Consider the following 95,337-nt stretch of genomic DNA (forward strand, 5'->3'; position numbering starts at 1 on the left):
ACCCTGCGGTTCCTCGGCGAGCGGACCGTGGTGGTCAAGGCGGTGGCGCACAGTCCGTTCAAGGTCGGCACCGTCACGTTCACCAGCGCCATCACCCAGCGTGCGATCGTCGACGCCAGTAAGCAGGTGCCCGGGCAGGCGAGCTGACCGCGTGAGCGCGGGGCTGCCGGTGCCGCGCAGGCAGGCCCGCGGGTGTCGGGGGTGCTGACCGGCGCCGCGCGCTCCGCCCCCGGTGGTGAAAAAGGCCCCGGCTGGACGGGGGAGACCAGCCGGGGCCGTACGGGGTGGCTTGCGGAGGGCGGTCGCCTCTCGGCGGGATGCTCCATGGGGCTTCAGCCGAACGATCGTCCCCATGGGCGGAAGGTGAGGCCCGGGGACACTGTCCCCTCCGCAGCCACACCTGAATGAACGGTCGACCACCCGGGACTGTTCCCGGTCCCTCCCCCCTGCCGGGGTGATGTGAGGCACACCCGCCGGAGAGGGATCACCCGATGAAGTCGGCCACCAGAGCGGCGAATTCGTCCGGGGTGGCCAGGCGGACGCCCAGGGTCTCGGCCTTGGCCCGCTTGGAGCCGGCGCCGTCCCCGGCGACGACCAGGCTGGTCTTCTTGGAGACGCTGGAGGAGGAACGGCCGCCGGCCCGTTCGATCAGCTCGTTCATCTCGTTGCGGCTGAGCTTCTCCAGTGCACCGGTCATCGCGCCGGTGACCACCACCGTCATCCCGGCCAGCGGTCCGCCCTCCGTTCCCGCGGCCTCACCGCCGGCGTCCGCGTCGCCGGTCGGGGCGGCGGCCGACGGGGGAGTGGCGCCGGGTTCCGTCATGTTCACCCCGGCGGCGGCCAGCTTGTCGATGAGCGGGGCGAGTTCGGCGAGCTCGGCGACGATCGACGGGGCCTTCTCGGTGCCGATGCCCTCGACCTGCTGCATCGCCTCCGCGTCCGCGGCGCGGATGTCGTCCATGGTCGCGAAGTGCCTCGCGATACGGCGGGACATGGAGCGGCCGGTGCCGCGGATGCCGAGCGCGCACAGCACCCGGGACAACGGCTGCTCCTTGGCCGCGCCGATCGCGGTGAGGAGGTTGTCGGTGCTGGTCTCGCCCATTCGCTCCAGCCTCATCAGCTGCTCGCGGGTGAGGGCGAACAGGTCGGCGAGATCGGCCACCAGGCCGGCATCCACGAGCTGGACCACCCGAGTGTGCCCGAGGCCCTCGATGTCGAGCTGATCGCGGCCGGCGGCGTAGGACAGGGCGGCCACCAGGTGGCAGTTGCGTCCGTTCTCGCAGCGCCAGCGCTGCTCGCTGGTGTCGATCCCGGCTCCGCAGCGCGGGCACACCTCGGGGAAGGCGATGGGCCGCTCGTCGCCGGTGCGCAGGTGGGCGACGGGGGCTTCGACGCGGGGGATGACGTCGCCGGCCCGGTGCACCATCACCTGGTCGCCCAGCCGCAGGTCGCGGCGGGTGATGTCGGCCGGATTGTGCAGGGTGGCGTAGGTGATGGTGGCGCCGTCGATCTCGACCGGCTCCAGGACGGCACGCGGGGCGATGATGCCGGTGCGGCCGACGTTCCACTCCACCTCCAGCAGCCGGGTGATCTTCTCGACCGCCGGCAGCTTGTACGCGATGGCCCAGCGCGGAGCGCGCGAACCCGACCCCGCCGCCTGCTGGTCGGCGGCCAGGTCCGCCTTGACGACGATCCCGTCGATCCCGAACGGCAGCTCGGCCCGCAGCGCGGCGATCTCCTGCACCCGGGCCAGCACCCGCTCGGTGGTGTCGGCGGTGATGCCGGGCACCGCGGTCGTGGCGGTGGTGTGGACGCCGTACGCGGCGGCCTGCGTCATGAGCTCGCTGTGCGCGAGTTCGCCCAGCCGTGCGGCGAGCGCCGCGTCGGTGTCGGGCAGGGGCAGCAGGCCGTAGCCGAAGAACGTCATCGGTACGGTGTAGGCGCGCTCCTTGGCGCGCAGGGTGCCGGCGGACGCGCCGCGCGGGTTGGCGAACGGCTGCCCGCCGTGCGCCGTACGGACCTCGTTGGCGTGCTCGAACTGGGCCGTCGTCATGAGGACTTCGCCGCGCACCTCGACGGTGACCGGTTCGGCGAGTTCGTCCGGCAGGCCCTCGATGGTGCCGATGGCGTGCGAGACGTCCTCACCGGCCGTCCCGTCCCCGCGGGTGATCAGCTGTCTCAGACGGCCGTTGGTGTAGCGGGCGGCGACCGCGAGACCGTCCAGTTTCGGCTCGACGCTGAACCGCTCGGGCTCATGGCCGATGCGGCGGGCGAGCGAGGCCGTCCAGGCGGTGAACTCGTCCGGCGAGAACACGTTGTCCAGGCTCAGCATCGCCACCGTGTGCGGGACATCGCCCTCCACGGCGCCGCCGGCGACCTTCCCCGTCGGCGTGTCGGGCAGCACCTGCTCGGGATGGTCCGCCTCCCACGAGGCGATGCCGCGTACCAGACGGTCGTAGGCGTCGTCGTCGAGTGCCGAGGTCCCGCCCGCGTAGTAGGCGGCGGCCGCCGTCACCGCCTCTTCGACCGCCTGGGCGTAGGCGGCGGCATCCGTGATCACTGCTGCAGGTGTCGTCATGTCCGTCATCCTGCCTGCCACCACTGACAATGCCCCCGAGGAGCGGGCCGCGGGCGGCCGGGTCTCAGTGCTCCCACATGTCCGGTCCGCCGCCCCGCCACTCGATCGACCCCGACTGCCGCACCCACGCCTCGTCGGTGCTCTCCAAGCCCGCGAGGCGCAGGAACTCGATGATGTCCAGCAGCCCGTACGCCATCCCGACGAACCGCTCCGCCACCCGCACCCGCCGCCCTCCGTCTTCGGCGGGCGGGTAGATCACGATGGGCTGCGTGCTGGTCATGGCACCAGCGTGCGGTCTCGGGCGCCGGCTCGCATGCGGGACAGCGGCCCACGGGAGGGGCCGCATCGAGGTGTCCCGCCGTGGCGCACGAGTCAGCGGGCCGTCCGCAGGGCGTCGGCGTACTGCTCGTCGGTGACGGGCTCCAGCCAGGTGGTGCCGTCGCCGTCGGCGTTGCCGACGACCATGGCGATGTGCGCCATGAGGGTGGTGTCGGTGGCGCCGTGCCAGTGCTCCTCGCCCGCGGGGCACCTGACGGTGTGGCCGGAGCTGACGCGCACGACACCGCCGTCGCGGGTGCCGACCAGTCCGGTGCCGTCGGTGACGTAGAGGGTCTGGCCGTTGGCATGCCGGTGCCAGTTGGTGCGCGCACCGGGCGTGAAGCGGACCAGGGCGGCGACGAGGCGGGCGGGTTCGGTCGGAGTGTCGATCATGTTGAGGTAGACGTCGCCGGTGAACCGTTCGGCCGGTGCCTTGGCGGTAGGGGTCGAGGTGATGTGCTCCACGTTGATCTTCCTGTGGTTCGGTGGTGTCGGTCTGTGCCGGGGTGCGTCCGGGCGGAGGCGCGTTCGGCGGCGATCTTCAGGCCCCTGCGCTCGTCGCGTTGGGCCGTCCGGCGTGGCCGGCGCGGGGGCCGTGGCTTCGGGCAGCGCTGGGACGTCGCGCTGCGCGCAGGTCAGGGCTTGAGCAGGGTCTTGATGGCGCGGCGCTCGTCCATGGCCTTGTAGCCCTCGGCGACCTGGTCGAGCGGCAGGGTGAGGTCGAAGACCTTGCCCGGGGCGATGGCGCCGGTCAGGACGCGGTCGATGAGGTCGGGCAGGTAGCGGCGAACGGGGGCGGGGCCGCCGCGCAGGCCGACGTGGGAGAAGAACAGCTCCTGTCCGTCCACGGCGACGCCGTGCGGGACGCCGACGAAGCCCACGTTGCCGCCCGGCCGGGCGCAGCGCAGGGCCTGGTGCATGGCCTCCTCGGTGCCGACGCACTCCAGCACACTGTCCGCGCCGATCCCGCCGGTCAGCTCGCGGATCCGGGCGACGCCGTCGTCGCCGCGCTCGGTGACGATGTCGGTGGCGCCGAACTCGCGGGCCAGGTTCTGCCGCGGCTCGTGCCGCGACATGGCGATGATCCGCTCGGCGCCCCTCTCCCTGGCGGCGATGACCGCGCACAGGCCGACCGCGCCGTCCCCGACGACCACGGCGGTCGAACCGGGGCCGACCTCGGCGGCGTCCGCGGCCCACCAGCCGGTGCCCATGACGTCGGACACGGCCAGCAGGCTCGGCCACAGCTCCTCGCCCGGAACCCGGTCGGTGGCGACCAGGGTGCCCTGGGCGTTGGGGATGCGGACGTAGTCGGCCTGGCAGGTGGACATGAACTCGCGGTGCAGACAGTTGGACTGGAAGCCGTTGCGGCAGTTGGCGCAGGTGTTGTCGGAGGTGGCGAAGGAGCCGACGACGAACTGGCCCGGCTTGACCGCGGTGACCTCGCTGCCGACCTCCTCGACGAAGCCGACGTACTCGTGGCCCATCGGGTGCGGCCGGTCCGTCGGCTCCAGACCTCGGTAGGGCCACAGGTCCGAGCCGCACACGCAGGTTACGGCCGTACGGATGACGGCGTCGGTCGGAGCGAGGATCTCGGGGTCGTCCAGGGTCTCGAGGCGGATGTCACCGGGGGCGTGGATCATTGCGCCGCGCATGAGGGAGTCCTTCGCGTGCCGGGGCGACGGACCAGGGGGAACGGCCGCCGCCGGGTGCAGAGCCATGGGGCGTCCGCCCGCCGGCTCGCGGCCGGGGGAAGAGCACCACGTCCTCCATCCAACCCGCGCCCGGCACGCGGAGCGAGGCACCGTCGAAGGGTGTACTGCCAGTACATCCCTGCGGTCGCGCAGGGGACGTACCGTCGAAGGCGTGGACAACCAGGCAGAGGTCCGCGAGTTCCTGACCTCGCGGCGCGCGAAGATCACCCCCGAGCAGGCCGGCCTGCCCTCGGGCAGCCGGCGCCGGGTGCCGGGCCTGCGCCGCAGCGAGGTCGCGGCCCTGGCGGACATGAGCGTCGAGTACTACTCCAAGCTGGAGCGCGGCAACCTCGCCGGCGCCTCCCCGGCCGTCCTGGAAGCCCTGGCCCGGGCTCTGCGGCTCGACGGCGCCGAACGCGCCCACCTGCTCAACCTCGCGCACGCGGCCGACGGCTCCGACACCCTCACGCGCCCCCGGCGCCGCTCGACGCAGTGGAAGGCGCACCGCAGCCTGCAATGGGTCCTGGACGCCGTCACCGCCGGTCCGGCCTTCGTGCGCAACGGCCGTATGGACCTCCTCGCCGCCAACCGGCTCGCGCGCGCCCTTTACGCCGACGTCTACGCCACGCCCCACAACCAGGCGAACCTGGCCCGCTTCAGCTTCCTCGACCCGGCTTCGCGCCGTTTCTACCCCGACTGGGACCTGGCCGCCGACATCGCCGTCGCCATTCTGCGCACCGAAGCCGGCCGCAACCCCCACGACAAGGGCCTCCACGACCTCGTCGGTGAACTGTCCACCCGCAGCGACGACTTCCGCACCCGCTGGGGCGCCCACGACGTCCGCCACCACGGCACCGGCACCAAGCGCTTCCACCACCATGCCGTCGGCGAACTCACCCTCGCCTACGAAGGGTTGGAGATGGCCGCTGAGCCCGGCCTCACCCTCACCATCTACACCGCCGAGCCGGGCTCCCCCTCCGAGGAGGGCCTGCGGCTGCTCGCCTCCTGGGTCGCCACCCGGGACGCCGGGGCCGCGGAGACCTCCGCGCCGAACTGACCCCCTGACGCGCCACAGGTTCGCTCACAACCACTGTTGTGCCGGGGTCACGGCATCTTGACGGCGTCCTTGCTCAGCTCGGCCGTGAACTGCGCGCCGCTGAGCAGCGCGAGGTTGGACAGCCACAGCCAGATCAGGAACACGACGGCGCCGGCGAGGGAGCCGTAGAGCCTGCTGTACGTGCTCAGCGTGGAGGCGTACAGCGCGAAGCCGGTGGAGACGGCCAGCCACAGCAGGGCGGCCAGGACCCCGCCGGGCAGACTGTGCGCACGCCGGCGTGCGGTGACCGGACCGGTGTGGAAGACCACGATGACCAGCAGCGCCACCAGGCACAGCAGCAGCGGCCAGCGCAGCACGCTCCAGCCCCAGGCCGCCGTGGCGCCCAGGCCGAACACCCGGCCCACGTTCTCGGCGACGGGCCCCGTGAGCAGCAGGGCCAGAGAACCGGTCAGCAGCAGGACGAGCAGTCCGAACGCGGTGAGCACGATGCGGTGGGCCCGGCGCAGCGGCGAACGGCTGTCCTCGACCCGGTGCATTCGGTGCAGCGCACGGCGGAAGACGGCGAGATAACTGGAGGCCGACCACAGTGCGCTCACGGTGCCGACCACCAGCAGGGGCCACGCGCCCCCGTCCACGCCCAGCATCCGGGACAGGGCGGCGTGCAGGGCCACCGCCGACTCTGCGGGCGCGTAGGCGGTGACCTGCGTGACGAACTCCCGGGCCGTGCCGGGACTGATCAGCCCGAACGCGAGGACCGCCACCAGCAGAGCGGGCAGCACGGCGAGGATCGCGTAGTACGTCAGGGCCGCCGCGAAGTCCGAGATGTCGTCGTTCCACAACGACACCGGCGTACGCCGAAGCGCCGGCCACCAGGTGGCCGGCGGCCGGGACGCGCGGGCGGTGCGCACGGCCGGGCGGGTGTCACTGGGGTACGGGTCAACGGACATGAGGCTCACGATGCGATACGGCGCCGAGGCGCAGGTGGAGGTGCGGAAAAGACGGCGCTCCGGAGCGTCCGGCTCTCCAGGTCACCGCGTTCAGGACGGGCGGCAGAGCGGTGCCGCCGCAGCCGGGTGCGGCCGGTCTCCGGGCCGTCCCCGCCTCCGGGGCCGGAGGCCCGCAGACATCCATGGTCACGGTGATGGTGTCCTTTCCTGCCGTGCTCGGTCGTCAGGGCGTCATTCCCTGTTTCGACCCGCTCCGGCCGCTGCTGTGACGCGGATGCCCCGAAAAGAGCTCGCCAGGCCACCGCGGTCGCGCTCGTCGACGTTGATGCCCAGAGCATCCCCGTACCGGTCGATTTCATCCGCCCGCGAGCGGCGCCGCATCCCGGCCGCCTTCCACTGGCGCGTTCTCGTGCTCCCGGGTACGTGCGGGAGGCGGGGGCGTAGGCTCGAGCGGACCGAGGGTTCCTCGTGTGCCGGCCAAGACGCCGCACCGTTCTCGGTGAACGACGACGCCGGGTGCCGGACTCCGTCCGGTCGCGGAGCAAGGTTCGTCCCATGACCGCGCACAAGCCGGCCCACCCGGCGACCAGCCGTCCCAGGCCGGTGGGGTCACACCGGAACTCCCCCGAGGAGCCGATGCCGCACGCGCGGCGGCGGGGAGCGCCGCCCGAGGAGGGTGAATTCGTCAGGGCGCTGACCAGGCGCCAGGTCGACGACCGGATGGGGGAACTCGACGCGTTGTACGCACGCACCGCGACGTGCGCTCCGCGGGAGCCGACGTACGGGGGACCCTCGGGCCAGGACCGTGGCACGGCCTTTCAGCGGCGGCTTGCGGAGCATGCGCGGCGGCCGGGGTTCGAGCTGCTCGTCGCGGAGGCCGTCGGTTCTTCGGGTGCGAAGGCACTCACGGCGTGTGCCTACGGTTTCCCGGTGCACCGCGCCGGGTCCTGGTGGCGGGACCTCGACGGATATCTTCCACAGGACCTGCTCGACCTCGCCGCCGTGGACGGGCTGTTCGTCGTGGCCGGCATCCTCGTCGAGCGCCGCGTGCGCACCCAGGACCAGACCCGCGACTGGAACCTCGCCCGGCGCCTGCAGAAACGGCTGCTCGGTGGTCACACCGGCGTTCCCGCCGTCACCCTGGTGGACGGCGGCGACCTGGAGTCGTACCGGGCGCTGCTGGCCTGGGGCTGGCGCCCCTCGCCGGCCGGGACCTGGGGGACCTCCCGTTTCGCTCCTCGCCGCCTCCTGGTGCTCCGCTGACGGCGGCGGGCGCAGCGTGCAGGGCAGTGCCGCCTCCGGCCGTCGGCACGGGTCGGGGCCGGGTGCGGTGTCGGCGCGTCGGCATCGAGGCCGACGTGCCCGCACCCGGCCCCTCGCCGGACATGGACGGGCGGTTCAGCGGGTCGAGGTGACCCGGTGCTCCTTCAGGGCGGCGCAGTTGGAGCCCGTCACCTGGACGGTCACGTTGGAGATGCTGCCGCCCCAGTCGATGCAGTGACCCTTGCCGTACACGTACGCCGGTCCCGCGTACGACGTGTACTGCCCGAAGTCATTGGCGCCCTGGTCGGTGTCGGGCACGTAGATCCAGGTGGACATGTCCACGGCGGTACCCGGGTTGCTGCGGATGGTCGCGACGCAGTTCTTGCCGTTCGTGGCGTTGTACGTCAGGTAGACGGTGCCCAGAGAGCCGACGGCGGCGGAGTTCACGGTCTTGTAGGCGCTGCCGCAGACCTTCTGCGGCGTGGTGTTGGGCGCGGCGGAGGCCGGCGCCGCCAGGGCCGTCGCGGCTCCCAGGGCGACGGCGGCCATGGCCGTGGAGATCAGGGCGGACCGATGGAATCTCATGTTTTCCCCCTTGTGACGGTCACGTGCGGTGCTCGCGCTCACCTCGGTCGGGTGCGGCGCGGCAGCCAGTCTCCGCCGAGGAGACAAGGCGTCACAAAGCTTTCGACGAGGCTCGAACCGGGGGCCTACCCGTCACCGGGAACCAAACAGGCACCAGGCACACTCTGCGTGTTGTAGTTCCATCGACGGAGGAAGCGCACACATGATCACGCTCACCAAGGAAGACGGTCCGGCCGACCTGGACGGGGTGACCCACCTGTCCATCGGCGTTTCCTGGGATCCCACGGCCGGCAGCAGCGGCGGAGTGCTGGGCAAGCTGCGCCGCAAGAGCGGCACCGATCTGGACCTGATCGCCATCGCCCTGCAGGGCGGAGATCCGGTGCGCCTCGCGGGGCTGGACTCGCTCGACCCGATGGGCAACGGCTCGTTGGTCCACAGCGGCGACAACCAGACCGGACACGGCGACGGCGACGACGAGAAGGTCACCGTCGAGTTCGCCCGGATCCCGCCCAACATCACGTCGATCGTGTTCGTGGCCGCCGCCTACAAGAAGGGCAGCTCCTTCCAGAAGGCGCGCAACGTGAGCTTCAAGGTCTACGACGCCACAGGGGGCAGCTCTCAGCAGGTCGCCGACATCTGGCCGAGCCTGCTCACCCAGGACAACGGCTGCGCCGTGGCGAAGGCGGTGCGCGTCGGGGGCAGTTGGAAGCTCGAAGTGATCAACACGACGGGGAAGATCAAGCAGGGCGACGAGCATGCGCTGATGCGTTTCGCCGCCAGCAAGTAGGAGTTCGGCACTGAGGTCGGCTCATCGAAGGCCGGGGACGGGTCTCGCCGGCGGTGCACTGGGTGTGCCGCCCGGCGTGGGGCGACGTCACGAACGGTCGGTCTCGTGCCCCGCCGCGTCGATGGCGTCGCGCCTGCCGGTCCCGCCGGATGGCTGCATCGGTCGGCCAGCGCGCGTACGTCCCCGCCGCTCTCCCGGACCACCAGCACGGGCACGTCGTCCACGGTGCGCCGCACCGCCCGGCCGGCCGGGAACTCGGCCACGGCACCGATCCGGTGCCCCAGGAAGGCGAGTCCACGGCCGGCTCCGGTGCGGTTCGTGGCACGGCAGGCGAGCGAGGCGGCGTACAGCCCGACGGCCGCCGTGTTCGCCAGCGCGTGCACCAGGCCGACGCGCTGCTGGGGGCGATGCAACTCGGCCCAGTCGACGGCTCCCGCCAGCGTGGCCGGGGCGGCGGCGGCCAGGCCGACGCCGATCAGCAATCCCGCCTCGCGTGAACGCCCGGGCCGCAGATCCAGCACGGCGGCGGACAGCCAGCTGCCGATGGGGACCTGCACCATCAGCGGATGCACGGGATGGCCCAGCCACCTGCCGTGCAGCAGGTCGCGGCCACCACCGCCCAGCGGCAGGGCCCGCACGCCACGGCTGACCAGGTCGATCACCGTGTCGGTACGAGTCTGCCGCTCCAGGCCGTCCAGCAGCCGCAGCAGCCTGTTCTGCCCCGTCCGACGATGTCGTGTGTCCCTCATGGGGCGCAGGGTCCCCCTCAGCGCAGGGCACGAACGGCCCGCCCGGCCGGGACGGGCGCGTGACCCGGCCGAGGCGGCCGGTCCGGGGACCCGAAACGGTTTCGACGGCGTACGACGGTCCCGTCGCCGGTCACTGGCCTGCCGCGTTGAGCAGGTCCAGCACGCTTTGCTGGCAGCCGTAGTCGCTGCTGCCCGCTCCGCCGTTCCAGTGCGGGCCGTACTGGTCGAGGGCGTTGCGGTCGTGGGCGTAGGCCGCGTCCGCCCAGCGGTCCAGGGTGGCCGCGTAGGGATGGTCGGACAACTGGGCGTCGAGCCTGCCCAGGCCGCGGACGTAGGCACCCTTGAAGGACGGGCCGTCGCCTGTGCAGCCGTCGGACTCGCCCGGTTCGCGCAGGACCCCGTCGGTCTGAAGGCGGACCGTGGAGGCGTCGGCCAGCTGCCGGGCCGTGGTGAGCAGAGAGCTGTCTCCCGTTGCCCGGTACAGCTCGGTGAGCCCGCCGAGGACGACGCCCTGGTTGTAGGTCCAGGTGGTCTGGCCGTTGTTCGCGCAGGCGTCGGTGAGACCGTCGTTGATCAGGTGATCGCCGTTGATCATGCCGCTCTGCCGGAACCAGGCCCACTCGTTCCTCGCCCGGGCCAGATAGACGGAGTCACCGCTGATCCGGTTGTGGAGCGCTGCGTTGAGCTGGAGGAACAGTTCGTTGGTGATGGCGTTCTTGTAGGTCTTCGTCTCGTTCCAGAGCACTCCGCCGCCGCAGGTCGCGGTCCAGTAGGCGTTCATGTGGTCGGCGTCGGCGCGCGCGGTGTTCAGATAGCGGCTGTCCCCGGTGGCGTCGTAGGCGGCGACCCAGGCCAGGCCCCACCAACCGGTGTCGTCCAGATAGTCGTTGGTGAAGTTGCCGCCCTGGGCGCCGATGTTCTTGTCGTAGGTGGAGGCGATGGCGTACCGGTAGCTGGGCATGCCGCTGACGCGGGCGTTGTCGAGGACGGCGGTCAGGGCGTTGGCGGCCGTCCACCAGCCGTTGCCGCCGAACAGACCCGTGGTGCGGTCGTACGACATCATCAGCGCGGTCGCCGCGGCGGTGCCCCGGCTCCAGGCGTTCCAGTCGACCCGGGCCCAGGCCGTGCAGGTGATCTCCGGGCGGTCCCCGGCCTTGCCGCAGGCGCGCAGCGCTCCGACGCCGCTGGTGTTCCAGTCGTCGACGTTGTACATGAGGGTGCGCCAGCCGCGGGAGCCGGCAGGTGTCGTGGTGTCGCCGAGTTTGCTGCCGCCGGACCAGCTGCGGCCGCCGTCGAAGCTCCGGTCCAGCCAGACCTCGTCACCCGGGTTGCCGTCGTCGATGGAGGCCCACCCCATGACATCGTTGTCCGAGAGATGCAGTCGCACGGTGCGGCCGTACAGGGTGCTGCTGACGGGAGTGCGGTCGGAGGTGGCCGACGCGGGGTCGCGGGCGTCGCAGTACTTGTTGCAGATGCCGGCCGCCGCGGCCGCGTCCGCGGGCGACGGCGTGCCGAAGGTCAGCAGCGCGCCGAGGACGGCGGCCGCCGATGCGGTCGCCGCGGCGCGACGGGATCCGGGTGAGTGAGGCACTGGCCACCTCCGGTGGGGGTGCGGAAGTCTGGTACGGACCTGTGCGGGAAGGCTCTCAGCGTGCCGCTTGGTAGAGGACATGTCAATGAGTGAGCGGCCCCGTGCTCAGGTCGCGACGGTCACTCGTCGAACGCCTTCAGCGCGTCCCGCAGCGCGGCACGCGACGTGATGCCCAGCTTGGGGAACACCCGGTAGAGATGAGCGCCCGCTGTGCGGGGCGAGATGTTGAGCTGCTGGGCGATCTGCTTGTTGGACAGCCCGCTCGCCGCGAGTTCGGCGATACGGCGCTCCTGCGCGCTCATCGCCACCCTGCCTCCGCCCTGCGGCAGCCCGACGTCCACGCCGGCCGCCCGGAGCTCGTTGCGGGCGCGGCGGGCCCACGGGGGCGACTTGAGATGCTGCTCGAACAGTTCCAGGGCCGCGCTCAACTGGACGCGGGCGGCGGTGTATTCCCGGCGGCGGCGCAGCCATTCGCCGTACAGCATGCGGGTGCGGGCGTAGTCGTACGTCCACAGGCCGGCGTCCGGCAGGGCGAGTGCGGCTTCGTAGAGCTCCTCCGCCTGCTCGTCGGGTGCGGTGATCGCCCTGCCGGCGGCGAGGATGAGGGCGTGGTGCGGCGAGATGGCGTCGATGCGCGCCTGCCGGCCCGCTTCCACGTGTGCCCGGGCCTCGGCCACCCTGCCGGTGCGCATCGCGGATTCCACGAGGTCCAGGAACACGCGGGGGAAGTGCGGAAAGTGCGGGGTCAGCTCTCCCGGTGGCGTCAACGCGGCGGTCAGCGCGAAGGCCTCCTCGAAGTCCCCGCGTCCGACCGCCGCACGTGCGCGAGTCTCGTTCACCGTGCTCAACAGCAGGTTCATACGGCGGGGTTGGGCCCAGGCGGTGATCGCCTCGCAGTGCCCGCGCAGCGCCTCTTCGTCGCCCCGGCCGGAGGCCACCATCGCCAGCCCGTAGGTGAAGACCATGTGGAGCAGGTTGTACTCGTGGTCGGCGGCGTCCGCGATGTTCCTCGAGCCGACGGCGATCATCTTGTCCCAGTCGCCCAGCATGAAGGCGTCGTGGGCCCGCGCCACTTGGGCGAAGCGCAGACTGTCGTACGCGTCGTGGCCGACAAGGTCCCGCCACACACCGTCGTAGAAGGCGAAGCAGTCCACGTACATCGCCGAGTAGATCAGCCAGGTGACCCGCCACGAGGGGGTGGCGGGGGAGAGGGCGGCCGTCGCGCGGTCCAGCCGCTGCCGTACGTCATGGGCGGTGCGGGCGGGGTCGGCGACGGCGTCGAAGCACATCCGTGCGGCCTCCGAGACCCGGCCGAGCAGGTCGTACACAGGTGGCCACAGTTCGGCGCGTCCTGCCCAGACGGCCGCGTTGAGCAGGACGTAGAAGGCGTCGTCGAACGCGTCGGAGTCCTCCAGGACACTGTCTTCGGCGGCCGCCCGCATGACGGGGACGAGGACGCGGAAGACGGCGTCGATGTCTCCCTCCCGGTGGAACAGCACGTAGGCGGCGGCCGCCGTCCCCCGCAGGGTCTCCGCGCTGTTCGCCTCGGCCAGTTCGCGTGCCGTCTCCAGCAGGCCGCCGATGCCGGCGGCGAAGGCCGCCTTGTCCAGACGGCCGGTACGGGCGGCCCGGTCCTGGCTGAGTTCGGCCGCACGACGGAACGCCGCGGCCGCCTCCGCGGCGCCGCCGCGGGCCAGGGTCCGCTCGGCGGCTTCGGTCAGCTCGACGGCCACTGATTCGTCGGGTCCGTCCGAGGCGTGGGCGAGGTGCCAGGCACGTCGTTCCGGTTCCCCCTTCGCGACGGAGGCCAGCAGCCCGTGCGCGGCTCTGCGACGGCCACCGGGCGACATGTGCACCACGCAGGAACGGGCCAGGGGGTGGCGGAAGGTGACCTGCTCCGCCAGGTGGTCGACGCGGATCAGCCCGACCCGCTCGGCGGCCTCCAGCAGGCGGTCGACTTCCTCCGCACCGGCCTGGGCCGACGCCGCCCTCACGTCTCGCAGGTTGCCGGGGCGCTGCCCGTCCAGCGCGGCCAGGAGCAGCGCGAAGCGAGCCGGCGGCGTCAGTGCGCGAAAACGGTCGGCGAAGACGCTCTCGAGGCGGCTGCTGAGGGGGAGATTCACCGGCAGAGCCTCGATGCCGTCCCGCTGGGCGGCGCTGAGCTGACCGGGAAGCTCCACGAGGGCCAGGGGATTGCCCTCGGCCTCCTGCAGGAGTCGTCGCCGCGTCGGTTCGGCCAGCCCGGGATGTCTGTCGTTCAGCAGCGTCAGCGCGTCGGCGGGCGCGAGCGGGCCGACGTCGAGCACGCGCAGTCCCGTGGTGTCCAGGAACCCGTTGCCCTTGCTGCGCGCGGCCATGACGAAGGCCGCTCTGCAGCTGCCGAGGCGGCGCGTCAGGAAGGTCAGCACCTCGGCACTGGAGCGGTCGATCCAGTGGACGTCGTCCACGACGACCGCCAGGGGCCGCTCCTCGGACGCGGCCTGCACGAGCGCCAGCGCCGCCGCGGACAGGGCGAACCGGCCCGGTGCCTGGCCCTCGCGCAGGGAAAGGGCCTGCTCAAGGGCGCGACTTTGGAAAGAGGGCAGTTTCCCGAGGTGGTCGAAGAGCGGGTAGAGCAGCTGGTGCAGGGCGGAGAAGGCCAGTGCCTGCTCGCTCTCGACGCCGACGAGCCGCAGCAGACGCAGCCCGTCCGCCCGGGCCCGCGCGGCGACGGCATCCAGCAACACGGTCTTCCCGACCCCGGGGTCGCCCTGCAGCAGCAGTGCTGTCCCCTCGTGCTCCGCACCGGCCAACACGGCCCGAAGAGCGTTCAGTTCGGACGTACGGCCCACCAACGACAAAGTTCCTCCCACACCGGCTGCCGGTTGTCCCGTCCGGCGCCACCATGATGCGGCCGAAGGGACGCCGGACGCATCTGTCGGTCGACTGGTGGCGGCGAAGGACGCGGAATCGGTGAGGACCCGGCGCCCGCGCCTACGGTCATATGGCCGATGGCCGGGCCCGGACCGGCGGGCACACTCGACGACGTCCCCGTGTGCCGCCCGACCTCCCCGCCTGACCGACTGCCGAGGAACCGACATGTATGTGGATGCTCCCAACCAGGTGATCAAGGCTGCTGACGGGGTGCGGTACGCCTACCGGCGCAGCGGTCCCACGGGAGCCTCCCCCCTCGTCCTGTTGCAGCACTTCCGCGGCACACTCGACAGCTGGGACGGCGCTCTCATCGACGCCCTGTCCGCCGAGCGGGACGTCATCGTCTTCGACAACGCCGGGGTGGGACTCAGCACCGGGCGGATCTGCCGCACCGTGCGTGAACTGGCCGCTGACACCTTCGCCTTCCTGGACGCCCTGGATGTGCGCCGGCCCGACGTACTGGGCTACTCGATGGGCGGCTTCACCGCCCAGGAGATGGCGTTGCTGCGCCCAGCCGCGGTGCGCCGCCTGATCCTCGCGGGCACTGCTCCCCGGGGTGCCACGGGGACGCACGGCTACCCGGACGATGTGCTCGCGCACGCCGATGTCGAGCCTTGCAGTATCCAGGACTACCTCTACACCTTCTTCAACCACACCCGGACGAGCCAGCGCAGCGGACTCGGGTCCATAGGCCGGGGCATCGAACGCGAGGACGACCGCGATCTTCCCCTCACGACGGCCGGCCGCGCCGCGCAGTACGAGGCCGTGGTCGAGTGGGGCGTCCCGGACCACCGGTCCCTGCAGCGCCTCGCCGGCGTCGGCCATCCCGTGTTCGTGGCCGGAGGGGATCGTGACCTCGTCGCGCCTGCGCGGCTGCTCCACCTGCTGGCCGGTCTGCTGCCGAACGCACAGGTGAAGATCTACCCCGATGCCGGCCACGGCTTCCTCTTCCAGCATCACCGGCAGTTCGCGCAGGACGTGACGACCTTCTTGAGCTGAGCGTTCAGCGGCGTGGACCATCAGGGACGCCTGCGCGAGGGGCCGGGACTCCGACGAGGCAAGCCATCCGTGATCCGCTCACCGGCCGCGCCCATCGGCTTCCGGGCGCGAGACGTGGGGGCACCGGACCACGTTCGCTGCCCCCGAGCATGGCGTCAGTCCACCCACTTGGTGAACAGCGCGTTCAGTCCTTCCGCCATGGTCGGATGGGCGATCAGTCCGTCGCGGAGCCGGGTGAAGGGCATGCCGGCCCACATCGCCGTCTGCACCACGCTGAGCACCTCCGAGGATTCGGGGCCGAGGAGCGCCACACCGAGGATCTCCTCGGTCCGCCGGTCGACGACCGCCTTCCACAGGCCCCGGGTCTCGCGCAGCGTGCGGGCGCGGGGTATGGCGTCGACCGGCAGCTTGGCGACCCGGATGTCACGGCCGGTGGCACGGGCCTGTTCCTCGGTGAGCCCCACCCGGGCGAGTTCCGGGTCGGTGAACAGGTTCCACGGGACCAGGCGTCCGGCTGTGCTGCGCGAACCGCCCTCGATGTTGGCCTTCACGATCCGGTAGTCGTCCAGCGAGACATGGGTGAACTGCGGACTGCCCGCCACGTCGCCCACGGCCCAGGTGTGCGGGGCGTCGGTGGCGAGGGTGTCGTCGACACGGATGAAACCGCGCTCGTCGGTCCGTACGCCCGCCGCGTCCAGGCCGAGGTCGCGGGTGACCGGTTCACGGCCGACGGCCACGAGCACGTCGTCCGCGACGAGGGTCCGGCCGTCCTCCAGCACCAGGCGCACGGACTGCTCCTCGTCCCGGGAGACCTCCTTGACGGCGGCGCCCACGAGCACGTCGACACCGTCCTGGCGCAGGCAGTCGGTGAGCACCCCGGCGATGTCGGCGTCCTCGTGCGGCAGCAGGCGGGGGTTGTGGTCGAGCACGGTGACCCGGCTTCCGAAGGCCGCGAACATCTGCGCGAACTCCAGGCCGACATAGCCGCCGCCGATCACCGCCAGCCGCTCCGGGATCCGCGCCAGCCCCAGGAGCGTCTCGCTCGTCAGCGGCCGGACGTCGGCCAGTCCCGGCAGCGAGGGCAGCCGCGGCACCGTACCGGTGTTGATCACGACGTCCGCGCCGCGCACGATGCGGCGCCCGCCGTCGTTCACATCGATCTCGACCGTCCGCTCGGCCACGAAGCGGGCCGTGCCGAGGACGAGGTCCATCCCGCTGTCCAGGAACTGGCGGTGGTTGAGCTCGACCATGTCCGCCACCACGCCCTCCTTGTGGGAGCGCAGCATCGGCAGGTCGACCTCGAGCTTGCCCAGACTGAGTCCGAGCGACTGCGCGGCAGCGGCCCGGCGAGCCAGCCGGGCGCTGGTGACCAGGGACTTGGTGGGTATGCACGCCACGTTGATGCACGTGCCGCCGATCATGCCGCGCTCGACCATGACGACCCTGCGACCGGCCCGCGCCATGTCCATGGCCAGGGTCTTCCCCGCCTTCCCGCCGCCCACGACCAGCAGGTCGACGTCCTCCACGACATCACCGGGATCGATCATGACTGTGCGTCCTCCTCGAAGGTGTACCGCTGCGCGTACGGCGACCGGACCCCCAGCACGTCGCGGGTGTGTGCCGCCGTGCCCCAGCATCGTCCCGCGCCTCCGGACGCGCATCCGTCGAATGACTCGTGTACGAATGCCGCGCGGCCTTCCGCCGGACCGGCGTTCCCTTGCCGGTGCATGCCGCCCGTGACGGCGCCGCGCCGTCCGTCCCACGGGCGCCGTCCGCGGACGTACTCGACGCGGCAGTGAGTCATCCGACCGATGGCTGACGTGGCGGCCCGACCTACGTTGGTCGGGCGGCCAGGGCCGGAGGACGCGTCACTCGGCTTTCACACGGAGGTTGAGCATCCGCGCGCCGCCCACCGACCGGTGGCGCCGGGCCGCCGAGGAACGAGGGGAGACCGTCATGGACAGCACAGAACCGACCAGCGCACGGCGCGTCCCGGCGGCGTACCACCCCGGGCGCCCGGTGCACGCGGGCCTGCGGCACGGACGGGCGGGGGCGGTCCGCCGATGCCCGTGACAGCGGAAGCACCGATCACGGAACCTCCCGGCGAGGCCGTCCGCTTCGCCGTCCTGGGACCCGTCCGCGTGTGGCGGGCGGGGCAGGAGGTGCCGCTCGGGCCTCGTCAGCAGCGGCTGGTCCTGGCCGCGCTGCTGGCCCGCGCCGGACGTCCCGTCTCGTTGACGGAACTGGTGGCCCTGCTCTGGGAGGAGGACCCGCCACGCAGCGCGGTCAACGCGGTGCACCGTTACGTGGGCGCGCTGCGGCGCCTGCTGGAGCCGGGGCTGCCGGCCCGGGCGCCGGGACGGTGGCTCGTACGGCAGGCCGGCGGATATGCGCTCCGGGTCGATGCGGACCGGCTCGACCTGCTGGCGTTCCGAGCAGCGGTGCGACACGCGCGTGCTGTGGCCGCGGCAGGCGACGCGCGGGAAGCGGCGAACCGGTTCGGCTCGGCCCTGGAACAGTGGCAGGGACGCTGCGCCGCCGACCTGGAGGCCGCCGTCGGCACCCACCCGCTGTTCACCTCCGTGGACAACGAGTACGTCGCGGCCGTGTCGGAGGCGGCGGACGCCGCCCTGCACGGCGATCCGCCCGCGTCCGTCCTGGCGGCCGTGCGCCAGGCGGCGCAACGCCACCCTTGGGACGAGGGTCTGCAGGCACGCCTGTTGCTCCTGCTCGCCTCGCACGGCCGCCAGGCCGAGGCGCTGCTGCTGTACCGGCGCGTCAGCGCCATGCTGCGGGAGGAACTCGGAGTGGAGCCCGGGGCGGAGCTGCGTGCCGCGCACGAGCACGTCCTGCGGGGTGGCGAACACGAGCACCGGGGCCGCTCCGGGCCGCAGGGCGCCGTCGTGGGCGCGGACCTCGACGGCCCGCCGGGCGGCGGGCCCGCGGTCGGGCCGCCGTATCCGGTGCCGGCTCAACTACCTGCCGACCTGCCCTGTTTCGTCGGCCGGGAACGGGCGCTGGAGCAGGGGATGGCCCTCGCCGGGCAGACGAGCGGAGCCCTGCGTGTGCTGGCGATCGACGGCATTCCCGGCGTCGGCAAAACCGCCTTGGCGGTCCGCCTGGCCCACCGCGTGGCCGCGCGCTTCCCGGACGGCCAGCTCTTCGCCGACCTCGGCGGCTTCACCGCCGGCGAGGGCGGCCCGTTCGATCCAGGTGAGGTCCTGTACGCGTTCCTGGAATCACTCGGCGTGGAGCGGCAGCGCATTCCGCGCACGACCCGGTCCAGAGCGGCGCTGTTCCGCAGCGTGCTGGCCACCCGCAGCGTCCTGGTGGTGCTGGACGACGTCCGTGACGTGGAACAGGTACGACCGCTGCTGCCCGGCGCGCCGCGGTGCATGGTCGTGATCACCGGCCGAGGGCGGCTGAGCGGGCTGGCCGCGGCCCATGGTGCGCGGATGATCGGTCTCGGCGTGTTCTCGGCGGCGGAGGCGGTCGGATGTCTCGCCGAACGGGTCGGGTTCGGCTCCGACGCGGACACCGGCGTCATCGAGGAGATCGTCGAGCGGTGTGGCCGTCTGCCCCTGGCCCTCAGCATCGTGGCCGCTCGTGCGGTCGGTCGTGCCGGCGGTCTGTCGAGGCGGACGGTGGCGGAACTGGCCGACGCCACCAAGGGCCTGGACGTATTCAGTGACGACGACCGCGGCAACGACCTCCGCGCCGCCTTCGCCCGGTCCCACCGCACTCTGAGCCCCGACGCGGCCCGAGCGTTCCGTCTGCTGCCCTCCCACGGGAGGCTGGACTTCGCCACCTCCGACCTGGCGATCGCGACAGGCCTGTCGGCGTCGGCGGCCGCGGCGGCCGTGGGCGATCTGGTCCGTGCCCGACTGCTGACGGCCCTGGGTCCCGACCGGTACGAGGTCCACCCGCTGATCCTGGCCTACGCCGCCGAACGGGGGCGCGTGCCACGGGACCGGTGGGCCGTCGTGCAGCGTCCGAGTGCCGACCGTGGCAGGGCGCAGGCACCGGTGCCCGAGCTGACAGACCTGTTGCCGCGCGTTTCTCGTCCCGGCCTCGGCGCAGTGTCCGGCGAGGCCGTGGTGGGCGCGGGCCCCGACACAGACGACGCGCAGGCGTTCCTGGCGGCCGTGGGGCTCGGCGGTCTCGCGCGACCGCCCCATTCGGCGGCCCCGTCCGGCAGGCAGGGCGACGACCGGGTCCGCGCACGGTCCCCGTCGGGGTAGGGCTCTCGTGCGGTGGGGTGTTCGGCGGGGGATCTGGGTCCTCCTTCTGCCGCCTCCCGTCGAGGTGCCCGGCCGACGGCGACGAGCGTCCGGCGGGGCCGTCCGCGGTGCTTCCCGTAGCCATGTGACCTCACGAAATGTCCTGCTAGGCTCCCTCTTCGGGTGAATGGGCGCTCGCCCTTGCGACGACGTCCAGCCGGGAGGTGGCATGGCTGCGGGAGACGACGCCGAGCGGGCTACGGGCATCGTCGGACGTGAGGCCGAGCTGACCTGTCTGCGGGAGTTCCTCTCGGCCGCCCACCCGGATGCGCACCCCACGACGCTCGTCGTCCAGGGCGAGGCCGGATCGGGCAAGAGCACGCTGCTGAACGTGGCGGCACGGCAGGCGTCCGGCCGAGGTGTCCGCGTGCTGCGCTGTGCGGGACACCAGGGTGAACGCGACCTCGCCTTCGCCGGCCTGCACCAGCTGCTCGAGCCGGTCCGGGACGGCGTCCACGCGCTGCCGCCGGCGCAACGGCGAGCCCTGCTGGCCGTCTTCGGCTGCGGCGAGGGCGAACCGTGGGCCGGCCAGGACCTGCCCGGGCGGCTGCTGATCAACCTGGCCGTGCTGACCCTGCTCTCGGAGGCCGCCGCCGAGCAGCCGCTGCTGCTCGTCGCCGACGACGCGCAGTGGCTGGACGCCTGTTCGCTCGACGCGCTGGCCTTCGTCGCACGGCGGGTTTCCGGTGAGCCGGTGCATCTGCTGATGGGCGTGCGCGGCGAGGCCGTTCCGCGGCAGTTCGGGGCGGACTTCGTTCTCCTGCCCGTGCCGCCGCTGGACGGCGAGGCCGCCGAACGCCTCCTCGACGCCCAGCCGCGATCGCCGCACGGGCGGTTGAGGGAGCACGTACTGCGCCAGGCCGTCGGCAATCCACTGGCCCTGGTGGAGCTCGCCCGCGCCACGGCCGGAGCCGCGTATCCGCTCGCTTCGGCCGGGCCCGCCGAGACGCTTCCGCTCACCGCACGCCTGGAGGACATGTTCGCCGAGCGCCTGGCCGGACTGCCGACGCAGACCCGTCGGGTGCTGCTGTTCGCCGCCGCGGCGGACGCCCCCGACATGCCCGCGGCCCTTCTCGCGGCCGCGGCCTCGGCGTCGGCGGACGTGGAGACGTGGTCGGTCGCCGAGGAGGCCGGGCTGATACGGCTGGAGAGCGGCCGGGTGGTCTTCCGGCATCCCTTGATGCGGTCGGCGATCTACGGCTCGGCCTCCTTCGCGGCCCGCCGTGAGGTCCACCTGTCCCTGGCCCAGATGCTCGACGGCGATCCGGACCGGCGGGCCTGGCACCTGGCCGCCGCGACCCTGGTGCCGGACGAGTCGATCGCCGCGGCCCTCGAGGAGACCGCGGGCCGGGCCCGTCGCCGAGGCGGGTATCGCGTGGCCGCGGCTGCCCTGGAGCGGGCCGCCGAACTCAGTCCCGAGGGAACGCAACGGGCGCGACGGCTGCTGGAGGCCATCGAACTGGCCATGAACGCCGGCGAACCGCTCTGGGTGGAGCAGCTGGCCGCGGGCGTGGTGTCGGCGACCGACGACGAGGCCATGCTGATGACGGCCCGCCTGTGGACCGGCTGGGCGTTGGCGGCGACGACGCGTCAGAAGGCGGCGCTGTCCCATCTGCTTCCGCTGGCCGAGGAGGTGGTGAAGGCTGCGCCGGTCAAGGCGCTGACCGCGGTCGGGCATGCGGCCTTCGTCGTCTACACCACCGGTGAGGAGGACGACCGACGGCAGATGCTCGATCTGCTCGCCCGGATCCCGGTCGACGCGGGCCGGGACTTCGACCAGGTCTGGACCCGTGCCTGCTGCGACCCCTTCGCCGCGCGTGAGACCTCCCTCGAACTGCTGCGGCGCTGCCTGGCCGACCCCGACCGCAAGGTCGACCAGCTGACCATCATGGGTGGCGCGGCCTGGGTGCTGGACGAGACGGCCACCGCGGTCCGGCTCCTGGGGGCCGCCATGGAGCACCTCCAGTCCGCCACGACCGTCGGATCCAACGCCACCCTCGGACAGGCGCTGGCACTGGCGCAGTTCGAGACCGGTGCGTGGGAAGCGGCGTGGGCCTCGGCCGAGGACGCCCGCCGGGTCGCCGCGGAGAACGGCCTGGAGATGGCGGGCCGCGCCGCGATGTTCGTCGCGGCGGCACTGCTGGCCCTGCGGGGCCGGTCCGACGAGGCGCGAAAGGCCATCGACCGTGCCGTGGAGGGGGTGGACCCGGCGGAGAGCCGTGCGCTGGGGGTCCGCGCGAGCTGGGTGCGCGCGGCCGTGGCCGGGGCGGAGGGCAACCACGCCCTGGAGTACGAACTGCTGCGCAGCCTCTTCTCGGTCGGGCCGGACCCGCAACCGGTGCACTATCACGCCTCCTACTACGCCATCGGTGACCTTGCGGCCGCGGCCGTGCGGGTCGGCAAGCAGCAGGACGCCGCCCAGGTGTTGGACGCGGTGTGGCGCCGACTGGAAGGTCACATGTCCCCGCGGATGCTGCTGCTGGTCCGCAGGGCGGGCGCGGTCCTCGCCGAGGACGACAGCACGGAGGAGCTGTTCGCCGCCGCGCTGCGCGACCCTGCGGGCGAACAGTGGCCCTTCGAGCGGGCGGTCGTCCTGCTCGAGTACGGCGAGTGGCTGCGCCGCAGGCGCCGCACCACGGAGGCGCGCACGGAACTGGCGGGTGCGCTGACGGTCTTCGAGCAACTGGGTGCCCGCCCCTGGGTGGAGCGGACCTCGGCGGAACTGCGCGCCTGCGGGGTGAGCGTGCACGGCGACGGCGGTGCGTCACGCGGGATCGACCGGCTGACTCCTCAGCAGTTGCAGATCGCGAGACTGGCGGCCACCGGACTGACCAACCGTCAGATCGGCGAACGGCTGCTGCTGTCCGCCCGCACCATCGGCTTCCACCTGTACCAGACCTATCCCAAGCTGGGCATCACCAACCGCGCTCAGCTCCGCGACGCGCTCAGCGGCATGGGAGCCTGACCGGCCGCCCCCGGGCACTCAGGATGCGCCGGCCGGGTACTGGGAGGTGGCCGAGACGTACAGGGTGTAGGGGTTGCCGCGCTCGCCGTGGGCCGCGGTCATCGTGCGGATCACGTCGGCGGCGCTGTCGCCGGCCCGCACCGCGGCGTCGAAGTCGCTCAGGTAGCGGCGGGAGGCCGCGATCACTCCTGCCGGGTCCGTCTCGTCGGCGCCGGGAGGCTGATGTCCGGCCACCAGCCGGTGCGGACGCAGGTCCTCGACGACGTCCAGGGCGCGCTGCCAGCGGTCGCGCGCCGTCCGATCCGTCTGGGCGAGCCACATGTGGATGCCGTTGTAGGCGACGTCGCCGCCCACCACCGCGTCGAGGTCCGGCACGTGCACCACGGTGGAGGGATCGGTGTCGCTCTGCCCCACCCGCACCGGCCTGAGCTCGTGCCCGTCGACGTCGATCACGTCGCCGTCCAGCGGGCGCGGGCACACGTGCCGGTGGGGCAGCCGCCCCGGGAACAGAGACTCCCAATAGGCCAGGTACGGGGCGCTCAGTTGCTCCTCGGCGTGCGGCACCACCTCGGGCAGTGCCACGGCCACCGCGTCGGGGAACGCGTCGAGGACGACGGACAGCCCCAGGAAGTGGTCCGCGTGACCGTGGGTGACGTACACCGTGGTGAGGATCTTGCCCGTGGCCCGGATCCACTCGGTCAGGTCGCGGGCCTCCTCGGCGGTGATGAGCGCGTCGACGAGGGCGGCCTCGCGCCGTCCGTGCACGAGGGTGGCCGTGCTGGCGGGCCAGGTGGCCCGCTGCCGTGCGTCCCAGCCCGGCGCCGTGGCGGCGATGGGCTTGTAGTCGCTGGTGAAGACGTCGATCGACAGCATGTGTGCTGCTCCGTTCCTGTCGGCGACCCGTGCCGGCGGTTCGCCGGTGCGGCCGGCCCGGTGCGGATGCCGCAGCGTGCTCGACGGGCCGCGCGGACCGCGCCGCGGTGGGGTGGGGTGCTGGGTCCGTGCCACCGTAGGCGCGGTCAGTGGAGCGTTTGTGGACGCGGGAGCGACGATGTTCTCCCTGCTCGTCGATGCCGCTTTCCGGGGGGTGCCGCTCAGAAGCCGCTCAGCGTGATCTTGCCGATGGCCTTGCCGGATTCCAGGATGCGGTGGGCTTCACGCAGGTGAGCGGGTGAACATGAACTCCCTGGAAGGAGATGCTCTTGGACTTCAGCAAGCCGATCTCTACCGGGCCGAAGGCGTCGAGGGCGACGAGCTTGCCGCGCGGCTTCAGGATGTCCGCGTAGGCGGCGAGGCTGCGATCCGTGCCGGTGCTGAAGACGAAGTCCACCGTGCCGGGCGCCAGTTCGGCCACCCTGCGGGGCCAGTGGCTCAGGCGGTGCCGATCACGGTGAGGCTGGTCAGCGCGCGGGCCGACTGGGCCACCATCGCGCCGACACCGCGCGCCGCCGTGGTGCAGACCGAGGTGCTCGAAGAGGCCCTCCCATGCGGTGAGGGATGTCAGCGGCAGGGCCGTCGCCTCGGCGAAGGTGAGGCTCGCGGGCTTGCGGCCCACGATGCGCTCGTCCACGGTGTGGAAGCGGGCGTCGGCGCCCGGCGTGGACCGGATCATCCACCCCGCCGTCCCGCTGCACGTCGAGTACCCCTCACCGACCTCGGCCGCAGCGTGGCCGGGCCGCTGGCGCAGTTGCGGACATGGGGGGAGGACCACATCGACGAGATCGCCTGGGGACTGTTCTCGGGGTGCCGGAAGAGAAGCCGGTGCCCGCCGTCGCTGCGCGCCGTCGGACGCTCCGGCCGTGCTGGCACAGCTCAGCCGTGGGTGGCCAGGGAGAGGTACTGGTGTACCGAGCGGACCGCGCTCGCGCCGTCGCCGGCCGCCGCCGCGACCCGCTTCATCGACTCCGCCCGTACGTCCCCGGCCGCGAACACCCCGGGAACGCTGGTCTCGTACGGCAGCGGCTCGCGCCCCAGGTCCCGCCACCGCGATCCCCGCACGGCCGGTGTCAGCGCCCGGTCGGTCGGGATGAACCCCGCCTCGTCCAGGGCCACGTGGGTCAGCCAGCCGGTGGCCGGTTCGGCGCCGATGAAGCAGAACAGTCCCGCGCACGGGATCCGGCGCGTCGCGCCACCGCCGCGCTCGGCCACGGTGACGCCCTCCAGGCGGGTCCCGCCGTGCAGTTCGGCCACCTCGGTCCGGGTGAGGACCGTGATGCGCGGGTCGCTGACGATGCGGTCCACGAGGTAGGAGGACATCCGTGCTCCGAGGTCACCGCCGCGCAGTGCCAGGGTCACGTCGGCCGCGTAGCGCGCCAGATGAAGAGCCGCCTGCCCGGCGGAGTTCGCGCCGCCGACGACGAGCACCGGGCGGCCGGCCATCGGCTGCGCCTCCAGGTCGGTGGCCGCGTAGTAGATGCCGTTGCCCGTCAGCTCGGCCCAGCGGTCCACGGGCAGCGCGCGGTAGGAGGCGCCGGTGGCCAGCACGACCGCGCGGGCGCGGATGCGGGTGCCGTCGGCCAGGGTCACCGTGTGCGCGCCCCCGTCCGTCTCCAAAGCCGCCACCGGGCAGGGGCTCGCGATCTGCGCCCCGAACTTCAGTGCCTGCACCGCCGCTCGCGCGGCCAGGTCGGCGCCGCTGAGGCCGAAGGGAAACCCCAGGTAGTTCTCGATCCGCGCGCTGGTGGCGGCCTGGCCGCCGGTGGCGACCGCGTCGAGCAGCACGGTCTGGAGCCCTTCGGAGGCCCCGTACACGGCGGCCGCCAGGCCGGCCGGACCAGCGCCCACGACGGCCAGGTCCGCCGTCGCGGGGCCGGTGCGGCGGTAGGCCAGGTTGAGCCGCTCGCTGAGCGACCCTGGACTGACCCGCGGCATCACGTCGTCGCCGATCAGGGCCAGCGGCAGATCGGCCGTCGTCGATCCGGTCGCGGCCCGGATGGTGTCGGCCGCGATCGAATCGTCCTCCACCCAGGCATAGGGGACTCCCTGACGGGCCAGGAAGGTGCGCAGAGCCATGCCCGCCGCGGAGTCGGCGTCCCCCACCAGGCGCAGTGTCTGTTCGGTGGCCTGCCGCAGCAGCCGACGGCGGGCCAGGAACGTGCGCAGGAGGAGGTCGGACAACTCGGTCTCCTGCTGCATCAGCAGGCGCAGGGCCCGCGCGTTCACGCGGTGGATCGTGCCCGCCTCGCTCACCCGCACGGTCAGGGTCTGCCGCTGTCCCGTCAGCAGCGCGAGCTCACCGGCGAACTGACCGGGTCCGTAGTTGAAGAAGACGTCCTCGCAGTCCGCGGCCGCGGCGGGGCACAGCGCCTCCAGCCGGGCGCTGCCGCACAGCACGAGGTCCCCTGAGTCGTCCCCGATGTCGAAGAGGACCTGTCCGGCGGCCACCTCCTCCCGCCGCGCGTAGCGGACCGCACTGCTGAACTGCTCGTCGGTCAGCCGGGGCGCCGCGGCGACCGCGAGGTCCTCGGCACCGTCGCCTATTTCGGGGAAAGAGGTCGCCATGTCGTTGCGTATTCCATCGGTAGGTGTCTGGTGGCGTCGGCGCCCGGGCCGACGGGCCGGCTCACCGCGGCGTCGTACCGCCGGGACCGGCGTGGGCCCCGCCTCGGCCGCGGGGAGGTGAGGCCCGTCCGGAGCGGCTACTTGCCGAGGAAGGCGAGCAGCGCGCTGTTGACCTCTTCGGCGTGCGTCCACAGCAGGCCGTGGGGAGCGCCCTCGACCTCGACGTAGTCGGCGTGCGGGAGCGCCTTGTGGAAGGGCCGGGCGGTGGAGTCGATGGGCAGGATGTTGTCGGCGGTCCCGTGGAGGATGAGCGCCGGGACGTCGATCTTCGGGATGTCCTGACGGAAGTCGGTGTACCAGGTCAGCGGGGCGGCCGACGCGGCGTACGATCCTCCGCCCGCGGCCACGTTCCAGCTGTTGCGCACGGCTTCCTCGCTGATGCGGATGCCGAGGTTGTCGTCGAGGTTGTAGAAGTCTTTGTAGAAGGCGGTGTAGTAGGCGTACCGGTCCGCCTTGACGGTGTCGGAGATGCCCTGGAAGAACTCCTCGGGCGCGGCGCCCGTCGGGTTGTCGTCTGTCTTGAGCAGGTACGGTTCCAGGGAGGCGAGGAAGGCGACCTTGGCGATGCGGGCGGTGCCGTACGTGCCGACGTAGCGGCCGACCTCGCCGGTGCCCATGGAGAAGCCGACGAGGACGGCGTCGTTGAGGTCCAGGGTCTCCAGGACCTTGTGGAGATCGGCGGCGAAGGTGTCGTAGTCGTAGCCGGTGGTGACCTGGCTGGACTGGCCGAAGCCGCGACGGTCGTAGGTGATGACGCGGTAGCCGGCGGCGAGCAGGGCCGCGCTCTGCTTCTCCCAGGAGTGCCCGTCGAGCGGGAAGCCGTGGATCAGCACGACCGGCTGTCCGCTGCCGTGGTCCTCGTAGTACAGCTCGATGTCGGTGGTGTTCTCCTGGCCGACGGTGATGAACGGCATGGTGTTCCCCTCTCAGGGTGTGACGTTGTCTGCGGGCACGGTCGGCGGCGGGCCGACCTGAGGCCGTGTGGCCGGTGCGGCGCCGAGCGACTTCCCCAGCTTGCCTCCGATCGGCGCGCGGGGAATCTGTCTATTGACTTAAGCGATGGCGGTCGACGACCGGCCGGCGCGGGCCGTGCCTCGTCCGGTGGGCGTCATGGAGGGGCACTGGTGGGGCGCCTGGGGCGAGCGTGACGGTTGGGCCATGCAGGTGGCGGGCGCGGCGGCGGGGTGGTCCACGCCAGGGCCGCCGCGGGCGGGACGCCGTCGTCTCAGCCGCGGGAGAACGGGTCGCTGAGCGCCTCGAAGTCGGCCTGCGACATCTCCAGTGCGGCCGCCGCCACGTTGTCCTGCAGGTGCTCCACCGAGGACGTGCCGGGAATCGGCAGCACGACGGGCGAGCGGCGCAGCAGCCAGGCCAGCGCAGCCTGCGACGGCGAGGCGCCCAGATGGGCCGCGACCCGGTCGAGCGGACCGCCCGGCCGGGCCAACTGGCCGGTGGCCAGCGGGAACCAGGGCAGGAACGCGATGTCGTGGGCCTCCGCGTAGCGCAGCACGTCCTCGGAGTCGCGCTGGGCGACGTTGTACAGGTTCTGCACGGAGGCGATGGGCACGATGCCGCGGGCCCGCTCCAGCTCGTCCACACCGACCTCGGAGAGACCGACGTGCGCGATCTTGCCCTCGTCGCGCAGCTCCTTCAGAACGCCGATCTGGTCGTCGAACGGCACCGAGGGATCGATGCGGTGCAGCTGGAAGAGCGGGATGCGCTCCAGGCCGAGCCTGCGCAGGCTGGACTCGGCCTGGCGGCGCAGGTGCGCGGGGCGGCCGTTCGCCTGCCACTGGCCGGGGCCCGGCCGGGTCAGGCCGGCCTTCGTGGCGATCACCAGGTTCTCCGGATAGGGGTGCAGCGCCGTGCGCAGCAGTTCCTCGGCCGTCCCGGGACCGTAGGAGTCTGCGGTGTCGAACAGCGTCACACCGAGTTCCACGGCGCGGCGCAACACCCGCACCCCCCTGGCCTGGTCGGGGAAGGGACCCCACACGCCGGGGCCCGTCAGCTGCATGGTGCCGTAGCCGAGCCGGTTGACCCGCAGTTCACCGCCGAGGGTGAACGAACCTGAGGATGCGGCTGAGATGTCGTTCATGGCTGTCTGTCTTCCTTGTACGGGCGGGGGCGCGGCTGCGGAGTGGTCAGGAGACGGTGACGTTCTCCAGGCGCACCGAGACGACCAGCGGCTCGGGCACCCTGTGGCCGTTCTCGTCACGGCTGTAGATCATCCGAGTGGTGGGGACGACCAGTCCGGAGACCTCCTGGTGACCCGAGATGTAGTGGACCGCAGGGGTGTCGCCGGCGATCGCGACGCTGTAGTCGCGTCGGCGGATCAGACCCGAGCCGTCGACGTAGAGGGTCTGCTCGCTGCTCAGGGTTGCGATGGTGTCGGGGAAGGCGACGCGCAGGCGACGGAACTTCTCCCCGTTCTCGGTCCATGTCCCGATCTCCTCGGTGCACACGCCGGGGAAGGTCAGTGACAGCGGCTCGGCCAGGTAGGTCCACATCGCGCTGCCGGAGAAGTAGGCGAGCTGCAGCCTGGTCCACGGGGTCGTCAGGTCGTGCCCGGCGAAGGAGGCGCGCGGGTCGAGGAGTTCCTCCACGAGGCCGCCGTCGGCGTCCTCCACCGCGACGCGGTCCGGTGCGAACGACACGTGGTGGCCGTCCTGGAAGAAGGGCTCCTGCCGGACGTGCTGCCGGTGCAGGTCCACGGTCACGTCGACGTCGTCGAGCGCTCCGGGGTGGCCCTTCATGCCCCACAGGGCGCCGCCGAAGAACTGGCGGGCGCTGATCCGCCGTGCCTCTTCCCAGCGGGCGCGGCCGCCGTGGGCGTCGAAGACGGTGTCGAGAAGGTCGGACATGGTGCTGCTCCTGGAGGTGGTGAGGCGGTGGAAGGACGGGTGGGGTCAGCCGAGGAAGTCGTTGACGTCCTTGGCCACCTCGGTGGGGTACTGGAACAGCGACGCGTGCGCGGCGTCCGGGTAGATGTGGATCCGCGCGTCCGGGATGAGGCCCGCCAGCAGGTGGCTGACCCGGGTGGGGATCATCAGGTCGTTGTCGCCCTGCACGATGAGGGTGGGGCACTCGATGCCGGTCAGCCGCTGCAGCGCGCCGTGGTCGGGGATGCCCCACTCCAGTACGGCGTCGTACTGGGCGTCGCGCGAGGCTAGGCTGCTGGGCGTGTCCCGGTCCTCGGTGCGCGCCGTGAAACGGCCCAGGAACTCGACGCCCTTGGCCTGGCTGGTCTCGGTGTGGGCGAAGAAGATGTAAAGCAGGTCCTCGCCGGTGGGCGTCTCGGCGCGGGCGTGCGCCTCGATGTCCTTGCGCCAGCCGTGCATGCCCGGCGCTCCCTTGGGTCCGGTGCCGGCCAGCACCAGGCGGCGGATCAGCCGCGGTCGGATCAGCGCCATGTCCTGCGCGACGAAGCCGCCGATGGAGAACCCCAGCAGGTCGATGTGGTCCAGGCCGAGCGCCACGGTGAACGTGATCATCTGCCGGGCCATGGCGGCCACCGTGGTGGCGGGCGTGCCGGTGGAGGCGGACACACCGGGATAGTCGACGAGGACGACCTCGCGCTCGGTGGCCAGCGCGTCGACGAGGGCGGGGTCCCAGTTGTCGAGGTTGCCGGTGAAGTGCTGCAGCATCACCAGCGGGACGGTGCCTTCCGGGCCGAGCCGGCGGTAGGCGTAACGGACGCCGTCCGCCTCGACGAACTGCGTGGGTGCGGTCTGGTGCGTCAGTGCGGGCATGGGGTGCTCCCTGGCGGGCGGTGAAGGGGTGCGGTGACCGGGTCGGTGACGCCTGGGCGGGACGGTCCCGCGGACGGTCCGCCGGCTGCCGCCCGGCCCTGTGGCCGGCCCGGTTCGCCGGGCCGCTCGCTGCCACGTGGCCAGCATGGCTGTGCCTTGTGGAGACTTTGTGGCCCGCGACTTGACCCGTCGCTCCGCGCCCTTGCCCGCGCTCGCGGGGCCGGCGCAGGGGCGGTTCCCGCGTCCGGTCCGGGCGGCGGTGCCGGATGATGCTTGCGCCGGACGGTGCCTGGGCCGGCGGGCGTCTGGGCCGGATGGTGTCGGGACAGGCCCAACGGCCCCTGTGCAGCTCTGGCGGGGTGGCGTTCGGTGGACTTGGCGGACGTTCGCCGCGGCGCGGCCGAGAGGCGGTGCCGCCTGTCGTGGAGGATCGCCATGACTGTTCTGGTGGCATACGCGACCGCTCACGGATCCACGCGCGAGATCGCCCACCGCATCGGATCGAGGATGCGGGCGGCGGGGGTGGAGGTCGATGTGCGCGCGGTGGAGGCGGTCGACGAGGTCAGTGGGTACGACGCGTTCGTCGTCGGCAGTGCCGTGCATGATCAGAAGTGGCTGCACGCGGCACGGACCTTCGTACGCCGAGACATCGCCGCTCCCGGCTCCCGGCCGGTGTGGCTGTTCAGCGTGGGCATGCCGGGTGCGCTGCGCGGCCCGTGGAAGCGGCTGATGTACAAGGAGATGCCCGTCATCGAGGCGGATCTCGCGGCTCCGTTCCCCGCGCGCGGGCATCGGCTGTTCTCCGGCGTCATCCGGCCCGAGCATCTGTCGCGTCGCGGCCGGTCGATGTTCCGGCTGATGGGCTGCCGGTACGGCGACCACCGCGACTGGGACGAGATCGACGGCTGGGCGGAGCAGATCGCGGGCGCGCTGACGCCTCGCTGAGGCAATGGGGCCTGACTACCGACCGCTGGAGTACATGCCCGCGAAGTGGCCGCCGGGAAAACTCCGGCAGCTTCTGGATCTGGACGGACGGCGGATCAGGCCACAGCCCACTCCGTGTGGCAGTCGTACTCCTTGCCGTTGTCGGTCTGGCACGACTCCAGCTTCACCGAAGTCCCCTCGGCGATGGTCAGACATTCGCCCAGCGCATCGAACTTCACCGAATCGACGCGCTGGCCAGTGGAATCCTGATGCCAGACGTAGCAGCACTTGCCGCCGGCGTCTCCGTCGGCGGTGAAGCAGGTCGCCTCCAGGGCACAGGCGTTGCCCTGCTGAAGTCCGAACAGCGCCGCGAACGCTGCGAAGACGAGGGCGGCGCGACCGAGAGCAAGTCTGCTTGTTGCAGGGCGAGTTGGTAGTCGTCGATCGCCCTCGTCGGTCGGCCGCAGCCGGCGCGCGGTGTCCGGTCGCGGCTGAAAACCTGCCGCAAGCGGTCCGATTTGCCTGATCTTCCTGGCCAATTCAAGCCGTTGCCTTGACCAAGGCATGACAGTGAACGCCGGCGAGTGTCACCCTTCTGCGGAAGTTCACCGTTCCTTGACAGGTTCCTCACGCGGCACAGCCGCGGCACCACCCCCTCCACCCCCCACCTCCTTCCACCCGCATGCCGTGCAGCCTCCGGACCGGCGCACCCTGCCGCTCCGTGCCGTCCACGGCCCCCACAACGGGCCGTCGTCCTGAAGGAGTTCCGTTGCCCCTGCGACCCCGCGCCCTCCTGCGGCGCAGACGCGCCACTGCCCTCGCCCTCGCCTCCGTCGGGTCCCTGCTCAGCCTCGCCGTCGCCGGTCACGCCGGCGCCGCCCCCGCGGCCCCGAGCCCCGTGAAGATCACCGCCAAACCGCGCGCCGGTGCCCTCCCTGCCTCCCTGACACCCGCCCGCCGCGCGGCACTGGTCAAGAACGCGCAGTCCGCGGCCGCGGACACGGCGCGGCACCTCGGCCTCGGCTCCAAGGAGAAGCTGCTCGTCAAGGACGTCATCAAGGACGCCGACGGCACGACGCACACGCGCTACGAGCGCACCTATGCGGGCCTGCCCGTGCTCGGCGGCGACCTCGTCGTCCACGACAAGAGCGGCCGCCTCACCGTCACCAAGGCCCACCGGGGGGCGCTCTCGGTGCCCTCGCTCCGTTCGAAGATCACCGCGGCCGGCGCCGTCGACCGGGCCGAGGCCGCCTCGAAGCGCGCCAAGGTCACCGGCTCCGAGACCGGGAAGAAGCCCCGCCGGGTGGTCTGGGCGGCCACCGGCAAGCCCGTCCTGGCCTGGGAAAGCGTCGTCGAAGGCGTCCAACCGGACGGCACACCCAGTGAGTTGCAGGTCGTCACCGACGCCCGCACCGGCAAGCAGCTGCTGGCCGCGCAGAAGGTGGAGACCGGCACGGGCACCGGCCAGTACGTCGGCACGGTTCCGTTGGGCACCACCCCGTCGGGATCGACGTACCAGCTCGTCGACCCCGACCGCGCGGGGCACAAGACGTACGACCTCAACCAGGGAACGTCGGGAACCGGCACGCTGTTCACCGATGACAACGATGCCTGGGGCGACGGCCTGCCGTCGAACCGTCAGACCGCCGGCGTCGACGTGGCCTTCGGCGCCGCGGCCACCTGGGACTACTACAAGGACACCTACGGCCGCAACGGCATCCGCAACGACGGCGTCGCCGCCTACAGCCGCGCCCACTACGGCAGCAACTACGTCAACGCCTTCTGGCAGGACTCCTGCTTCTGCATGACCTACGGCGACGGCTCCGGCAACACCCACCCCCTGACCGCCCTGGACGTGGCGGCCCACGAGATGAGCCACGGTGTCACCGCCGCCACCGCGGGCCTGAACTACTCAGGTGAGTCCGGTGGCCTGAACGAGGCGACGTCCGACATCTTCGCCGCCGCCGTGGAGTTCTACGAGAACCTCCCGGCCGACCCCGGCGACTACCTCGTCGGCGAGAAGATCGACATCAACGGCGACGGCACACCGCTGCGTTACATGGACAAGCCCTCCAAGGACGGTGCCTCCCGCGACAGTTGGAGCTCCACCCTGGGCAGCATCGACGTCCACTACTCCTCGGGCCCCGCGAACCACTTCTTCTACCTGCTCTCCGAGGGCAGCGGCGCGAAGACCGTCAACGGCGTCTCCTACGACAGCCCGACGTACGACGGTCAGCCCGTCACCGGCATCGGCATCCGGAACGCCGCCGCCGTCTGGTACCGCGCGCTGACGACGTACATGACCTCCACGACCGACTACGCCGGAGCCCGCACCGCCACCCTGTCCGCCGCCGCCGACCTCTTCGGCGCCTACAGCCCGACCTACCTCGCGGTCGCCGACGCGTGGGCGGCGATCAACGTCGGCAACCGCGTCGCCCTCGGCGTCAACCTCGCCCCGGTCGGCGACCAGGTCAGCGGCATCGGCCAGGCGGTCAGCCTCCAAGTGGACGCCTACACCACCAACACCGCGGCGTCCCTGACCTACGAGGCCACCGGGCTGCCCGACGGCCTGAGCATCAGCCCGAGCGGTCTGATCAGCGGCACGCCGACCACCCTCGGCACGAGTGACGTCACGATCAAGGTGACGGACAGCACGGGGGCGTCCGCCTCGAAGACCTTCACCTGGCGCATCGCCTACGTCTACGCCAACGCCGCCCGCGTGGACATCCCCGACAACGGGCCCGCCGTGGAATCACCGGTCACCATCACCGGCCGCGACGGCAACGCCTCCGCGACGACCTCCGTCTACGTCAACATCGTCCACACCTACCGCGGTGACCTGACCGTCGACCTGGTCGGCCCGAACGGCACCGTGTACTCCCTGCTCAATCGCAGCGGCGGCTCCGCCGACAACGTCGACCAGACCTTCACCGTCGACGCCTCCGCACAGCCGCTCAACGGCACGTGGAAGCTGCGCGTGCAGGACCGGGCGTCCATCGACGTCGGTTACATCGCTCGCTGGCAGCTGACACCCTGACCCACACCAGCGGTACGCGGTTGCCCGGGCCCCGACCGGCCCGGGCAACCGCGCGCCGGTCGGTTTCGAGTCTTTGATTCCCGTCTCTTCGGCCGATGGGCCGTCACACCGCGACGGGGGCTTTGATGGCCGGGTGGTGCCGGTAGTCGAGCAGCTCCACATCGGAGTAGGCGTAGTCGAACAGCGACTCCGCTCGGCGCAGACGCAGACGGGGAAACGCGAACGGCGTGCGCGAGAGCTGCTCGGTCACCTGCTCGACGTGGTTGTCGTAGACGTGGCAGTCGCCGCCCGTCCAGATGAAGTCGCCCGCCTCGAGGCCGGTCTGCTGGGCCACCATGTGCGTGAGCAGGGCGTAGCTGGCGATGTTGAACGGGACGCCGAGGAACAGGTCCGCACTGCGCTGGTACAGCTGGCAGGAGAGCTTGCCGTCGGCGACGTAGAACTGGAAGAAGGCGTGACACGGCGCCAGGGCCATCTTGTCCAGCTCCGCGACGTTCCAGGCGGAGACGAGCATCCGGCGGGAGTCGGGGTCACGGCGCAGGGTGTCGAGGACGTCGCCGATCTGGTCGATGTGGCGGCCGTCCGGGGTGGGCCAGGAGCGCCACTGCGCGCCGTAGACCGGGCCGAGCTCACCGTCCGCGTCGGCCCATTCGTCCCAGATGGTGACACCGTTCTCGCGCAGCCAGCCGACGTTCGAGTCGCCGCGCAGGAACCACAGCAGCTCGTACACGATGGATTTGAGGTGCACCTTCTTGGTGGTGACCAGGGGGAATCCCTGCGAGAGGTCGTAGCGCAGCTGGTGCCCGAAGACACTTCGGGTGCCGGTGCCCGTCCGGTCGGCCTTGGCCGTCCCGGAGGTGAGCACCAGCCGCAACAGGTCTTCGTACTGGGTGTCCGCCACGGGTGTGCAGTCTACCGACGGCGGCGAGGGGCCTTCGCGGCGGAGGTCAGCCGGGCAGGCCGGTCAGGGTGAGGAATTCGCTGCGCGAGCGGGCGTCGGTGCGCAGCAGGCCCAGGAGGGTGGAGGTCAGGGTGGTGGTGCCGGTGGCCTGGACGCCCCGCAGGGTCATGCAGGTGTGTTCGGCCTGGATGACGACCCCGACGCCTTTGGGCCGCAGTTGGCTCTGCAGCCAGTCCGCGACCTGTTTGGTCAGGCGCTCCTGCACCTGCGGACGGCAGGCGAAGTGTTCCAGGATGCGGGCGAGCTTCGACAGTCCCAGGATGCGCCGGCCCGGGAGGTAGCCGATGTGGGCGGTGCCGACGAAGGGCAGCAGGTGGTGCTCGCACACCGAGCGCAGGGGGATGTTGCGGGCCAGGACCAGTTCGTCGTACCCCTCGTCGTTGGGGAAGGTCGTCAGGTCGAACGGGCGGGGGGAGAACAGTTCGGCGTAGGCGCGCGCCATGCGGCCGGGGGTACCGCGCAGGCTCTCGGAGTCGGTGCTGATGCCGAGGGCCCGCAAGAACTGTGCGGCGGCCTGCTCGGCGGCTGCCAGATCGGCCTCCTGCCCGACGGGGGAGACCACATGCAGGGCAGGAGCCTGCGGGATCGGCTCGGACGAGTGCGGCAGGGCGGCGTCCTGCTGGGACATGTCAGCTGGCCCCGATGCTCAGAGCGGACAGCAGGACGAGCACCACGGTCACCACGGCGAACAGTCCGTGAGCCAGGATCACGACGAGGGGGAAGTGCCGCTCGGCGGGAACGTCCTGTCCCGCGCCGGCCGGGACGGTGTCGTGCGTGCGGTGGACCGGGATCCAGCGGGCCAGCATGACGAAGCCGAGCAGCGCGACGGGCACCAGCAGGATGAAGGCGGCCCAGGCCAGGGCCTCCTTGTCGGCGACGACGTAGACGATCCATACGACCAGGCCGAGCGCGGCGAGCGCGAAGTGACCGAAGACCACCGGGACCGGGAGGTGGCTGGTGCCGCCGCGGGCACCGCCCCGCGAGAGCCAGGTGCCGAGCAGGTAGAAACCGCCGAGAGCGGTGATCACCCAGGTGATCAGTGCGGCGATGTCCATGAGAACTCCAGTCGGGGAGAAAGAGGCTGCCACGGCCGATGCCGGACAGGAGCGGGGCAAGAGCGGTCGGTCAGCCCGTACGGCCCTGTGACCCGGTGTGCGCGGGGGTGAACCCCTCCGACTGGGTCACCTCGTCGGCGACGCGGACGCCGTAGCGGTAGGACAGCTTGCCGCCCAGCCATCCCGAGACGCCCAGGACGGCGAAAGCGGCGGCGTTGAGCGCCAGCGGCCCCGGCGCCACGCTGCCGGAGGGCCCTCCACCGGCGTGCCGCCACAGGAAATTGCCGAGGTAGGCGGCGGTCACCAGCAGGTTCAGCGTCATGTGGACCAGGCCGACCCGGAAGGCACGCGTGCCGGTGGGGATGGCGAACAGGTCCAGGAAGCCGACCATGGCGGCGGCCAGAGCCCCGATCACGCCCAGGGCGATGAGCCACATCGCTCCGCGGGACAGGAACTCCGGTTCCTTCACGAGGTGGGAGGCGATGTCGAAGACCAGGCCTGCGGCCCAGGCTCCGAGCGGCACGGTGACCAGGATCGGGTGGAACGGGTGCCCGTAGGGACCGGCGAGCGCGGCACTGACCGGCTGCTTGGCCTGATGCGGCTGGGTCATCGGGGCCACCTCCTTATTTCACCAATGAAGCTTGGTCTTATTCGGTGGCGTGGTCAAGGGTGGCAGCTCATGTGCTTGTATTCGGGCTCTGGGCGACAATTATTGGCGTTACCGGGCCCTTGACGGCGACGGTCTGGAGGTACGGTGAGGGCGTGAGCTCAGACATGACCCCGCCGGCCTCTTCCGGTGACGCCGCGATCGACTCCGTCAGCGCGCTCGGCGAGGGCACCCGGCGGCAGATGTTCGCCTTCATCCGCCGCGCCCGTTGCCCCGTCACACGCGACGAGGCGGCCGCCAGCGCCGGGATCTCTCGCAAACTCGCCGCGTTCCACCTGGACAAGCTCGTCGACGCGGGCCTGCTGCGCGCCCGCTACGCCTCTCCCGAGGGTGTCCGCAAGGTGGGCCGCCGGCCCAAGGTCTACGAACCCACCGACACGCCGATCCGCGTCAGCATCCCCGACCGCCGCCACGAGCTTCTGGCCGACCTGCTCGTGCAGGCGGTCGTGACCGAAGGCGAGCACGAGACGGCGGTCCAGGCGGCGATGCGCACCGCCGGGCGAAGGGGCGAAGAGCTCGGCGAGGAGGAACGCACCCAGTTGCGCCTCGGCCGGCTCGGTGCCGAGCGCGGCCTGACCCTGTGCGAGCGCATGCTCGACCGGCACGGCTTCGAGCCCGCACGCGAGGCGCCCGACCGCCTGCGACTGCGCAACTGCCCCTTCCACCCGCTCGCCGCCCAGGCTCCCGACCTGGTGTGTGGCATGAACCACGCCTTCCTCACCGGCTACCTGCAAGGACTCCGCGCTCCGGCGGTCGAGGCCGTGCTGGCTCCGCGCCCCGGCGAATGCTGCGTCGAACTGCGTCACGCGACGGCACGCGACGAGACGGAGACCGGTTGATCGGGTCGTACAACCTTGCCGATCCCTCGGGCGTCTGAGGAACGTCAGCGGGAACATGAAGAGCGGTGGAAACGGAAGGCGCTGTGGGCGGGTCTGTGGTGCTTGCGGGGCAGCCGGTGGTGGCGCCTGTCGGCTGGGTCGAAGCCCTCTTCCTGCTGAGCTGGCTCGCCCTGCTGGGAGGTCTCTGTCTCCTCGTCGCCGTCGACTATCGCAACTTCGGTCTCTGGGTCTACGACTACTTGGATCGCAAGAACCCCGTCACGGCCAGGCCGAGGATGACTCCGGATCTTCTCAGGGTCGTGGCCGGCGTGATGGCAGCGGTGTTCCTGTGCATGCTCGTCTATCTGCTGAGCGCAGTGGTGACCACACGAATTTAGGTGTGGATGGTGTGGGGCCCGGCCCAACCAGTGGCGGTGACGACCTCCCGCGCGATGTCGACGACGCCCCGCCCGTCCGTCGCCACGCGCACGGTCCCTGCCGGGGCCCGCTGATCCAGAAGCCGCGCCTTGCGGACGCTTCCCTCCAGCTCCTGTCCCAGCTCCGAGCCCAGTTCCCGACCCACCAGCCGCTCGTGGGCGGTCGCGTCGGAGGCGGTCAGCAGGACTCGTACGATCCTCACTCCGGCGCCCATGGCACGCTCGAACATGCCCGTCGCCTCCGGCAGCACGCTCGTGGTGTTCGTGTAGATCAGACGCCGGTAGCCGCGCCGGGCGAAGTTCGCCCACACGGCGGCCAGGTTGATCTCGGTGATCTCCGCGCGGTGAGGGTCCCCCTCCGGCGCCGGATGCACCTGACCCATGAAGTCACCGTCGATGACCGCGTGAGCGACCGCCAAGGCACGCAGCAGCGCCGAGACCTCCCACCCGACCGTCGTCTTGCCGACACCGGCACGTCCTCCGATGAGCAGCACTTCTGCGTGGTCCATGACGACAGGGTGCCAGCGGGAGACGAGCCCACGCGATCGGATATCGATCCGGCCATGCCCGTCATGGCGATGGCGGGCCTCTGCCGTATCCGGAAGGCGGGGGATGAGTGGGACGAGCCTGCGTCACATGGTCTGAGGCGGCCAACAGCTCGACGGAGACGCAAGGGTGACGGGCTGTCAGGGGACTCCGAGTTCGAACAGTGCGTAGCCGGCGTAGGAGCCCGAGGCCGCTGCCACGATGGCCAGGAGTGTGCACAGCAGGGGCAGGCCGACCGTGCGGAGTCGTACGGCCAGCGGGATGAACAGGGGGAAGGCGGGGAGCAGATAGCGCGAGACGTTGCCGAAGATCTGCTGGCTGCCCAGGACGAGGACGAAGGTGAGGACGGTGTAGACGGTCAGCACGGCGGGCGGGCGGAGCCGGATCAGGAACGGGATCAGCAGCAGACCCGTCAGGACGACCAGCACGCCGATGACGTCTTCGAACGGGCTCGGGAAGAGGTAGTCGGTGCGGCCCACGGCGAGGGACGTGAAGACGTCGAGGGTCTGTTTGCCGTAGTCGAAGGTGTGCGCCCAGGCGCCCTTCTGCAGTCGGAAGTAGCCGGTGAGGTCGCCCATCCGGTCTCCGACCCAGAGGAGGTAGCCCATGAGGCCGAGTGGGGCGATGAGGATCGCGGTCATCGGGCGGGCGACGTCCTCGTGACGGTGGTGCAGCGTCCGCAGTGCCGCGACGGTGAGTGCGGCGATGAGTGCGAGTGCGGTGGGGCGGGCCAGCCCCGCGGTGAAGGTGAGCACGCCCGCGGTCAGCCAGCGGTCGCTCATGACCGCATGGCAGGCCCAGACGGCCAGGGCGACGTAGAGCGACTCCGAGTACCCCGACCACTCGGTGCCGGAACCGGGCCACACCGCCCACAGTCCGGCCGCGGCGAGCCCCGCGCGCCGGCCGCCGAAGCGGGCGGTGACGGCGTAGATGCCGAGTGCGGCGACGAACGAGGCGAGGATCGAGACCAGCAGTCCGGCGCCGTACAGGCCAAGGCCCGTGCAGGAGGAGACCAGCCTCATGGCGGCCGGGTAGAGCGGGAAGAAGGCGGCTGAGTTGCCTTCCAGGGTGATCAGACCCGAGGCCTCGGGGATCCGGACGAGTGCGGGGTCGTAGCCGTGGGCGGCGATCTGCTGGTACCACCAGCCGTCCCAGCTGGCCAGGACGTCCCAGGCGTGGGCGCCGCCGCCGAAGCGCGGGTCCCTCTTGCGGAACTCTCCTGCCGCGTCCAGCAGGTGCAGGAAGACGGCGAATCCGATGAGCTTCAGGACGCCGTACATCGCCAGGACGGGTGCGTGCTGCCGGAGCGGGCGCCGCGCCGCGTGCAGAAGGGCGGCAACGCGGTTTTCGGCGCCGAGCGTGGGGGAGTCGGTGGCGGGGCGAGTGTCCGGGGTCAGGGTGTCGTTCATGCGGTCGCCGAGCCCGTCCCGTGACGGTGGGCGCGGAACACCCACGCGCGCAGCAGCGCGAAGCGGACGAGGGTGGCCGCAAGGTTCGCGGCGACGAGCACCGCGATCTCCACGGACCGTACCGCCGCGGGGACCAGGTGATGCAGCGCGGCCAGGGAGCCACTGGTCAGGGCCAGGCCGAGGACGAACACCAGCAGGCCCTTGGCGTGGTGGCGCAGGGCGCCGCCGGGGCCTCGCAGCCCGAAGGTGAGCCGCCGGTTCGCCGCCGTGTTGGCGAGAGCGCACAGCAGCAGTGCGCCGGCGTTGGCGGCCTGCGCTCCCGTCGCGGGGCGCAGTGCCGCGTACAGGAGTACGTACCCGACGGTGCTGACGGCTCCGACCGCGCAGAACCGCAGCAGTTGGCCGGCCAGGCCGCTCGACGGTCCGCCGTCGTCGCGGCGCAGTGCGGCCGTCGGCAACGCCCCGCGGGCCAGTGCCCGGCCGATCCGGGCGATGCCCCGCAGGTCGGCCAGGGCCGTGGACAGGATGTCGACTCTGCTGTCGGGGTCGTCGACCCAGTCGACGGGTACCTCGTGGATGCGCAGCCCGGCCCGCTCCGCGATCACCAGGAGTTCCGTGTCGAAGAACCACCCGGTGTCCTGCACCAGGGGCAGCAGCCGTTCGGCGACGTCGCGCCGCACGGCCTTGAAGCCGCACTGCGCGTCGGAGAAGCCCACCGCGAGCGTGGAGCGCAACAGGGCGTTGTAGCAACGGGAGATGACCTCCCGGCGGGGACCGCGGACCACCCGGGCGCCGCGGGCCAGGCGCGTGCCGATGGCGATGTCGGAGTGCCCGGAGATGAGCGGGGCGACCAGCGGCAGCAGCGCGGCCAGATCGGTCGAGAGGTCTACGTCGACGTAGGCGAGCACCGGCGCCCGCGAGGTCGACCACGCGGCCTGCAGGGCGTGGCCCCGGCCCTTCTGCGGCAGGCGGAGCCAGTGCGTCTCGGGAAGCGTGGCCGCGAGGCGGGCCGCGATCTGTGGGGTTTCGTCGGTGCTGGCGTTGTCCGCGACGGTGATGCGGAAGGGGTAGGGGAACGTCTCGCGCAGGTGCGCGTGCAGCCGCCTTACGCTGCGCTCCAGGTCTGCCTGCTCGTTGTACACGGGCACGACCACGTCCAGGACGGGGTCGCGGTGGTGCGCCGACACCGGTGTGGGCAGCGGCAGTTGCTTCGTCAGTTCTGTCACGGTCCGTCCAGATTCAGGTGTCGGTGCAGGGCATGCCGAGGGCAGACACGGCGGTTTCGCGATGCGGTGTGCGGTGCGGTCAGGAGAGGGGACTCGGAAGGACGGGCTCCGCTCCTGTCACCCCGGACTGGCGGAGCCCGCCGCCGAGGCCGGTGCCGTCGACGGCGCTGTCGGGGAGGGGGGTGTCGACGTGCGCTCGGGCGGCGGCGTCGTCGTCGGCGAGGTCGGCGGCGGGGTGGAGACGGATGTGGAGGAACTCGGGTTCGGGGGCGGTGCCGTGGTCGACGAGGGCGGTTGACCGGTGGCGTCGGCGGTGCTCGACGGGGTGGTCGTGCTGGGGGGTGCTGCGGTCGTGGGTGTCGGGGGCGGTTCCGGTGCCGGGGACACCTGGCTCGTCGTGGGCTCCGGGTGCGGTGCCTGCGGCCTGTTCTCCGCCGGGGCGTGGGGCAGCATGAAGAAGCCGAGCCCGAGTCCCGCCACGGCGAGGACGGAACCGGCCGCCGTCCGCACCGTGCGGACCCGCTTGCGGGTCTGGACCCCGGCGCGCAGACGCGCCTGGTGCTCGGCCCCGAAGGGGGTGAATTCCTGGGTGTCGCGCATCATCCGCGCCAACTCCCGTTCGAAGTGGTCCATCGGCTCCTTCACCCCACCGGCTCGATGACGTCGAACAGGATGCGACGCAGTTGGGCCACGCCACGCGAGGCATGGGACCGGGCGGTGCCCACCGGGCAGCCCAGTACTTCGGCGACCTGCTTCTCGGAGAGGTCCTGGTAGTAGCGCAGTACCACCGCGGCCCGCTGCCGCGGCGGCAGTTGGGCCAGGGCCCACTCCAGCCGTGAGCGTTCCGCGACGGCCGCGGACACGTCGCCCGCCGCGGGCAGGTCCGGCAACTGCTCGACCGGGCGCTCGCCCCACCAGCGTCGCCGTGCCGAGCGCGCCGCCGCGCGTGCCAGCACCTTGCGCACGTATGCCTCCGGGGCCTCCTCGGCGATCCTCGGCCAGACGAACCAGAGCTTGACCAGGGCTTCCTGCAGCAGGTCCTCGGCCCGGTGCCGATCGCCTCCCACGAGCAGACGGGAGAGGTGGAACAACGCCGACCAGCGACTTGCCACGAACCCGTCGAACCCTTCGGCTCGACCCTGTTCCACACGCACCGTCCCCGTTTTCGACCAGGCCCCTACATTCCTGAAAAGACATTGGACCCCACGCCACGATGCACCTGACGCCTGTGATCCCGGTCACGTCCCGATGGGGGTGCGGGGACCCGGAACAGGCCGGACAGCAGCGGCCTGTCGCTGGCCGCTGCGGTCCCCTCTGTGGCCGCAGGGGTCAGTTCGTGGCGTTCGCGCGGTGCATAGGTTCCCCGCAACCCCCCAAACGTCGAAGAAGGATCGAAACAGTGAGTGAGAACGAGCACGACACCTGTGTGATCGGTGCCGGACCCGCGGGACTGGCGGTCGCCAGGGCGCTGGCCGAGCGGGATCTGCCGTACACGCACATCGAGCGCCACACGGGGCCGGGCGGCCTGTGGGACATCGACAACCCGGGCAGTCCGATGTACGAGTCGGCGCACTTCATCTCCAGCAAGTCGCTGTCCGGGTTCGGGGGTTATCCGATGCCGGACCACTTCGCCGACTACCCGCCGCACCGGCAGATCCTGTCCTACCTGACCTCGTTCGCCGAGGCCTACGGGCTCGTGGACCGGATCGAGTTCGGCACCGAGGTCCGCAGCGTGGAGAAGAACCCGGACGGCACCTGGACGGTCACCCGGGCCGACGGCCGGGCCGGTGTCCACCGGCAGGTCGTCGTGTGCACGGGATCGCAGTGGCACCCCAACGTCCCCGATCTGCCGGGCGACTTCACCGGAGAGATCCGGCACACGGTCACCTACCGCAGCAGCGCGGAACTGCGGGGCAAGCGGGTGCTGGTGGTGGGCGCGGGCAATTCCGGGCTGGACATCGCCTGCGACGCGGCGCGGTCCGCCGACCACGCGGCGATCAGCATGCGCCGCGGCTACTGGTTCATCCCCAAGCACCTGTTCGGGCGACCTGTGGACACCATCGCCGCGGGCGGCCCGCACCTCCCGATGTGGCTGCAGCAGAAGCTGTTCGGCGGCCTGCTGCGCCTCGTCAACGGCGACCCCCGCAGGCTCGGTCTGCAAAAGCCGGACCACAAGCTGTTCGAGACCCACCCGGCCATCAACTCGCTGCTGATGCACCACCTCCAGCACGGCGACATCACCGCCCGGCCCGGCATCGCCCGCACCGAGGGCCGGACGGTCCACTTCACCGACGGCACCAGCGACGACTTCGACCTGATCCTGCTGGCCACGGGATACCTCCACAAAGTCCCCGTCGCGCAGCGGTACTTCGGCGACGAACAGCACCCCGACCTCTACCTGTGCTCCTTCTCCCGCCGGCACGAGGGCCTGTTCGGCGTCGGCTTCGTGGAGACCAACTCCGGCGCCTACCAGCTCTTCGACAGCCAGGCCCAGTTGATCGCCTCCTTCATCCGCGACAGCGGGGCCGGGCTGGCGACCGCCGAGCGGTTCGCCGGCCTGATCCGCGACGACCGGCCGGACCTGTCCGGCGGACTGAAGTTCGTCGACTCGCCGCGCCACACCGGTTACGTGCACAGCGACGCGTTCGTGAAGTACCTCGGCAAGGTCGCCGGGAAGATGGGCTGGCGGACCGCGGGTCTGCCGCCTCGGGCGGCGTCCGTGCGGCAGGAAGCGGTGGCGTCATGACGTACGACTTCCGTGACAAGGTCATCCTGGTGACCGGCGGCGCCGGGGGCATCGGCAGTGCCCTGTGCCACCGCTTCGCGGCAGGCGGTGCGCGGCTCCTCGTGGTCGACATCGACGCGGCCAAGGCCGAGCGGACCGCCGCCGAGCTGCCCGGCGCCGGGCACGCCGGGCTGGGCTGCGACCTGCTGGACGGCGCCGCCGTACAACGGATGCTCGACGGCGTCGCCGTCACCCACGGCCGTGTCGACGTCCTCGTCAACAACGTGGGCATGACCAGCGCGGAGCGCTTCGACGTGCGCAGCGTCGACAGCATCGAGCGGGAGATCGACGTCAACCTGGTCGCCCCGCTGGTCACGACCCGGATCGCCGTCCCGCTGCTGCGGGCCTCCGGCGACCCGCGCGTGGTCACCACGGTGTCGCTGGGCGGGATCTTCCCGCTGGGCGAGACCCCGATCTACACCGCCTCGAAGTTCGGGCTGCGCGGCGCGATGCTCGCCATCGGCCTGGACCTCAGGGACAAGGGCATCCAGGCCGGTTCGGTGCTGCCGTCGGCGACCGACACGCGGATGCTGCGGCAGGAGGCCGTGGACGGCGGGAACTCGATGCAGTTCCAGGACGCGCCGCAGCAGCCGTCCGACGTCGTCCGCGCGGTCGTTCGCCTGCTGGACAAGCCCCGCCTGGAGGCGTACGTCCGCTCCGGCGAGTCCCGGCTGGTGCGGTGCGCGATGCTCGCGCCGAACCTGCTCCCGAGGCTCTTCCCGCTGTTCCGCAAACGGGGCGAGCGCGGCATGGCCCGCTATCTGGAGGACCTGCGCCGCAGAGGACTGGCCCGCCAGGTCGGCGGCCGGTGGGAACTGGTGGAGGAAGCATGAGCCGGACGGCCACCACCCGGGTCGAGGAGACGCTCGACGTCGTCAACCCGGCGACCGGGGAACTGATCACCACCGTGCCGGCGACGAGCGAGCAGGACGTCGCGCGGGCGGCCGAGCGGGCGTACGAGGCCGTCGCCGACGGCGTCTGGGCCGGCCGGCCCCCACGGGAGCGGGCGGCCGTCCTGCTGCGCCTGGCCGACCTCATGGAGCGCGACGCCGGGACGTTGGCCCGGCTGGACTGCGAGGACGCGGGCAAGCCGATCACCGAGTGCCGTACGGGAGACGTCCCCGCGGCGATCGAGTCGATCCGCTGGTTCGCGGAGGCGGCCGACAAGGTCTTCGGCCGCGTCGCCCCCACCGGCCACGACGGCCTGGGCCTGGTGAGCCGGGAACCGATCGGGGTGGCCGCCGCGATCCTGCCCTGGAACTACCCGCTCGCCATGGCCGCCTGGAAAGTCGGCCCCGCACTCGCCGCCGGCAACTCGCTGCTGCTCAAGCCCGCCGAGGCCACCCCGCGCTCCACCCTGCACCTGGCCGCCCTGGCGGCCGAGGCGGGGCTGCCGGACGGCGTGCTCACGGTCCTCACCGGGCACGGCACCGTCACCGGTACGGCGCTCGCCCGCGACCCGCTGGTGCGCGCCCTGTCGTTCACCGGCTCCACCGCCACCGGGCGCCGCGTCCTGGCCGACGCCGCCGCGTCCAACTTCAAGCGGGTCAGCCTGGAGATGGGCGGCAAGAGCCCCCAGATCCTCATGCCGGACGCCCTCGAGTACGGCGACGTACTGATCGACCACATGACCGAGGCCGCCTTCCTGACCACGGGACAGAACTGCACCGCCGGCTCCCGCGTCCTGGTCCACCACAGCATCGCCGAGGAGGTACTGGAGAGGTTCACCGCCGCCGCGAGGCAGCTCACCGTCGGTGATCCCGCCGACCCGCGCACCCGGGTGGGGCCGCTCATCGACCGTGCGGCGTTCGACCGGGTCGCGGGCGCCGTGGACGCGGCCCGCTCCGCCGGTGCCCACATCCACACCGGCGGCCTGCCCCACGGCCTGCCGGCGTACGGTGCCTACTACCCGCCCACCGTGATCAGCCGGGCCCCGGCGGACAGCGACGTGCTCACCAAAGAGCTGTTCGGCCCCGTCGTCACCGTCCAGACGTTCACCTCGGAGGACGAGGCGGTGCGGCTGGCGAACGCCACCGAGTACGGGCTCGCCGCCTCGGTGTGGACCCGCGACCTCGACACCGCGTTCCGGCTCGCGCGAGGCGTCGAGGCCGGGGTGGTCTCCGTCAACTCCTACAGCGAAGGCGACATCACGACGCCGTTCGGAGGGTGGAAGCAGTCGGGATTCGGGGGTGCGGAGAAGTCCACGGACGCCTTCGCCCAGTGGACCAGGCAGAAGACCGTCTGGATCCGTACGCGCTGACGCCTGGCACGGCGGTTGCGTGCTGACGCCTGGCCGGGGGACAAGGGCGTCCGCCTCATGGTTCCCCGGCGCCCCCGCGCAGCCGGGCCGGGGTCACCCCGTGCCAGCGGTGCACCGCCCTGCGCAGGGCGCGCACGTCGGAGAAGCCCGCCTGCCGGGCGATGTCCCGCAGGGTCGGCTCGGTCCGGCGCAGCAACTGCTCGACCCGCTCGCGGCGCACTCCGTCGACGACCGCCTCGTACGTCGTGCCGCATTCGGCCAGGCGCCGGCGCAGCGTGCGCTCGCTCAATGCGTGCCGCCGGGCCTGCTCGACGAAGGACGGCACCTCGGGCAGGCTCTGCGCGATCGAGATCTCCAGCACCTCCAGCAGATCCTGCCGATCGCGCGTCGACGCCGCCTGCTCCTCAAGGATCTCCACGACGGAGGCGTACGTGACCGGGTCGCGGCCCGGCATCGGCCGCGCCGCCCATGCCGTGGGGAACACCAGTCGGTTCGTCACCGCGCCGAAGCGGACCGGGCAGCGGAACAACTCCGTGAACGGCCCAGTGTCGCGAGGGGCGGGAAAGGCGAACTCGACGACCGACGGCGCGAACTCCTGCCCGGAACTGAGCCGTGTGAGGGCGACGACGCTTGCGAACGCCTCCTCCGCCAGGAAGACCGCGACCGTCGGGTCGAGGGCGGGATCGGGCAGTTCGGTCCGCAGCACATATCCGGCGTCCTCCGGCCCGGCCGACCAGACCACCATCGCCCCGGACAGGTTCTGGAAGCGCACACCGGTCTCCACGGCCTCCCGCAGGGTGCCGGCGGCCATCAGGGCGAAGCCGAGGAGCCCCCAGGAGGTCAGGTGCTGAGCGGCGCCCACCCGCAGGCCCAGGTGAGGGTCACCGGTGAGCTCCAGCGCACGCCGGATGACGGCACTGCCCTGGCGGTAGGAGACCCGCAGCGCCGCCGAACGCATCATCGCCTCGTCCAGCCCGACCCGGCTCAGTTCGGGCCGGAGATCGACCCCGCACCTTTCGGTGACCGGGCTGAGGCAGCGCAGGATGTTCGGCGCGATGGTCGCCGAGGTACTGCGGCTGGTTCCCGGCTGCGTCGGGACGGGGCTGTGGGGCATGGCGTTCCTTGAGACCGGGTGCTGCTCGCTGCGCACACCCTAGAAGGACCATCGTGACAAGAGCGTCTTCCGCGAGTACGTGGCTCGGCGCAGACCCTCTTTTTGCGGTTCGGTGGTCCGCGGATGTCGAGAACGTGCCGTCGGCTCCGTCCCAGGGACGTCAGCGGCCGGCACCGGCCGTACGAGGAAGAAGGAGCACGCAGCATGGCGATTCAGCGGATGGACAACGTCGGCATCGTCGTCGAGGACTTGGACGCCGCCGTCGCGTTCTTCGTGGAACTCGGCATGGAGCTGGAGGGAAGGGCGCAGGTCGAGGGCCCCTTCGCCGACCAGTGCACCGGACTCGAAGGCGTCCGCTGCGACATCGCGATGCTCCGGACCCCGGACGGACACAGCCGGCTCGAGCTGGCGAGGTACCGCAGCCCGGCGGCGCTCGGCGTCGAGCCGCGCGACCGGCCGCACAACGTTCTGGGCACGCACCGCGTCATGTTCGCCGTCGACGGCATCGAGGACACCGTTGCCCGCCTGCGCCCTCACGGCGCCGAACTCCTGGGCCGGATCGCCCGGTTCGAGGACAGCTACCTGCTCTGCTACGTCCAAGGCCCGGAAGGGATCATCGTCGGGCTGGCCGAGCAACTGCGCTGAGAAGGACGAGCGAGACCCCGCGGGGGGTCACTCCTCCCCGTTGAGCAGGGCGGCTGTCAGCACGGTGCCGCCCAAGCCCCAGCCGCCGTCGACGACCTCGTCGATCAGTACGAGGGTGTTGGGGCGGGCCCGCTCGCCGTAGATCTCGGCGTACAGGTCGGTGGTGCGCTCGACGATCTTCTTCTTGTCCTCGGCGCTGATGGTGCCCGCGGGAACCTTGAAATGGGCGAAAGGCATGAGTGTGTCTCCTTGAACGGGTTGTCGAGCGTGATCAGAGGCTGGCGTGCGGGGCGAGGAGTTCGTCGATCCCGATGCGGCGGTAGAACTCGGCGCGGATCCGGTCGTACATGATCGACACCACCTCGCTTCCGTCCCGGCTGGGATCGACGTGGGTACGGAAGGGGCGTTCACCATGCGGCAGACCGACGACCCGGACGATCTCGTCGGCCACCTCCCCGGCCTCGCGGCCGGCAGGGAAGATGTCGCTCAGCCTCTCGGCCATGGTGCTCCTGAGGCGGCCGTACAGCTCGTCGTACTCCGTGGCGCGCACGGTGTCGGCGGGTGCGCCGGCATGGGCGAAGTGGTTGGTGCCGCTCGGGTAGGCGCCGGGGATGACGAGGGTGGTCTCGACGCCGAACTTGACCGCTTCGGCGGCGTAGCTCTCGGCGAGGGCGTCCATGGCGGCCTTGGCGGCGAAGTAGGGCGCGAGGAACGGCGGATGTCCGCCCCGGGTCGAGGAGGAACCGACCCACACGAGCAGGCCCTGTCGTCGGCGGCGCATGATCGGCAGCACGGCGCGGTTGACCCGCTGGGTGGACAGGACGTTGATGTCGTAGACCTCGGCGAGCTGATCGGGGGTGAAGGCTTCGGCCGGCCCGAGGACCATGTGGCCGGCGTTGTGGACCACGATGTCGATGCGCCCCTGCTCGGTCATGACGTGGTCGATGGCGGCGTCGACCGAGTCCTGGTCCTGGACGTCCATCTCCACGGCGGCCGTGTGCAGGCCGCGCTCCTTCCCGAACCGGGCGAGTGCGGCGACGGCGGGTGCGTTGCGGTCGGTGGTGGCGCGCATGCCGGCGTACACATGGTGGCCGGCCTCGGCCAGGGCGCGTGCGGTGAGGTTCCCGAAGCCACTGGACGCTCCGGTGACCACGACGACGTTCGGTCGATGCGTCACACCATGCCTCCGTTGGCGCGCAGGATCTGGCCGTTCACCCAGTGCCCTGCCGGACTGGTGAGGAAGGCGACCACCTGGGCGATGTCCTGCGCGGTGCCCAGCCGCTCCAGCGGCGGGGCCTTGGCGAGCCGGTCGATCTGCTCGGGCGTCTTGCCTTCGAGGAACATGTCCGTGGCCGTGGGGCCGGGGGCGACGGTGTTCACGGTGATGTCCCGTCCGCGCAGCTCGCGGGCGAGGATCAGGGTCATCGACTCGACGGCGCCCTTGCTGGCCGCGTACGCGCCGTAGGCCGGGAACTGCGTGCCCACCACGGACGTGGAGAACCCCACGAACGAACCGCCCGCCCGCAGCCGCCGGGCGGCCTCGCGGGCGACGACGAAGGTGCCGCGGATGTTGGTGCGGTGCATGGCGTCGAGTTCCGCCAGGTCGAGGTCGGCGATGGGGGAGAGGGCCATCCGGCCGGCCGAGTTCACCACGACGTCCACGCCGCCGAACTCCTCCTGCGCCCGGTCGAACAGTGCGGCGACCTCCTTCTCGTCCGCCACGTCCGCCTGTACCGCGAGCGCCCGGCCGCCGTCGGCGGTGATCGCCGCCACCGTTTCCTCGGCGGAGTCCTTGTCCCTTGCGTAGTTCACCACGACGGCCAGGCCGTCCTCGGCGAGCCGGTGGGACACCCCCCGGCCGATGCCGCGCGTACCGCCGGTGACGATGGCGACCCGTACGGCCGCCGACGTGCTGTGTTGCGAAGTCATGTCCTCCACGATGCGGGGCTGCGGCGGGCGGAACCAGGTGATGCCGTCCCCTGGTTCCGTCTCTCCGGCCGGACGCACAATGGCAGGCATGGGTTCTGGGAAATACACCGAGCTGGGGCTCTTCCTGCGTTCCCGGCGTGAGCGCATCCGCCCGGCCGACGTGGGGTTGCCGACCGGCCCTCGGCGCCGGGTGCCGGGACTGCGCCGGGACGAGGTCGCGCAGCTCGCCGGAGCCTCGGTGGACTACTACAACGAGCTGGAACGCGGAGCCGGGTCCCAGCCCTCCGAGCAGATGATCGCCGCGCTGGCACGCGCGCTGCGCCTGACCGCCGACGAGCGCGACTACCTCTACCACCTGGCGGACCGCCCGGTGCCGGCGCACGGCTCGGCCGCCTCGCACGTCCATCCCGGCATGCTGGATCTGCTCACCCGTCTGACGTCGACCCCCGCACAGGTCATCACCGATTTGCACGTCACTCTCGTACAGAACCCGCTCGCGGTGGCGCTGCTCGGGGACCACTCCGGTTTTCGGGGCCCGCGGGCCAGCTTCGTGCACCGGTGGTTCACCGACCCCGCGGCCCGGCGGCTGTATCCCGAAGCCGACCACGCGGCGCAGTCCCGCGCCTTCGTCGCCGACCTGCGGGCGGCGGCCGCCCGACGCGACAGCAAGGACACCGAAGCCGGCTCGATGATCAGCTCGTTGCTCGCGACGTCCCAGGAATTCGCCGCCCTGTGGGCCGACCACGACGTGGCGTTCCGGCGCAACGACCGCAAGCGCCTCAACCATCCCGCACTCGGCGTGATCGAGGTCAACTGCCTCAATCTGTTCAGCGAGGACGGCCGGCAGCGGCTGCTCTGGTTCACGCCCGCGGTCGGCACCGACAGCGCCGACGCCCTCGACCTGCTCGCCGTCCTCGGCACCCAGCAGATCACCGAATCCACACGCTGAAGTTCTGCCTCGCCCCCCATCTCCCGGCCGCCAACGGCGCCCTTGGTTACGGTAGCGTAGGTTACGGCACCGTAAGTACGTGTTCCGAACCGGCGATCATCCTTGCGAGGAACCATGAGCACACCCGGGACGAAAACGGACCTGCCCTGGCTGATCCAAGGGGGAATGGGGGTGGGGGTGTCCGGCTGGCGCCTGGCCCGTTCCGTCGCGCGGACCGGGCAGTTGGGCGTCGTCTCGGGCACCGCCCTGGACACCCTGCTGATCCGGACGCTGCAGAGCGGTGACCCCGGCGGCCACCTCAGGCGGGCCCTCGCCGCCTTCCCCGTCCCGGAACTCGCCGACTCCATACGGCAGCGCTACTTCGTCGAGGGCGGGATCGGCGCCGACGAGCGATACGCCGCCACACCTCGGCTGACGGCCGACGAAGCCTGTGCGGCAAGGGAGTTGACGGTCGTCGCCAACTTCTGCGAGGTGTGGCTCGCCAAGGAGGGCCACGACGGACGGGTCGGCATCAACTACTTGGCGAAGGTCCAACTCGCCACGGCTCCTGCCATGTTCGGCGCGATCCTGGCCGGCGTGGACTACGTCCTGGTCGGCGCCGGCATTCCGGCGGAGATCCCGGGCATGGCGACCCGCCTCGCCCAACTCCAGCCCGTCACGGCCCGGTTGGACGTCGAGGGTGACGACACCGCCGTAGAGCTGGCCTTCGATCCGGCCTCCGTCCTGTGCGGTGCGCAGGCGGGCCCCCTGCGCCGCCCCGACGTCCTGGCCATCGTCTCGCTGCCGGCCCTGGCGTCGTATCTGAGCCGGTCGCCGCAGACCACGCCCGACGGCTTCGTCGTCGAAGGCCACGGCGCAGGCGGGCACAGCGCGCCACCGCGCGGGCCGATGCGCCTGGACGAGCAGGGCGACCCCGTCTACGGACCGCGTGACATCCCCGACTTCGCCAAGATGGCGGCCCTCGGCCTGCCCTTCTGGATCGCCGGCGGCCAGTGCGGACCCGAACAACTGCGCCGGGCACGGGCGGCGGGAGCGGCCGGCGTCCAACTCGGCAGCGTCTTCGCGCTCTGTGAGGAGTCGGGCCTCGACGCGCCGCTGCGGCGCAGGCTGGTCGAGCGTGAGCTGCGCACGGAACTGACCGTCCGCAACGATCCCGCGGCCTCTCCGACCAGCTTCCCGTTCAAGGTCGCCGACCTGCCCGGCACACTGGCCGACCCGACCGTGAGCGCGGCACGCCGCCGGCTCTGCGACCTCGGCTATCTGCGCACCCCCTACCGCACCGAGCACGGCGCCGTCGCCTACCGCTGTCCTGCGGAACCGGCCGCGATGTACGTCCGCAAGGGCGGCGCTCCCGACCAGACGAAGGGCCGGCAGTGCCTGTGCAACGGACTGCTGGCCGCCGTCGGGCTCGGTCAGCGCCGCCCGCACGGCGTGGTCGAACCGCCCATCGTCACCATCGGCCAGGACCTCGGCTTCCTGCGGCAGTTGGCCCCCGAAGGCCGGACCTACAGTGCCGAGTCGGTGGTGCGATGGCTGTCGACGGGCCTGACGGAAGCGCCCGTCTGACCGCGGTCCCGGGACGACCGGCCTTCAACGGAGATGGACCAGGATCCGGCCGGCGTTGGTCGGATCCGTCTCCACGCGGGCGTACAGCTTCCTCAGGTGCTTCTGCGCCAGCACGGCCAGCACGCGCTTCTTGAGCTGGCCGGTCCCCTTGCCCGGGATGATCTGGACGACGTCCTCCCCGGTGGCGGCGGCCTTGAAGAGAGCCTGCCGAAGGGCCGTGTCGATGGCGCGATCGCTGCGGAAGACGGGGTGCAGATCCAGGGTGATCAGGGCCATCGCCTCCGGTGGGCCGGGTCCCGGCCGCTGCCGGACCCCGCGGGACTCGTCGTACGGTCGCAGCGTATGTGATCCCGGGGATTCCGGGGCCCTTGGCGTCAGACCGCCGGGCCTGGGTTCCTTGAGCTCGATGAACAGAGAATGGGTGGCTGTTGGGCCGACGTTGCGGCCCTGGTGTTCCTGGGCGTCCAGCCAGCGCGCCTGCCCTGCCTCCAGCGTGACCGGGACCTCTCGGCCTCCGGCCGTGATCACCCGCTGGAACGACGACAACGTCACCATGACGCTGTCCGGATGGGCGTGCAGATGCGTCTCGTCACCCGGTGCGTCGCGGTACTCCAGCACCCGCACCCGTTCGTTCTCCCACACGACCCGATACAGCTGCGGATCAGTGACCACAGGATCGTTCATGGGACTACGGTACCATGAAGGCATGGCAGTACCATATGAGTCGACGGGGCGAATCCGGCAGAAGCGGCGCACCCGCGACGCTCTCCTCGAGGCCGCACGCGCCCTGTTGGACAGCGGGCAGACCCCGACCGTCGAGCAGTCGGCCGACGCCGCCGGCATCTCCCGCACCACGGCCTACCGCTACTTCCCCAATCAGCGAGAGCTCCTCCTGGCCGCGATCCCGGCCATCGACCGGCCCAGCCTCCTCGGCCAGAACGCACCCGACGACGTCGGTGACCGTCTGGAGTTGGTGATGGCCGAGCAGACGGAGATCCTGCGCAGATGGGAGCCGCAGCTGCGAGCGGCGCTGCGGCTGTCCCTGGATCAGGAACCGCGGACGCCGCGCGACGGCCGCCCGGTCCTGCGGCAGGGCAGAGCGATCACTTGGATCGAGGATGCCCTGGCGCCGCTGGCCGAGTCGCATCCGCACATCGACCGCAGACGCCTCGCCGTCGCCATTCGTGCCGGTTCCGGAATCGAAGCCTGGGTCTGGATGGTCGACGTCGCCGCCGTGTCACGAAGGGAGGCGGCGGCCCTGATGCGGGAGTCCGCACAGGCGTTGCTGGCCGCCGCCCTGGCACGAACCGGCGCTTCTGCGGAGGCGTAGCCCTTGTGGAAACCGGTGGGGTCACGGCCGCCGGGCATGGTCAATGCTTGTTCACAGGATGCCGGTTCAGGCGGCGCGTCTCGCCGGATTCGAGTTGGCGGCCCACGAGCCCCGCGTAGTGGCCGGGCCGCCGCAGCAGCTCATGATGGTTGCCCCGTTTCACAATGGTCCCGTGGCCGAGCACCACGATGGTGTCGGCGTCACGGATTGTGCCCGGCGCCGGGACCTCGACCACAAGGCATCCACACAGATCATTCGCGACAACCAAGCGGTGTACGTGGAAGATCTCTCGGCTCTGCTCGGCTTGGGGAATCCGGGACGGCCCCAAGCCCCTGCACGTCCGTGCGTGGACCTGCGGCCCGGGCGGGCGGAGACTCTATACGCCTGTGGAGCGCCGGCAAGACGGGCACCCGTGCCCGCACAGCGCGGTGAAGCAGGAAGCCTCCGGAAGGGGCAAACGACCCAGGCCGGGGTGGTCGCTCGGCTTGGGGCCGGGCCTTCTGGCCGGCCAGTCCACTGCCGGGGCGCAGGTACGTCCCCGATCGGTGCTACAGGATTGCGGTCAGCCCCAGTTGGTTCATGATGGCGCCCGTGTCCAGGTAGGCGCGGCCTTCGTGGATCTTGCCGTCGTGGATCTCGTAGATGTCGCACGCGTGCACCGTGACGTGACGTCCCGTGGCGGGCAGGGTGCCGGCCGGCAGGGTCAGGTCTCCGGTCTGGGTCCCGCTGGTCGTGTACTCGATGACGACGGTGTCGCCCTGGCTGGTGAGGTGGTCGAGGGTGTACTTGCCGTCGGGCATCGCGTCGAACATGGCCTTCGCGAGCCGGGTGAAGCCTTCCGGCCCCTGCAGTGTCCTTCCGCTGCCCTCCTCGGTGAGGGTGCAGTCCGGAGCGACCGATTCGGTGATGGCGTCGTAATCCCGGTCGTTCCATGCCCGGAACAGGTCCCGGACGAAAGTTTCGTTGTCAGCCATGACAACCTCCGTTTGCGAGAAGTCCCCTGCCTTCCATGGTGATCCCGCATGTCGAGCCATGCATCCGTACGGAGCAGACCTTCGGGTCCTGGAAGGGTCTGCTCGGCCCTGGTGCGGCGGCAACGGGACGCCTGTAGTGGAAGAGAAGGGCAAACGGCACCGACCGCTTGGTCACGCAGATGAGATCGGGACCGTATGCCAAGGAGGGACGAGCGATGAGCATCAGCGGTGACTGGTACAACGAGATCGGCTCCCACATGCGGATCACGACGGATCCGGCCGGCAACGTCAAGGGCACCTACGTCTCCGCCGCCGGGCACGCCATCGGGACGTACCCGCTGGTCGGCCGGTGCGAGGCGGCTGCCGATCCGGAGCACGGAACCCCGCTCGGCTGGACGGTGGCCTGGCGCAACGGACGGACGGACGCCGGGTCGGTGACCAGCTGGAGCGGCCAGTACTACGACGACGGCGACGAGCGGATCTGCGCCACCTGGCTGCTCACGGCATCCGCCGCCGCGGCCAACACCTGGGAGGCCACAGCCGTCGGGCAGGACGTCTTCACCCGTGAATCGCCCTCCCCGGAGCAGGCCGAACAGCGGCTGCGGCACGTGGGGGCCGCCTCCCACCCGCGCCCCGTCAACCTCGATGAGGTCACGCCCGTGTGAGGAGCGCTATGACGCCCGCGCGCCCGGCAGCCACGGTGCGCGGCGTCCACGGCCCCGCACGTCCGGCTGGGCCGGGCAGCCCGGTGCGCGGGGACGGTGGGCCCCTGTGGGGGCATGGGTGCGAGCGCGACAGTGGAGGTGCGAGCCGGCATCCGACCGCGCCGTCCACCCCTTCTGCTCCGCTCGCCGCGCGTCCGCCTTCGCCCCCGACCCCGCACCCGGTGGGCCCGCCCGAGAACGCATGGAGACGCCATGACCAAGCAGGCCCAGCCACCGCCACCGGGCGACCGGCCGGCGCCGACCGCGCCGCCGCGCCCGCCCGCCTGGCGGCACTGGCTGTGGCCCCTGGCGATCGTCCTGGCCCTCGGCCTGTGGACGGTGCTGCCCGCGACGCGGTCCACCGAGCCGCAGAAGGTGAACCTGACGTACTCGACGTTCCTCACCGACGTCGACGCCGGCAAGGTCAAGTCCGTCACGATCAAATCCGACGGGCAGACCAGCGGCAGGCTCGCCAACGGGCACACCTTCAGCACCGTCGTCCCGGTCCAGCTCGCCGGCGATCAGCTCCTCAGCCGCCTGGAGAAGCACAAGGTCGAGGTCACCGCGTCCCAGCCGTCCACCACGACGTCCTTCGGCTCCCAGGTGCTGTCCTTGATCCTCCTGCTGGGACCGTTCATCATCATCTTCTGGTTCTGGCGGCGGCTGTCGGGGGGCGCGGCCGCGCAGATGACCGGAGCGCTCGGCGGGGTCGGCAAGTCCCGGGTGAAGGTGTTCGACGCCGAACGGCCCGAGACCACGTTCGCCGACGTCGCCGGGTACGAGGGTGCCAAGGGCGAGATCGCGGAGGTCGTCGACTTCCTGCGGCGGCCCGAACGCTACCGCCGCGCCGGGGCGATGGCTCCGCGCGGCGTGCTCATGGTCGGCCCGCCGGGCACCGGCAAGACGCTGCTGGCCCGCGCGGTCGCGGGCGAGGCGGAGGTGCCGTTCCTGTCGGTGGTCGGTTCCAGCTTCGTGGAGATGTTCGTGGGTGTGGGCGCAGCCCGGGTGCGCGACCTGTTCGCGGAGGCGCGCAAGCGGGCCCCGGTCATCGTGTTCGTCGACGAGATCGACGCGCTCGGGGGCAGGCGGGCCGCCGCCGGGGCCGTCGTGTCCAACGACGAGCGCGAGCAGACGCTGAACCAACTGCTCTCCGAGATGGACGGGTTCGAGGCGGCCGAGGGAATCGTGGTGCTGGCGGCCACCAACCGGCCCGAGGTCCTGGACCCGGCCCTGCTGCGCCCCGGTCGCTTCGACCGCCAGGTCACCATTCCGCTGCCCACCCTCGCCGAACGCGCCGCGATCCTGGCCGTGCACTGCCAGGACAAGCGACTCGGCCAGGACGTCGACCTGGACGTGGTGGCTCGCGGCACGCCCGGCTTCTCCGGCGCCGACCTCGCCAACCTGGCCAACGAGGCCGCCATCGTCGCGGTCCGGGACGGCCGCGAGGTGCTGGCGGCCGCCGACTTCGACGCAGCCCGCGACCGGATCCTGCTCGGCCGCCGGGAGGGCTCCAACGTGCTGCTGCCCGCGGAGAAGGAAGCCGTGGCGGTGCACGAGGCGGGCCACGCACTGGTCGCCGCTCTGTCCCCGAGCGCCGACCCGGTCGCCAAGGTCACCATCCTGCCGGCCGGCCAGGCCCTCGGTGTCACCGAGCAACTGCCGCTCGTCGAAAGGCACTTGTACGGCGAGGACTATCTGAACCAGACCCTCGCCGTGCGGCTGGGCGGGCGTGCGGCCGAACTCGTCGTCCTCGGCCAGGGCTCCACCGGCGCGGCCAACGATCTCGCCGGAGCGACCGAGCTGGCGATCAAGATGGTCCGCGAGTTCGGACTGTCGTCCGCGCTGGGTCCCGTGGGCTATCCGCAGGGCGGCTCGGTCTTCCTCGGCCGCGGCACACCCGCCATGAGCAGCCGCCCCTTCGCCGAGGCCACCCAGGCGGCCATCGACGACGAGGTCGCCCGCCTGCTGCGCGAGGCCGAACGGCATGCCACCGACCTGCTCAGCCGGCACCGCGTGCAACTCCGGGAGCTGGCGGACCTGCTGCTCAGGCGGGAGACCGTGGACGGCTCGGTGGTGTACGGCCTGCTCGGGATCCAGCCCCCGAGTGCGCGCCCCGCGGGAGAGACCATCGCGCCCCGCCGGGTCTCCGTCGCCAAGAAGCCCGCCGGAGAGCGCGCAGGCCAGACATCCGCCGGTCCGGCCTCCGGCACGGACCGGACCGGGAGGCTCTCGCAGAACGGGGCCGAGTGAGCGGGTCGGGGACGGGGCGTTCGGGGCAGCGGCAGCGCTGGCGGCGCCCGCCACGCTGACGGGGGACCGGGCCCGGAGGCGGCGAGCATCGGTTGTGCCGGACGGTCCCCTCGGCCCGGCGGAAGCCGGCCTTCCGGGCGCCCGGCGCGGGCGTGGAGGCGACGAGGCCTGGGGCCGGGCGTCCCCGTACGTAGTACCTGTGGCCCATGCCCGGCCGGCGTGCTCCCACGGATGCTGGTGTTGAGAAGCCGCGAGCGAGGGACGGTGACGGGTGATGAAAGGATCGTCCGGTGGCCGTGTCATCGTCGGAGTGGACGATTCCCCGGCGGGTCTGCGTGCCCTGCACGCAGCCGTCGCCGAGGCCAGGGCGCTGGGCCGGGAGCTGATGGCCGTGCGGGCCTACCCGGTACCGAGCGGCGCTGGTGCGGCCCCGCCGAACCCGCTCGACTGGCGACTGCCCCGCATGCCGCAACCGCCGACGTCCGAGCCCTGGGACCAGTTGCAGGCGGCTTGTGAGCAGCGGGAACTGAGGACGGTGACGCGGGCCTTCGAGCACGCGCTGGGGGGACTGCCCCATGACGTACGGGTCAACCTGGTGGCGGCGATCGGCCGCCCCGGTCACGTGCTGGTCGCCGCGGCGCACCGGGACGACGACCTGCTGGTCGTGGGCAAGCCGCCCGTCCGCCGCCTGCGGCGACTCTGGCCATGGCGCTGGTTCCACCGCTCCACCTGCCGCTACTGCGCCAAGCATGCCGCCTGCCCCGTCCTGACGGTTCCAGAGGGCGACCTCGTCGGCTGGAATGCCGACGACAGCCTCCGTCGGCCTCCGCAGAAGAAAGCTCTCGACGACGTGCGACAACCACTCCATGCCGACCACAAGCCCCACGACACCCACGCCGACACCGTTGACGACGGAGCGATCAGGTGGCCCACACGGGCGTGCTGCTGCTCCGCCCCACCACAGGTGAAGATCCTCATACCGGCCGGCAACGGCCGCCCGGTCGACCTGTACCTGTGCGGCCACCACTACCGGGCCTCCATCGGACCGCTGGTGATCGCCGACGCGATCGTCCACTTCCGGAACCGGCCGTCGACCGTGTCGCTCGCCGCGCACACATAGCGAACACGCCGACGCGGCGGACCTCGGCACTACGGCGCCGCCGGGGCCGACTGTCCTTCGAGGTGGGCTGTTCGACCCACCCCGCACGCCGCAGTCGAGCGTGAGACTCAAAAATCCGGAAGGTCGGAGGTGGAGATCATGACCGTCACGATCGCTCTGGCGGGTGACACCATGCTGGGCCGCGGGGTCGCCGAGGCGCTGGCGCACCGCAAGCCGCGCCCGCTGTTCACGCACGCTGTCCAGCAGCTGGTCCAGAGCGCCGATCTCTTCCTGCTGAACCTCGAATGCTGCGTCTCCGACCACGGCACGCCCATCGACGTGCCGGGCAAGGCGTTCTTCTTCCGCGCTCCGCCCCGCGCCGCCGACATGCTGGCCGACCTCGGCGCGGACACCGTGTTCCTGGCCAACAACCACGCCTTGGACTACGGCCCCGAAGCGCTCATGGACACCCGCGCCCACCTGGCCCGCGCCGGCATCCGCACGGTCGGGGCAGGGGCGAACGCCGAGGAGGCCCGCGCACCGCTGGTCCGGAAGGTCGGCGGGCTCAGCATCGGGATCATCGCCGTCGCGGATCACCCCGCCGAGTTCGCCGCCGCGGACGCCAGGCCGGGCGTGGCCTATGCCGACCTGTGGCACGGAGAGGTGCCCGCCTGGCTCGTCGACGCGATCGGCGCATTGGCCCGCACTACCGACATCGCCCTGGTCAGCGTCCACTGGGGTCCCAACATGACCGCGCGGCCCGTCCCGCACGTCCGCCGTGCCGCCTCCGTCTTCGTCGACGCGGGGGCCGACCTGGTGGTGGGGCACTCCGCGCACGTCTTCCACGGCTTCACCCGCGGCGTCCTGTACGACCTGGGTGATCTCATCGACGACTACGCGGTCCACCCTGCCCTGCGCAACGACCTGGGCCTGCTGTGGCTGGTCACCCTGGACGAGCACGGCCCGGTGCGCACCGAGGCGGTTCCGATCGCCCTGGACTGCTGCCATACCCGGATCGCCGACCGGGCCGAGTACACATGGACCGCCGACCGGCTGATCCGCGCCTGCGCCGAGATGGGCACCGAGGTCACGGACGAGGGCGACCGGCTGACCGTCGACTGGGTCCGTTCCCCGGCCCGCACGAGTCGACCGGGCCCACGGCGCCGGGCAGGTCGTACGTCGTAGGAGAGGCTCCGGTGACACACCACCGGTTCGTGACGACCCGGCAGAGGGCCGATCGGCCCTCGCGGGCGGGCCCGTCAGCGGCTATGCCGGACATAGAGAGAAGACCTGAGGGCGTCCCTGCGCACGGATGACCGAGGCAGGGGCCACATGGCCTTGTGGGAAGGGGAGTTGCCATGCCCGGGAAGCTTGCACGGCGTCGACCGCTGCTGCCCGACCTCTTCGACTGGATCGAGTCGGGCGTTCCGCCCTGGCGGGGTGTGCCCGGAGCGCACGGCATCCGCATCGAGGAGCGGCTCACCGACGAGGGGTACTGCCTGCGCGCCGAACTGCCCGGCCTCGACGTGGACAAGGACGTCCGGCTCGACGTTCGGCACGGAGTGCTCCGCCTGCGCGCCGAGCGCGGCGAAGAGACGATGAAGCGGCACCACACCGAGTTCCGTTACGGCTCCTTCGCCCGCGCCGTCCGTCTGCCGCGCGGCGCCAAGGAGGACGAGATCACGGCCGAGTACAAGGACGGCATTCTCAACGTCACCGTGCCGCTGACCGCTGTGGAGAAGCCCCCGGTCACCCGGATCGACATCCGCCACGGCGGGTAGTCCCGCACGGCGCCGCCCGCAAGCGCCGGTGCGCGGCCGCGGCTCCCACTCCCGCGCACCGGCTTTGTGCGGCCGACTGCGTGGGGTACGGCCCGCGGAGGCTCCCGGGAAGGAGGAGAACCATGTCAGAGCAGGCCGTCATTCCGCCCTACGCCATCCGCCGCCGCTGGGACGGTCACCGGCAGGTCATCGAACTGTGCGGCGAGATCGATGTGTTGGCCGCGCCACCCGGCAGCGACTTTCTGCGCGACGCGCTCGGCTGCCCCGGCGCTGAAGCGGACACCGTCATCGACCTGCGCGGTGTCACCTTCATCGACGGCAGCGGCCTGAACGCCCTGCTGCGCACCGCCGACCGTCTCCACGCGTGCCGTCACGACCTGACGATCGTGGTCACCAACCCCTTCCACCGGCGCCTGCTCCGTCTCATCGATCTCGGTCCGAACGTGACGGTGCGGACAGACCTTCCCGACACCGGTACGCCCCCGCCGTCGCCCGACAGCGCTCGGCGACCGCTCGACGGGCTGGCCCGGAGCGCGTAGCCGCTGATGCGGTCGTCGGCCTGAGATCAGCCGGCGGTCTCGGAGGCCTCGGAGGCGACGAGGGCTTCCTCGAGCGTCGCCATTGCGGCGAACTGTCCGCTCAGGCCCGTGACGTCCAGGATCTTGAGAATCAGGGCGTGGGGACAGACCAGCAGAAGCCGGCCGCCTCGCTCTCTGACCCGACGCTCGGCGCGGTGCAGCAACCGCAGGCCGTAGCAGTCGAGGAACTGGGTGGGGGTGAGATCGACGATCACGGTCCGGTCCACCGCCGCGGTCGCGGCATCCAGCTCCGGCATGATCGGAAGAGCGGTGGCGATGTCGAACTCACCGCGGAACTCGATGACTTCGACCCCGTGGACTTCGTGGACCCGGATGCGCCCGGTGGGCCATGTAGTCGCCTTCTGCACGGCGGCTCCCCCTGAAAGAGCCTGGCTCTCCGCATGCTCCCCGGAGAGCGGCGCTGATGGTTCAAGTCACCGGGGACCGGGGTGACCGCAGATGCCGAGCCTACGGTGGGCTGGTCACTTGTGAAGAGAAGGAACGATTCTTCCTATGAGATTCCCGCATGCGGACTGTTTTCAACGTACTTTTCCTGGCACTCCCGTCTAAGCGCCGCGACAGATGTGCCGGTCCGGCGGCCGATGCGTCCGCGGCATGTGGAAGACCGCCTCTCACAAAACGAGCGACGCGGTCGTAAGCTGGGTGACCGTGCCCCGGACCCCGGCCGACGCAGTACGAGTGCGGCCGCGGAGGCGTTGAACTGGCCCCGCCTTTCGCGGCCCGCCCTCCGCCGAGCAAGACATGTGCCGGGAGCCGCAGATGACACGAACCCCGATCCCGCTTCCTGCCGTACCGCGACGCGAGCGCGCGGCTGGAACCGGCTGAAGCCCTCCCCGCCCGCCATCCTCCCGCGTGGTGGGCGGGGACTCCGGTGCCCGGCCGGCGGTGAGGGGGCCGGCCGGGCACAAAAGCCCTTCTCGACAAGGGTGAAGGCCGTCGGTGCCTCTCGAACTCATGCTGTTGCCGGATCGGCTCGCCGCGTCAGCGAGGCGTGGTCCACCGCGGTGCGGTCTCCGCCCAGGCCGCGTCCCACCGGGCGAGGTTGTGGCGCTGCAGCCTGCGTCCGGCGTAGCCGTATGCGGCCGTACCGAGAAGGGGGACGGCCAGGGCGGCGAGGACGGCGCAGCCCATGGCGCGATGGCGGGCCTCTTCCGCGGACATGGGTGGGTCAGTGATCCTTCCTCCGGCGTCGACCCAGATGCGGACGGTGCTGCCGACGGCCAGCGCGGGTTCGACCTCGGTCTTCGCCGTGACCGTCTGTCCGTCAGGGGCGGTGAAGCGGACGGGGACGGGGTACAGGGTCTTCTTCGCCTCCTCCGATCCCGGTTCCGGATGGCGAGGAGCATCGCGGACCAGCACGGCCGACGTGTGATGGCGGGTGGCGGCCTGGTGCCGTGCGGTCTCCTTGTGGTGGCGGTGGGCGGTGGTGCCGGCGAGGACCATCGCGGCGGGAGTGGCGGCCAGCACGGCCAGGGTGAGACCGAGGGCGATCCACGCCTGTGCGAGATCCGTGCGGCGGCGCAAGGGGTTGCGTCGCCATCGCCACAGGAGGACGCGTGGGAGTTCTTCGGGTGGGTGCGACGGTGGTGTGGCGCGGGCCACGGTGTCTCTCCTTTCGCCTGAGCGTGTGGTGCCTCGCCGCGCGTTCGGTGACGGCCCGGGCCCGGGCGGGGTGGGGGCTAGGAGCTGTGGCCGGTGCGGGTGACGGCGGCGGAAGGGTGGGCGTGGGCGGCCTGGAGGAGTTTCGCGGCGCCGCGCACCGCGGCGGTGTGCGGCGCCGGAACGGGCCGGAGGGGAGCGTGGAGCCGCTCGGTGAGGGGACCGGTGAGGTCGGCCCGCAACGCGCCCCCTCCGGCGAGGAGCACGCCCCGCTGGAGGGCGTCGGTCATCTGGGAGGTGCGGTCCTGCGCCAGCATGGCGGTCACCATGGCGACGAGCGCTTCGGCGATCCGCCCGGGCGGGGTGAGGCCGTCCAGGTCGCTGGTGCCCAGGGCGGTGCAGCGGGCGTCGGTCACCGCGCCGTCGGTGAGCAGTGTGACCTCGGTGAGGTGGGCGCCGAGATCCACCACGAGCAGAGGACGGCCCAGGTCGCAGTCCGCGACCGCGGCCACGGCGCGGGCGGCGGGGACGGTCAGCACCGTGCGCGGACGCAGGACGTCGACCGCTGTGCGGGCAGCGGCCCGGTAGGCGACACCGCCCAGTGCGGGCGTCGTCAGGATGATCAGCGGGTGGCCGGGAGGGCGCAGGCGGTGGCCGAGCAGCCGGTCGAGCATCCGGGCCGTTGCGGCCGTGTCGACGATGGTGCCGCGCTGGACGGGGTGCGTGGTGCCGTCGCCGGGGAAGCCGGCCGTGGGCACGTCGAGGATCGTGCGCCGTCCGGACACGCAGGCACGGGTGCGGGCGCTGCCCAGGTCGAGGGCGATGCCGGTGCACCGCCTGCACCACGGCCAGGAACGGTGCCGGTTGGTCATGGGGCGGGACCCCGGTGCGGCGGTCAACGGCCGGCCTCCCTGACCTGCTGGCACCGGGCGCAGTAGCGGGCCTGCGGCACGATCATGAGCCGCTCGCGCGCGATGGGCCCGCGGCACAGGTGGCAGGTGCCGTAGCGGCCCTGGTCCATCCGTGCGAGGGCGGCCTCGACGTCGGCCAGAACCATACGGGCGGAGGCGGCGAGCTTGACGCGGACCTCGGTCTGGGCGGCGGCCCGCTGGTCGAGCAGTGCGTCGGCGCGAGTCGTGGCGGCGGCCGAGAGATGCAGCAACTGCTCCTGGCGGAAGAGGCGTTGCTCGTGCAGGTTCTCGCGCAGCGCGGCGACGTCCTCGACCGACAAGATGGTGTTGCGGTCTTCGATGGTCCGGTGGTTCACCAAGTCACCCCCTGGGCAGGGCGGAAGCGGAGGGCGGAGGGGCGGTCAGGCGGCGTTGCGCTGGCAGGGCACGCAGAAGGGCGTGTAGGGCAGGATCTCCAGACGCTCGACCGGGATCGGCTTGCCGCACGTGCCGCAGACGCCGTAGCTGCCGTCCTGAACGCGGGAGAGGGCGGCCTCCACCTCGGCGAGGACGCGACGGATGGTGTCCTTCTGCGCGGACACCACCTGCTCCTCCCCGGCACCGGCTTCGCCGATGGCCCGCAACTGGGTGAGGCGGGAGGCACGTTCGTGTTCGAGGCGCTGCACCGCCTCGTGCGGCGTCAGCCGCTCACGGGAGGCGGGGGACCGGTGCGTGTCGAGGGACATGGAGCTTGCCTTTCGATGAGGAGGCGGGCGTGTCGGGCGCCCAGCGGACGTCGGCCGGGGTGGGTAGTCAGGGGCGAGGGTTCATGTCTCCACCGTGACGGGCATGCCGTACGAAACCCATCGGGCGCGATACCCATCTGCGGCACGGCTCGGGGTCTGCCGCGGCGCGGTGGAGCAGGCCGGAGAAATGGGCATTGGAGCCCATCGACGCTGTGAGCGGCAGCGGGCAGGCTGGGTGGCAGGCCGGTCAGGACCTGTGGCCGTGGCTCACGCTCTGGGGGCGCGGTGGCCGACAGTAGAGGCACAGCCGTGTCACCCAGCGAAAGGCGTCTTCCCGTTGTCCCTGTTCTGGCGGATCTTCGCGCTCAACGCGGTCGTGCTGGGAAGCGCCACCGCGCTGCTGCTGTGGGCTCCGGTGACGGTCTCCGTTCCGGTGGTGCTGACCGAGGCGGTCATCCTCGTGTCCGGTCTGGTCGTCATGCTGGTCGCCAACGCGGCCCTGCTGCGGATCGGGCTGGCCCCGCTCGACCGGCTCACCCGCCTGATGGCCACCGTCGATCTGCTGCGCCCCGGTCAGCGGCTCCCGGAAGGGGGCCGCGGCGAGACCGCCGAACTGATCCGCACCTTCAACGCCATGCTGGAGCGCCTGGAACACGAACGGGCCTCCAGCAGTGCCCGTGTCCTGCTCGCCCAGGAAGCCGAGCGGCGTCGCATCGCCCAGGAACTGCACGACGAGGTCGGCCAGAGCATGACCGCGATCCTGCTCGCCCTGGAACGGGCCGCCGACGAGGCGGACGAGCCCCTGCGCGGTGAGCTGAGGCAGGCGCAGGAGATCACCCGCGGGAGCCTGGACGAGGTACGGCGCCTGGTACGCCGGCTGCGGCCGGGCGTGCTGGAGGACCTCGGTCTGATCAGCGCCCTGACCTCGCTGACCACGGAGTTCGCCACCCACGTCGGACTGCGCGTGGTCCGCCGCTTCGACACCGGCCTGCCCGCCCTGGACCAGCAGACGGAACTGGTGCTGTACCGCGTCGCCCAGGAAGCCCTGACGAACGCGGCCCGCCACGCCGAGGCCGGCCAGGTCGAGGTGAGCCTGCACCGCACCGGCGAGGCGGTGGTGCTGGCCGTCGCCGACGACGGTCGCGGAAGCGGGGTCGCCCAGGAAGGGGCGGGAATCCGCGGAATGCGCGAGCGGGCCCTGCTCATCGGGGCCACGCTGGACGTCACCTCCCAGCCGCAGGCCGGTACGACGGTCCGCCTGACCGTGCCCCTCCTCAGGAAGCAGCCATGACCACGCCCCACACCTCCGTGATCCGCATCCTCCTCGCCGACGACCACGCGCTGGTACGTCGGGGAGTGCGGCTCATCCTCGACCGGGAGCCGGACCTCGAGGTCGTCGCCGAGGCCGGGGACGGCGCGGAAGCCGTCGACCTGATCCGCACCCATGACGTCGACCTGGCCGTGATGGACATCGCGATGCCCCGCATGACCGGTCTGCAGGCCACTCGCGAACTGCTCCGGCTCAAGCCCGCCCTGCGCGTCCTGATGCTGACGATGCACGACAACGAGCAGTACTTCTTCCAGGCGCTGAAGGCCGGCGCCAGTGGATACGTCCTCAAGTCCGTGGCCGACCGCGACCTGGTCGCGGCATGCCGCGCCGCCATGCGCGACGAGCCCTTCCTGTACCCCGGCGCGGTCACCGCCCTGATCCGCAACTACCTCGACCGGATCCGCAACGGCGAGGAGCCGCCCGAGCAGATCCTCACCCCGCGCGAGGAGGAAGTCCTCAAACTCGTCGCCGAGGGCCACTCCTCCAAGGAGATCGCCGAGATGCTCTTCATCAGCATCAAGACCGTGCATCGGCACCGGGAGAACCTGCTGCACAAGCTCGGTCTGCGGGACCGGCTGGAGCTGACCCGCTACGCGATCCGCGCAGGACTCATCGAAGCCTGACCCTGCCCACCACCGTGAGCGTCCGGATGTCCGTGCACAGCCGGACTCCGGAAAGCCCGCACCGCTCACGGCAGACCACGACCGACAGGGAAGGAACCCCGGGGGGATGGCGATGGCCCGCTTCGCGCACACCGTGCCGCGCACGCGCCGATCGCGCTGGGCCGTGGTGTGCGTCGTCCTGCTCGGCCTGGTCGTCACCCTGCTCGGCCCGTCGGGTCCGGGGGCGGGGCACCTCCGCGTCCCGGACGGTCCGGTGCCCGCTGCCGGGACCGTCTCGGCGCACGGTGCCGTCCATCGCGGCGAGGTGCTCGCGGACGACGCGGACCCGGACGTCCGCACCGTCGCGGTCCGAAGCCATCGGGACGCCACCGGAGAGCGTCCTGCCCCGCCCGCCCCCACCCCCGCCCCGTCAGGGACGGCCGGCTCGTGCGGGCCGGCCCGGTCTCGGACCCGGCCGGCAGTCCTCCCTGCGCAGGAGCAGCCTGCCCACCGTCACGGGGTGAGGGCACCCCCTCCGTTCTCCGGCACCTGACCCCTCCCTCACCTTCCCCCCTTCCCTTCCTTGCCGACCGCCGCCACTGCCCTGGCCGCGGTGTGCCCGCCGGAGGCGCGCTGTGAACCGATCCCCGCACATCAGAGGGCTGATCGCCCTCGCCGTCGTTGCCCTGTCCCTGTACGTCGCTCTCACCAGACCCGTCCACCTCGGACTCGATCTGCGGGGCGGCACACAGATCATGCTGGAAACCCGCCCCACCGCCGCAGCCGACACCGACAGCGAGGCCACGGACCGCACCGTGGAAGTGCTGCGCGGCCGCATCGACGCGCTCGGCGTGGCCGAACCCACCATCGCCCGCTCCGGCGACGACCGGATCGTCGTCGAACTGCCCGGCCTGCAGGATCCACGGAAGGCGGCCGACGTGCTCGGCCGCACCGCCCAGCTCACCTTCCACCAGGTCCTCGGTACGGCGACCGACGCCCCTGAGGGGCTCCCCGGACAGCCCCGCGAGCGGGTCATGGCCGACGAATCCGGCCGACCGCTGCGTCTCCAGGCGCCGTCGGTGACCGGCAAGGACGTCGAGAAGGCGGCAGCCCGCTTCGACCAGAACGGCGTCGGCGGATGGCACGTCACCGTCGACTTCAAGGGACCGGGACAGCAGGGGTGGGCGCGCCTGACCGGCGCGGCCGCCTGCCACGCGGCCGGGGATCCGGCCCGCCGTGTCGCCATCGTCCTGGACGACAAGATCATCTCCTCGCCGCAGGTCGACCCGTCCGTCGCCTGCCGCACCGGCATCACCGGCGGCTCCACCCAGATCACCGGAAGCTTCGACGACACCGAGGCCAAGGAACTGGCCCTGCTCATCAACGGGGGAGCGCTGCCGGTGCCGGTCGAGATCGTCGAGCAGCGCACCGTCGGCCCCACCCTCGGCGCGCAGGCCATCACGGCCAGCGCCTGGGCCGCCGTCATCGGCACCGCTTTGACGTCGCTGTTCATCATCGCGCTCTACCGGGTCATGGGAGTCCTCGCGACCGTGGCCCTGGCCTGCTACGGCCTCATCTCCTACGCCGCCCTCGCCGGCCTCGGGGCGACGCTCACCCTGCCGGGCCTCGCCGGATTCGTACTGGCCATCGGCATGGCCGTCGACGCCAACGTGCTCGTCTTCGAACGGGCTCGGGAGGAGTACGCCTCCCGGCACCGTCCCACCCCGCGGTCTTCCCTGACCGCGGGATTCCGCAGAGCCTTCAGCGCCATCGCCGACTCCAACATCACCACGCTCATCGCCGCCGGCCTTCTGTTCTTCCTGGCCTCCGGGCCCGTGCGCGGATTCGGTGTCACGCTGGGCATCGGCGTCGTCGCGTCCATGGTCAGCGCACTGGTCATCACCCGCGCGCTCGGCGACTACGCCGTAGCCCGCCCTCACCTGCGCCGCCGCCCCCGCCTCACCGGCATCGCCCACGTCGGCGGCGTCCGCGCCCGCCTCACCCGCACGCGGCCGAATTTGATGCGCCACCCACGCCGGTGGCTGGCCGCCTCCGCAACCGCCCTCGTCCTGGCAGCCTCCGGGATCGTCGTGCGCGGCGTCGACTTCGGCATCGAATTCACCGGCGGTCGCCTCATCGAATACACCACGACCGCTCCCGTCGACCCGGACCGTGCTCGTACGGCGCTCACCGACGCCGGATTCCCCAGGGCCGTCGTCCAGACCTCCGGCGACCACCGGCTCACGGTCCGCACCCAGCCCCTGACCAACGCCCAGGCCGAGGCCATCACCGACACCGTCACCGAGCTGGCAGGCCGAGCCGACAAGGTCCGCGACGAAGCGATCGGGCCCAGCCTCGGCGAGGAACTGCGCCGCGGCGCCCTCATCGCCCTGGCCGTCGCCCTGGGCGCCCAGCTCGTCTACCTCACCGCACGGTTCCGCTGGCTGCTGGGAACCTCCGCGATCGTCGCCCTCGCTCATGACGTCGTGATCCTCGTCGGCATCTTCGCCTGGCTCGGCAAGCCCGTCGACGGCGTCTTCCTGGCCGCGCTGCTGACCGTGATCGGCTACTCCGTCAACGACTCCGTCGTCGTCTTCGACCGGATCAGAGAACTCGGCCGCCGCGGCCGTAAGGAGCCCTTCGCCGGCGTCGCCAACCAGGCGCTCGTGCAGACCCTGCCGCGCACCGTCAACACCGGCATGGGCGCGGCGTTCATCCTCACCGCTCTGACCGTCCTCGGCGGCGACACCCTGACCGACTTCGCTCTCGCGCTCCTCATCGGTCTGGTGGTGGGCACCTACTCCTCGATGTTCACCGCCACCCCGCTGGCCGTCGAAATGCATCACCGCAGCAGATGACGGGCTTTACGACGTCACCGCCCGCGGGCGGTACGACGGCGAGCCCGCACGTCGACGGCGGCTGATCGGAGCCAGGGCGGCCGCTCTCGGTTCGGGGTCCCGGTGAGGAAGGGCCGTCGGGACGAGCGCCCGACGGCCCTTCCTCCCGGAGCGCAGGACGCGAAATCGTCACTGCGCCTTGCGGGCACGGCTGCCGCGGTACATGGCTGCTCCACTCAGCAGCAGCCCCGCACTCGCGGCGACCAGGGGCAACGTGCCGTCCGTGCCGGTGTGGGCCAGCGCGGCCGAGACCTGCTCCTGCGGTGCGAAGTCGGCAGCGCGCGGCCCCGGGTGCGGCTGCGGCCGCGCGGGCTGCTCGACCGGGACCGGCGGCGCGCCCGGGGCGGGCGGCTTCACTCCGTCGGGCGTGGTGACGCCCGGCGGCGCGGACTCGCCGGGGGACGTGTTCTTGGCGTCATTGCCGAACACCGGGTTGCCGACGCCCGCCACGTCGACGGTGTTGCCGCTGACCTCGACCGGGAGGTGGAGGGGCAGCTGAACGCCGTTGCCGGAGACGACGCCCGGCGAGTGCCGTTCATCGCCGGTGGCCGCGGCACCGCCGGGTGCCGTGGACGGGCCGGCTTCGGTGGATCGGTCGGTGCAGGCGTTGCCCGCCGCGGGGTTGAGCAGTCCGACGACGTTCACCGTGTTCCCGCACGCCTGGACCGGGGCGTGCGCCGGGAGTTGGATGGTGTTGCCGGAGACCGACCCCGGTGAGTCGGCGGCCGAACCGTCCGCCGCGGAGTCGGCGTACACCGGTCCCGCCACGGCCATCGCCCCGGAGACGACGGCAACGGCGATCACACCGTTTCGGGTGGCGTGTCTCATGGATCCCTGCCTTCCAGACGTGGTCGCGGGCAGTCACCCGCGTTCCATCAACGTCGACGAGCCGTTCCGGTTATGGCTTGTTGATCTTTGTCGTCTCGCCCACTGAACCCCCGGCGGGAGTGCACCCGTGCCCGCGGCCCGGGCCCCGCTGTGCGGGGACGTCGGCGCACGGCATGCGGTTCGGCCCACGAGGCGGGGGAGAGGCTCATGTCATGCATCAGGTGCAGGAGATCGTGGACCTCGTCGACGGCGTCCCGGGACTGGACGTCGTCGGCAGCTACCTGCACGGCTCGTCCGTGCTCGGCGGCCTCAGGCCGGCCGGCGACCTGGACGTGCTGGTGGTCTCCCGGCGGCGCATGGACGGGCGGGCGCGGCGGAACCTCCTCGACGGCGCGCTCCGCGTCTCCGGCTCCGGGAACACGCGCCGACCGGTCGAGCTCACGGTGGTCGTCCAGTCCGAGGTCCGGCCGTGGAGGTACCCGCCCACCTGTGACTTCCTCTTTGGCGAGTGGCTGCGCGAGGAGTACGAGGCCGGGAAGATCCCCCTGCCCGAGCCCATGCCCGACCTGGCCCTGCTGATCGCCGCCACGTCGGCCGGTGACCATCCCCTGACCGGCCCGCACCCGGCGCGGATCCTGGACCCGGTCCCGCGGGCCGATCTGGTCCGGGCGAGCCTGGCGGGAATCCCCGGCCTGCTCGACGACCTGCACCACGACACCCGGAACGTCCTGCTGACCCTCGCCCGGATCTGGACCACACTCGCGACCGGTGAGATCAAGTCGAAGAACGCCGCGGCGGACTGGGCCCTCGCGCGTCTCCCGCCCGAGCACCGCGCCGTCCTCGAGCACGCCAGGTACCTCTACCTCAACTGCCCCTACACGGAGGAGAACTGGAGTGGTGCCTTGCGGGAGGGGGTCTCCCCCCTCGTGGACTGCCTGCTCGCCGAGATCGACCGGCTGCGCACCGCAACCTCACAGGGGTGACCGGGCGAGGGCCGATGTCCGACCCGGTTGCCACCCGGGCCGGGCATCGGCCCTCGCCGATACGAAAATCCCCGCGAGCGAATGGGTCCCGCGGTACTCACCCTTCGACAGGAGCCGTCCGGGAGGCCTCTCGGCAGCCGATGTGCGCGGAGAGGGAGACGACGCCGTCGACGTCGCGGCAGAGCCGCTCGACGATGGGGATCAGGCTGGACGCGTCGACCGTTCCTTTGAGCGTCACCTTCCCGTCGTGCACCTCGACCGTCACATCCGACGGCGCGAGGTGCAGCGTCCGCCGCAGGACGTCCTGGGTGATCTCGTCCCGGATGGCGTCGTCCCGGCGCAGGAAGATCCGCAGGAGGTCACCGCGGCTGACGATGCCCCTCAGCCGGTCCGCCTCGTCCACCACGGGCAGCCGCTTGAAGTTCCGCAGCGCCATCAGCCGGGCCGCCTCGACCGCGGTCCACTCCGGACGCGCGCACACGGCGGGAGAGGACATCAGCTCCCCGGCCGTGGAGGCCTCGGCCTTGGCACGCTCCCACGTCTCCAGACGCGGCAGCGGTGTCCGGCTGGACGGGTCGCTCTGGGCGGAGCACTTGCGCAGCAGGTCGGCCTCGGACACCACGCCCAGGGGGTGGTCCATCTCGTCCACGACGGGCACCGCGGTGATGCCGTTCTCCGCCAGCAGCTCGACGATCTCCTTGAACGGCGTGTCGTACCGGGCCCGGACGACACCATGGGTCATCAGGTCGGCAACAGTACGGTGCTGCATGTCGTCCTCCCTTCGCGGTGTGACAACCGCGTGGTCACATGTCCAGCGTGTCAGCGCCGGCTCGTCGGCAGGAGAGCCACCCAGGACCCAATCAGGGCCGGACGGCCCGGAAGCAGGTCCATCCGGTCCCTCGGATCAGGGTTCCTGAGCCCAAGCGGCCGCAGCCCCCGCATGCCACGTTGGACACAGGAGCGGATGAAGAAAGCGGGTGACGATCATGCGAGCTGAACTCGGTGACGTACTTGTCGTCGAAAGCCCGACCACCGGAGTCACCAAGCGCGACGGCGAGATAGTGGGCCTCCACCACGAGGACGGCACCCCTCCCTACGACGTGCGCTGGTCGGACACCCATGAGGTGACCCTCGTGTTCCCCGGCCCCGACGCGCACGTCCGCCACGTCGAACACACCTAGGCCCGGCCTGTTCGGCCTTCGCCGAGGGGCCTGATGGCCCCTGCACGGGCGTCGGCGAGGGGGACAGCATGGGAGGACGATGTTCAAGCGCACCGGGGCGGAGCGGACACGTTGCGTCGCGGACACCTCCGGAGGTGAGGGGCCGATGTCGGTTCACGAGGAGTTGGCACACGCTCGACACGCTCTCGACGACTTGGTGCGAGCGGTGGATCGGCTTCAGATCCCCCGCGGGAACGACCCGGACGTGCGCCGGGTTCGCGTGGACACCGACCACCTGCGGGAGGACCTCGACCTGCTGCGGCAGAGCATGGCCGCAGAGGAGTCGTCCGCGGATCCCGCGCCGCCACAGATCGTCTTCATTCCCCGCACGCCGTACGACCCTTCGATGTGGGCCGACTGCGAGGACGAAGGCATCGGCTCGCGCCACGGCCCCGAACGGCGGCAGGCCCGTCCGGCGCGGCGGTTGCCCCACCGGGCCTGAGGTCTCGCTCGCGTTGCGGCCGTAGGCCGCCGGGGCGGCGCGGTCAGCCCGAGGACGGATGCGGCCAGGCGGCGAGGCTGCCCGGTGAGGGCGCGGACTGCGCCGCATCCGCTGTCGAGGGGTAGATCTCGTAGCTCTTGCGCATGCCGCTGAGCTCGAAGAGCCGGAGGACCCGGCCGGAGACGGACGCGATGCGCAGCGAGCCGTCGTACTCGCGGATGCGTTTCGTGATCGCCACCATCGCGCCCAGGCCCATCGAGTCCATGAAGGTGACGAAGCCCAGGTCCAGGACGAAGTGGCGGTGCCCCTCGTCGAGGAGTCTGATCACCGCTTCGCGGATCATGGGTGCGGTGTGGGCATCGACCTCGCCGTCGATCTCGGCGACGACCCAGCCGTTGACCACGTCGTAGCTCACCATCATGCGCTCGTGCCGGATGATGTTCGTTCGCACGGTCATCCCTCGTCACTTTCTTCGGATGGCGAAGGCCCCTTGGTCACCGGCCCTCTTCCAGCCAGTCGGCCAGAACGGCGGCCTGACTGTGGGCCACGTCCTTGGTGGCGGTCAGCAGTACGAGTCTGTCGTGCGCTGCCAGGTCACGCAGGTGTGCGGTCGCCTCGCGATGTCCCGCGTCGTGCAGTTCCGCCAGGTAGCGGTGGCGGAACTCGGCGAAGCGGCCGGGTTCGTGGCCGTACCACTTGCGCAGTGCGCTCGACGGGGCGACGTCGCGCAGCCACTCGTCCAGATGCGCGTCCTCCTTGCGCATGCCTCGCGGCCAGACCCGGTCGACCAGCACGCGCTTGCCGTCCCGCGGTGCGGTTTCCTCGTAGACCCGGCGGTGAGTGATCTGTTCGGCCATGACGCTGTCTCCAGATCGGCCGGCCGCTTCGGTCGGGGAGTGGCTGGAGTGCTCCGGGTCGCTGCTGCGATGCGGCTGTCCCGGACTCGCCCCATTTTACCGAGGAGGGGTGACGGACGGCTTGCTGGAAAACCGGGGGTGGGCTGCGAGGACCGTGCGGGCGCCGACCGCGGTGAGGCGTGGTGCCCGGCGGCGATCGCGGCGGGGCGATCCGGGAGTCGGTCAGCGGTGCGTGAGCAGCAGACGCCATGCCTCTGGGCCGCGCTGGAGGTACTCCACCGCGAACGCGCCCGGGTGGCGGTCCTCGATCTGGCCCAGCAGAGGCAGCGGGTCGTGCGGCGCCACCAGGACCAGCGACTGCCCGGAGGGCACTGCGGCGAGCGCGCCGAACACTGTGGCGTGCCTGATCGCGTGGGGGACGTCGCGTACGTCCAGCTCGGGCACGTCGGTGTCGTCGGAGCCACCGCAGCCGCACGTGCCACCGCAGCCACCAGCGGTCGTGGCCGCCTCGGCGGCGGTGCCGTGTTCCTCACCGTGGCCGAGGAGCTCGTGCATGCCCGCGAGGAGTCCGGAGAGGGAGACGTCGGGCGCGCCGGCCAGCAGGGGCAGGACGAGGGCGTTCTCCTTCTCCAGGTGCTCTTCGAACAGCACCTGCAGGGCACGGCCGTCGGCCGCCGCCTGTACCGCGGAACCGGTGGTGCGCAGCGCGTCGACGAGCGCGGCGAGCCTCTTGTGCTCGGCAAGCATGCCGTCGATCAGGAGGCGGGCTGCGGGCAGATCGTGGGCGACGGGGTAGAGGGTCTCCTCCTCGGCGGCCGCGTGCGGCAGCAGGTCGCGGTCGCAGAAGGCGACCAGTTCCGCACAGGCCCGGCCGGCCGCCGCGGTCTCGTGCTCCGCGGTCGCGACCAGCAGGGCGACGCGTCCGGCCAGGTCGCCCGCCAGCTGGGTGTGATGCGCCTCGACGGCTTCGGCGGCCGCCGCGTCCTGGGGGTCCGAGGCGATGGTCAGGGTGCTCATGAGCGTCGTCCTTCCGACGGCCGGCAGCCCGTCCCTGTGCAGTCCGGGCCCATGACCGGAATATACTACGGACATGACCGTGGAAAATAACGGGCCGCTTCCCGGCAGTGGAACCAATCGCGTTCCGCTGTCCCGGCAGCGCCGCGGTGTCCTGCAGTACCTGCGCGGCCAGACCTGCCCCGTCACCGCGAGCGCGCTCGCCCAGGTGTGCGCGCTGCACGTCAACACCGTCCGCGAGCACCTGGACGCCCTCGTCGACGACGGCCTCGCCGTCCGTGAACGCTCCAGCCCTTCCGGTCGGGGCCGTCCCGCCTTCCGCTACCGGGCCCGCCCGCCGCAGGAGTCGCCCGCACGCGAGTACGCCGGGCTCGCCACCGTCCTCGCCGCGCAGATCGCCCGCTCCAGTGCCGACCCGCGCCGGGACGCGCTCGCCGCCGGCGAGGACTGGGGGCGTGTCCTGACCGCAGGGCAGACGCCGTCGACGGACTCCAAGGAGGCGCGGACACGGTTGCTGGACCTCCTCGACGAGATCGGGTTCGCGCCGGAAGCGGACGCGGACGCACATCAAGTCCGTCTGCGGCGCTGCCCGTTCGTGGAGACGGCCCGTGAACACCCCGGAGTCATCTGCGGTGTTCACGAAGGACTGGCGCGGGCGGGACTCGCCGCGCTGGGCGTGGCGCCGCAGGAGGTCGAGCTGCTGCCCTTCGCCGAACCGGACGCCTGCCGCCTGCACTTGGGCCTGGCCGGGCGGCCCGACGACGAGAACCACGCCCGGCCCCCGGCGTCACCCGGCGCACCGCGGGCGCAGCGATGACCTCGGCGTCTGGCCCCGGCTCCGGCGGCAGTGCCGCCCGACGCGCGGGTGCCCGCCGCGCACCGCTGCCGGCCGCCGCCGGAATCTGCCTCCTCGCCGGCCTCGACGCGGTCCTCGGTCTGCTCGGCCTCCCGCCCCCGGTCACCACCGACCGGCTCCCGCAGGTGCACGGCATGCTGATGGTGCTCGGCTTCGCCGGCACGCTCGTCGCTCTGGAACGTTCCGTCGCGCTGGGCTGCCCCTGGGCTCATCTGGCCCCTGGCTGCCTCGGCGCCGGGGGCCTGTTGCTGCTCACCCCGGTCGATCTGCTCATACCCCGGCTGCTGCTCGTCGCCGGATGCGCGGCCCTGGTCGCCCTGTACGTGCGCTTCTGGCGCCGGCAGCCCAGCGCCGCCCTGATCGCCCAGGCCGCGGGGGCGGTATCCGGGCTGGGCGCGGCGCTGCTGTGGCTGGGCGGGATCGACGTACCGCGCATGCTGCCCTGGCTGGTGGCGTTCCTCGTGCTGACCATCGTTGGAGCGGTCCGCCGCCACGAACGCGCGCGGTGGCGCGGTGACGCCGACCGGCCGCACCACCAGGGTCGCGGTGACGATCCGCGACATGCGCTTCGCCGTCCTCCGTCGACGTGCCCACGGGAAACCGTTTGGTGGTCACCCTGCACAACACGGGAACCGGCACCCACGACCTGGTGCTGGAGACCGGCGCCCGCACCGACCGGCTCGGTCCGGGACGGACGGGCACGCTGGACGCGGGAGTCGTCGGCCGCGACCTCGACGGCTGGTGCTCCATGGTCGGCCACCGGCAGATGGGAAGGGTTTTCGCCGTCCACGTCACGGGAGCCGATCCGGATTCCGGGACGGACAGTGGCGGGACCACCCACGACCACAGCGGCCGCGGCACGTCCCCGGCCACGAAGGACACCGCCACGCAAGACACCGCCGCGAAGGCGTTCGACCCGATGGCCGAACCGGCCGCGGAATTCACCGCCCGCGACGCCCAACTCCCGCCCACCACAAGCGGATCAGGCCACCAGGTGCACAAGAGGACGATCACGGTGAAGGAGGTGACGAAGGAAGTCGCCCCGGGCGTACGGCAGAAGCTGTGGACCTTCGACGGCACGGCCCCCGGCCCCGCACTGCGCGGACGTGTCGGCGACACCTTCGAGATCACCCTCGTCAACGACGGATCGATCGGCCACTCCGTCGACTTCCACGCCGGATCGCTCGCGCCGAGCGGACCGATGCGCACGATCAAGCCCGGCGAACGGCTGACGTACCGGTTCACGGCCACCCGCCGCGGGATCTGGATGTACCACTGCTCGACCATGCCGATGTCGCTGCACATCGCCAACGGCATGGTCGGCGCGGTGATCATCGACCCCCGGGACTGCCCACGGTGGACCGTGAATACGTGCTGGTCCAGTCGGAGTTCTGCCTCGGCAGGCAGGGCGGTACGGCCGACCCCGCCCAGGTCGCGGCCAAGGACTACGACATGGTCGCCTTCAACGGCTGTGCCGACCAGTACGATCACGACCCGCTGACCGCGAGGACGGGCAAGCGTGTGCGGATCTGGGTGCTGGCGGCCGGACCGAACGAGTCGAGCGCGTTCCACGTCGTGGGCGGCCAGTTCGACACCGTCTTCCGGGAGGGTACCTACGACCTCACACGGGGACGGTCGCGGAGCGGCGGCGCGCAGGTCCTCGATCTCGCCCCCGCCTCGGGTGGGTTCGTCGAGCTGTCCTTCCCGCAGGCCGGCGACTATCCGTTCGTCACGCACGTCATGAGCGACGCGGAATGGGGCGCGCACGGCGTCTTCCGGGCGCGGTGAGGTGCCGGCAAGCGGCCACCCCACCGCCCTGTCCGGGGCGCCCGGCCCCGGGCGAGTCAGGGATGGAACCGCCACCGGCCTTCGGTGACGACGTCCACCCTGCCGTCCCTGACCCGAACGGCCGTGTCGTCGTCGATGAAGTAGATCGGGAAGTCCGCCCGGGCCACGATGCGGTCGGCCCAGGCGTCGTCCCGCTCGGGGAAGTCCGGCGAGTACAGGTGAGGCTTGAGATACCAGTCGAAGAGGCCGAACGGCGGCTCCATGGTCGTCGCGCCGAGGACATGCAGGTCCTTGGTGTCCCCGATGACGTCCGCGGAGTGTTCGGTGAGATGGCGGCTGAAGATCATCGACCCGGCGCTGAGCCCCACGTAGACCCGGCTCTGCAGCGCTTCCAGGAAGCCCTCGGTCAAGCCGTTGCCGGTGATGCTGCGCGCGAGGTGGTAGTGGTTGCCGCCCTCGACGTAGACGACGTCGGCGTGCAGCAGCCGGCCGAGGACCAACTGTGGGGGCAGGCCGTTGAGTTCCAGGACGTCGAACTCCCGCCAGCCGAGGCCGTGCACCCGGTTCATGTCGGCGAGCATCCACCCGTGGTCGCCGGGCTCGGCCACCGATGCCGTGGGAACGAAGACGACGTTCGCCGATCCGAACGGCTTTCCCAGCATGTCGCGCAGGGCGTCCCGCAGTGTGTCATTGCGCAGGCCGGCGGACGTCAGCAGAAGGTTCATCGGGTGAGCCAAGCACGACTGACGGGCGTCCGCAACGCGCATGGGAACCACGGCAACCGCACGCCCCCGAGGGCGGCTTGTGCCCGGCGGCGGCCCGTCCGTGGAGCCCGCTTCAGCGCGCGATCGAGATGGCGAAGGGCGCGAAACCGCCGGCCCGGATCACGTGCGGTACGAAGAGGACCGCGGCCTCCGTGGCGCGGGCGGTCCGGATGCCGCCGAGGTCGGTGATCCACTCCTTGCGCCAGCCGAGGTCCATGAGCAGTTCCCGGACGACTTCCTTGGCCTGTGGCTCCTCGCCGGAGAGAAAGACCTCGGGTGCCTGGTCGAGCGTGGCCGGCGCGGTCATCACCGTGAAGAGCATGGTGTTGAGCGTCTTGACCACGTGCGTTCCAGGGAGGGCTTCCTGAAGCTGCTCGGCCAGGCTCGATCCGGGGTAGAGCAGGTCGGCGGGCAGTCCGTCCGGGCCGTCGACGGTGGCGTTGGAGACGTCGACGAGGAGCGTTCCGCGCAGCTCCTCGCGCAGGGCGGTCAGCCGGTCCAGCGAACCGGCGCCCGGCGTGGCGTTGATGACGACCTGGGCTGTGCGGGCGGCGTCGGCGGCGGCGCCCGGGGCGCGTCCCGCCACGGTCACCTCATGCCCGGCTCCCGTGAGCGCGGTGGCCAGAGTGCCGCCGACCCTGCCGTTTCCGAGAATGGCGATCGTGGTCATGATGAACCGGTCCTTCCATGTGTGCGTGTGCGTGTGCGTGTGCGGACGGTGGCGCGCGGTCAGCGCGAGAGGGTGGTGACCGCCGCGGCGTGCACGCCGGGCGCGGCGGCCACGAAGCTCTCGCTCCGCGGGGTCCACGGGCGGCCCTCGGCGTCGGAGATCCGGCCGCCGGCCTCGGTGACGAGCAGCGCCCCGGGCAGCAGGTCGGCGCGGGCGCCGGCGAACTGCCAGAAGGCGTCGATCCGTCCGGCGGCCACGTTCAGCAGGTGCAGGGTCGCGGGTACGGCGGTGCGGACCACGAGTGCGTCGGTGAGCATCGCGGTGATCGAGGCGCCGACGCGCCGCACGACCTTCTCGTCCTCGTCCGGCCGGGCCTGGCTGGTGGCCACGATGCTCAGGCCGAGGTCCTCGGTCGGGGAGACGTGCAGGGAACGGCCGTCCAGGTGGGCGCCTCCGCCCCTGAGTGCCGTGTAGGTCTCGCCGGTCATGGGCAGGTGGACCACGGTCAGCACCGGCTGGTTCTCTCGTACGAGGGTGGCGGTCACCGCCCAGTCCGGCAGAGCGTGCAGGTGGTTGACGTTGCCCTCGGCCGGATCCACGACCCACCATTCGCCGGACGGCAGCGCTCCGCCGTCCAGTTCGTCCTCCACCCAGCCCGCCTCCGGGCGCAGGCGGGTGAGGCGGGGGCGCAGGATGTCGAGGGCGGCGTCGTCGTTGGCGGCGAGCGCGCGCATCAGCTCCTCGCGGGTCCGGTGGCGGACCACTTCGCCGAACCGTTCGCGCAGTGCCGCACCGGCCGCCTGCACGGCGCCGGTCGTCCGGTCGAGCAGGTCGGCTTCGGAGATGGTGGCGCCGGTGGGCTGAAGGGTTTCGGACATGGCGGTGATCCTCTGTGAGCAGGGGTGATGAAGGCCGGTGAGGTCGCGCTGCGCGGTGCGTCCTGCGCTCTCGTATCGACCGTATAGAGGGCAATCATTGACTTCAAATGCATGTCAGGCACGCCTAGAGTTACTCGCATGCAATTGGATTTGAATCTGCTCACCGCGCTCGACGCCCTCCTGGAGGAGGGAAGCGTGGCCGGGGCGGCCGCACGCCTGCATGTCACCGCGCCTGCGATGAGCCGGAGTCTGGGCCGGATCCGGCGCACGACCGGGGACCAGATCCTGGTGCGCACCGGCCGCACGATGACTCCGACGCCGTACGCCATCGCAGTCCGGGAGCAGGTGCACGAGCTGCTGCAGCAGGTTCAGGGAGTGCTGGCGCCCAGTCGTGAACTCGACCTGGCGACGCTGGAGCGCACCTTCACCCTGCGCTGGCACGATTCCCTGGTCGCCTTGAGCGGACCCGCACTGCTCGCGGCCGTGCGCGCACAGGCGCCGGGCGTGCGACTTCGCTTCGTCGCCGAATCGAGCGTCGACACGCCCGAGTTGCGGCGCGGCGAGGTCGACCTGGAGGCGAACGCCAACCGCCCGAGCGCCCCTGACGTGCGTGCCGAGAACGTCGGTGAGAGCCACATCGTGGTCGTCGCCAGGAAGGGGCACCCCCTCACCCGCGTCAAGGCCGTCACCGCGAAGCGGTACGCGGCCGCGGAGCATGTCACCGTCTCGCGGCGCGGAAACCTCGGCAACGCCCTCGACGACGCTCTCGAGCGGCTCGGCCTCACCCGCCGGGTGGTGGCGACCGCGCCCTCGGAAGCGGCCGCGTTCCAGTTCGCGCGCGGCTCCGACCTTCTGGTCAGCGTCCCCGAAGTCACCACACGGTCCGCGGTCGCCGACCTCGGCCTGGTGGTGCTCCCCCTCCCGTTCGAACTGCCGTCGGCACCGGTCTATCTGTCCTGGCATCAGCGCTACGACACCGATCACGCCCACGCCTGGCTGCGCGGGCTGGCGCGCACCGCGCTGGCCGTGGGCGGCGGGTCGTAGCGGTGACCGGGACCGCCCGCCGTCGCGTACGCGAAGTCGCCATCGCCGTGTAGAGGCTTGACCGCGGTGAGTGGCGTCATTACCTTTCGTCAGGTCCGCCACATGGACACCGTTCACCATCTCGAACAACTTGTTGTCCTGCCGAACCGTTGAACGGTGACCGGCACGACAGTTGCAGTGGCACCTCCCTCGCACAGCAAGCGTGTAGTCACCCCCGACCGTGGGAGCGCTCCCGCAGTCGGGACGGAAGAAGACCCGGCAGCCAGGAGGAGCAGACATGACATCACGTCGCAACGAGCCCGAGAGCGGGGAGCGCGGATTACCGCGCCGGAGGACGGTCCTGGCGACCATGGGAGCCCTGCCCCTCCTCGCCTCAGCGGTGCCGGCGGCCCGAGCGGCCGATGCCGGAGCCCTGACGGCCGCCGCCACGGCGGTCATCGACCCGTCGGCCTCCCGGCAGACGATCCGCGGCTTCGGCGGTATGAATCACACGGCTTGGATCGGCGACCTCACCGCGGCACAGCGGGACACGGCGTTCGGAGCCGCGGACGGACAACTCGGCTTCTCCGTGCTGAGGATCCCCGTGCCCGAGGACCGGGCGAACTGGAACCGTGACCTGGCGACGGCCAAACGCGCGGTCGAACTCGGGGCGGCCGTCATCGCATCACCGTGGAATCCGCCCGCCTCCATGGTCGAGACCTTCGTCCGCGGCAGCCAGACGAACGCACGACGTCTCAGGTACGACATGTACGGCGCCTACGCCCAGCACCTCAACGACTTCACCACGTACATGCGGAACAACGGAGTGAACCTGTACGGCATCTCCGTGCAGAACGAACCCGACTACGCGCAGGACTGGACCTGGTGGACCGCCGCCGAACTGGTCCGGTTCCTACGGGAGAACGCCGGCTCGATCGGCACCCGGGTCATCGCACCGGAATCCTTCCAGTACGTGAAGAGCATGTCGGACCCGATCCTCAACGACCCGGTGGCGCTCGCCAACGTGGACATCATCGGGGCCCACCTCTACGGCACGCCGTTCGCGAACTTCCCGTACCCGCTCTTCAACCAGAAGGGCGCGGGCAAGGAGCTCTGGATGACGGAGGTGTACTACCCCAACAGTACGGATTCGGCGGATCTGTGGCCGCAGGCTCTCGATGTGGGGGAGCACATCCACCGGGCCATGGTGGACGCCGAGTTCCAGGCCTACATCTGGTGGTACATCAGGCGCAGCTACGGCCCCCTGCGCGAGGACGGCAAGATCAGCAAGCGTGGTGCCGTCATGGCGCAGTTCGCCAGGTTCGTCCGGCCCGGATACGTGCGGATCGACGCGACGGCGAATCCCGCCTCGAACGTCTACGTCTCGGCCTACCGCGGCGGTGGTTCCACATGCGTCGTCGCCGTCAACAAGGCTTCTGCCGCGGTGAGTCAGCAGTTCACGCTGACCAATGGCGCCGGGTCCAGCGTCGCGTCGTGGGTGACCGACGCCACCAGGAACGTCGCGTCCCAGGGCACGACAGGCGCCTCGAACGGCTCCTTCACGGCCACGCTGCCCGCGCGCAGCGCGACCACGTTCATGATCCGCTGAGTGCCGCCCAGACACGTGCGCAAGGGGGCGTCCAAGAGCGCCTGTGTGCCGGTTTCTCCCCCCGTTGTGCGCTGGCGCTCGCTCCATGCGGTGAACTGCGCGCGCCTCCCCTGGTCGTCCTGTCTGCGCCCCGTTTCACTAGGCGCTTACTTGCCTTCAACGCATGTCACCAGCAAGCAAATAAGGGCCATAAGTGATCACTTGTTGTCCCAAGAGCGGGGCGGAGCAGGTATCCACGTCCATGGCCCGCCATGATGCAGGAGGTCTGGGATGGCTCTGAAGCGCTGGACGAACGCGGTCGAGTGGCTGGCAGCTGCCGCTCGGGAGCCGCGCTTGTGCAAAAGCGACTGGCAGCACGGCACCACCGGCATCCATCTCCTCGCCGCCGGGCGGTTCTGGGACGTGCTGGTCGTTCCTGCCTGCCTGGGGCTGCGCACAGCCGACATCCTCGCCTGTCTGCCCCGCCTCGAACCCGGCCCGGTCCTCATGGACAGCCGGACGCGGCACGTCGGCTTCTTCCTGCCACCCGACCCCGCGAGCATCTGGGCCGGGCACGACATCCGCTACCTCACGACCGGCAGCTGGATCGCCACGCCTGCCCCGCACTGCCGTTGGGGCGATCTGCGCTGGATCTGCCCACCCGACGGAAGCGGCACCCTGAACGCCCCCGCGGCCCTGGAGCTCGCCCTGCAAGCGGCCATGGACGAACTGGTCCGCAACCACGGCACCACACACCATCGCGCCGCCCCCCACCGGAGCACGGACGCACCAGCACCGGTCGACCAGAACCGTCCTGCGGTCTTCCCGCCCGCGTGACCGGACGGCCGCCGCCGGGCAGTTCGCCGCAGCGCGACTACCCGTTCGCCGAAGTCGCTTCCCTGGGAGGCGCGGTCGAGGCGCGTACCACGAGTTCGGTGGCCAGTTCGATGTGGTGGGACTCGACCTTCTCGCCGTTGGCGAGTCGGAGGGCGGTGCGCAGGGCCGCACCGCCCATCTCCCGCAGGGGCTGGCGCACGGTGGTCAGGGGTGGTGAGGCCATCTGCGCGAGGCTGGTGTCGTCGAAGCCGACCACGCTCAGGTCCTCGGGGATGCGCAGGCCTCGGGTGCGGGCGGTCTCGATGACACCGAGGGCGATCTCGTCGTTGCCGGCGAAGATCGCCGTCGGTGGCTCGTCCAGGTCCAGCAGTGCCACGGCACCGAGCAGGCCGGTCTCGTAGGTGAACTCTCCCTGCCGGACGTAGGCGTCGCGCACCGGCGCTCCCGCCGCCTCCATGGCCGCACGGTAGCCGTGCATGCGCGCCTGGTTGCACACGGCCATGCTCGGTCCGCCGAGATAGGCGATGCGGCGGTGGCCCAGGGACAGCAGGTGCCGGGTCGCGGACAGGCCGCCGGCGAAGTTCGTCGCCCCGACGCTGTTGACCCGGCTGTCCGGCAGGTGCAGGGGGTCCAGCACGACCAGCGGCAGCCCGGCGCGGGCCAGTTCGTTCAGATGCGTGGCGGTGTACACGCTGGTGACGGCGATGACGGCGCGACGCCCGGCCGAGACCAGATCCCTGGCCCAGTGCGGGGCGCGGGAAGCCTTGCTGATCACCACCGAGGCCCCCGATTCGGCGGCGGAGTCGATGATGCCTTCCAGGGTCTCGGCCACGTACGACTTGAGGCCGGCCTGGAACTGCACCTCGATGGTGGGGCTTTCGGCGGTCTCGGTGTGCCGGAACACGGGCGCGAGGTAGTCGTGCTGGTGCAGCAGTTCCTGCACCCTGGCGCGGGTCTGCGGCGCCACGTCGCCGCGGCCGTTGACCACCTTGGACACGGTCGCGACGGAGACACCGGCCGCTTGGGCGATGTCCGCCAAAGTGGTGCGCCTGGTGTTCCGTGGCATCAGTTCCTCCCAGTCGTACGTCCACCGGTGCGGTGAGCCGCCGGTTGACCGGCACCACGGGTGGAACCGGTCAACCGTACGGCACCCCGGCACGGAGCTCGTCCCGGGAGCTGCCGAGGAGCACCTCGCCCTCGACGCTTCCGGGGACCCGTGCGGGACAGGGCCGGTGCACGCAGCCCGATCGGCGTGCGCACCGCCCCGCTCCCGCGGTGCGTCCAGCCCACATCATCGCACTCTTCTCCGTCTCGGATCTGCACGCTTCGAAAACGTTTCGATGCCGGTCATGGCATCGCAAGAGCTGCTCTGGCCCAGCAATACCCAGCCACAGACTGCCCGCAACGTGCTTGCACATACCTTGACAGGGCGTCAGTCCGAAACCTAATTTTCACCAACGGAGCTCGAAGAAGACTGTTTCGAAAACTTTTCACCATGACTCACGAGATGCCGACGGCTCTCGAGTGCGGAGAAAAACATGGCGCTCTCCCGACGTACCCTCCTCGGCCTGGCCGCCGGCGTACCGGTCTCCGCGGCGCTGGCGGCCTGCGGCTCGTCCGGCCCCGGCAAGAGCGGGGGCGGGGCCACGTACTGGTACCTGAACGGCCAGCCGCAGGAAGGCGTCAGGGCCGGCGCGGTGGACGCCTTCAACAAGGCCCACCCCAAGGAGCAGATCAAGGACACCACCTTCCAGAACGACGCGTACAAGACGAAGATCAAGACCGCCATCGGCGCCGGCCAGGCGCCCACGATCATCTGGGGCTGGGGCGGCGGGACGCTGCGCACCTACGTGGAGGCGGGCCAGGTCGAGGACCTCACCCCGTGGTTCGCCGAGCACTCCGAGGTCAAGCAGCGGCTGTTCCCGTCCTCGTTCGGCGCGGCCACCGTCGACGGCAAGATCTACGCGATGCCGGCCGAGGCCGTGCAGCCGATCATCCTCTACTACAACAAGAAGGTCTTCGAGCAGGTCGGCGTGAAACCGCCGACGTCCTGGGACGACATCATGGCGCTGGTGCCCAAGTTCAACGCGAAGGGCATAGCGCCGTTCTCCCTCGGCGGGCAGTCCCGGTGGACGAACATGATGTGGCTGGAGTTCCTGTTCGACCGCATCGGCGGCCCCGAGGTGTTCCAGGCCATCATCGAGGGCGAGAAGAACGCCTGGTCCCACCCCGACGCCATCACCGCGCTGACCAAGGTGCAGGACCTCGTCAAGGCCCACGGGTTCGTCAAGGGCTTCTCCTCGATCACCGCTGACTCCAACGCCGACCAGGCGCTGCTGTACACCGGCAGGGCCGCGATGATGCTGCACGGCGCATGGTCGTACGGCATCCAGAAGGCCGACGGCGGGGACTTCGTCAAAAGCGGCGCGCTGGGCTACATGACCTTCCCGCCCGTCGAAGGCGGCAAGGGCGATCCGAGCGACACCGTCGGCAACCCGGCCCAGTACCTGTCCATCTCCTCCAAGGCCAGCGCCGAGCAGAAGAAGATCGCCAAGGACTTCTTCGCCAAGGGCGTCCTCCAGGACGAGGAGGTGAAGAAGTGGATCGACAACGGGTCGGTTCCCATCCGGCTCGGCACGGAGAAGCTGCTGGCAGCCTCCAAGAGCGCCGACTTCCTGCAGTTCACCTACGACATCGCCAGCAAGGCCAAGGTGTTCGGCCAGTCCTGGGACCAGGCGCTCAGCCCGACGGCCGCGGAGACGCTGCTGGACAACATCGTCAAGTTGTTCCAACTGTCGATCTCACCGAAGCAGTTCGCCCAGAACCTCAACGCGGTCACCGCGAAATGAGCGCACTGACCGGCCACCCGCCGCGTCGCGAACCGCGCAGCATCCTGCCGTGGCTGGCGACGCCGGCCCTGGTGGTCTTCGTCGGCTTCGCCGTGATCCCGCTCGTCGGTGTCTTCGCGCTGAGCTTCACCACATGGGACGGCATCGGCTCCATCCGTCCCTCGGGGTTCACCAGTTGGCGCACAGTGCTCACCAACCCCGGCCTGCCGCACGCCCTTTGGGTGACCTTCCTGGTGATGGTCGTGTCCTGGGCCGTCCAGACGCCGCTGAGCATTCTGCTCGGCACGTTCCTGGCCGGCCGCCAGCGCTACCGCGCGGTGCTGGGCGTGGTGTACTTCATCCCGCTGATGCTCAGCTCCGCGGCCATCGCGATCGCCTACAAGGCCCTGCTGGACCCCAACTTCGGGCTCGGCGCCGGGCTGAAGATCTCCGCGCTCAGCCAGGACTGGCTGGGGCGGCCCGGGCTCGCGTTCGGCGTCGTCGTCTTCGTCGTCTCCTGGCAGTTCATCCCGTTCCACTCGCTGATCTACCAGGGCGGCGTCCAGCAGATCCCCAAGTCGCTCTACGAGGCGGCCCAGTTGGACGGGGCCGGACGGGTCCGGCAGTTCTTCAGCATCACGCTGCCCCAGCTGAAATACACCATCATCACCTCGTCCACGCTGATGGTGGTGGGCTCGCTGACCTTCTTCGACCTCATCTTCGTCCTGACCGAGGGCGGCCCCGGAGACGCCACCCGCGTCCTCGCACTGGACATGTACAAGCGAGGATTCCAGGCCAGCCTGATGGGACCGGCCAGCGCCATCGCGGTCATCCTGGTCCTGGTGGGCCTGGCCCTCGCCCTGCTGCTGCGCCGGCTCGGCGGCCGCGACGCCGGCGCCAGCCAACTCGAGGGGGCCTGACGTGACCACCACCCTGACCGAGACACGACGACCCCAGAAGGCCGCCGACCGCGAGCGGCAACGCCACTCCCGTCGGACGGCCCGCCGACGCAACTGGATCGGCGGCCTGGTCGGCTGGCTCTGGCTCGCCATCGTCGCCGTACCCCTGTACTGGACCCTCATCACCAGCCTCAAGCTCCAGAGCCGCTACTACGCGAGCAATCCGCTGGTGCCCTCCAGCGACCCCACACTGGACAACTACCGGCTGGTCATCGAGTCCGACTTCGTGCGCTACTTCGTGAACAGCGTCGTGGTCACCGCCGGCGCCGTCGTTCCGGCGGTCCTGTTCTCCTTCATGGCCGCCTACGCGATCGTGCGCGGTTGGCGCATGCGCGTCCTGCGCGCGATGAACGGCCTCTTCCTCATGGGCCTGGCCATCCCGCTGCAGGCGACGGTGATCCCGGTGTACCTGATCATCATCAAGCTGCACCTGTACGACAGTCTGCCCGCGCTGATCCTCCCGTCGATCGCCTTCGCCATCCCGCTGTCGGTACTGGTGCTCACCAACTTCATCCGCGACGTGCCCAAAGAACTGTTCGACTCGATGAAAGTCGACGGCGCCACCGAATGGACGACTCTGTGGCGGCTGGCGGCGCCGCTGACCCGACCGGCCATCCTCACCGTGACCATCTTCAACGCACTGACCATCTGGAACGGCTTCCTGCTCCCGCTGGTCCTCACGCAGAGCCCTGAACGCCGGACCCTGCCGCTCGCCCTGTGGACCTTTCAGGGTCAGTACGGGGTCAACGTCCCCGCCGTTCTCGCCGCCGTCGTCCTCACCACGCTGCCCGTCCTGGTCCTGTACGCGTTCGGCCGCCGCCAGCTGCTGAGCGGTCTGACCGCGGGATTCAGCCGCTGACGATCACCGAAGCGGGACTCGACGCCGACGGCGGCCGATGTGCCCCGCCTTGCATCCTGCTCTACCTGTTCGCCCGTCGCGCCCCGATCCAGGGCCCGACGGGCGTGGGAGGAAAGTGAACCCCAACGTGGACGTAGAGAACACCCACGCCGTCCCCCTCTGGAACGACCCCGCCCTTCCCGTCACCGCGAGAGTCGACGCCCTCATCGACGCGATGACCCTTCAGGAGAAGACCGCCCAGCTGTACGGCGTCTGGGTGGGCGCCTCCGACCAGGGCGGTGAAGTGGCCCCCCATCAGCACGACATGGAGGAGCCCGTCGATCTCGAGGCCCTCCTGCCCACCGGCCTGGGACAGCTGACCCGGCCCTTCGGCACGGTCCCCGTCGACCCCGCCCTGGGTGCGCTCTCCCTGGCCCGCACCCAGGCCCGTATCGCGGCCACGAACCGGTTCGGCATCCCCGCACTCGCCCATGACGAGTGTCTGGCCGGATTCGCCGCCTGGGGGGCGACCGCCTACCCCGTACCGCTGTCCTGGGGCGCCACCTTCGACCCCGCCACAGTGCGGCGCATGGCCGCCGCCATCGGTCGCGACATGCGTGCCGTCGGCGTCCACCAGGGGCTCGCGCCCGTCCTGGACGTCGTGCGCGACGCCCGGTGGGGACGGGTCGAGGAGACCATCGGTGAGGACCCGTACCTCGTCGGCACCATCGGGACGGCATACGTGCAGGGCCTGGAGTCCGCCGGGATCGTCGCCACCCTCAAGCACTTCGTCGGCTACTCCGCCTCCCGTGCCGGCCGCAACCTCGCCCCCTCCTCCGTGGGCCCCCGTGAACGCGCCGACGTTCTGCTGCCGCCCTTCGAGATGGCGATCCGCGAAGGCGGCGCCCGGTCGGTGATGAACGCCTACACCGACACCGACGGCATGCCCTCCGCGGCCGACGAAGACCTGCTCACCGGGCTGCTGCGCGACACCTGGGGCTTCGACGGCACCGTCGTCGCCGACTACTTCGCCATCGCCTTCCTGAAGACCCTGCACGGCGTCGCGGCCGACTGGGCCGACGCCGCCGGCACGGCGCTGCACGCCGGCATCGACGTCGAACTGCCCAACGTCAAGACCTACGGCGCGCCGCTGACCGAGGCCGTCGCCGACGGCCGCATACCGGAGGCGTCGGTCGATCGCGCCCTGCGCCGGGTCCTCACCCAGAAGGCGATGCTCGGTCTGCTCGACAAGGACTGGGACCCCGTACCGGCCGCACTGGAAGGGGCCGACCTGGACGATGCGGCCGCCTTGCGCGGCAAGGTCGACCTGGACCGGCCCGAAAACCGTCGACTGGCCCGCGACATCGCCGAGAAGGCGGTCGTCCTGCTCAGCAACGACGGCACCCTGCCGCTGTCCCGACCGCGCCGCATCGCCCTGCTCGGCCCCAATGCCGACGAGCCCACCGCCGTACTGGGCTGCTACTCCTTCCCCCAGCACATCGGCGTCCGCCACCCCCGGACCCCGCTCGGCATCGAGCTGCCCACGCTGCGCGACACGCTCGCCGCCGAGTTCCCCGACGCCGAGATCACGGTCGCCCGCGGCACCGGAATCGACGACGCAGACCTCTCCGGCATCCGCGAGGCCGCCCAGGCGGCACGCGAGGCCGATGTCGCGGTGGTCGTGCTCGGCGACCGCGCCGGCCTCTTCGGGCGGGGCACCAGCGGCGAGGGCTGCGACGGCGAGACACTCGCGCTGCCCGGCGCACAGCAGCAACTGCTCGACGCCCTCCTCGACACCGAGACACCGGTGGTCACCGTGCTGCTGGCGGGACGGCCGTACGCCCTCGGCCGCGCCGTGCAGGAGTCCGCCGCGATCGTGCAGTCCTTCTTCCCGGGCGAGGAGGGCACGCACGCGATCGCCGGGGTACTGAGCGGCCGTACCAATCCCTCCGGACGTCTCCCGGTCAGCGTGCCGCGCGGGCCGGGCTCCCAGCCGGCCACCTACCTCGGGGCGCGGCTCGCGCATGCCAGCGAGGTGTCCAACATCGACCCGACACCGGCGTTCGCCTTCGGCCACGGCCTGTCCTACACACGCTTCGACTGGACAGACCTGACCGTGGACACCCAAGAGGCCCCGACGGACGGCGAGTTCACCCTCGCCCTCACCGTCCGCAACACCGGTGAGCGGTCGGGGACCGAGGTCGTACAGCTCTATCTGCACGACCCGGTCGCCTCCGTCGTCCAGCCCGTGCAGCGCCTCGTCGGCTACACCCGGGTCGATCTCGACCCGGGCGACTCCCGCCGCGTCCGTGTCACGGTCCCGGCCGACCTGGCGTCCTTCACCGGCCGCGACGGCCGGCGCGTCGTCGAACCGGGCGAGCTGGGAATGCGGTTGGCCGCATCCAGCGCCGATCCGCGCCTGACGGCCAGGGTCACGCTGACCGGAGCCGAACGCCCCGTGGATCACAACCGGCACCTGCACGCCACGTTCGACCAGGAACCGACCGAGCGGGCATGAACGGTATGTGCGCTGCGCCCGCCGCGGTGAGCGGCGGGCGCTGCGCACACAGAACCGCGGACCGAGTCATGGGGTTGTGGTCGTCCGGGCCGGTGTGCGCGGGTACTTCGTCGTCTTCTCACAGCACGCCGCGCCGCGCGAGGTTGCGCATCAGCGCTCCCACGCCGAACGTCCACGGAGTTGCCTGCTCGCTGGGGATGACGGTGTTGACCAGGGCGCCGAGACGTGGGCTGGAGATCCGTACGATGTCGCCGTACTCGTGGGTGAAGCCGGCGCCGGGTGCCTGGCGGTCCTCGGTGGGGGCGAACAGCGTTCCGGTGAACAACGCGAAGCCGTCCGGGTATTGGTGGTGCGGCCCGTGGGTGGCGGCCACCAGGTCCAGTACGTCGCGGCTGATCTCGCGCATGGAGCTGCTGCCGTTGAGTACGTACGCATCGGTGCCGTCGACTCGCAGGTCGATGTCGAGGGCGCGGACGGTGTCGAGGTCGAAGTCGTCGTCGAGCAGGCGGACGAACGGGCCGATCGCGCAGGAGGCGTTGTTGTCCTTCGCCCGGGACAGCAGCAGGGCGCTGCGTCCTTCGATGTCGCGGAGGTTGACGTCGTTGCCGAGCGTCGCGCCGCGGACCCGGCCGCGCGAGTCCACGACGAGGACGACCTCGGGCTCGGGGTTGTTCCACACCGAGGCGCCGAGCACTCCGATGTCGGCACCGGTGCCGACCGCGGACAGGACGGGGGCCTTGGTGAACACTTCCGGGTCGGGCCCGATTCCGACCTCCAGGTACTGCGACCACAGTCCTTCGGACACCAGCAGTTCCTTGGCCTTGGCCGCTTCCGGCGAGCCGGGGCGGATGCCGTCGAGCGCGCCGCCCACGAGCTGCTGCACGCGGGCCCGCACCCGGGCGGCCTGCGCCGGATCGCCGCCCGTGCGCTCCTCGATGACGCGTTCCAGCAGACTCCGCGCGAAGGTGACGCCCGCGGCCTTGATCACTTGCAGGTCGACGGGGGCCAGCAGATGCGGCACGTCACGGCCGCCGGTCGGTGCCTCCAGCAGTTCGTCCAGGCGCCAGGTGTGTCCGCCGTCGGCCTCGCGGACGACTCTCACCGCGTCGTCGCGTTCCATCAGATCCGAGACGGTGGGCGCGACGGCCGTCAGGTCGACGACCTGATCGCCCCGGACCGCGGCCACACACGGTCCGTCCGCCTGCGGGTGGTGGACGCGTGCCACGAGGGCGGCTCGGCCGGCGTCCTCCGGCAGGACGGAGCCGGCGGTGAGGACCGGACGAGGGTGCGCTGCTGCCGATTCCACGATCGATGCTCTCCTGGATTGGAGGGGAAGGTCGCCCGGGGGGACTCAGTGGGAGTCGCGAGGGACCTCGTGCCCACGGCTTCCGCGCAGGAAGCCGAAGTCGGCGCCCCGGTCGGCCTGTTCGACGTTCTGGGTGTAGAGCCAGGCGTAGCCGCTGGTGTGCCGTTCGGCGGGTGCTCGCCATTCCTCCCGGCGCCGGGCGAGTTCGGCGTCGTCCACGTCCAGGCGCAGAGTGCGGTGGGGGACGTCGAGGACGACGGGGTCCCCGTCGCGCACCAGGGCGAGAGGCCCGCCGACGGCGGCTTCGGGGGCCACGTGCAGGACCACGGTCCCGTATCCGGTGCCGCTCATCCGGCCGTCGCAGATGCGCACCATGTCCTTGACGCCGGCCTTCAGCAGTTTGGCGGGCAGCGGGACGTTGGAGACCTCGGGCATGCCGGGATAGCCCTTCGGGCCGGCGTTGCGGATGACGATGACGGTGTTCTCGTCGATGTCGACGTCCGGATCGTCGGCCACCTCGTGATACGCCTCGGGGGAGTCGAAGACGCGCGCGGGACCGCGGTGGGTCATCAGGTGCGGGGATGCGGCGGACTGCTTGATCACCGCGCCGTCGGGGCACAGGTTGCCGTGCAGGACGGCGGTACCGGTGCCGGCCTGCTGGAAGGGGGCGTCGAGGCTGGTGATGACGTCGGAGTCGAAGCACTCGGCGTTCTCGGTGTTCTCGGCGATGCTGCGTCCGGTGACCGTGATCGGGTCGCCGTGCAGCAGCTTGCCGCGCAGCAGCTCGGCCAGGACGGCGGGCAGTCCGCCCGCGTAGCAGAAGTCCTCCATGAGGTACTTGCCGCTGGGCATCAGGTTGACCAGGGTCGGCACCACGCGGGCCAGGTCGTCGAAGTCCTGCAGGCGCAGGTCGACGCCGACGCGTCCGGCGATGGCGGTGAGGTGGATGATGGCGTTCGTGGAGCCGCCGATGGCCGCGTTGACGCGGATGGCGTTCTCGAACGCCTCGCGGGTCAGGATCCGCGAGGGGCGCAGTTCCTCCTCCACCATCTCCACGATGCGCTGCCCCGCCGCCTGTGCGATCTCCATCCGCCGGGAGTCCACCGCGGGCCAGGCGGCCGAGCCCGGCAGCTGCATGCCGAGCGCCTCGGCCATGCACGCCATCGTCGAGGCGGTGCCCATCGTCATGCAGTGACCGTTGGACCGGGCCATGCACCCTTCCGCGAAGAAGCACTCCTCCTCGGTCATCCGGCCGGTCTTCAGGTCCTCCTCGAACTTCCAGACATGGGTGCCGGAGCCGACGTCCTGGCCGCGGTACTTGCCGTTGAGCATCGGCCCGCCGGTGACCATGACGGCCGGCAGGTCGACGCTGGCGGCGCCCATGAGCATGGCGGGGGTCGTCTTGTCGCAGCCGGACAGCAGCACGACGCCGTCGAGCGGGTTGGCCCGGATCAGCTCCTCGACCTCCATGGCCATGAGGTTGCGGTACAGCATGGCGGTCGGGCGCATCAGGGTCTCGCCGGTGGCCATGGTGGGGAACTGCAGCGGCAGCCCGCCCGCCTGCCAGACACCGCGCTGGACGGCTTCGGCGACGCGCGTCAAGTGGGCGTTGCACGGGGCGAGTTCGGAGGCGCTGGTCGCGATGCCGATGACGGGACGCCCGTCGAACACCTCATGCCCGAACCCCTGGTTGCGCATCCAGGAGCGGTACACCATCCCGCTGCGGCCCTGTGCGCCGAACCAGGCCTGGCTGCGGCGGGTCTTGTTCCGACCGTCGGTCATGTGGCACTCCCGTGGCTCTCGCGTCGTCCGCTTGTGCGATGGGGTGATGTCGGGTGAGGCCCAGTAGGCCTTACCCTGGGGCACAATCATTAAATGATTCGATGAATGGCGTCCAGGGGGTGAGCGCAGATCGTGGTGCACTTCCGGACCATGCACCAGCGCGTGGTCGACGAGCTCGGGCGGCGCATCGTGGGCGGCGCGTGGGAGCCGGGGGATCCCCTGCCGGTCGAGGACGTGCTGGCCGCGGAGATCGGCGTCAGCCGCGGAGCGCTGCGCGAAGCGGTCAAGGCGCTGGTGTCCAAGGGGATGCTGCACGTACGACCGCGCACCGGCACGCGCGTGCTGCCCGCGGAGCACTGGAACCACCTGGACCGTGACGTGCTGCGCTGGAAACAGGCAGGTGATGCCACGGCTCTGCTGCGCGACACCGGTGAACTGCGCCGGATCGTCGAGCCCGAGGCGGCCAGACTCGCCGCCCACCGGGCCGGCCCCGACGACGTACGAGCCCTGTACGACGCCTTGGCCGCCATGGAGGCCGCGGCGGCGGAACCCGGCCGCGGCGGCTACGTCGAGGCCGACATCGCCTTCCACCGGGCCCTGCTCGACGCCAGCGGCAACCGTCTCCTCGGCTCGCTGGGCCGCGCCGTCGACATCGCGCTCGAACACAGCTTCCTCGTCAGCACCCAGACCCCCGGCGCCGCGGCGGCGTCTCTGCCCGGTCATCGCGCCGTCGTGGAAGCCGTCGAGGCCCGCGATGCCGCGGCCGCGGCATCGGCGGTGCTGGCGATCATCGAGGCGGCCGAAGAAGAGATCGCCCAGTCACCCGCACTGCCTACCAGCGATGACGGATGACCTACAGGTCGAGGACCGCGCGGATCGCGTTGTCGACGAGTTCCTGCTGTACGGGACCGATGTTTCCGTGCAGCGTGCCGGTTTCGAAGCGGATGGCGGAGAGCTGAAGGAGGTTCACGGCGACGAGGGAGGCATCGACCGGAGTGGTCAGACGCACGCTCATCGCCGTGTCGGGATGCTGCGCGGGGGCGTGCAGGACCAGGACGACGACGGCGTGGTAGGCCTCGGCGAGGCCGTCGAGACTGACGACGAGGACAGTGCGGGTGCCCTTGCCGGTGTCGACGTCCCAGACGTCGCCCTTGCGGATGGTCACAGGGCGTCGCCCTCGCCTGCGAGGTCGAGGGGTGCGATCGAGGCGAGCTTGCGGGCCGCGTCGAGCGTCATCTGCCGGCGTACGGCACGCACGATGTAGTCGTTCAGCGAGGGGGCGTCGGCGGCCGCGTCGCGCAGCGGCTTGTCCATGGCGTCCGGAATCCGAAGGGTGATGGCGGTCATGACGCCAAATCTAGTGGCATGAATGCCGTCACGGAAGACGCGCTGACGACCCGGCGCGCTGCCGAGTGTTCTGTGGGAGCCGTCCCGCGCAAGGAGACGGCAGCCCTACTGCGGCTCCCCTGAACGGTCTCCAGGCTCGGGCCCGGTGAGGTGGGCGAGCAGGAGCGCGGAGTCGTCATGAGGCCGCAGCGGCGTGAGGGTGGCGGTGGCGACCTTGTGGAGGGCGGGAGCGGCGGCGTCGGATGCCGTGGCGACCAGTATGTGGCGCAGCCGCTCACGGGCGTGCTCGGGGTCGGTGTCGGGGGTGTCGGTGAATCCGTCGGTGTACAGCAGGAGCTTGCTGCCGGTCGGGAGGACGAGGCTGGTGGTGGGGTAGGAGGTGCCGCTGAAGACACCGAGGGGCAGTCCGGTCGGAACATGGGGCACGGGGGCGTCGTCAGGGGTGTGGACGAGGGGGCCAGGGTGGGCTGCGCTGGCGCAGTCGAGACGGCCGGTCTCCGGGTCGAGAGCGATGAAACAGCAGGTCGCCAGCAGCGCGTGCTCGGGGTCGGCGTCGTTTTCCGCCGTGAGCATGTTGTTGGTGTGGGCCAGGACGGTGGCGGGGTCGGGGGTGAGGGCGGCGTACGCGCGCAGGGTGGTGCGCAGCCGGCCCATGAGAGCGGCGGCTTCCGTGTGGTGGCCTTCGACGTCGCCGATGGTCAGCGCCATCCGTCCGTCGGGCAGCGGGAAGGCGTCGTACCAGTCGCCGCCGGCGTGTGCTTGAGGGGCGGCGGGCTGGTACGAGGCGGTCAACCGCAGGCCGGGACGCTGGGGAAGGTGGGCGGGCAGCAGGCTGCGCTGGAGGTGGAC

At 71.3% G+C, this 95,337-nt stretch carries 91 protein-coding genes and 3 pseudogenes; 41 read left to right on the forward strand and 53 right to left on the reverse strand.

All coding sequences use genetic code 11. The features are described 5' to 3' along the window. Positions 1–484 precede the first annotated feature (484 nt). The 4 genes from ligA to M8J74_RS17005 form a co-directional block, all read right to left on the reverse strand. Positions 485–2,578, reverse strand: coding sequence for an NAD-dependent DNA ligase LigA (gene ligA / locus M8J74_RS16990; protein ID WP_249837208.1), 2,094 nt, complete (start codon positions 2,576–2,578; stop codon positions 485–487). Between the two features lie 64 nt (positions 2,579–2,642). Beyond that, positions 2,643–2,858, reverse strand: a complete 216-nt coding sequence (locus M8J74_RS16995; protein ID WP_058921009.1) for a hypothetical protein — start codon at positions 2,856–2,858, stop codon at positions 2,643–2,645. A 92-nt stretch (positions 2,859–2,950) separates the two neighbouring features. Then, positions 2,951–3,361 carry a (R)-mandelonitrile lyase gene (locus M8J74_RS17000; RefSeq protein ID WP_249837209.1) on the reverse strand — a complete coding sequence of 137 codons (411 nt, stop codon included), beginning with the start codon at positions 3,359–3,361 and terminating at the stop codon, positions 2,951–2,953. Positions 3,362–3,531: 170 nt separating this feature from the next. After that, a complete protein-coding gene (locus M8J74_RS17005; protein ID WP_249837210.1) occupies positions 3,532–4,548 on the reverse strand; it encodes a zinc-dependent alcohol dehydrogenase family protein in 1,017 nt (338 codons plus the stop codon). Between the two features lie 211 nt (positions 4,549–4,759). Between M8J74_RS17005 and M8J74_RS17010 the strand changes: the two genes are divergently transcribed. Then, positions 4,760–5,644: a helix-turn-helix transcriptional regulator gene (locus M8J74_RS17010; RefSeq protein ID WP_249837211.1), complete on the forward strand. Its 885-nt coding sequence runs from the start codon at positions 4,760–4,762 to the stop codon at positions 5,642–5,644. Between the two features lie 47 nt (positions 5,645–5,691). On the opposite strand, the gene M8J74_RS17015 is transcribed toward M8J74_RS17010, so the two are convergent. Beyond that, on the reverse strand, positions 5,692–6,591 hold the full coding sequence (locus tag M8J74_RS17015; RefSeq protein WP_249837212.1) for a YihY/virulence factor BrkB family protein: 900 nt from the start codon (positions 6,589–6,591) through the stop codon (positions 5,692–5,694). Positions 6,592–7,146: 555 nt separating this feature from the next. On the opposite strand from M8J74_RS17015, the gene M8J74_RS17020 reads away from it, so the two are divergent. Continuing rightward, positions 7,147–7,854, forward strand: a complete 708-nt coding sequence (locus M8J74_RS17020) for a hypothetical protein (protein ID WP_249837213.1) — start codon at positions 7,147–7,149, stop codon at positions 7,852–7,854. A 135-nt stretch (positions 7,855–7,989) separates the two neighbouring features. Here M8J74_RS17020 and M8J74_RS17025 read toward each other — a convergent pair whose 3' ends face one another. Beyond that, complete coding sequence (locus tag M8J74_RS17025) at positions 7,990–8,439, reverse strand: spore-associated protein (RefSeq protein WP_249837214.1); 450 nt, start codon at positions 8,437–8,439, stop codon at positions 7,990–7,992. Positions 8,440–8,641: 202 nt separating this feature from the next. Between M8J74_RS17025 and M8J74_RS17030 the strand changes: the two genes are divergently transcribed. Further along, positions 8,642–9,226 (forward strand): TerD family protein, encoded by a 585-nt coding sequence (locus tag M8J74_RS17030; RefSeq protein ID WP_249837215.1) that lies wholly within the window; start codon positions 8,642–8,644, stop codon positions 9,224–9,226. 137 nt (positions 9,227–9,363) lie between these two features. On the opposite strand, the pseudogene M8J74_RS17035 reads toward M8J74_RS17030, so the two are convergent. The 3 genes and pseudogenes from M8J74_RS17035 to M8J74_RS17045 all read right to left on the reverse strand — a co-directional run. Further along, positions 9,364–9,975: pseudogene (locus M8J74_RS17035) on the reverse strand (DUF2231 domain-containing protein); the annotation flags it as partial. Between the two features lie 130 nt (positions 9,976–10,105). After that, positions 10,106–11,647 carry a glycoside hydrolase family 76 protein gene (locus tag M8J74_RS17040; RefSeq protein ID WP_372500196.1) on the reverse strand — a complete coding sequence of 514 codons (1,542 nt, stop codon included), beginning with the start codon at positions 11,645–11,647 and terminating at the stop codon, positions 10,106–10,108. 38 nt (positions 11,648–11,685) lie between these two features. Beyond that, positions 11,686–14,397 carry an AAA family ATPase gene (locus M8J74_RS17045; protein WP_249837216.1) on the reverse strand — a complete coding sequence of 904 codons (2,712 nt, stop codon included), beginning with the start codon at positions 14,395–14,397 and terminating at the stop codon, positions 11,686–11,688. Positions 14,398–14,644: 247 nt separating this feature from the next. On the opposite strand from M8J74_RS17045, the gene M8J74_RS17050 reads away from it, so the two are divergent. After that, a complete protein-coding gene (locus M8J74_RS17050) occupies positions 14,645–15,478 on the forward strand; it encodes an alpha/beta fold hydrolase (protein WP_249837217.1) in 834 nt (277 codons plus the stop codon). A 155-nt stretch (positions 15,479–15,633) separates the two neighbouring features. Here the strand turns inward: M8J74_RS17050 and M8J74_RS17055 are convergent, their stop codons facing one another. Next, on the reverse strand, positions 15,634–17,025 hold the full coding sequence (locus tag M8J74_RS17055; protein WP_249837218.1) for a dihydrolipoyl dehydrogenase family protein: 1,392 nt from the start codon (positions 17,023–17,025) through the stop codon (positions 15,634–15,636). Between the two features lie 516 nt (positions 17,026–17,541). Here M8J74_RS17055 and M8J74_RS17060 point away from each other — a divergent pair. Together M8J74_RS17060 and M8J74_RS17065 are read left to right on the forward strand one after the other, a co-directional pair. Next, entirely contained in the window at positions 17,542–19,719 is a 2,178-nt protein-coding gene (locus M8J74_RS17060) for an AfsR/SARP family transcriptional regulator (protein ID WP_372500197.1), read from the forward strand. A 208-nt stretch (positions 19,720–19,927) separates the two neighbouring features. Further along, positions 19,928–22,723, forward strand: a complete 2,796-nt coding sequence (locus M8J74_RS17065; RefSeq protein ID WP_249837220.1) for an ATP-binding protein — start codon at positions 19,928–19,930, stop codon at positions 22,721–22,723. 18 nt (positions 22,724–22,741) lie between these two features. Here M8J74_RS17065 and M8J74_RS17070 read toward each other — a convergent pair whose 3' ends face one another. The 7 genes from M8J74_RS17070 to M8J74_RS17100 form a co-directional block, all read right to left on the reverse strand. Next, entirely contained in the window at positions 22,742–23,596 is an 855-nt protein-coding gene (locus M8J74_RS17070) for an MBL fold metallo-hydrolase (RefSeq protein WP_249837221.1), read from the reverse strand. Positions 23,597–23,828: 232 nt separating this feature from the next. Then, a complete protein-coding gene (locus M8J74_RS17075) occupies positions 23,829–24,335 on the reverse strand; it encodes an MDR/zinc-dependent alcohol dehydrogenase-like family protein (RefSeq protein WP_249837222.1) in 507 nt (168 codons plus the stop codon). Between the two features lie 200 nt (positions 24,336–24,535). Beyond that, positions 24,536–26,224 (reverse strand): FAD-dependent oxidoreductase, encoded by a 1,689-nt coding sequence (locus M8J74_RS17080; RefSeq protein ID WP_249837223.1) that lies wholly within the window; start codon positions 26,222–26,224, stop codon positions 24,536–24,538. A gap of 137 nt (positions 26,225–26,361) precedes the next feature. Then, complete coding sequence (locus M8J74_RS17085) at positions 26,362–27,198, reverse strand: alpha/beta fold hydrolase (protein ID WP_249837224.1); 837 nt, start codon at positions 27,196–27,198, stop codon at positions 26,362–26,364. A 311-nt stretch (positions 27,199–27,509) separates the two neighbouring features. After that, the gene (locus M8J74_RS17090) at positions 27,510–28,379 is read right to left on the reverse strand and encodes an aldo/keto reductase (protein ID WP_249837225.1); all 870 of its coding nucleotides are present in this window, start codon (positions 28,377–28,379) and stop codon (positions 27,510–27,512) included. A 46-nt stretch (positions 28,380–28,425) separates the two neighbouring features. Then, positions 28,426–29,145 (reverse strand): hypothetical protein, encoded by a 720-nt coding sequence (locus tag M8J74_RS17095; RefSeq protein WP_249837226.1) that lies wholly within the window; start codon positions 29,143–29,145, stop codon positions 28,426–28,428. Between the two features lie 45 nt (positions 29,146–29,190). Next, on the reverse strand, positions 29,191–30,033 hold the full coding sequence (locus M8J74_RS17100; RefSeq protein ID WP_249837227.1) for an alpha/beta fold hydrolase: 843 nt from the start codon (positions 30,031–30,033) through the stop codon (positions 29,191–29,193). A 435-nt stretch (positions 30,034–30,468) separates the two neighbouring features. On the opposite strand from M8J74_RS17100, the gene M8J74_RS17105 reads away from it, so the two are divergent. Continuing rightward, a complete protein-coding gene (locus tag M8J74_RS17105; RefSeq protein ID WP_249837228.1) occupies positions 30,469–30,978 on the forward strand; it encodes a flavodoxin domain-containing protein in 510 nt (169 codons plus the stop codon). 95 nt (positions 30,979–31,073) lie between these two features. Here the strand turns inward: M8J74_RS17105 and M8J74_RS17110 are convergent, their stop codons facing one another. After that, positions 31,074–31,496: a hypothetical protein gene (locus M8J74_RS17110; RefSeq protein ID WP_249837229.1), complete on the reverse strand. Its 423-nt coding sequence runs from the start codon at positions 31,494–31,496 to the stop codon at positions 31,074–31,076. 230 nt (positions 31,497–31,726) lie between these two features. Between M8J74_RS17110 and M8J74_RS17115 the strand changes: the two genes are divergently transcribed. Continuing rightward, positions 31,727–33,994, forward strand: coding sequence for a M4 family metallopeptidase (locus M8J74_RS17115; RefSeq protein WP_249837230.1), 2,268 nt, complete (start codon positions 31,727–31,729; stop codon positions 33,992–33,994). A 103-nt stretch (positions 33,995–34,097) separates the two neighbouring features. Here the strand turns inward: M8J74_RS17115 and M8J74_RS17120 are convergent, their stop codons facing one another. The 4 genes from M8J74_RS17120 to M8J74_RS17135 form a co-directional block, all read right to left on the reverse strand. Next, positions 34,098–34,895 carry a thymidylate synthase gene (locus tag M8J74_RS17120; protein WP_249837231.1) on the reverse strand — a complete coding sequence of 266 codons (798 nt, stop codon included), beginning with the start codon at positions 34,893–34,895 and terminating at the stop codon, positions 34,098–34,100. 46 nt (positions 34,896–34,941) lie between these two features. Then, a complete protein-coding gene (gene folE, locus M8J74_RS17125; RefSeq protein ID WP_249837232.1) occupies positions 34,942–35,583 on the reverse strand; it encodes a GTP cyclohydrolase I FolE in 642 nt (213 codons plus the stop codon). A 1-nt stretch (position 35,584) separates the two neighbouring features. Next, the gene (locus M8J74_RS17130; RefSeq protein ID WP_249837233.1) at positions 35,585–36,010 is read right to left on the reverse strand and encodes a hypothetical protein; all 426 of its coding nucleotides are present in this window, start codon (positions 36,008–36,010) and stop codon (positions 35,585–35,587) included. A gap of 70 nt (positions 36,011–36,080) precedes the next feature. After that, a complete protein-coding gene (locus tag M8J74_RS17135; RefSeq protein ID WP_249837234.1) occupies positions 36,081–36,620 on the reverse strand; it encodes a DUF2231 domain-containing protein in 540 nt (179 codons plus the stop codon). Positions 36,621–36,772: 152 nt separating this feature from the next. Between M8J74_RS17135 and M8J74_RS17140 the strand changes: the two genes are divergently transcribed. Both M8J74_RS17140 and M8J74_RS17145 read left to right on the forward strand, forming a co-directional pair. Next, positions 36,773–37,516: a helix-turn-helix transcriptional regulator gene (locus tag M8J74_RS17140; protein WP_249837235.1), complete on the forward strand. Its 744-nt coding sequence runs from the start codon at positions 36,773–36,775 to the stop codon at positions 37,514–37,516. Between the two features lie 65 nt (positions 37,517–37,581). Then, the gene (locus M8J74_RS17145; RefSeq protein WP_249837236.1) at positions 37,582–37,893 is read left to right on the forward strand and encodes a hypothetical protein; all 312 of its coding nucleotides are present in this window, start codon (positions 37,582–37,584) and stop codon (positions 37,891–37,893) included. On the opposite strand, the gene M8J74_RS17150 is transcribed toward M8J74_RS17145, so the two are convergent. From M8J74_RS17150 to M8J74_RS17170, 5 genes are all read right to left on the reverse strand, one after another. Continuing rightward, the gene (locus M8J74_RS17150) at positions 37,890–38,441 is read right to left on the reverse strand and encodes an AAA family ATPase (RefSeq protein WP_249837237.1); all 552 of its coding nucleotides are present in this window, start codon (positions 38,439–38,441) and stop codon (positions 37,890–37,892) included. The two genes, M8J74_RS17145 and M8J74_RS17150, sit on opposite strands and share 4 nt — an antisense overlap. A gap of 177 nt (positions 38,442–38,618) precedes the next feature. Continuing rightward, entirely contained in the window at positions 38,619–39,758 is a 1,140-nt protein-coding gene (locus tag M8J74_RS17155; protein ID WP_372500203.1) for a putative hexosyltransferase, read from the reverse strand. Positions 39,759–39,883: 125 nt separating this feature from the next. Next, the gene (locus tag M8J74_RS17160) at positions 39,884–41,113 is read right to left on the reverse strand and encodes a bifunctional glycosyltransferase family 2/GtrA family protein (protein ID WP_372500198.1); all 1,230 of its coding nucleotides are present in this window, start codon (positions 41,111–41,113) and stop codon (positions 39,884–39,886) included. 117 nt (positions 41,114–41,230) lie between these two features. Further along, the gene (locus M8J74_RS17165; RefSeq protein WP_249837239.1) at positions 41,231–41,746 is read right to left on the reverse strand and encodes a hypothetical protein; all 516 of its coding nucleotides are present in this window, start codon (positions 41,744–41,746) and stop codon (positions 41,231–41,233) included. Positions 41,747–41,754: 8 nt separating this feature from the next. Beyond that, the gene (locus M8J74_RS17170; RefSeq protein ID WP_249837240.1) at positions 41,755–42,261 is read right to left on the reverse strand and encodes a SigE family RNA polymerase sigma factor; all 507 of its coding nucleotides are present in this window, start codon (positions 42,259–42,261) and stop codon (positions 41,755–41,757) included. A gap of 251 nt (positions 42,262–42,512) precedes the next feature. Here M8J74_RS17170 and M8J74_RS17175 point away from each other — a divergent pair, with 251 nt between their 5' ends. The 3 genes from M8J74_RS17175 to M8J74_RS17185 are packed head-to-tail and all read left to right on the forward strand — an operon-like array spanning position 42,513 to position 46,158. Beyond that, positions 42,513–43,859, forward strand: a complete 1,347-nt coding sequence (locus M8J74_RS17175) for a flavin-containing monooxygenase (RefSeq protein ID WP_249837241.1) — start codon at positions 42,513–42,515, stop codon at positions 43,857–43,859. Further along, entirely contained in the window at positions 43,856–44,731 is an 876-nt protein-coding gene (locus M8J74_RS17180) for an SDR family NAD(P)-dependent oxidoreductase (protein ID WP_249837242.1), read from the forward strand. The genes M8J74_RS17175 and M8J74_RS17180 overlap by 4 nt, the downstream gene beginning before the upstream one ends. Next, entirely contained in the window at positions 44,728–46,158 is a 1,431-nt protein-coding gene (locus M8J74_RS17185) for an aldehyde dehydrogenase family protein (RefSeq protein WP_249837243.1), read from the forward strand. Before M8J74_RS17180 ends, M8J74_RS17185 begins: the two co-directional genes overlap by 4 nt. Before the next feature lie 55 nt (positions 46,159–46,213). On the opposite strand, the gene M8J74_RS17190 is transcribed toward M8J74_RS17185, so the two are convergent. Next, a complete protein-coding gene (locus M8J74_RS17190) occupies positions 46,214–47,272 on the reverse strand; it encodes an AraC family transcriptional regulator (RefSeq protein WP_249837244.1) in 1,059 nt (352 codons plus the stop codon). Positions 47,273–47,476: 204 nt separating this feature from the next. On the opposite strand from M8J74_RS17190, the gene M8J74_RS17195 reads away from it, so the two are divergent. After that, positions 47,477–47,917, forward strand: a complete 441-nt coding sequence (locus M8J74_RS17195) for a VOC family protein (protein ID WP_249837245.1) — start codon at positions 47,477–47,479, stop codon at positions 47,915–47,917. Between the two features lie 27 nt (positions 47,918–47,944). Here M8J74_RS17195 and M8J74_RS17200 read toward each other — a convergent pair whose 3' ends face one another. From M8J74_RS17200 to M8J74_RS17210, 3 genes are read right to left on the reverse strand one after another with little or no spacing between them, the layout of a single operon-like run. Beyond that, positions 47,945–48,154 (reverse strand): tautomerase family protein, encoded by a 210-nt coding sequence (locus tag M8J74_RS17200; protein WP_249837246.1) that lies wholly within the window; start codon positions 48,152–48,154, stop codon positions 47,945–47,947. 34 nt (positions 48,155–48,188) lie between these two features. After that, positions 48,189–49,094, reverse strand: coding sequence for an SDR family NAD(P)-dependent oxidoreductase (locus tag M8J74_RS17205; protein WP_249837247.1), 906 nt, complete (start codon positions 49,092–49,094; stop codon positions 48,189–48,191). After that, a complete protein-coding gene (locus M8J74_RS17210) occupies positions 49,091–49,846 on the reverse strand; it encodes an SDR family oxidoreductase (RefSeq protein ID WP_249837248.1) in 756 nt (251 codons plus the stop codon). The genes M8J74_RS17205 and M8J74_RS17210 overlap by 4 nt, the downstream gene beginning before the upstream one ends. Positions 49,847–49,925: 79 nt before the next feature. On the opposite strand from M8J74_RS17210, the gene M8J74_RS17215 reads away from it, so the two are divergent. After that, the gene (locus M8J74_RS17215) at positions 49,926–50,795 is read left to right on the forward strand and encodes a helix-turn-helix transcriptional regulator (RefSeq protein ID WP_283948251.1); all 870 of its coding nucleotides are present in this window, start codon (positions 49,926–49,928) and stop codon (positions 50,793–50,795) included. A gap of 114 nt (positions 50,796–50,909) precedes the next feature. Next, positions 50,910–52,361 (forward strand): nitronate monooxygenase, encoded by a 1,452-nt coding sequence (locus M8J74_RS17220; protein ID WP_249837250.1) that lies wholly within the window; start codon positions 50,910–50,912, stop codon positions 52,359–52,361. A gap of 24 nt (positions 52,362–52,385) precedes the next feature. On the opposite strand, the gene M8J74_RS17225 is transcribed toward M8J74_RS17220, so the two are convergent. Then, positions 52,386–53,045 carry a Smr/MutS family protein gene (locus M8J74_RS17225; RefSeq protein WP_249837251.1) on the reverse strand — a complete coding sequence of 220 codons (660 nt, stop codon included), beginning with the start codon at positions 53,043–53,045 and terminating at the stop codon, positions 52,386–52,388. Between the two features lie 22 nt (positions 53,046–53,067). Here M8J74_RS17225 and M8J74_RS17230 point away from each other — a divergent pair, with 22 nt between their 5' ends. Further along, positions 53,068–53,691, forward strand: coding sequence for a TetR/AcrR family transcriptional regulator (locus M8J74_RS17230; protein ID WP_249837252.1), 624 nt, complete (start codon positions 53,068–53,070; stop codon positions 53,689–53,691). 40 nt (positions 53,692–53,731) lie between these two features. Here the strand turns inward: M8J74_RS17230 and M8J74_RS17235 are convergent, their stop codons facing one another. Together M8J74_RS17235 and M8J74_RS17240 are read right to left on the reverse strand one after the other, a co-directional pair. Continuing rightward, positions 53,732–53,926 (reverse strand): hypothetical protein, encoded by a 195-nt coding sequence (locus M8J74_RS17235; RefSeq protein ID WP_249837296.1) that lies wholly within the window; start codon positions 53,924–53,926, stop codon positions 53,732–53,734. Between the two features lie 313 nt (positions 53,927–54,239). After that, entirely contained in the window at positions 54,240–54,665 is a 426-nt protein-coding gene (locus M8J74_RS17240) for an ester cyclase (protein ID WP_249837253.1), read from the reverse strand. A gap of 215 nt (positions 54,666–54,880) precedes the next feature. Here M8J74_RS17240 and M8J74_RS17245 point away from each other — a divergent pair, with 215 nt between their 5' ends. The 6 genes from M8J74_RS17245 (at position 54,881) to M8J74_RS17270 (ending at position 61,038) form a co-directional block, all read left to right on the forward strand. Next, positions 54,881–55,330 carry an avidin/streptavidin family protein gene (locus M8J74_RS17245; RefSeq protein WP_249837254.1) on the forward strand — a complete coding sequence of 150 codons (450 nt, stop codon included), beginning with the start codon at positions 54,881–54,883 and terminating at the stop codon, positions 55,328–55,330. 252 nt (positions 55,331–55,582) lie between these two features. Further along, positions 55,583–57,619 carry an ATP-dependent zinc metalloprotease FtsH gene (gene ftsH, locus M8J74_RS17250; RefSeq protein WP_249837255.1) on the forward strand — a complete coding sequence of 679 codons (2,037 nt, stop codon included), beginning with the start codon at positions 55,583–55,585 and terminating at the stop codon, positions 57,617–57,619. Positions 57,620–57,893: 274 nt separating this feature from the next. Beyond that, positions 57,894–58,739 (forward strand): universal stress protein, encoded by an 846-nt coding sequence (locus M8J74_RS17255; RefSeq protein WP_283948252.1) that lies wholly within the window; start codon positions 57,894–57,896, stop codon positions 58,737–58,739. Positions 58,740–58,877: 138 nt separating this feature from the next. Next, entirely contained in the window at positions 58,878–59,903 is a 1,026-nt protein-coding gene (locus tag M8J74_RS17260) for a CapA family protein (protein WP_249837257.1), read from the forward strand. Positions 59,904–60,076: 173 nt separating this feature from the next. After that, positions 60,077–60,499: an Hsp20/alpha crystallin family protein gene (locus tag M8J74_RS17265; RefSeq protein WP_249837258.1), complete on the forward strand. Its 423-nt coding sequence runs from the start codon at positions 60,077–60,079 to the stop codon at positions 60,497–60,499. A 122-nt stretch (positions 60,500–60,621) separates the two neighbouring features. After that, positions 60,622–61,038, forward strand: coding sequence for an STAS domain-containing protein (locus M8J74_RS17270; protein WP_249837259.1), 417 nt, complete (start codon positions 60,622–60,624; stop codon positions 61,036–61,038). Positions 61,039–61,064: 26 nt separating this feature from the next. Here M8J74_RS17270 and M8J74_RS17275 read toward each other — a convergent pair whose 3' ends face one another. The 5 genes from M8J74_RS17275 to M8J74_RS17295 all read right to left on the reverse strand — a co-directional run bounded on the left by M8J74_RS17275 (position 61,065) and on the right by M8J74_RS17295 (position 64,333). Next, positions 61,065–61,445, reverse strand: a complete 381-nt coding sequence (locus M8J74_RS17275; RefSeq protein ID WP_249837260.1) for an STAS domain-containing protein — start codon at positions 61,443–61,445, stop codon at positions 61,065–61,067. 634 nt (positions 61,446–62,079) lie between these two features. After that, complete coding sequence (locus M8J74_RS17280) at positions 62,080–62,700, reverse strand: Rv1733c family protein (RefSeq protein WP_249837261.1); 621 nt, start codon at positions 62,698–62,700, stop codon at positions 62,080–62,082. A gap of 77 nt (positions 62,701–62,777) precedes the next feature. Further along, positions 62,778–63,596 carry a hypothetical protein gene (locus M8J74_RS17285; protein WP_372500199.1) on the reverse strand — a complete coding sequence of 273 codons (819 nt, stop codon included), beginning with the start codon at positions 63,594–63,596 and terminating at the stop codon, positions 62,778–62,780. Continuing rightward, positions 63,593–63,967, reverse strand: coding sequence for a TraR/DksA family transcriptional regulator (locus M8J74_RS17290; protein WP_249837262.1), 375 nt, complete (start codon positions 63,965–63,967; stop codon positions 63,593–63,595). Before M8J74_RS17290 ends, M8J74_RS17285 begins: the two co-directional genes overlap by 4 nt. A gap of 42 nt (positions 63,968–64,009) precedes the next feature. Next, positions 64,010–64,333: a TraR/DksA family transcriptional regulator gene (locus M8J74_RS17295; protein ID WP_249837263.1), complete on the reverse strand. Its 324-nt coding sequence runs from the start codon at positions 64,331–64,333 to the stop codon at positions 64,010–64,012. A gap of 337 nt (positions 64,334–64,670) precedes the next feature. On the opposite strand from M8J74_RS17295, the gene M8J74_RS17300 reads away from it, so the two are divergent. From M8J74_RS17300 to secD, 3 genes are all read left to right on the forward strand, one after another. Beyond that, the gene (locus M8J74_RS17300; RefSeq protein ID WP_249837264.1) at positions 64,671–65,624 is read left to right on the forward strand and encodes a HAMP domain-containing sensor histidine kinase; all 954 of its coding nucleotides are present in this window, start codon (positions 64,671–64,673) and stop codon (positions 65,622–65,624) included. Then, positions 65,621–66,286, forward strand: a complete 666-nt coding sequence (locus M8J74_RS17305; protein ID WP_249837265.1) for a response regulator — start codon at positions 65,621–65,623, stop codon at positions 66,284–66,286. Before M8J74_RS17300 ends, M8J74_RS17305 begins: the two co-directional genes overlap by 4 nt. Before the next feature lie 614 nt (positions 66,287–66,900). Beyond that, positions 66,901–69,123 carry a protein translocase subunit SecD gene (gene secD, locus M8J74_RS17310; RefSeq protein WP_249837266.1) on the forward strand — a complete coding sequence of 741 codons (2,223 nt, stop codon included), beginning with the start codon at positions 66,901–66,903 and terminating at the stop codon, positions 69,121–69,123. 168 nt (positions 69,124–69,291) lie between these two features. On the opposite strand, the gene M8J74_RS17315 is transcribed toward secD, so the two are convergent. Continuing rightward, a complete protein-coding gene (locus M8J74_RS17315; RefSeq protein ID WP_249837267.1) occupies positions 69,292–69,990 on the reverse strand; it encodes a chaplin in 699 nt (232 codons plus the stop codon). 212 nt (positions 69,991–70,202) lie between these two features. Between M8J74_RS17315 and M8J74_RS17320 the strand changes: the two genes are divergently transcribed. Beyond that, entirely contained in the window at positions 70,203–70,973 is a 771-nt protein-coding gene (locus M8J74_RS17320; RefSeq protein ID WP_249837268.1) for an aminoglycoside adenylyltransferase domain-containing protein, read from the forward strand. Between the two features lie 97 nt (positions 70,974–71,070). Here the strand turns inward: M8J74_RS17320 and M8J74_RS17325 are convergent, their stop codons facing one another. Beyond that, a complete protein-coding gene (locus tag M8J74_RS17325) occupies positions 71,071–71,742 on the reverse strand; it encodes a CBS domain-containing protein (protein ID WP_249837269.1) in 672 nt (223 codons plus the stop codon). A 217-nt stretch (positions 71,743–71,959) separates the two neighbouring features. Between M8J74_RS17325 and M8J74_RS17330 the strand changes: the two are divergent. Next, a pseudogene (locus tag M8J74_RS17330) lies at positions 71,960–72,148 on the forward strand (DUF1918 domain-containing protein); the annotation flags it as partial. Between the two features lie 151 nt (positions 72,149–72,299). Further along, on the forward strand, positions 72,300–72,635 hold the full coding sequence (locus tag M8J74_RS17335; protein WP_249837270.1) for an Rv0250c family protein: 336 nt from the start codon (positions 72,300–72,302) through the stop codon (positions 72,633–72,635). 43 nt (positions 72,636–72,678) lie between these two features. On the opposite strand, the gene M8J74_RS17340 is transcribed toward M8J74_RS17335, so the two are convergent. From M8J74_RS17340 to M8J74_RS17350, 3 genes are all read right to left on the reverse strand, one after another. Then, a complete protein-coding gene (locus M8J74_RS17340) occupies positions 72,679–73,092 on the reverse strand; it encodes an STAS domain-containing protein (protein ID WP_249837271.1) in 414 nt (137 codons plus the stop codon). A gap of 37 nt (positions 73,093–73,129) precedes the next feature. Next, positions 73,130–73,492, reverse strand: a complete 363-nt coding sequence (locus tag M8J74_RS17345) for a DUF488 domain-containing protein (protein WP_249837272.1) — start codon at positions 73,490–73,492, stop codon at positions 73,130–73,132. A 222-nt stretch (positions 73,493–73,714) separates the two neighbouring features. Further along, positions 73,715–74,509, reverse strand: a complete 795-nt coding sequence (locus M8J74_RS17350; protein WP_249837273.1) for a DUF2249 domain-containing protein — start codon at positions 74,507–74,509, stop codon at positions 73,715–73,717. Between the two features lie 73 nt (positions 74,510–74,582). Here M8J74_RS17350 and M8J74_RS17355 point away from each other — a divergent pair, with 73 nt between their 5' ends. From M8J74_RS17355 to M8J74_RS17365, 4 genes and pseudogenes are all read left to right on the forward strand, one after another. Continuing rightward, entirely contained in the window at positions 74,583–75,323 is a 741-nt protein-coding gene (locus M8J74_RS17355) for a helix-turn-helix transcriptional regulator (RefSeq protein WP_249837274.1), read from the forward strand. Continuing rightward, positions 75,320–75,829: pseudogene (locus M8J74_RS45210) on the forward strand (DUF8744 domain-containing protein); the annotation flags it as partial. The gene M8J74_RS17355 and the pseudogene M8J74_RS45210, both read left to right, overlap by 4 nt. A gap of 140 nt (positions 75,830–75,969) precedes the next feature. Further along, entirely contained in the window at positions 75,970–76,863 is an 894-nt protein-coding gene (locus M8J74_RS17360; protein WP_249837295.1) for a multicopper oxidase domain-containing protein, read from the forward strand. Next, a complete protein-coding gene (locus M8J74_RS17365; protein WP_249837275.1) occupies positions 76,815–77,150 on the forward strand; it encodes a cupredoxin domain-containing protein in 336 nt (111 codons plus the stop codon). Before M8J74_RS17360 ends, M8J74_RS17365 begins: the two co-directional genes overlap by 49 nt. A gap of 56 nt (positions 77,151–77,206) precedes the next feature. Here the strand turns inward: M8J74_RS17365 and M8J74_RS17370 are convergent, their stop codons facing one another. From M8J74_RS17370 to M8J74_RS17380, 3 genes are all read right to left on the reverse strand, one after another. Then, a complete protein-coding gene (locus M8J74_RS17370; RefSeq protein ID WP_249837276.1) occupies positions 77,207–77,875 on the reverse strand; it encodes a Type 1 glutamine amidotransferase-like domain-containing protein in 669 nt (222 codons plus the stop codon). 112 nt (positions 77,876–77,987) lie between these two features. Next, a complete protein-coding gene (locus M8J74_RS17375; protein WP_249837277.1) occupies positions 77,988–78,584 on the reverse strand; it encodes an NADPH-dependent F420 reductase in 597 nt (198 codons plus the stop codon). Between the two features lie 59 nt (positions 78,585–78,643). Next, positions 78,644–79,462 carry an inositol monophosphatase family protein gene (locus tag M8J74_RS17380; RefSeq protein WP_249837278.1) on the reverse strand — a complete coding sequence of 273 codons (819 nt, stop codon included), beginning with the start codon at positions 79,460–79,462 and terminating at the stop codon, positions 78,644–78,646. Positions 79,463–79,600: 138 nt separating this feature from the next. Between M8J74_RS17380 and M8J74_RS17385 the strand changes: the two genes are divergently transcribed. From M8J74_RS17385 to M8J74_RS17395, 3 genes are all read left to right on the forward strand, one after another. Continuing rightward, a complete protein-coding gene (locus M8J74_RS17385; protein ID WP_249837279.1) occupies positions 79,601–80,506 on the forward strand; it encodes a LysR family transcriptional regulator in 906 nt (301 codons plus the stop codon). Between the two features lie 277 nt (positions 80,507–80,783). Further along, positions 80,784–82,094, forward strand: a complete 1,311-nt coding sequence (xynC, locus tag M8J74_RS17390) for a glucuronoarabinoxylan endo-1,4-beta-xylanase XynC (protein ID WP_249837280.1) — start codon at positions 80,784–80,786, stop codon at positions 82,092–82,094. Between the two features lie 270 nt (positions 82,095–82,364). Then, positions 82,365–82,910 (forward strand): hypothetical protein, encoded by a 546-nt coding sequence (locus tag M8J74_RS17395; protein ID WP_249837281.1) that lies wholly within the window; start codon positions 82,365–82,367, stop codon positions 82,908–82,910. A gap of 37 nt (positions 82,911–82,947) precedes the next feature. Here the strand turns inward: M8J74_RS17395 and M8J74_RS17400 are convergent, their stop codons facing one another. Further along, the gene (locus M8J74_RS17400) at positions 82,948–83,976 is read right to left on the reverse strand and encodes a LacI family DNA-binding transcriptional regulator (protein ID WP_249837282.1); all 1,029 of its coding nucleotides are present in this window, start codon (positions 83,974–83,976) and stop codon (positions 82,948–82,950) included. 472 nt (positions 83,977–84,448) lie between these two features. On the opposite strand from M8J74_RS17400, the gene M8J74_RS17405 reads away from it, so the two are divergent. From M8J74_RS17405 to M8J74_RS17420, 4 genes are all read left to right on the forward strand, one after another. Beyond that, positions 84,449–85,759 (forward strand): extracellular solute-binding protein, encoded by a 1,311-nt coding sequence (locus tag M8J74_RS17405; RefSeq protein WP_249837283.1) that lies wholly within the window; start codon positions 84,449–84,451, stop codon positions 85,757–85,759. Next, positions 85,756–86,658: a carbohydrate ABC transporter permease gene (locus M8J74_RS17410; RefSeq protein WP_249837284.1), complete on the forward strand. Its 903-nt coding sequence runs from the start codon at positions 85,756–85,758 to the stop codon at positions 86,656–86,658. Before M8J74_RS17405 ends, M8J74_RS17410 begins: the two co-directional genes overlap by 4 nt. Position 86,659: 1 nt before the next feature. Next, the gene (locus M8J74_RS17415) at positions 86,660–87,556 is read left to right on the forward strand and encodes a carbohydrate ABC transporter permease (protein ID WP_249837285.1); all 897 of its coding nucleotides are present in this window, start codon (positions 86,660–86,662) and stop codon (positions 87,554–87,556) included. Between the two features lie 115 nt (positions 87,557–87,671). After that, positions 87,672–90,053: a beta-xylosidase/alpha-l-arabinosidase gene (locus tag M8J74_RS17420; RefSeq protein WP_249837286.1), complete on the forward strand. Its 2,382-nt coding sequence runs from the start codon at positions 87,672–87,674 to the stop codon at positions 90,051–90,053. A gap of 118 nt (positions 90,054–90,171) precedes the next feature. On the opposite strand, the gene M8J74_RS17425 is transcribed toward M8J74_RS17420, so the two are convergent. Beyond that, positions 90,172–91,359 carry a fumarylacetoacetate hydrolase family protein gene (locus M8J74_RS17425; protein ID WP_249837287.1) on the reverse strand — a complete coding sequence of 396 codons (1,188 nt, stop codon included), beginning with the start codon at positions 91,357–91,359 and terminating at the stop codon, positions 90,172–90,174. A 45-nt stretch (positions 91,360–91,404) separates the two neighbouring features. Beyond that, positions 91,405–93,141, reverse strand: coding sequence for an IlvD/Edd family dehydratase (locus M8J74_RS17430; RefSeq protein ID WP_249837288.1), 1,737 nt, complete (start codon positions 93,139–93,141; stop codon positions 91,405–91,407). A gap of 150 nt (positions 93,142–93,291) precedes the next feature. Between M8J74_RS17430 and M8J74_RS17435 the strand changes: the two genes are divergently transcribed. Continuing rightward, a complete protein-coding gene (locus tag M8J74_RS17435) occupies positions 93,292–93,993 on the forward strand; it encodes a FadR/GntR family transcriptional regulator (protein WP_249837289.1) in 702 nt (233 codons plus the stop codon). A 1-nt stretch (position 93,994) separates the two neighbouring features. Here the strand turns inward: M8J74_RS17435 and M8J74_RS17440 are convergent, their stop codons facing one another. From M8J74_RS17440 to M8J74_RS17450, 3 genes are all read right to left on the reverse strand, one after another. Next, complete coding sequence (locus M8J74_RS17440) at positions 93,995–94,306, reverse strand: hypothetical protein (protein ID WP_249837290.1); 312 nt, start codon at positions 94,304–94,306, stop codon at positions 93,995–93,997. Next, positions 94,303–94,488, reverse strand: coding sequence for a hypothetical protein (locus M8J74_RS17445; RefSeq protein WP_125195937.1), 186 nt, complete (start codon positions 94,486–94,488; stop codon positions 94,303–94,305). Before M8J74_RS17445 ends, M8J74_RS17440 begins: the two co-directional genes overlap by 4 nt. A 105-nt stretch (positions 94,489–94,593) precedes the next feature. Then, positions 94,594–95,337, reverse strand: a 744-nt coding sequence (locus M8J74_RS17450; RefSeq protein ID WP_249837291.1) for a PP2C family protein-serine/threonine phosphatase, incomplete at its 5' end; no start/stop codon positions are given.

It is taken from the genome of Streptomyces panaciradicis (assembly GCF_023516615.1).
In the GTDB taxonomy this organism is placed as follows: Bacteria; Actinomycetota; Actinomycetes; order Streptomycetales; family Streptomycetaceae; genus Streptomyces; species Streptomyces panaciradicis.

Excerpts from the sequence above, each read along its gene's own strand:
- ligA (WP_249837208.1), bottom strand. The coding sequence starts at position 2,578 with ATGACGACACCTGCAGCAGTGATCACGGATGCCGCCGCCTACGCCCAG.
- M8J74_RS16995 (WP_058921009.1), bottom strand. The coding sequence starts at position 2,858 with ATGACCAGCACGCAGCCCATCGTGATCTACCCGCCCGCCGAAGACGGA.
- M8J74_RS17005 (WP_249837210.1), bottom strand. The coding sequence starts at position 4,548 with ATGCGCGGCGCAATGATCCACGCCCCCGGTGACATCCGCCTCGAGACC.
- M8J74_RS17015 (WP_249837212.1), bottom strand. The coding sequence starts at position 6,591 with ATGTCCGTTGACCCGTACCCCAGTGACACCCGCCCGGCCGTGCGCACC.
- M8J74_RS17020 (WP_249837213.1), top strand. The coding sequence starts at position 7,147 with ATGACCGCGCACAAGCCGGCCCACCCGGCGACCAGCCGTCCCAGGCCG.
- M8J74_RS17025 (WP_249837214.1), bottom strand. The coding sequence starts at position 8,439 with ATGAGATTCCATCGGTCCGCCCTGATCTCCACGGCCATGGCCGCCGTC.
- M8J74_RS17030 (WP_249837215.1), top strand. The coding sequence starts at position 8,642 with ATGATCACGCTCACCAAGGAAGACGGTCCGGCCGACCTGGACGGGGTG.
- M8J74_RS17040 (WP_372500196.1), bottom strand. The coding sequence starts at position 11,647 with ATGTCCTCTACCAAGCGGCACGCTGAGAGCCTTCCCGCACAGGTCCGT.
- M8J74_RS17050 (WP_249837217.1), top strand. The coding sequence starts at position 14,645 with ATGTATGTGGATGCTCCCAACCAGGTGATCAAGGCTGCTGACGGGGTG.
- M8J74_RS17055 (WP_249837218.1), bottom strand. The coding sequence starts at position 17,025 with ATGATCGATCCCGGTGATGTCGTGGAGGACGTCGACCTGCTGGTCGTG.
- M8J74_RS17060 (WP_372500197.1), top strand. The coding sequence starts at position 17,542 with ATGCCCGTGACAGCGGAAGCACCGATCACGGAACCTCCCGGCGAGGCC.
- M8J74_RS17065 (WP_249837220.1), top strand. The coding sequence starts at position 19,928 with ATGGCTGCGGGAGACGACGCCGAGCGGGCTACGGGCATCGTCGGACGT.
- M8J74_RS17070 (WP_249837221.1), bottom strand. The coding sequence starts at position 23,596 with ATGCTGTCGATCGACGTCTTCACCAGCGACTACAAGCCCATCGCCGCC.
- M8J74_RS17075 (WP_249837222.1), bottom strand. The coding sequence starts at position 24,335 with ATGATCCGGTCCACGCCGGGCGCCGACGCCCGCTTCCACACCGTGGAC.
- M8J74_RS17080 (WP_249837223.1), bottom strand. The coding sequence starts at position 26,224 with ATGGCGACCTCTTTCCCCGAAATAGGCGACGGTGCCGAGGACCTCGCG.
- M8J74_RS17085 (WP_249837224.1), bottom strand. The coding sequence starts at position 27,198 with ATGCCGTTCATCACCGTCGGCCAGGAGAACACCACCGACATCGAGCTG.
- M8J74_RS17090 (WP_249837225.1), bottom strand. The coding sequence starts at position 28,379 with ATGAACGACATCTCAGCCGCATCCTCAGGTTCGTTCACCCTCGGCGGT.
- M8J74_RS17095 (WP_249837226.1), bottom strand. The coding sequence starts at position 29,145 with ATGTCCGACCTTCTCGACACCGTCTTCGACGCCCACGGCGGCCGCGCC.
- M8J74_RS17100 (WP_249837227.1), bottom strand. The coding sequence starts at position 30,033 with ATGCCCGCACTGACGCACCAGACCGCACCCACGCAGTTCGTCGAGGCG.
- M8J74_RS17105 (WP_249837228.1), top strand. The coding sequence starts at position 30,469 with ATGACTGTTCTGGTGGCATACGCGACCGCTCACGGATCCACGCGCGAG.
- folE (WP_249837232.1), bottom strand. The coding sequence starts at position 35,583 with ATGTCCCAGCAGGACGCCGCCCTGCCGCACTCGTCCGAGCCGATCCCG.
- M8J74_RS17130 (WP_249837233.1), bottom strand. The coding sequence starts at position 36,010 with ATGGACATCGCCGCACTGATCACCTGGGTGATCACCGCTCTCGGCGGT.
- M8J74_RS17135 (WP_249837234.1), bottom strand. The coding sequence starts at position 36,620 with ATGACCCAGCCGCATCAGGCCAAGCAGCCGGTCAGTGCCGCGCTCGCC.
- M8J74_RS17150 (WP_249837237.1), bottom strand. The coding sequence starts at position 38,441 with ATGGACCACGCAGAAGTGCTGCTCATCGGAGGACGTGCCGGTGTCGGC.
- M8J74_RS17155 (WP_372500203.1), bottom strand. The coding sequence starts at position 39,758 with ATGTACGGCGTCCTGAAGCTCATCGGATTCGCCGTCTTCCTGCACCTG.
- M8J74_RS17165 (WP_249837239.1), bottom strand. The coding sequence starts at position 41,746 with ATGGACCACTTCGAACGGGAGTTGGCGCGGATGATGCGCGACACCCAG.
- M8J74_RS17180 (WP_249837242.1), top strand. The coding sequence starts at position 43,856 with ATGACGTACGACTTCCGTGACAAGGTCATCCTGGTGACCGGCGGCGCC.
- M8J74_RS17185 (WP_249837243.1), top strand. The coding sequence starts at position 44,728 with ATGAGCCGGACGGCCACCACCCGGGTCGAGGAGACGCTCGACGTCGTC.
- M8J74_RS17190 (WP_249837244.1), bottom strand. The coding sequence starts at position 47,272 with ATGCCCCACAGCCCCGTCCCGACGCAGCCGGGAACCAGCCGCAGTACC.
- M8J74_RS17195 (WP_249837245.1), top strand. The coding sequence starts at position 47,477 with ATGGCGATTCAGCGGATGGACAACGTCGGCATCGTCGTCGAGGACTTG.
- M8J74_RS17200 (WP_249837246.1), bottom strand. The coding sequence starts at position 48,154 with ATGCCTTTCGCCCATTTCAAGGTTCCCGCGGGCACCATCAGCGCCGAG.
- M8J74_RS17210 (WP_249837248.1), bottom strand. The coding sequence starts at position 49,846 with ATGACTTCGCAACACAGCACGTCGGCGGCCGTACGGGTCGCCATCGTC.
- M8J74_RS17215 (WP_283948251.1), top strand. The coding sequence starts at position 49,926 with ATGGCAGGCATGGGTTCTGGGAAATACACCGAGCTGGGGCTCTTCCTG.
- M8J74_RS17220 (WP_249837250.1), top strand. The coding sequence starts at position 50,910 with ATGAGCACACCCGGGACGAAAACGGACCTGCCCTGGCTGATCCAAGGG.
- M8J74_RS17225 (WP_249837251.1), bottom strand. The coding sequence starts at position 53,045 with ATGAACGATCCTGTGGTCACTGATCCGCAGCTGTATCGGGTCGTGTGG.
- M8J74_RS17230 (WP_249837252.1), top strand. The coding sequence starts at position 53,068 with ATGGCAGTACCATATGAGTCGACGGGGCGAATCCGGCAGAAGCGGCGC.
- M8J74_RS17240 (WP_249837253.1), bottom strand. The coding sequence starts at position 54,665 with ATGGCTGACAACGAAACTTTCGTCCGGGACCTGTTCCGGGCATGGAAC.
- M8J74_RS17245 (WP_249837254.1), top strand. The coding sequence starts at position 54,881 with ATGAGCATCAGCGGTGACTGGTACAACGAGATCGGCTCCCACATGCGG.
- ftsH (WP_249837255.1), top strand. The coding sequence starts at position 55,583 with ATGACCAAGCAGGCCCAGCCACCGCCACCGGGCGACCGGCCGGCGCCG.
- M8J74_RS17255 (WP_283948252.1), top strand. The coding sequence starts at position 57,894 with ATGAAAGGATCGTCCGGTGGCCGTGTCATCGTCGGAGTGGACGATTCC.
- M8J74_RS17260 (WP_249837257.1), top strand. The coding sequence starts at position 58,878 with ATGACCGTCACGATCGCTCTGGCGGGTGACACCATGCTGGGCCGCGGG.
- M8J74_RS17265 (WP_249837258.1), top strand. The coding sequence starts at position 60,077 with ATGCCCGGGAAGCTTGCACGGCGTCGACCGCTGCTGCCCGACCTCTTC.
- M8J74_RS17270 (WP_249837259.1), top strand. The coding sequence starts at position 60,622 with ATGTCAGAGCAGGCCGTCATTCCGCCCTACGCCATCCGCCGCCGCTGG.
- M8J74_RS17295 (WP_249837263.1), bottom strand. The coding sequence starts at position 64,333 with ATGTCCCTCGACACGCACCGGTCCCCCGCCTCCCGTGAGCGGCTGACG.
- M8J74_RS17305 (WP_249837265.1), top strand. The coding sequence starts at position 65,621 with ATGACCACGCCCCACACCTCCGTGATCCGCATCCTCCTCGCCGACGAC.
- M8J74_RS17315 (WP_249837267.1), bottom strand. The coding sequence starts at position 69,990 with ATGAGACACGCCACCCGAAACGGTGTGATCGCCGTTGCCGTCGTCTCC.
- M8J74_RS17320 (WP_249837268.1), top strand. The coding sequence starts at position 70,203 with ATGCATCAGGTGCAGGAGATCGTGGACCTCGTCGACGGCGTCCCGGGA.
- M8J74_RS17325 (WP_249837269.1), bottom strand. The coding sequence starts at position 71,742 with ATGCAGCACCGTACTGTTGCCGACCTGATGACCCATGGTGTCGTCCGG.
- M8J74_RS17335 (WP_249837270.1), top strand. The coding sequence starts at position 72,300 with ATGTCGGTTCACGAGGAGTTGGCACACGCTCGACACGCTCTCGACGAC.
- M8J74_RS17340 (WP_249837271.1), bottom strand. The coding sequence starts at position 73,092 with ATGACCGTGCGAACGAACATCATCCGGCACGAGCGCATGATGGTGAGC.
- M8J74_RS17345 (WP_249837272.1), bottom strand. The coding sequence starts at position 73,492 with ATGGCCGAACAGATCACTCACCGCCGGGTCTACGAGGAAACCGCACCG.
- M8J74_RS17350 (WP_249837273.1), bottom strand. The coding sequence starts at position 74,509 with ATGAGCACCCTGACCATCGCCTCGGACCCCCAGGACGCGGCGGCCGCC.
- M8J74_RS17355 (WP_249837274.1), top strand. The coding sequence starts at position 74,583 with ATGACCGTGGAAAATAACGGGCCGCTTCCCGGCAGTGGAACCAATCGC.
- M8J74_RS17365 (WP_249837275.1), top strand. The coding sequence starts at position 76,815 with ATGGTCGCCTTCAACGGCTGTGCCGACCAGTACGATCACGACCCGCTG.
- M8J74_RS17370 (WP_249837276.1), bottom strand. The coding sequence starts at position 77,875 with ATGAACCTTCTGCTGACGTCCGCCGGCCTGCGCAATGACACACTGCGG.
- M8J74_RS17375 (WP_249837277.1), bottom strand. The coding sequence starts at position 78,584 with ATGACCACGATCGCCATTCTCGGAAACGGCAGGGTCGGCGGCACTCTG.
- M8J74_RS17380 (WP_249837278.1), bottom strand. The coding sequence starts at position 79,462 with ATGTCCGAAACCCTTCAGCCCACCGGCGCCACCATCTCCGAAGCCGAC.
- M8J74_RS17385 (WP_249837279.1), top strand. The coding sequence starts at position 79,601 with ATGCAATTGGATTTGAATCTGCTCACCGCGCTCGACGCCCTCCTGGAG.
- xynC (WP_249837280.1), top strand. The coding sequence starts at position 80,784 with ATGACATCACGTCGCAACGAGCCCGAGAGCGGGGAGCGCGGATTACCG.
- M8J74_RS17395 (WP_249837281.1), top strand. The coding sequence starts at position 82,365 with ATGGCTCTGAAGCGCTGGACGAACGCGGTCGAGTGGCTGGCAGCTGCC.
- M8J74_RS17400 (WP_249837282.1), bottom strand. The coding sequence starts at position 83,976 with ATGCCACGGAACACCAGGCGCACCACTTTGGCGGACATCGCCCAAGCG.
- M8J74_RS17405 (WP_249837283.1), top strand. The coding sequence starts at position 84,449 with ATGGCGCTCTCCCGACGTACCCTCCTCGGCCTGGCCGCCGGCGTACCG.
- M8J74_RS17410 (WP_249837284.1), top strand. The coding sequence starts at position 85,756 with ATGAGCGCACTGACCGGCCACCCGCCGCGTCGCGAACCGCGCAGCATC.
- M8J74_RS17430 (WP_249837288.1), bottom strand. The coding sequence starts at position 93,141 with ATGACCGACGGTCGGAACAAGACCCGCCGCAGCCAGGCCTGGTTCGGC.
- M8J74_RS17435 (WP_249837289.1), top strand. The coding sequence starts at position 93,292 with ATGCACCAGCGCGTGGTCGACGAGCTCGGGCGGCGCATCGTGGGCGGC.
- M8J74_RS17445 (WP_125195937.1), bottom strand. The coding sequence starts at position 94,488 with ATGACCGCCATCACCCTTCGGATTCCGGACGCCATGGACAAGCCGCTG.